The organism is Paraburkholderia sp. BR10923, assembly GCF_040948765.1.
GTDB classification, from domain to species: domain Bacteria; phylum Pseudomonadota; class Gammaproteobacteria; order Burkholderiales; family Burkholderiaceae; genus Paraburkholderia; species Paraburkholderia youngii.
Window position 1 is genome coordinate 284,162 of record NZ_JBFPKO010000006.1, and the last position, 112,258, is coordinate 396,419.

Consider the following 112,258-nt stretch of genomic DNA (forward strand, 5'->3'; position numbering starts at 1 on the left):
TCGACCGCTGTTATCGCTTTTGCCACGCGCTCGCGAGTCCATTCGTCGCGGGAATGCCGGCTGTCGAGCAATTCCAGATTGCCGCGCAAGATTTGCAGCACATTGTTGAAATCGTGCGCAACGCCGCCCGTCAGTTTGCCGACCGCCTCCATCTTTTGCGACTGGAACAGCGCCTTGCGCGTGTCCTCCAGCATCCGGCTGGCTTCCATACGCTCGGTGATGTCGCGCGTGATTTTCGCAAAGCCGACCAGCGCCCCATCTTCGTCACGGATTGCATCGATCACCACGTGCGCCCAGAAGCGCCGGCCGTCCTTTCGCACCCTCCACCCTTCGGCTTCGAACCGTCCCTCACTGGCTGCGATCGACAGTCCCCGTTGCGGCAGGTCGGCCGCGGCATCCTCGGGTGTGTAGAAGCGCGACATGTGCGAGCCGATGATTTCCTCGGCGCTATACCCGTTGATCCGGCGAGCGCCGGCGTTCCAGTTCGTGACGATCCCGGCGGGAGAAAGCATGAAAATCGCGTAGTCCGTCACTCCGTTCACGAGCATGCGAAAGCGCCGTTCGCTCTCGACGACGGCATCGTGCGCGGTCTTCTTGTCCGTCATGTCGCGCACGATCTTGCCGAAGCCGAGCACACGCCCTGTGTCGTCGGTCAGAGCGGTGATCACGACATTGGCCCAGAACCGTGATCCGTCCTTGCGGATGCGCCAGCCTTCGGACTCGGAGCGGCCGGTGCTGCGGGCGATATCGAGCAACGCAGCGGCGCTGCCTTTGTCGCGATCGTCCTGCGTGTGGAAAATGTCGAAGCGCTGCCCGATGACTTCGTCAGCCAGAAAGCCATGAATTTTCTCGCCGCCGACGTTCCAGGTACGGATGATGCCTTCCGGCGAAAGTCCGATGACCGCATAGTCGATGACGGAGTCGATCCATCGCTGGGCCCAGTCGTCAGGCATGGATGGACCGGCTTGCGCGCCGTCTGGTGCTCGGTAGTCGTCGGGTTTCGAATGATTCATGCGATTCGATCCTGAAGAATATGATCTGGCAGCACGTGTTATGCCACACCTGGACAGGGTCGGGAAATCGGTTCGGGACCCGAGCCGGCCGCGTGACGCCGACCGGCTCGATCAGTTCGACGGCACCGGGTTATCAAGGCCCGGGAAGGAACTGGACATCCCCGTACCAGGCGCGTGTCGTGGTAGCGGTATTGTCGGTATCGGTGAGCAGCCCATAGCCTGTGATTCGTCCTGGCGGTTCGTGAAAGACCCGCTCGTAGTCTTGCACGATATTTCGGCGCAGACTTTGCCAGCGACCCGCATCGCCGGGCTGACCGGAGACCACGATCATCTGCACGCGGTTCGTGCGGGGGTTGGCAATGACGGTGCCCGGCGCGGCGTTGGTCGACCAGACGTACATCAACGTCGCATAGGGCAGGTCTTCGCCGCTCAGTTGTTTGGCCAGCCCCATCTTCGCCCGGTCGAACATCGACAGCTTGCTCTTGTCGCCGTCGAACATGAACATCAGCCGCGCTGGCGCGTCTTCCTTCGACGCGACGCGGTTATCGGCGCCCGCGATCGGCCCATCCGCTTTCCAGCGCCATGCCACGACGGGTGTGCGCGCGAGATCGATATTCCCTTCGTGCATCAACGCAGAAGCGGAGCGGTTCGCGTCCGCCTGCAGCACCGTGGTGTGGTCATCCTGAACCAGCGTGTATTGCGTGATGGGCTTGCCGCGCACCACCGGCAGGTTCTTCCAGCCAGCGGGCAGCGATGTGCCGGGCTCGCTCGTGGAAAAGGCGATACCGGGGTTTTCGTCCTGGGCAGGAAGGGGGAGCGGCAACAACAGGAGCGCGACACATGCGGCGATCCAGGCTGGCTGTGCGGTTCGTTTTTGCGCTCGGCGGCTCGAAGGAAGGTGCATGGCGGTCGCATTCGTCTCCAGGATAGCAACCATTGTAATGGGCAGCGCAGGTGACATTTCAGCGGCCGCTTACTTCCGCGCGTGTCGGGGGGATTCAGGATTTCCTGACGCCCGGATCAGGCTTTGCCGTAGTCATTTGCAGCCGCCGACGACTGTACGCTGGCGCCCGTTCATCCATCATCGGTGATGCTTGCGAAGATCGAAAGGCGATGTGCAAAATGATTGCGGACTTTCTGGACCGACGCAGGCGCTTGCAAGAGATCGACAGAATTTGCCAGCGCCTGTTCGAAACCTGGTGCGAGGCGCGCAGCCTGACACCGCTGACATACCTGCTGTTTTGCTGGCCGTTGCGCGACACCCGTCCTGTCGCGATACGACGTTTGCAGCAGACGTTGAAGGAATTGCGCCGCGATCATGCGGAAGGTTTCGATGCCGGCACGTTCGTGGCGCTCGATCAACTCGTCGACCGGCTCGACGAACTGGTCGATCGGGCAGAAACCCCGGTGACGTTTTCGCTGGTCACCTAGCCGGGCGCAACTTGCCGGCCGCGAGTCCTGCGAATGCGAGATGATCGGGCCAAGGCTTCACCAATCGGGCGCCTCACGCACGAGTTCGGATTCGGGACATGATCAAGATCCTCATCGCCGACGATCACGCGATCGTGCGCGGCGGCCTCAAGCAGATCATCGCAACTACCGCGGACATGATCGTGGTGGAGGAGGCTGGCCACGGCTCCGAGGTGATCGACAAACTTCGCAACTGTGACATCGACCTGCTGTTGCTCGACATGACGATGCCCGGCATCAGCGGCGTCGATCTGATCCGACGCGTGCGCTCGGACCGACCGGGGTTGCCGCTGCTCGTGCTCAGCATTCACAACGAGGCGCAGGTGGCGTCGCGCGCACTGAGGGCAGGCGCGACCGGTTACGTGACCAAGGACAGCGATCCGGACGTATTGCTGGCGGCAATCCGTAAGCTCGCCGACGGCGGACGCTTCATCGACCCGAAACTGGTCGACGCGATGGTCTTTGAAAAGCATGCGGGAGACGTGCCGCCGCACGAAGTCCTGACGGATCGGGAGTTTCAGGTGCTACAGCTGATCGCGAGCGGCCGGAGCATCAATGACATCGCGGAAGCGTGTTCGCTCAGCGCCAAGACGATCAGCACCCACAAGATGCGGCTAATGCAAAAGCTGGGTCTTTCGAATAACGCGGAGGTGATCCGTTATGCGATCAGGCACGGCTTGATAAGCGAGTAGTCGATGAAGCTGGACCAATGCTTTCGAACGAACCCGTCGCGCGGGTACACCTGGTGTGGGAGAACATCGCATGGAAGTGCTATCGGCGAGTGAAATCGAATTGCGGGCGTGGATAAGCCGATGGTATGACCATGCCGTCGCAGCGGGCCTCGTACGGCCGCCTTTTCTGCTCGACGATGCAAAGGCCATGCGCCTCGAATCCTACTTCACCGCGGGGTTGACGCCGGAGGAGGGTGCGCAACTGTTCTTTGGAACCGTGCATTAAGCCGCGCCGCTCCTTGCGGTTCATCGACCGCAAACTCGCTCTCGAACCTCGATGCCAGGCGCAAGTATCTGGCACTCGCTTCGTCGCCCGTCGCTCGCAATTCCGGTTGACTCCGTCGCGTCTCGCCCGCTCATCATAGGCGCGCATTTCCCACATATCGGGGAAACTCCCTGGCTCTCGAAATTTGGAATCCGACTTAACAAAGTTAGAATGACTGCTCTAAGACGGCTTCAGACCGTCTGCCCGACCGACGGCCCGGCGTGGGAACGACCTTCACGAATCGCAGTGGCAGCGATCACCGTGTCCGCGAGAACCTGAGAGATATCCCGTGAGCAGCCCAAAACAGATGCCATTTGCCCTATCCGTTCCGACCGACGTGTCGCAACTGCCGAACCAGCTCGTCGCCGGCTTTTGGGCGCTGATGAGACTGAACGTCGACACGTGCAGGTCCGCGGTCACAGGTGCCGCGCTGCACTGGGAAAGCGTATGGCGCGCCCAGACACCTGAACAGTTGATCAGACGCCAGGCCGATGTGATGCCTTGGCTCGTCCTGCAGTTCGCCGATTACACGCGCGGCTGGATGGATATCGCGTCGGAAACCATCACGCCGTGCCGTGCCGTTAGCAATCACGACGACGCGCATGAGCTCCAGGAGGGCACCATGTCCGCTGAGCAGCCGGCCTGCGCAACGGGTGTCGACCCGACGCTGAGCGAGGACATCGCGTCGCCGCAGGAGCAGCGGGCCGGCGAATCCGTCGCCGAAGCAGACGTAGAGGAAATGGTCCGCGCCATTCTCGAACGCGTTGCAAAGGCGACCCCTGACACGCCGGAACGCCGAAGTCCGCCTCGCGCACGCCGCTCGTCGACCCGATAGGCGACAAGCTTTCACACATCCTGCCGGGTCCGGTTCTCGCGTGCTGCGGATGCAGCCGTGGCCGGATCTGGTCACCCGTCGTTCCTTCCCGCCGCGAGGTAAGCGATATGTTGAGCCCGCACGAAGTGGCCACGCTGCTGCTGTTGAAGGATGCGCCTGAACGAATCGATCTGGATCGGGCAGAGCTTGGCGCGCTGCGCGAACTGCAGTTGATCACGAATGAGCCAGCTGGCTCGGGCTTCCGGCTTCCTCACGTGACGCCGCGTGGCGACGCTGTGCTGCGTGCGTTCGCAAGGGTCCGTTGACTGGTGCCAGACAGCAACTAACACAGCATTCTCCCGGCGCGGGGAACGAATTATGCGGCAGCTCGAACCGAGGCTCGCGGTTCGATACCTGAAAACATCCGACAGGACGCTGCCACCAGCTTATGAAATATCTCGCCCGGGTTGCCGCACTTGCCGGCCTGGCGATCGCGGTCTGGCTCGTCTGGCACGTCGACGCGCAAAAGGTGCTCGGTTTGATGCGCGCAGCCGGCGCCGGGCTCGCGCTTGCAGGGATGGTCCATGTTCTGCCGATGCTCGCCAACGCGAGGAATTGGCAGATGCTGATGCGCGGCCTGCTACGCCCGAATCTGTTCGCCGTACTGCGCCTCGTCTGGATTCGGGAGTCCGTGAACGGCATGTTGCCCGTCGCACGAGTGGGCGGCGAAGTCGTGACCTTTCGCATGATGCGCAAATGGGGCATGGAGCCGGCCCCCGCCATGGCGAGCCTCGTCGTCGATCTCCAGCTGACGCTGATCAGCGAAATGCTGTTCGCCATTGCGGCCATCGGCTATCTGATCGCCCATGCCGGCGCCACGGCGTTGCACCTCGCAGCCAGGCTCGGAGGCGGCATCGCCATTCTGGCGGTTCTGCTTCTGGCGTTTTCGTTCGTGCAGCGAGCGAGTCCGTTCGCCCGTCTGACGAAGCTGTTCAATCGCATCACCAGCGGCAAATTCCGCTCGCTCGTCGGCGAGTCGGTGCGCATCGATCAGTCGATTAGCGACCTCTGGCATCAGCCCGGTGTGATCATCCGTTACCTGCTCGTCTGGCAATCACTCCAATGCATCGCGACCGCGCTCGAGCTGTGGCTCGCGCTCTATTTTCTGTCGGCCAAAGCAAGTTTCCTTCAGGCACTCGTGCTGGAGTCGCTGATCCAGGCGCTCAGCAGCGTCGCGTTCTTTGTGCCTGGCGCGCTCGGCGTTCAGGAAGGTGGATTTCCGCTGATCGGTACGGTGCTTGGTTTTCCTCCGCAGCTTTGCCTCGCGCTCGCGGGTGCGCGCCGTTTTCGTGACATCATCGTTTTTCTGCCTGGGCTGATTGCCTGGCAGGTGGAGGAATGGCGCGACAAGCGGCGGGCTCCGGCCAATGCGACGGCAGGTGGCGCCGCAGCGGAACCCGGTGAACACCGTAGCCGCCCTTCGCAGAGGGTCGGTCGCAAATCATGATGCGAGACACTGGAAAACATGATGCGGTAGTGCTGTTCGGCGCCTTCGATCGCCACAACCTGGGTGACCTGCTGTTCCCTCATGTCGTCGCAAAACTGCTTGCGTGCGAGCGCGTGATCTTCGCCGGGCTCGCGCAGCGCGACCTGCGCGTCTACGGTGGCCACACTGTACAGGCGCTCGCGCAATTGGCCGCCGAACGCGGCAAGGATCGCGTGCATATCGTGCACGCAGGCGGCGAGATCCTGACTTGCGGCGACTGGGAGGCGGCGGTGATGCTGCTGCCGCGGGACGAGGCACAGAAGATCATCGCGCGACTAGATACACATCACGATGAGCGACGCTCGTGGGCACGTGCGCTGACGGGTCTCGATGCGCTTGCCCCCTACATGGCGTCTCGTGAGATGTTTCCCTTTGCGTCGAGCGTCATTTATCAAGCGGTTGGTGGCGTCGATGTCGAGCGGCTGGACTCCTGCATGCGAGCAGAAGTCCTGTCGAAACTCACGCAAGCCGACGACGTCAGCGTGCGCGACGTCAACACGCAGAATGGGCTCGCCGCGGCTGGCATTCCCGCGCGGCTCGTGCCGGACCCGGCGGTGATGGTGGCCGAGTTGTTCGGCGCGACCATTCGCGCGCACACGGAGCCGAGCGGCGTGGCGAACTTGCAGCGGACGTTTCCCGATGGATTTGTCGCCGTGCAGTTCAGTGCGGACTTCGGCGACGATAGAACGCTCGGTGTGCTGGCGCGCGAGCTCGATCGTGTGTCGAACGAGAGCGGGCTTGGTATTGTGTTTTTTCGAGCGGGTGCCGCGCCTTGGCATGACGATATGGCGTGCTACGAACGGATTGCGGCGCGGATGAAGGTCTCACGTACGCAACTCTTCCGATCGCTGGAGATATGGGACATCTGCGCACTGATCGCGGATGCCACGGCCCATGCGGGAAGCAGCCTGCATGGACGGATCGTCGCGATGGCGTTCGGTGTGCCGCGGGTGAATTTCGTTCATCCGGCGCGCGCGCATGACACGACGAAACAGTCCGCGTTTGCCGCGACGTGGGAGCCAGCGGCCGTGCCGGGCAGCGTCGGGATCGAGGCGCTTTCGGAAGCAATGCTCGATGCCCTGGCGATCGACCGGGTGTTGCTGAGGCGGACGGCCGCATACCTCGCCGCTCGCTATCGGGAGGGGTTCGCACAGATGCGAGCTGCGATGTGTTGCGCGTGAAATGCGGGGCCTTGCGCGACGAGCGCAAGACCCTGTCAGACAAACGCTGCAAGCAATGTCGTCAGATTTTCAGTCGAGAAACCTTGGTGCCGGCCAGCGACACGTCAGCCATCAGACCTGCATTCGTCAGCACGATCGCCTGGACGGGTTCGGTGGCTGTTGTCGTATCGATCGTGCCGTTCGCTCCGACCTTCACGAGCGCGACCGAACCTTCGCCACCGACCGACCATCCGTTGGATTTGCGAAAGCTGTCGAGCGCCTCTTGCGTCATGAACAGAAAGATCATGGCCTTCGACTGCGCACCCGCCTGCAAGCCGAACGACCCGGATATCGTCTTGAAGTAGCCGACCGATTTCCCGTGCACCCGCAAAGCGCCTTCACCGTATTGGCCACCCGCGATGAAGCCGACCTTGAGCACGGACGGGAACACGAGTACGCCGTTCGCCTTGTCGACGAGTTCTCTCGAACCTTTGACCGTCTCGAACAGCCGCGACAGGGTCTCGTTGACCTTGGCATCGATGACCTGCCGCTTCGACGCGTTGGATTCGGCGGCAACGGCGTCACTCATCGTGACCGCGGACCCGCTCAGCGCCACACCCGCGACTGCCAGAACCGCGGCACCTGTTTGTAAGAAGCTTCTTCTGCGCATGGCTGCCTCCATCGTGGTTCACGGTTTAAACCGTGATGCTGCAATGGTTGAAGGAATATATTCCACCGACACTTGCCAATTGCGTTGACTGCTGCGGGACCGACTGCCTGTTGCGTTGAAAAAATAAGCCGTGCATTCAGTCACCACTGATCGTAGAAGATGACCTCGCAATTGTATGTAAGGGGCAGCACGGGTATTGCGTTGACATGCGTCGATACGCGCAATTTGCGAATCGGCACAGAAGGCGGGCTCATTGTCGACGAGTGCAGAAAGCCCACGGAAATGGCCGGACGGCAGAAAGACTGAATTCCGTTTCGTTTCTCCTTTGCTTAGCCCGCGTGTGCGAGCGCGCGTGTCGTGCGAACCGTGGACGGGCGGTCGCGCAGCAGTAGTGGCATCAAACGCCGATTGGCTGTCCGCGCCGCCCACTCGCAATACGCGGCGCTGCCGAGCACCCAGCCGTTGAGCGTCGACTGCATCAGGTTCTCGACCTCGCATTCGTCAAGCGGCCGTGCGCCCAGATCGCGGTAAGCCTGTTGGCGCTCCAACGGCGTATTGCCGAGCGCCCGGTATAGCGCGTGATCCTTGATGAAGCTATCCACACGCTGCCCGATGTGATGCGCGCAGCTCGACCACTGGTAGTTTGCCGGGTCGGCAACAAGGCGGTTGCGCACCGGCGCCTGATCGATGACCTGGCTCGTGAGCAGGAAATACCGTTCGGGCTCGATCACCGTCGCCCGGTACCCGCCACGCCACACCGCACCGCGGCGTCCATGGCGGCGGTTGAAGGTCTCGACATAGCGACGGCACACTGCCTGCATCGCCATGGCCACGCTCGATTCGTATGAAGGCGTGACGAGGAACTGGACCGCGTCAGGCATGAGCACCCACGCGTGGACTGCCAGATCGGCGACGCGCGCGGCGTCTGCCAGACAGGCGAGGAAGTACAGGTAGTCTCCTTCGTCCAGAAATGCAGGGCCCGCGATTCCCTGCAAGATTACGTGTTGCGGTTGTTCGGGGACGTAGTGCCGTGCGAGCCGTGTCATGCTGAATCAACTGGAAATCCGCTGTGGGAACGCGATCCCACAGATATCGGACGCGTCATGGTGCGTAACGCGCTATAGAAAATTCTATCGATCATCTGCGCGGATTTGCATCGCGAAAAGGCCATTTTTCTGGCCTCTTTTCGCTGATTTGCCGCTCGCAGCCAGCGTTTTTTATGCCACCGCTGAATTGCGGCGCCGCTTCGCATCCCAGCTCTATCCGAAGAGCAGGGGATCCGCATCCGGGCGGTTCTCGCCACGATGCCTTGAGCGAGCGCGGATGCGATCACTCCAGGAAACATCGGATTGCCGCGTTGAACGCGTGCATGCGACGTGTGACGCGCGCGGTGAGGACCGGATGGTTTTCGTGGCGCCGCGTTTGCCTCGCGGCCGCGGCGGCGATTGGTGCTTCATCATTCCAGTCCCTCGTGCTTCATCGCAAGCTGGACGGCCGGACGCGCACGCATCCGTTCGGCAAAGGTTCGCAATTTCTCAGGCACTTCGATACCCACCTTTTGAGCCCAGAGCAGCATGGTGAACAAATAGGCGTCCGCCACACTCGCTTCGCTGCCGAACAGGTAATCGCCCTTGAACATGGTGGCGATCAACTGAAAGCGTTGACCCAGCTTCTCACGCGCTGCCGTTGCTTCAGCATCCGAAGTGGGCTTGAAAACACGGCCGAACTGCTTGTGGATTTCTGTCGAAATGAACGCGAGCATCTCGAGCAGGCGCAGGTTGCCGGGTTCGCTATTGGGCGCAAGGGCAGGCTTGCGCTGTGCGACCCACGAAAGAATCGCGATATTCTCCGTAAGCCGCTGACCGTCATCCATCTCGAGGGTTGGGACGTAGCTCTTTGGATTGATCTGATTGAACTGCTCCCCCGTTTCGGTCTCCTTCGACTTCAAATCGACGCGAACGCTGTCGAAAGTGAGGTCGGCCTCATGCATTGCGATATGGTCGGCGAGGCTGCAGGCACCTGGCGAATAGTAGAGCTTCATGGTAGGGGTCCCCTTTTCGTGAAATGAACTGAACCGTTTCATTGCAGCAAAGGGTATGCCGCCGTCATAGCCACGGTCCCGCAGACTCGATAGCAGGTAGAAAGTAGGGTCACTAGTATTCTGATTGTGGCTCCTACAATAATTCAAGCTGTCTGACCCGGCCCATCCGAACCAGCATCACAACCGCAGCAGGGCATCGGCGACGGTTAGCACAGGAGGGACTATGCGGTCGGAAGTGAAGTCCGGCGTGCGTCTGAGACGTTATGCAATCACGGTGGCGGCCGTCGTCGTTGCCCTGATCGTCGTCGGACGCATCACCGGCGTCCTCGTCGACTGGCTGTGGTTCTCTTCGGTCGGCTATGGTGGCGTTTTCTGGACCATCCTTTCCGCGCGGGTGCTGCTGTTTGCGACGGTGTTCGCAATCTCGGCGTGCGCGATCTGGCTGTCGGGGATGTTGGCGCATCGTTACGCGAGGCGTGTCGATGTCTTGCGAGCGCAAGCAGGCGATCCGTCGCATGCGAGCGAGGTTGCCGTCGAACTGTCCGAACTGATCGCGCCGCACGTTCCCTGGCGCGCCAGTATTGCCTGCGCCGCGGTCGTCCTGGGGCTGGTTGTCGCCGCTAGCGAAGTTTCGAGCTGGGACATCGCGCTTCGCTTCATTTATCAGGTGCCTGTTGGCGAGCGCGATCCGATTTTCGACAGGGATATCGGCTTTTATCTTTTCTCGCTCCCCGCGTATGTCGCTCTGAAGAACTGGCTGCTGCAGCTAGTGTTCTGGAGCGCGGTCGTGGCAGGTGCTGTGTACGCGTTGCGCGGTGACATTGCGCTGGAGAGGCCACCACGCACGCTGTCGGCCGCCGCCATCACTCATGGCTCAGCACTGCTCGGTTTGTTCTTTGCGGTGAAGGCATGGTCGTGGTGGCTCGACCGCTTCCTGCTGCTCTATGGCGACAACGGCGTCGTGGTCGGCGCGAGCTATACCGATGTCCACGTCGAGTTGCCGGTCCTGTGGATGCTTGTCGGCCTTGGAGCCGCCTCGTCGGTTGCTCTTTGGATCAACATGCGCCAGCGCAGCCATCTGCAGCCCGTCGCTCTCGCACTTCTCGTATTCGGCAGTTCGATTGTGTTCGCCGAGATCTATCCTTCGCTGTTTCAGCGCTTCTATGTCAAGCCGAGCGAGCTGAAACTGGAAACACCCTATATTGAGCATACGATCGCGCTAACGCGCCAGGCGTACGGCCTTGCAAAGATCGAGGTCAAACCGTTCGAGGCCGAGCAGGGGTTGACGCTCGACTCGCTGCAGGCCAATCGGGCGACCATCGACAACATCCGGCTTTGGGATGTGCCACCGCTGATGGATACCTACGCACAGTTGCAGGAGATCAGGACTTACTACAAATTTCTTTCGGTGGACATCGACCGCTATCAGCTCGATAGCGGATACAGGCAGGTGGTGCTGTCGGCGCGAGAACTGGAACCGGCGATGCTGCCGTCCAACGCCCAAACGTGGGTGAACCTGCACCTTATCTTTACTCACGGCATTGGCGTCGTGATGTCGCCAGTCACCGAGAAATCCACTGAAGGCTTACCGTCTTTCTATCTGCACGATATTCCGCCCGTCTCCAGCGGCGGGCCGGCGATTCGCGAACCACGTCTCTATTTCAGTGAAGGCCGGCAGGACTATGTGATCGTGAACGGCAATGTAGCTGAGTTCGACTATCCCCGCAGGCCGACCAATGCGTACACGAGGTATAGCGGGCGCGACGGCGTCACGCTCGGCGGTGTGGGACGCCGCAGTCTCTTTGCCTGGCAGCTCGACGATCCGAACATTTTGCTGAGCGGCTATATCACGGATCAGAGCCGGATACTGCTTCACCGCAACATTCAGGACCGCGTGCGTACGATCGCGCCGTTCCTGACTCTCGACCATGACCCCTACGTCGTCGCAAGCGATGGGCGGCTGTTCTGGATACAGGACGCCTACACCGTCAGCCAGTGGTTTCCTTACTCCCGGCCCGGTTTCGGCGACAACGCCAATTACATTCGAAACGCGGTCAAGGTCGTGGTCGACGCGTATAACGGCACGGTCGATTTCTACGTCAGCGATCCCGCCGATCCGCTCCTGCGCACCTACGAGCGCATCTTCCCCGGTATGTTCAAGCCTTTGGACGCGATGCCAGCGGGGCAACGGCAGCATATCCGCTACCCCGAGGATCTGTTCCTGATCCAGGCGCAGGTCTACCGCGCGTATCACATGGATGCGCCGGAAGTGTTCTACAACCGCGAGGATCTGTGGCAGTTTCCTCAGGAGCTGGTCGGCATGGACGGCGGAAGTTCCGCCAGCACGATGCCGCCGTATTACACGATCATGCGACTCCCCGGCGACCCGCGCGCCGAATTCATCCTGATGCTGCCGATGGTGCCGAGCCAGCGGGAGAACATGATTGCGTGGCTCGCGGCGCGCTGCGATCAGCCCGGGTACGGCAAGCTCATCGTGTATACCTTTCCGAAGGACAAGCTGATCTACGGGCCGTTTCAGATCGAAGCGCGCATTCAGCAGAATACCGAGATCTCGCAGCAGATTTCGCTGTGGAACCAGATGGGCTCACGCGTCATTCGCGGTCATCTTGTAGTCGTGCCGATCGAGAACTCGATCCTCTACGTTTCTCCGCTCTATTTGCGCGCAGCCTCCGGTCAGTTGCCGGAGATGAAGAGAGTAATTGCCGCCTATGGCGACCGTGTGGTGATGGAGGACTCGCTGGATCAAGCGCTGGCGGCGCTTTTCCAGGAGACCGCGCGAGCGGCATCGCCATCCCGGGGCACAGTGGATGCTCGCGCGCGAGAGGCACTTGCTCACTATGACCGCGCGATCGAGCGACTGAAGGCGGAAGACTGGAGCGGCTTCGGTGCGGAACTGAATGCGCTGCGGCCGTTGCTCGAGGCCCTCGGTGCTGGCCGTTCCGATGATCACAAATGACCAGCGGAACAAGGAACGGGTCGTTGAAAGCCTGCGCGTCGATCAATGCGGTTCGCCGAGGCAAGCGTCGGCAACATCGACGATCGGCTCGCTGTCGGCGTGAGCTTCAGGAAACCGATCAACACACCTGATCTGAACGTAGGTCCACCAGGTTCCCGGTGGATCGTGACCCAGCCACATCACCGTGGCTGCGACCTTGGTTCGCAGCCCCCATTGCCGCCAGTCGGCGCCGGTTGGCGAAAAGTTTCCGTGAATGTCCTTATAAAGGTTGCGGTCCAGGCCGTACCGCTTCAGATAGGGCGGGTTGATGCGTTCCTCGGCTGTAGCCGGCTCGCCACGTCCGATGCCCACCTGCGCTATATCCGTGTCCCGGCGGAAATCGCTGACCGCACGGCCGACCACCAACAGCTCGAACAGCAATACCCCGCCAACGGCGATGCAAGTCGCAATAATGCAAAGCGAGAGCGCCCAAAGCACCCGCCTTGTGGTCGTCGGTGTCTTCATCCCTGCCGACCTCCCGACCGGCATTGGGATTCGCTGCCAGCAAGAGCCAAGCCGGTCCGCAGTCCGGTACGGGTACTTCAGGCCCTTTGTAGAAGGTCAATCGCCTTTTCGGCGTCGTCCAGCGAGTCGAGCGCTAGATAAGCGATGAATTGCGTGCCAAGCACAGCGGCCGAGACGCCGCGCAGATTGATCCCGCCATCCGCCAGCATCTGGCTCAATTGCGCGATGATGCCCAACTGGTCCAGACCCATTACACGGATGGAGTGAAGGCTCGGGGTAACGCTGAACCCCGCCTGGGTGGCGGCGCGGGTCGCACTGTCTCCCTGTAGCGGAGCGACGAACACGACTCCTTTACCCGATGCCTCTGGCGTGCGACGCGCCACGATGAACTGCAAGTCGGCACCAGCATCCCGCAAGACGCTTAAGACTTTCGCAAGACCTCCCGGTTTGTCGTCGATGGTAGCTGCCCAAACCTCGACACGTTCCACACTCAGTTCCATGGCCGTCCCTCCCGGCTCGAACCTCATTAGAAAAATCTACTTCACGAACGGCATGCGGGCAAGGCCCGTTGGACTGCGCACCGGTCGGCGATCCGCGTCCAACTTGCTGCTGCCCGGCATCTGTATCAAGATCAAGTCGCCTCTTCACAAACAGGCGACCCTGATGACAGACGATCCCGATGACGATCCCGACGCGCTGAAAGGCCCAGGCGGCATGAGCTTGAGGCAGATCCACGAACAGGTGCAGAAGTCCGTCCAGCGCGACCGCGAAGCGCAGACTGCGCGCCACGCGCCCGCTCCACCGCAAAGCCGCTGGCAGCGATGGGTGCGCTATGTATGGGGCCGTAGCGGGCGGCGTTAGCCGCAGGTTGAACAGGGCCCGCACTGCATCTACCCGGCTACCCATTTGGGTGGTGTGCGCCCCCTGTGGTTCTGTCATTGTGAATCCGTCGTCATAACGCAATGGGCAGGGGGCTTGAAATGGAAACCACATCCTCGAGCAGCAATCCTTTGATGGATCTCTCGGACAATCTGGCAGACATCGTCGCGCGAGTGGGGCGGAGTGTCGTGGCGGTACACGGCCGGCATCGCATGCCGTCGAGCGGCGTAATCTGGCGCCGTGGCGTCGTCGTGACCGCCGCACACACGCTCAGGCGCGAGGAAGGGATCGAAGTCACGTTGACCGACGGCCGTACGGTCGCCGCGGTCCTCGCGGGTCTGGACCCGGGCTCCGACGTCGGCGTGCTGAAACTGGACGGCGTCGATCTCGACCCGATCGATTCCGGCGACGCCCACTCACTGAAGCCGGGTCATCTTGCGCTCGCCGTCGCCCGTGCGGATGATTCCGGCGTTAGCGCTGATTTTGGCGTGATCGGCGGCGTGGGGGGGGCCTGGCGCACGTGGAGAGGCGGACAACTCGATGCGTTCGTGCGACTGGACGGCGGTCTGCGCCCGGGTTTTTCCGGGGCGGCCCTCGCGGATATGCGCGGGCAGGTCGTCGGCATCTGCACGTCGGCACTGATGCGCGGCGCCGGCATCGTGATTCCCGGGACGACCGTGGAGCGCGTCACCGATGAACTATTGGCGAAAGGGCGCGTGTCGCGGGGCTACCTTGGTGTCGGCACGCAGCGGGTCGGCCTGCCGGACGCCTGGGTCAAGGAAATGAACCTGTCGTTCGGCAGTGGCTTGTTGATCAACTCGCTTGCGCCGGGCGGCCCTGCGGAGCAGGCGGGCGTGCTGATAGGCGATGTACTGATCGAACTGGACGGCAAGCCTTGCCGCGACATGGGCGACGTAAGTGCCGCGCTGGGCTCCGCAAGCGTTGGGCAGCAGTTGCAGATTGCCTTGATCCGAGGTGGCGAACGCCATGCGTGTTCGGTAACAGTGGGCGAACGACCCCAACGGAATTCGTGCAGATGAGGTCCGGGAAGGGACGAAATGTCGGATGGACGGACGAGACAGACGGCGCCTTTGCGGGTCGCAGTGATTGCGGCATCGTGGCAAGAGCGCGCAAGCCTGCAAGCGCTTGTCGAGGCGAACCCGGCACTCGAGTTCCTGGGTAGCGCAGCCGATGCCGAAAAGCTCGTCGATTGCCTCGCCGGATCGGTGCCGGATGTGATCGTCACCGACACCGCGCCGGAGGCAAGCGACGCGTCCAAGACTCTACTCGAACTCTCGCACGCTACGCCGTCGCTCGTGCTGTTGAGCGACGACCCGGACAGCGACTGGATGCTCGATGGGTTGCCCACCGACGCAGTAGCCATCCTGCCGCGCAACGCGATGCCAGCCGAAATCGTCGTCTCCATCGAAGCCGTGGCCGCGGGCCTTTGCGTGCTGACGCCCGACATCCTCGCAAGGCTGCTCGCGGAAACGAGACCGTCGCGCCAGAAGGCACCCGGCGAAACGTTCGAAGCGTTGACGTTTCGAGAGATCGAGGTGCTGGCGATGCTCGCCGACGGACTCGGCAACAAGGAGATCGCGCGGCAACTCGACATCTCCGACAACACGGTGAAATTCCACCTGTCGTCCATCTTCGGCAAACTCGGTGCGACCAACCGCACCGAGGCGGTGATGCTCGGCATGCGGCACGGATTCATCATGGTGTAGAAAAGCTCGTGTTTCTCCACCCACGACGCTGGACGATGTCATGTTCGTGCGTTTTCCACTAGCGCGGCAATCCGCACGAACTCGGCGTCGGGGCGTACACCGTAAAGACCGGTTACTCGCTCGCGGAGCGCATCGGTGAAGAACGCTTTGGCTGCGTCCTCCGATTCCCAAACGTAGAAGTTCGTGGCTTCACGCTTTGCGGAATTGAGCGTGAAAGCCTTTGAACGTAGCCCGGGCATTCCCTCGAACCTTGCACGTGCGGTCTCGGCAATCGTCCGCACGGCTCGGCTTCACGCACCTCAACGAAGAATCATCGGTGCGATCTCCGCAATCAGTGCATCGATCGCGCAACGAGTCTTCGATGGAAGATATCGCGTGTTCGGCCACACCGCGTGGATGTCCTGTGGTCGCACGCCGCAACGCTCCCTCACCGCGACGAGTTCGCCCGTCATCACATATCGTGTCAGCAACCAGCATGGCAACTGCACGAGCCCCAGACCGGCGACACCGGCTCCGGCAATCGCCTGGATATCGTCGAGGCTCAGTTGCGGCTTGATCAGCAATTCCCGTTCAACCCCGTCCGTGTCGAGTACGCGCCATGGCGACACCACGCCGGCGCGCGAGTAAGCGATGCCCGCATGCTTCGCGAAATCGTCGATATCGACGGGCGTCCCATGCCGCGCAAGATACGCCGGGGCCGCTCCGATGCTGGTTTCCTGAACGCCGAGATGCCGTGCGGCGAGACTCGTGCTGTCGCGCAAAGCGCCGATGCGCACCGCAAGATCGATGTTTTCTTCAACGAGATCGACTGCCCGGTCTGTAAACGAGATGTCGATCTGTAGTTTGGGGTGCTTGCGTGCCAGTCCGAACAACACCGGAGCGACGCAATGGTGGCCGAATGCGAGCGGCGCGCTGACCCGCAGGCGACCGCGTGGCTCGCTGTATCCGGTCTCCAGTTCGGCTTCGGCGGCGTCCAGCTCGGCAAGCGCGCGGACGCATCGATCGTAGTAGCTGCGCCCAGCCTCCGTCAGTGTCTGGCTACGCGTCGTGCGCTGGAGCAGGCGTACGCCGAGGCGCGCCTCGAGCTTCGCAATCACTTTGCCGATGGCCGACCGCGTGAGGTGCATGCGTTCGGCCGCAACCGTAAAGCTACCGGCTTCGATCACCTTGACAAAGACCGCTACGCCATCGAGTTGATCCATCGAATTGGGTCCGCGGGGGAATAAGTCGTGGGAAAAAACCGCCTCAATAGGGACACTGGTTCCCGTTATAGTACATCGGACGTGATGCTGCTGGTCGATCAGCTCCCTCCGTGCACGCCGACGTGTACTCGCAAACGCACCTTTTCCCTGCGATATCTCATGACACTCGCCACCCCTTCCAAAAATGCCGTGGCGCTCGCCGCGGTATGCCTGACCTCGCTGATGTTCGGCCTCGAAATTTCCAGTGTGCCGACGGTGCTCTCCACCCTTGAAGGCGTGCTGCACGCCGATTTCAAGGAGATTCAATGGATCATGAACGCCTACACGCTCGCGTGCACCACCGTGCTGATGGGCACCGGCGCGCTGGCAGACCGTTTCGGACGCAAACGCATCTACGTGGCCAGCATCGTGATGTTCGGGATCACCTCGCTCATCTGCGGCCTCGCACAGAGTGCGCCGGTCCTGATCGTCAGCCGTTTTTTTCAAGGGATGGGCGGCGGAGCGATGCTGATCTGCCAGGTGGCGGTGCTGTCGCATCAGTTTCAGGAAGGGCGCGACCGCAGCAAAGCGTTTGGCGCTTGGGGAATCATCTTTGGCATCGGCCTTGGGTTTGGTCCGATCATCGGCGGCATGATCGTCGCAGTCGCCAACTGGCAGTGGGTGTTCCTCGTCCACGCGTTGATCTCGATCGTGGCACTAGGTCTCGTCTTCGCGGGTGTGCAGGAGTCCCGCGACCCGCACGCGCAACACCTGGACGTTGCTGGCATGCTCACGCTTTCCGCGTCGTGTTTCGGTCTCGTCTATTTGATTACGCAAGGTCCGGATCTCGGCTTGGAGAGCCCCGCCGCGCTCGGCATCGTCGCGGCGACGGCGTCGAGTTTTATCGCGTTCATCCTCGTCGAGAAGCGTAGTCGTCGGCCGATGTTCGACTTTTCCATGTTCCGGACCCGCCGGTTTTCAGGTGCGATATGCGGATCGATGGGCATGAACTTCAGCTACTGGCCGTTCATGATCTATCTGCCGATCTATTTTCAGGGCGCGCTCGGCTACACGGATGTGAAGTCCGGACTGTCGCTGCTCGCCTATACGCTACCCACGCTCATCGTGCCGCCATTTGCCGAGCGGCTTGCGCTGCGCTTCGATGCGCGCAGGGTCATTCCGCTCGGACTGTTCATTATCGGTCTCGGCTTCATCCTGATGAGGTGCGGAGCTGGCGTGGAGCAGGCCAGTTGGCTCACGATGCTGCCGGGGTGCCTGTTGAGCGGAATCGGGCTGGGGATGACCAACACGCCGGTCACCAATACTGCGACCGGCTCGGTCTCGTCGAACCGCGCGGGCATGGCCTCGGGTATCGATATGAGCGCGAGGCTGATCAGCCTGGCCATCAATATCGCGCTGATGGGTTACATACTCTTCGAGGGTGTGCTTTCTTATCTATCTCGCGCGCTTCCCGGCCCTTCCGAAACCTCGTCGCTGCGTTTTCTCGCGCAAAAGGTGGCAGCAGGCAATATCGCGCATCTGACGCGGGACAGCGCGAAACTCGCAACCGCCGATCCGCATGGCGTGATCGCTCATGCGGCGCTCGTGCACGGCTTGGGTCTCGTGATGCTGTACGCCGTGATCTGTGTATGGGCTTTGGCGCTGCTCAGCGTCGTCGCGTTCGGACTGGGCACGTACGCGCATCGTCCGAACTCTGCGCTGGATGAGTGTGCCCGTCGCCCGAGCATGTAAGCCTGCTGAATCACGCGTCCCATTGGGGAGCGAAGGGGGGAACGACATAACGCTGATCCTTGCGAAGCGCTGCGATTGCTTTGCGGTCATCGTCGTCGAGTCGAACAGCCAGTGCATTCAGATTTGCTTGCTGGCTTTCGCGCCGCTGCGCCTTGGGGATCGCAATAACGTCGTTCTGATCGAGCAGCCAGGCAATTGCAATCTGTGCGGCAGTCGCACCGTGCTTGCTGCCGATCCGCGCCAATGTCGCATCGCTTGCCGCGCGTCCCTGTGCGAGCGGCGCATACGCGACCAACGGGATGTTTTTCGAGCGCAGATAGGCGAGCATCGCGGACTGATCCAGGAACGGGTGATATTCAAGTTGATGACAGGCGATCGGTGCGCCTATGTCCTCAACGGCCGCCTCGATCAACGGCATATTGAAATTGCAGACGCCGATGCCGCGGGTAAGCCCCGCCTCCTTGATCTGCATGAGCGTCTCCAAAGCAGCCGCAAGATTCATGTCGCGGGACGGCCAATGGATCATGTAGAGGTCGACGAAATCAAGTCGCAGCTTCTCGAGGCTCCTGGCAAATGCGCGGCGCAGGGCATCGGGTTCGAGGTTCTCGTGCCATACCTTGGTCGTCACGAATAACTCGTCCCGCGCGATGCCCGAGCCGGCGATGGCGGCCCCCACCGATTCTTCGTTCTGGTACATCTCGGCGGTATCGATATGCCGATAGCCGACTTCCAGCGCGCTTTCTACGACCGGCTGACAGTCGTTGCCGGGCATGCGGAACGTACCGAAGCCCAGGCGCGGTATGGCGAGTTCTCCTCGTTTGATCGTTTCCATGCTGTTCCTCCGTGTTGGTGAGGCGTCTAATGTCTCACGCGCCCATTGATGAATAAAGTATGGTTCAATCAAATCTGAAATGATTAAAATCACGAATCCATCAGTATTCGAGGCGCATCATGACCTTCGACGGTCGATTGTTCGCGGGGATAACGGTGCTTGCCGCTGTCGCCGAAAGCGGAAGTTTCGTTCGTGCCGCGGAGGCGCTCGGCGTGTCTCCGTCCGGCGTAAGCAGAGCGATAAGCCGGCTGGAAAAGCAGATCGGCGTCCGCTTGCTCGACCGTACGACCCGATCGCAAACCTTGACCGACGAAGGAAGGCGTCTCTACCAGACTGTCAGCCCACATCTGGTCGGCATCGAGTGCGCGGCAAGTACAGCATCGGGTTCTGCCGGCGTGGTCCAAGGCAAGTTGCGCGTCAACGTGGACCCGTTCTTTTCTCGGACCGTCCTCGCGTCGAAGCTGCCCGGATTTCTGCGGCAGTTTCCAGAGCTTTCGGTGGAATTGATCATGCGCGATGACGTGGGCGATCTCGTTGCGGATGGCTTCGACCTTGCGATACGCTTCGGGCCGCCACCGGTTGGTACTCTGGTTGCTCGCAAGCTGCTGGAAGCGCGGATCATCACGGTTGCGTCTCCGGCTTACCTTGAAAGCAACGGCCGCCCCAACTGTCCTGATGACGTCGTCGATCACGAACGCATACTTTTCTACAATCCCTTATCGGGACGCCCCTTTGAATGGGAGTTCCAGCGGGGCAAGGAAGTCATCAGCATCCCGGTCTCCGGGCGGCTGCTGGTCTCCGATGTCGGCACGATGCTGAACGCTTGCGTAGCGGGCGCAGGAATCGCCCAGGTCATGTCGATCGGCACGGAAACACTGATCGCACAGCACGAGCTCGTCGATCTGTTTCCGGACTGGCCGGATGAACGTTTCCCTCTATATGCGCTCTATCCGTCGCGGCGGCACCTGGCCGCAAAGGTGCAGGCGTTCATCGCGTTCTGCGTTGATGCCCAGATCACGCCAAATGAGTCCGCGACCTCGGGGCAAGCAAAGCGGAGCCGATCTCCATCGAGGCGTTCGCGTTCCCGCTCGCGCTGATATGTGCGGAGAAGGCGAGGAGCGGGGATTTCGAATATTTAACGAACACTGACCGGCGAGGCGGCACAGGACTGCAAGGAGGCTATGCGATGCTCGCACTCTTTACCGATTTCGGGGCCGACGACATCTATGTCGGGCAGGTAAGGGTCGCTTTGCTGCGACACGCGGCAGCCGGCACCCCCATTATCGATGTGCTGCATACTGCCCCGAACTACGACCCGCGGGCAGGCGCGCATCTACTCGCGGCGATAGCACGGTGGTATCCGCCGGATTGTGTGTTCCTTGCCGTGGTCGATCCCGGCGTCGGTAGCGAGCGGGATGCCGTCGTGCTGCAAGCCGACGGGCAGCGGTTCGTCGGGCCGGACAACGGGCTGCTCTCGGTCGTGGCGGCGCGCGCGGCGCATACCCGGACCTGGCGGATTACATGGCGTCCCGCCGCGCTTTCCGCCTCATTTCACGGTCGCGATCTGTTCGCCCCGATGGCGGCATGGGTGAGCCGCGGCGAGTTGCCTTCCGACAAGCTCGTTGAGAGGACAGGCTTGAGCGTGCAACTGGATGCGGGCGATTGCGCCGAGGTCATTTACGTCGATCACTACGGCAATGCGCTGACGGGGCTGCGGGCCGGAACCGTGCCGAGGTCTGCACGGCTTGGCATCGGAGATGCCGATGTCGAATATGCGCGGGTCTTTTCCGATGTAACGGCCGGTCGAGCTTTCTGGTACGAGAACTCGATCGGGCTCGTCGAGATCGCCGTGAATCGCGGCAGCGCCGCGACACAGCTTGGCGTACGTGTCGGAGATGCGGTCCAGGTGAAGGAGGGCGGCGAATCGGTGTAGCGCGCGCTATCAGAGTTGGAGCGTCGCGGATGGGCGGCGACCTTCTCCGTCGCCGCCCATTTGCGCTCACGGCAAGGTGATCTTGCGGGTGAATTCGTCCGTCACGTTGGGCCCCGTGGCTACGCCGAATACCGGGTAGACAGTTTTCGAACCACTAGCAGCCAGCCCCATGTAGTCGCCGAGGAAATGGCCGCCCGCCACGGGAGCGTTAAGGATGTTGAACGAGGTGTCGGTCAGCTTGAGTTCAGTACTCCAATTCGCGCGATCGGTACACGCAGTCGCAGGCGAGCAGAACACTGCGAAATAGTCGGTTCCCTCGAAGCCGGCGGGTGTGTTCGTGTCGTTACGAAAGTCGTAGTAGGTCACCACGATCGTATTGCCGTCGCCCGACGACACGACCGCCGGAATGAAGGCCTGCTGACGGCAGGGGTGGGCTTCGTTTGTCGGCGTCTGGTTGATCATCACTGGCGTTGACCAGGTAGCACCGCCATCTGTCGATTCGCTGAAGGCGATCGCGTCGACCGGAATCGATCCAGTGGGCGTGGTGCAGGTCGCGGACGAAAAGCGATCGTCCTGCCAGGTGAGATAGATCGCCCCCGAGACCGGGTTCACGGCGACACTGTAAAGAATGGAGGCATCGCGTATCGACTGGCCGCTGTCAGGTGAGACCACTCCGGCCACCTGAATGTCGTTGGTGAATGTCGGCGCCGACCAGCTTCCGCCTTTATCCGCAGACTTGATGTAGCCGATGCTCAGGCCCGACGGCGTGGCATTGATCGCCGTGAAGAAATCAAGCAGGGTTCCATCAGGCAACACGCGCACCATGTTGTCGATTGTCTGTGCGTTCGTCCCCGGCTGGTAAATCGGGGCGGCGGTGCTCCATGTCACGCCTTTGTCAGTGGATCGCGAGAAGAAGCTCGGGCCGGTGGAATTGAACTTGAATACGGGGGCGCCGCCCGCCGCGGATGCTGCACCGTTACGCAATTGCCGCGCGATCAGAACGCCATCGTTTTCCGCGAGCAACTGGGCGCCTTCCTTCGTTGGCGGGAACACGCTCAACTGGTCCCAAACCGCATAGACGTAGTTGGTCGCCGTCGGGTCCGCAGTGAGCGAGTTCTTGTCATTGAGCACGTGCGGCGAGCTGCTGCGGATCAGCGTAACGGGAGTCTGCCAGGTTGCACCGTGGTCGCTGGAGCGGCTGACCAGCATTCCGCTATTGCGCGCGCCAAACGGCGTGGTCGGTTTCGCGGGGTCCAGCACCAGAGAGAAGAAGAAGGCCGTTCCGTCTTGCGCAAAGTCCACCCAGGGATCGGAAGCACGGCGGAATTTGCCGCCAGTGCAGTCAGTCACGCCGGACGGAATCGAGTTGGACCAGGTGCTGCCCGCATCGTTGGAGACGACGCCGACGAGGCCGCGTGAGCCGCCGTCGCTCCAGCGATCCTGCTGGTGGCCGACGAGCAGGCGAGCCGGGTCCGTCGGGTCCACCGCAACCCAGGGCTCGATCGAGGTGGCGGGAAACAGGACGCTGCCGAATGCCGACTCCTGCGCGTTCAGCTGGTCGGCAGTGCAACCGCTAAATGGGTCGCCCGCGGCTACCTGGACGAGCGATCCCAGCGTTTGCGCGTGCGCGCCTGGGGCGATCGAGCATGCGAGCGCGACGACTCCAGCACCTGCAATGCCCTGCAAAACAGACCGGGATAGGCAACTGAAATTCATTTTCATTCTGGGCCTCGCGAAAAAGGGGAAAACGCCTGTGAATTGCCGGCTTTCCATTGCCGGTGCCATCACTTCCGACCTTCCGATACATATGAAAACGTCTTTTCCCAGCGCAGAACGATGCATGCTGCCGTCCGCCGAAGACATGCAGCAATGCATGTATCTACCGAAACACACTAGGTCGCGGTGACAGAACTTGTGTGAATAAATCTTTGCGTATGCCATTTCGTTACTGACATCCCCGGCATTGCTGGCATGGCATGATGATTGCGGCGATTCCACGATGACGGTCGAAGAATGTATCCGCTGCAGAAACGTGGCGTTTGAGATCGACGAACCAAAAAAACCCGCTCTGAAAAGAGAGCGGGCGTGGATTAAAAGAAGCCACCTAGGGCGTTACAGACCCAGGGGATGCCCTGAGTTACGTCAATGACTCGTTCCCAGATAAGCGGCCTTCACTGACGGATCGTTGCGCAATTGCAGCGCCGGCCCATGCGCGGCGATCCGGCCGTTCTCCAGAACGTAACCGTAATCGGCCACGTTGAGCGCCGCCGCGGCGAACTGCTCGACGAGCAGCATCGTCACGCCCTGGCCCTTCAGATTCTCGATGATGCGAAAGACCTCTTCGACGAGTATCGGTGCGAGCCCCATCGAAGGTTCGTCGAGCAGCACGAGTTCCGGGTTCAGCATGATCGCGCGCGCCATCGCGAGCATCTGCTGCTCGCCCCCGGAGAGGGTGCCGGCCAGTTGATGGCGCCGCTCTTTCAGACGCGGAAAGAGTTCGATCGCGCGTTCCAGATCGGCGTTCACGTCGCCGCGCGGACGCGCCCACGTGAGGCGTGGAAAGGCGCCGAGGATCAGGTTGTCGTGCACGCTCATCGTCGCGAACACGCGCCGTCCTTCCGGCGAATGCGCGAGCCCGAGACGCGCGATGCGATGCGAGTCGAGTGCGTCGATCCGTTTTGCGCTCGCGCCCACGCCCATCGTGATTTCGCCGTCGCTCGCGCGGATCATGCCGGAGATCGCGCGCATCGTGGTGGTTTTGCCCGCGCCGTTCGAGCCGATCAGCGTGACGACCGAGCCCTTGGGCACGTCGATCGAAATGCCGTGCAGCACTTTCACCTTGCCGTATCCTGCATGCAGATTCTTGACCGATAGCATGTGTGTTCCTGAGTGTTCCTGTGTATCTCGTGGGTCGAGGAAGGGGGGGCGGCTCAGGCCGCTTGCCCCGCCGCCTCGCCGCCGAGATACGCCTCAATGACTTTTTCGTTCGACTGGATGTCGGCCGGCTTGCCTTCCGCGATCTTCTGCCCGAAGTCGAGCACCGACACGCGATCGCAGACGCTCATCACGACGTCCATGTGATGTTCGATCAGCACGACGGTAATGCCGTGATCGCGCACCTTGCGGATGATTGCGACCAGCTCCTTGATGTCGGGCGCGGTCAGGCCGGCCGCCGGTTCGTCGAGCAGCAGCACTTGCGGATCGAGCGCGAGCGCCCGCGCGATTTCCAGCAGCCGTTGCTTGCCGTAGGGCAGGTTGCGCGCTTCTTCGCCGGCCGCATGTTCTAGCCCGACAAAACGCAGCATGCCCAACGCGCGCTCACGGGCGGCGCACTCCTCGCGCCGGTACCGCGGGGACATCAGTCCGACGTCCGCGATATGTGCGCGAAACGTGTGATGCAAGCCGACCAGCACGTTTTCGAGCGCGCTCATCTCGCCGAACAGCTGCACGTTCTGGAAGGTGCGTGCGATGCCCGCCAACGCGATCTGCGACGAAGTCTTGCCCGCGAGCGACATGCCGCGATACTCGATCGAGCCCGCGGTCGGCACATAGATGCCGGTCAACACGTTCATCATCGTGCTCTTGCCGGAGCCATTAGGGCCGATCAGTCCGTGAACCGTGCCACGCCGCACGCTCAGGTCGACCTGGTTGAGCGCCTTGAGCCCGCTGAACTGCATCAGGATGCCGCGTAGTTGCAGGATTTCTTCCGTGTCGCCCGCGTGCACGGCGGCGACCGCGTCTGCGCCGATGGTCGCGGGTTGATCGGCGTCGACGGTGCTCGCGCGCACCACGCCGCCCATCATGCTCTTGCGCACGAATCCGATCACGCCGTCCTGCAGGTAGTACACGACGAGCAGGATCATCAGGCCAAAGATGCTCAGCCGCCAGTCGGCGAGCGTGTCGATGCAGTACGAAAACGCGGCGAGCCCCACCGTACCGAATACCGGAATCCCCACCTTGCGTGGCGTCGACACCTTGCGCGCGAGCGCTATGCCTGCGCCGATCACTACCGCTGCTGCCAGCACCGATGCGACGATGCGGAACATATCGATGTCATCGAGCAGCTTGGGCAGGAGCACGATGATCGCCGAGCCGAGCACCGCGCCGGTGCGCGTCTTGCGCCCGCCCATGATGATCGCGAGCAGGAACAGGATGGTCAGCTCGAAGTTGTAGGTATTCGGTGAGATGTACTGCTCCGAATACGAGTAGAGGCAGCCGGCCAGACCGGCGAAGCCCGCGCTTATCACGAACGCGTAGACCTTGTAGCGGTACACCGATACGCCCATACAGTCCGACGCGATCGGACTGTCTCGCAGGGCTTCGAAGGCCCGGCCAAGATGCGACTTGAGCACCCGGTGCACGACGATCAGCGAGGCCACCAGCAGAGCCGCGACGAGCCAGTAGTACTCGACTTCGTTCATCGGCCGCGCACCGAGCGACGGCTTCGGAATCTTGACGCCCATCGGCCCGTTGGTCAGAAAATCCATCTCGTTGATGAGAATCTGAAGGATCGTGCCGAACGCGAGCGTCACCATCGCGAGGTAGGGGCCGGACACGCGCAGTGCGGGCAGCGCGAGGATCGCGCCGAAGCCGGCCGTGACGAGAATCGCGAGCGGCGCGGTCACGAAAATCGGCAAGCCGAGCTTCATGAACAGCACGCCCGCCGTGTAGGCGCCAACCCCGAACAGCCCCGCATGCCCGAGCGAAACCTGGCCGGTGTAGCCGACCACGATGTCGAGACCGAACAGCAGGATCGCGTAGATCATGATGGTCTCGACCAGATGGATGTAGTACGGATTGCCCGATAGCACCGGGAACACCGCAAGCGCGATCAGCACGAGTGCCGTCGCAACGAGTTTCTTCAGATTCACGGCGGCCCTCACACTTTCTTGATTGAAGTCTTGCCGAACAGCCCGGCGGGTTTCATCGCGAGCACGATGAGCAGCAGGACCAGCCCCGGCACATCCTTATAGCCGGTGGAGAGATAGAAGCCGGTAGTGGTCTCGGCGATGCCGAGAATCACGCCGCCGACAAGAATGCCCAAACCGCTGGTGAGACCGCCGATGATCGCCACTGCGAACGCCTTGAGGCCGAGCACCGCGCCCATCGTCGCGCCGGTCAGCGTGAGCGGAGCGATCAGCACGCCGGCGAACGCGGCGGTCAGCGACGAGAGGGCATACGAAAACGTGATCACGAGGCCGGTGTTGATGCCCATCAGCGCGGCGGCGTCGCGGTCGTTCGCCGTGGCCACGACGGCCTTGCCGAAGATCGTCCTGCGGTTGAAGAACTCGACGGCCAGCATCATCGCGAGCGCGCCGCCGACCACCAGAAGTTCCATCGGCAGAACGTTGGCGCCGAACACCTTGAGCGGCGCTTCCGGCAGCGGCGACGGGAAGCGCAGATCGTCGCGCCCCCAGACGTTTTCCGCGACGTTCTTGAAGATGATGCCTAGCGCAATCGTCGACATGATCCAGCCGAATTCGGATTTGATCCTGATCGCGGGCCGCACCCCGATCCGTTCGACGAACGCGCCCTGCAACAGACCGAACGCGCAGACGAGCGGGATCATCAGCCAATAGTTGACGCCGAGCGAAACCAGCGTGAGGCCGACCAGCGCGCCGAGCATCAGCGCGTCGCCCTGGCCGAAGTTCAGCGTGCCGGAAGTCGCGAATGTGAGTTGGTAGCCGAATGCGATCACGGCGTAGATCATGCCGAGTGCGATCCCGCTATAGATGAGCTGTAAAAGAATGGTCATCGTCGAGCGCCTTAGAGTTCACCATCTATAAAACAAAGCCGCCCCCGCTGGCGAGCGGGTGCGGCTTTGGAGCATGCTGCCGCGCTGGATTTGGGCTTTTATCCGCGCTTAGTTCGTCGACGCCTGCTTGCTGCGCAACTGGCTGCCGTCCTTGCGATCAGCGTCATACGCATAGATCACGCGGCCGCCCTTGACCTCGCCAACCACCGGCACGTTCGGGCTGATCGCCTCGTGGTCGTCGTGAGTGAACGGCTTGTCGTACACCATCACGACGCCTTCCACCTTGCTGTTGAGGTTTTCGAGCGCGGCGCGCACCTTCGAACCATCGGTCGAACCTGCCTGGGTCATCGCCGCGGCCAGCAAATAGACCGAGTCGTACCCTTGGGCGGCGGACACCGCCGATTCGATGCGGTTGTTCTTCGGCTTGAACTCCTTGAGGTACGCGTCGATGAACGCCTTGCGCTTGGGCGTGTTCGCTTCCTGAATGAACGTCTGCGGCATCCGGGCGCCTTCGCCGTTGGTGCTCGCGTTGTCGATGTAGTTCGCCATCGACAGGGTCCAGCTGCCGACCAGCGGCACTTTCCAGCCGAGCTTGGCCATGCCGTTGGCGATCTGCGCGAGTTCCGGCCCAATGCCGTAGGTCAATACCGCTTCAGCGCCGGCCTCCTTGGCCTTGAGCAGCTGCGCGGTCATGTCGACGTCCTTGATATTGAATTTTTCTACGGCAACTGGCTTCACGCCTTTAGTGGCCAGCGCCTTTTCGAGGTCTTCGCGGCCGAGCTGACCGTAATTGGTCGAGTCCGCGAGAATCGCGACCTTCTTGAAGCCGCGTTTGGTGATCGCTTCTTCAACGATCATCGGCGCCTGAATGCGGTCGGCAGCGGCGTTGCGGAACACGTAGTTATCCGGTTGATCGGTGAACTGCTTCGTCAGGACACTGCCAGTCGCGACGTTGTTGAACACCGGGATCTTCGCTTCCTGGAAGAAGCGTTGAGACGCGAGTGCCACGCCGGTATTGATGTAGCCCACCACCGCAGCCACTTTTTCCTTGTTGATCAGCTCTTGCGCGATCTGTACGCCGCGTTCATTTTTCGCTTCGTCGTCGCGCTCGACCAGCACGATCTGACGGCCAAGCACGCCACCGGCTTTATTGATTTCCGCGGTGGCGAGCCGCACGCCGTCGCGCATGCTCACGCCCATCGAAGATGAACCGCCGGTGAAAGGTCCGTCGACACCGATCTTGATCGGCTCGGCGGCGTAACTGACGTCAATGAGGGCACACAACGCGAGCGCGCTCACGACGCTCCTCAAGCGAATTCCCATACTGTCTCCGTAGCATGTCTTTTTTTGCACAGAGCCTGGAAGCGACTTCCATGCACGCCGACTGGACGTTCTCAGGGAGCCTGAGCGCCCGTCGTGACGGAGTATGGAATTGTTAATGTATGTGTAATATTCGGGCTTACCCGCGTGGTGCAATAGCGCGGTTATTGGCAGCGCCAATCCGGTCCCGTCGCCAAGCCTGGCAAACCATCACCTCGCCCGCGCCGCAAGGCGCGCAATGATCCGCTCAGCCATTGCGCGATCGATGACTTCGAATGAGCACCGCTGTGGCGAACGATGCGATCAGGTACGCCTCGCTTGCGGTCAAGGCACGGCGCAACTGACTGTCACCCATCCAGCCCAGGGTCCTATCGCGCCATCGTGGGCAGTGCGTCTTCGTCAACTGGCGCGCCTGCTGCCCGCACATCTTCGGCAGCGCCAGCGGCAGCGGTATCGGACGCCACATGGGCCAGCTTCATCAGACGCGGCTGCAGCAGCAGCGCGACGAGACCGCTCCAGCCCGTCTGATGCGAAGCGCCGACGCCACGCCCGCTGTCGCCGTGAAAGTACTCGTGGAAAAGCACGAGATCGGACGAACGCGGGTCGGCCTGCAACTGCGGATAAGCCGCCATCACCGGTCGCATGCCGTGCTCGTCCTTCAGAAAGAGGGTGGTGACACGCCGTGCGAGACCGTCGGCGATCTCGCTGAGCGAGCACCGGTTGCCTGACCCCGTCGGATACTCGATGCGGAACTCGTCGCCGTAGTAGCGATGGAATTCATACAGCGATTCGATCAGCAGATAGTTGACGGGCATCCACACGGGTCCACGCCAGTTCGAATTGCCGCCGAATACGCGCGAATCCGATTCGGCCGGCTGATACTCGATGCAGACATGCGCGCCGCCATGATCGAACTCGTACGGTGTATCGCGATGCACGCGTGACAGCGCACGCACGCCGTGATCGGACAGAAATTCTTCTTCGTCGAGCGCACGGCGCAACAGTGCCGTCATGCGGTATCCGCGCAGCAGCGACAGCAGCGTGGTATTGCCCTTGCCGGGTTCGGTCCAGCGCGACACGAGCTTGGCCAGGTTCGGCCGGTGATCGAGAAACCACGCGAGCCGTTCTCGCAGGCCAGGCAGGTGGCCGTATATCCGTTCTTCGAGCACATGCACGGCGAACAGCGGGATCAGGCCGACGATCGAGCGAACGCGCATCGGCACACGCGTTCCATCCGGAAGATGCAGTACGTCATAGAAGAATTCGTCGCGGCCGTCCCACAGCCCTGTTCTGCAGCCCTCGCTGCAACCGACGGCTTCCGCGATATACAGGAAGTGCTCGAAAAACTTCACCGCGATTTCGACGTACGCGTTGTTCGTCATCGCGAGCTCGAGTCCGATCTGCATCAGGTCGAGCGCATACGAGGCCATCCACGCGGTGCCGTCGGCCTGGTCGATGCGGCCGCCGGTCGGCAGCGGCGAAGAGCGGTCGAAGATCCCGACGTTGTCGAGCCCGAGAAAGCCACCCTGGAAGATGTTGCGATCCTCCGCATCCTTGCGGTTGACCCACCACGAAAAGTTCAGCAGCAGCTTGTGGAACATCACTTCGAGAAACTGGTGGTCGCCGACGCCCGTGACTTCACGGTCGAGTTCGTACACGCGCCATGTCGCCCATGCGTGAACCGGCGGGTTCGCGTCGCCGAACGCCCATTCGTACGCGGGCAATTGTCCGTTCGGATGCATGTACCGTTCTTTCACGAGCAGCAGCAACTGTTTCTTCGCGAAGTCGGGATCGATCATCGCGAACGCTGCGGCATGAAACGCGAGGTCCCACGACGCGTACCATGGGTATTCCCACTTGTCCGGCATCGAGACGACGTCGCCGTTGCACATATGCCGCCAGTCGGCGTTGCGGCCGTGCCGACGTCCTTTCGGCGGTTTCGGCTGACCGGGGTCGCCGTCGTGCCAGCGCGTCACGTCGAACTGGTAGTACTGCTTCGTCCATAGCATGCCGGCGAGCGCCTGGCGTTGCACGAGCCGCGCATCGGTGTCGGCGATGTCGTGCTGGAGCGCCGCGTAGAACTCGTCGGCCTCCGCGATCCGGCTCGCGAACAGCGCTTCGAAGTCGAGCGGCGCGTCGTCGCGCGTAATGCCCGCTAGTGCCGCCGGACGCCAGCGCAGATACAGCACCGCGCGCTCGTGCGGCGCGAGCGACAGCGCCACGTGCGCGGCGGCGCGGGTGCCCGCGTCGCGGCGTATCGCCTGCTCGTCGCCATCGACGAGGTAATCGTTGAAGCCATCCTTGAACGGGCCCGCGCCGGCGATGCCGAAAATGCGGCGCACATTGGTTTCGTTTTCGCAGAACAGCCATTCGATCGGCCGCGGCGCCGAGGCCGTGACGATCATCGTGCCCAGCGCGGGATTGTGCGCGATCACGCGCGCGCCTTCGGCGGACTCCGTCTCGAGCGTCAGCGAGGGCCTGCCGGGCTTGCCAGACCAGGCCCAGCGGTTGCGCGCCCAGAACAGCGGCAGCACATGGAGTGGCGCGTGCTGATCCGCGCGATTTTCGACGCTGATGCGCATCACGATGTCGTCGGGTGTGTGCTTCGCGTATTCGACCCAGACGTCGAAATAGCGATCGTTGTCGAACACGCCGGTATCGAGAATTTCGTATTCGGGCTGATCGGCGCCGCGCCGGCCGTTTTCGCCGATCAGGTCCTGATACGGATACGCATCGTGCGGGTACTTGTAGAGCATCTTCATGTACGAGTGCGTCGGCGTGCCATCGACATAAAAGTAAAGCTCCTTCACGTCTTCGCCGTGATTGCCCTGCGCATTGGTCAAGCCAAACAGCCGCTCCTTCAGGATGGGGTCGCGCCCGTTCCAGAGCGCGAGCGACACGCACCAGTCGAGTGGATCGTTGCCGAATCCGGCAATGCCGTCCTCGCCCCAGCGGTACATGCGGCTGCGCGCCTGATCGTGGGGGAAATACTCCCAGGCGGTTCCGTAGTCGCTGTAGTCCTCGCGAACCGTGCCCCACTGCCGGTCGCTCAGATAAGGCCCCCAGCGGCGCCAGCAGTCCAGGTCCGGGCCATGCAGACGGATTCCTTCCTTCGAACGGAGCAGATCGTTGGCGCGTAGCGATGACATGAGACCTCCCAAGCTGGGATCGACTGCCGAACACTTTCAGTGCGTGAGTCCCCGCCGGTCCTGTGGCGCATGCGCTGCCGGGCGGTATCTGGATGATAGGCGCCGTTTAGCCTTATTGAGTTCGGCTCCGAACCGGGGTGCTGCGGGTTACTACCGTCATCCGGCATCCATCACGATGCACGTTTTGTCCTGGCAAACGTCGTCTCTGTCCATTGAGGGGAACGCGGCTCAGGCTCTAAATTGGCGCCATTAAGCCCACCTGGCGCTTGCGGGAGAAACAAGATTACCTCGCGCGCCACCCGCCCGAACACAGCGCCAGCGAAGCGGACTGTTCGGGCGGCTCTGGAGGAGACACCGGCATGGCCCACCAGATAACCCTCCGTTTCGAGGAAGGAGTGACCCGTTTCATCGACTGCGAGGAGGGCGAGCCCTATGCGCAGCGCCTGCCGAACTTCACCTATGCATGCACCGTCTCCAACCCCGACAGTGCCTATCCCAACAAGGGCTATGTGATCCACCACATCAGCGCCTCCCGGGCAACGGCGTGCACAAATGCCTCGGTGCGCCGCTCGCCAAGCTGGAGACGCTGATCGCGACGAAGGCTCTGGCCCGCAAGATCGGCGAGATCGCGCTCGATCCGGCCAGGCCGATTCAGTATGTGCGGGGCAGCAATCTGACCAACTCCGGGCCAGAGCATCTGTTCGTGAAGCCGGGTGCGTTGTCGTCCTGACGCGGCTCAGGGGGGCGAGAGCGAGTCAGTCCGCCCTCGCCTTTTCAGGTGGCAAGGAACGATCGTGGGCCGCGGAGCGGTATTCGGTTGGCCGCAGTCCCGTCTGCTTGCGGAAGAAGCGTCCGAAATACGCCTCGTCCTGAAAGCCCAGTTCGCTCGCAATCTGCTTCACGCTGAGCGTCGAATAGCCGAGCAGCCGCTTGGCCTCATGGATCGAGCGTGCATCGATCGCCTCGATGGCCGAGACCCCGAACGTAGCGCGGCAGATGCGGGAGAGCTGGCCGGTGGTCACGCCCATCTCGCCGGCATAGCTGGCGACCGGGCGCCGCTCACGGCAATGGCGGTCGAGCAGGGCGCGGAACCGTTCGATTCGCGCGGCCGTCGTGCGCTGCTCGGAACTGGCCGAAAGCCGGGCGCTCTCGCTGAGACGCCCGATCTTGACGAACAGCGTGATGGTGAGTGCGGCGCCCGCGGTGAACTGCCAGCGCTCATGGCTCTCCGCCTCGTGCCCGATCGACTGAAATAGCGTGTCCAGAGATGTGCCGCGCTCCACGTCGGGATCGATCGACAACACCGTCGGTGTGCGGATGAATTCCAGCAGCTCGGGCGCGGCCGTCATCGCCAGCGATTCCAGCGCGGACTGCGCGGCGGTGATCACGTGACCGTCGATGTCGCTGCGGAAGTGAAAGCCGTGGACCGAGCGCGCCGGCACGACGACGAGGCATGGCGCCTGGACGGCCCAGGTCTTGCCGTCGATGAAAGTCTCGCCGCCGCCGGCGGTGACGTACAGCACCTGGATCAGCGCATCGTGGACGTGCGGTTCGATGTCGAAGTCGAAACGCCCGGCACGCAGCGGAATGCGCTCGTAATGGACCATGTCAACCCAAGGCTGGTCGGCTTCCGCGCCATAGAGCGCGAAATGCAGCACGGTCCGGCGGCGCGGCTGGTCAGAGGCCATGATGCACGTTATGTCCTGCTCTATGTCGACTCTGTCCATTGTTCCACAGGCGCTCGAGGCGTTCAATGGCGATACGGATATCAGGAAGCGTAATCGCATACATATTTCAGGAAGGTAATTACATGAGACAGGAACTTGAAAATCGCGCAGCGGCCTCGACCCCGTACGCGCTGAACTTGCACGGAAAGGTCTGCGTGGTCACGGGTGCGGGCAGTGGCATTGGTGCCGGCATCGCGCGCGCCTTCGCCGCTGTCGGCGCACACGTGGCGCTCGTGGATCGGAATCTTGCCGGTGCTGAAGCTGTCGCCGCCGAGCTTCGGAAGGCCGGTGCGGTGGCGCAGGCGATCGGCTGCGACGTGTCGGACGAAGCTTCGGTTGCGGCAGCTGCTGACAAGGTTCGCGCGGAGCTCGGGCCGGTCAGCGCGCTCGTCAACAATGCAGGGCTGCTGCGCGCCGGAGCTCTCGAGACGGTCTCGATCGAAGACTGGAACCAGGCCATCGCCGTCCCGTTGCGTCGATTGCGTCGCGCAATCCGCAGACCAATAGCGGTTCTTATAGCCCGAGCAAAGCGGGCGTGCTGCTGCTGTCGCGGCAGTTGGCGGCGGAATGGGGCCCGCGCGGCGTGCGCAGCAACTGCGTGCTGCCCGGCATGATCCGCACCGCGCTGTCCGCGAAGTTCTACGAGGAGCCCGGCTTCGAGGCACGCCGCGCCGCCGCCACCGCGAGCCGCCGCATCGGCGAGCCGGAAGACCTGGCCGGCCCGGCGCTGTTCCTCGCCTCCGATATGGCTGCCTACGTCAATGGCGCGGAGGTGATCGTCGACGGCGGGCTCGACTGCATGCTGATGGACATGGTTCCGCGCCCCGGCTTCAACGCTACCGCGGCCGCGTGAGCGCCATCACACCACAACGACAAGGAGATTGGATATGACTAAGGAGATCACCTGCGATCTGGTCGTGGTCGGATCGGGTGCCGCGGGCCTCGCCACTGCGATCACTGCACGCAAGCGCGGCCTCGATGTCATCGTGCTCGAGAAGGAGCCCGTGTTCGGTGGTACGACCGCGCTGTCGGGCGGGGTCTTATGGATTCCGCTCAGCAAATACGGCCGGCAGCAGAACCCGACCGGCACCGTCGAGCGCGTGCGCGAATACATGATGAGCGAGACGGGCAATAACTACGATGCCGCCGCGGTCGAGTGCTTTGTCGAGAACGGGCCGAAAATGGTCGAGTTCTTCGAGCGCGAGACCGAGATGAAGTTCGTGCCCACGCTCTATCCGGACTATCACCCGGATGCGCCCGGCGGCGTCGACATCGGCCGCTCGATTCTCGCCGCGCCCTACGACATTCGCGGGCTGGGCAAGGACATGCGCCGCCTCAAGCAGCCGCTCGAGACGATCACGTTCATGGGGATGATGTTCAATTCCTCGAACGCGGACCTCAAGCACTTCTTCCGCGCGACCAAGTCGATCGTCTCGTTCCTCTATGTGGCCCGCCGTCTGGCTACGCACATCAAGGAGCTGGCGCTCTACCGGCGGGGGATCAACGTCACGAGCGGCAACGCGCTCGCCGCGAGGCTCGCGAAGTCGGCGCTGGCGATCGACATCCCGATCCTCACTTCGACGCCCGTGAAGGAACTGCTGAGCAAGAGCGGCAAGGTGACCGGTGTGCGCGCGAGCGCCGCGGACGGTGAGCTTCGAATCACCGCCCGGCACGGCGTCGTGCTGGCTTGTGGCGGCTTCCCGCACGATCTGAAGCGCATCGCGCACGTCTATCCGCATGTGAAGCGTGGCGGTGAGCATCTGTCGCCCACGCCCGTCGGCAATACCGGCGACGGGCTGACCCTGGCGGAGAAGGTGGGTGGTGCCGTGAAGCTCGGCTTTGCCGATGCGGCGGCCTGGATGCCTGTCTCGAAGGTGCCCTTCGGCAAGGGCCGCACTGGCGTGTTTCCGCATCTGCTCGACCGGTATAAGCCCGGCGTGATCGGCGTGCTGCGCAGCGGTCAGCGCTTCACCAATGAATCGAACTCCTACCACGACGTTGGCGCCGCTTTGATGCGCGCCTGCGAGGGTGAACGGGAGACGGCGATGTGGCTGATCTGCGACAAGGTGGCGCTGGGCAAGTATGGACTGGGCTATGCCAAGCCCGCACCGATGCCGGTGGGGCCTCTGCTGCGCAAAGGCTACCTGATCAAGGGCGACACGATCGGCGAGCTGGCGCGCAATTGCGGCATCGCTCCCGATGCGCTCGAAATGACGGTCCATGCCTACAATCGCGATGCCGAGCGCGGAGAAGACCCGGCGTTCCATCGCGGTCGCACCTCGTTCAACCGTTATCTCGCCGATCCGGACCACAAGCCCAATCCTTGCGTTGCGCCTATCGCGACCGGCCCCTTCTATGCGGTGAAGGTGGTGATGGGCGATCTGGGCACCTTCGACGGCCTCGAGACGAGCGTCACTGGCGAAGTGCTGCGGGCCGACGGCAGCGAGATCGAGGGCCTTTACGCGGTCGGCAATGACCGGCGCAGCGTGATGGGCGGCAACTATCCGGGCGCCGGTATCACGCACGGGCCGAATATGACGTTCGGCTTCGTCACCGGTAACGCGATCGCCACCAAAGCCATGACTTCCAAAGAGGAGGTGTGCGCATGAATACACGCTCCATGTATCTGGCAAAGCCCCTGTTGGATTTCCGGGTCTACACGATCGCGCTACGCAAGATGCCCGAGTTTCTCGACGTGTTCGACAGGCTCGCGATGCCAATCCTGCTCGAGACGCTTGGACATCCGCTCGGCTTTTGGACGAGCATGGTCGGGCCGCAGAACCAGTTCACCCACCTGTGGGGGTATGACGATCTGGCCGACTACGAACGACGGTGCCTGGCACGCGATACGCACCCGGACTTCCCCGCCTATCTGAAGGCATCGGGCCATCTGATCACGGCCCAGGAGACACGGCTCATTCGCGCCACCGCGCTGGATAGCGTCGCAAAGTAAGCCGAAGCTGTCCGCAGAAGCGGGCTCCATCGCGGAGCCCGCGTGCTTCTCTCACAGAAGGCGGCTCAGGTCTGGTTGCCCCACAGATCGTCGATCGCGCGGATCGCCAGCAAGTATCCGTTCGCACCAGCCCCGCAAATTACCGCGGTAGCCGCCACCGAAATCGTCGAGTGACGATATTCCTCCGAGCGTCGGTGGATGTTGGTGATGTGCAATTCCACGACCGGCCGGCGGATCAGCTTGACCGCGTCGAGCACCGGAATCCGACCGAATGAAAAGCCGGCCGGATTGATGATCAGCGCGGCGTCCTGCAGGAACGCTTCCTGGATCCAGTCGATCAACTCGCTTTCGCTGTTGGTTTGACGAAATGCGCAGTCGAACTTCAGGGTGTCGGCCAGTGCGAGGCAGTTCCGTTCGATGTCCTTTAGTGTCGTGCTGCCATAAAGATGCGGCTCTCTCATGCCCAGCATGTTCAGGTTGGAGCCATTGAGGATGTAGAGTTTGCGAGTCATGGTGTCAATGTGTAGAAGAGCGTTCGAGAGCCGTGTCTTTGGTTTCGCGGGATATGGCGATCATCAGAAAGGAGATCAGGTTCAGCGAGCCGCAAACGGCTACGATGGCCCACGGTGAACCGTTGAAGGCATTGAGCAGCGCAACGGCGACGATGGGCATCGGACCGCCGGTGAGCAGGTTGGCTCCCGAGTACGACAGTGCGGACCCCGTGTAGCGCGCCTCGGTGGGAAATGACTCGGCGAACCACACCGGCTGGATGCCGCTCTGGAATTGGGTGAAGCCGAGGAAGGCGCCCATCACGGCCATCGTCATCGCGATCGAGTTCTGATTGAGAATCGGAAAGTAGATCAGGCAGCAGATTAGCGTGCAGAACGAGCCGATCATCAGCGCACGTTTGCGTCCGATCCGATCGCTCAGATAACCGCCGACCAGCGCGCCCGCGATGGCGCAGACATTCGCAACCATCAACAGCATGAAACCGGTCTGCTTGGGTACGCCGAGGTGTTTGGTCAGATAGCTGAGCGAGAACACCACGATCAGATAAAACAGCGCCGCCGGGCCACAGAAGAACAGCGTCAGGCGAAGCGCGGTGCGCCAGTGATATTTGAAGACGGTGCCTAGCGGATTGGCGGCGCGTGTGCGAGCGCCAGTCTTCTTGAGCGCCTCGAACGCGGGTGTCTCGCTCACCTTCCGGCGGATGTAGATGCCCAGCAGCACCAGCACGAAGCTTGCGAGGAACGGGACTCGCCATCCCCAGGCATCGAAGTCGTCCGAGGAAAGCAGCGCGGCCAGCGTAAAGAGCGAGAAGTTGGCGAGAATCTGGCTGAGTGGCGAGCAGATGCCAAGCAGGCCCGAATACAAACCACGTCGGTTCGCAGATGCATGCTCGACCGCCATCAGTTGCGCGCCTGTCGACTCGCCGCCGAGCGCGAAACCCTGGATGATGCGCAGTGTCACCAGCAACGTCGGCGCGAAGATGCCAACCTGATGGTAAGTGGGCAGCAGTCCCATCAGGAACGATGAAACTCCCATTACCGACACGGTGATGAGCATCAGTTTGCGGCGTCCCCAACGGTCCCCGAGCATCCCGCAGATCACCGCGCCTAGCGGGCGGGCGGCGAGCCCTGCCCAGAAACTGGCCAGCGACGCGAGCAGTGAGGCGGTCGGGTCCAGCGACGGGAAAAACAGCTTTGGAAAGATCGTGGCCGCGACCACGCCATACAGCGCGAAGTCGAACCATTCGAGCGCCGTTCCGACGGTCGCGCCTGCCACCGCCCGGCGCGCCATCGAGTGAGCCTGCGCGGAGTGTTCCTCCGCGGCAAGGTCTGAATCAGCAAGAAATGACATGTCGTCTCCTGAATGCCTGATTTGTTGAACCGTTCGTTTCTGCGACGAACAAGTGCTATTGTTTGCGCTCTGAAAGCGGGACGTTCCGGACCGGAACTGCATTGCACATAATGGAAATCGCGCGAAAATGTCGCTCAAAAACGGCCTGAGAGTTCTTGATTTCCTGGCGTCGCAACCCGAAGGCGCGGGCCTTCTGGCCATTGCCGACGCTTTGTCGCTGCCACGCAGCAGCTGCCACCGGCTGCTCGCCGAGCTCATCGAAGGCGGCTATGTCAGGCAACTGGTCGATCACAGCCGCTACATTCTGACCATGCGCATGACGTCGAACGGGCTGGAATTTTTGAGCCTGACGGGCATCGCGGATATCGCCCAGCCAATCATCGAACGCGTCGCTGCGCAGACAGGTGAGCTGGCGCGGCTGTCGCTGGTGGACGGCGAAGCAATCATCTGGGTGGGGAAGGCGGACGGACAGCGCATCGGCTTTCGCTACGATCCTGACATGGGCCAGGCAGCACGACTTTCATGCACGTCGACCGGACACGCATGGCTGATGACAATGACCGATGAGCAGGCGGCCGCGCTGGTATTGAAGCAGGGTTTCGGACAGCCGAACGAGTTTGGACCCAATGCGCCGACGACGCTCAAAGCGCTGCTGGGCTTCCTGCACGCTGCGCGCGTGCGTGGCTATGCGATGATCGACGAGGTGTTTGCCCCGCGTATGTCTGCGGTGGCGGTGCCCGTGGTGAGCGGCTCGCGCTGCGTCGGCGTCATCAGTTTGGCCGGTCCGCGGGTGCGGCTGACGACCGGGAAGATTCACGAGTACTCGATTCTGCTGCACGACGCAACGAATGAACTGGCTCAGCTGAGCAATATGGCGGGATTTCCGAGTCGGCCGCCGCTCGGCAAGGGATGAAGAATTTGCGGGCACATCCCTCCGCGCATGCTTCTCCACCTGCATTGACGCGTACTACGCAGCAGAAAATTTCGCACCTTATCCCCGCTTTCCCTGTCAAACGATAAGCCGCCCGAACCGCCGTTCAGGGCGCCGGCACTTCCGCGCCTACAGGCACGGGTTGTGCACGTGATCTCCTGCACGCGTTCGGCATCGGAAGAATAGGGAGGGCGGTCATGACCACGACTGCCAGTTTTCACATCGGGTATACGCGATATCTCGGGCCCGAAAGCGAGCCCGTGCAGCCATTGCCGGCCTTTGCGCGGGAACCCGAGGCGCTGATTTCCCTCTATCGCGCGATGGTGCTGACCCGCGCATTCGATACCAAAGCGGTCGCGCTGCAGCGCACTGGCAAGCTCGGCACGTTTGCATCGTCGGTGGGGCAGGAGGCGATCGGGGTGGGCGTCGCGAGCGCGATGCAGGCCGATGACGTGCTGTTCCCTTCATATCGCGATCATGCGGCGCAATTGCTGCGCGGCGTCACGATGACGGAAAGTCTCTTGTATTGGGGCGGTGACGAACGCGGCAGCGACTTCAGCGTGCCGCGGCTCGACTTTCCAAATTGCGTTCCTATCGGCACCCAGGTGTGTCATGCCGCCGGCGCGGCCTACGCGTTCAAGCTGCGCGGCGAGCCGCGCGTCGCCGTGACGATCTGCGGCGATGGCAGCACATCGAAGGGCGACTTCTACGAAGCGATGAACATGGCGGGCGTCTGGCAGGCCCCGCTCGTGCTCGTCATCAACAACAACCAGTGGGCGATCTCGGTGCCGCGCAGCACGCAGAGCGCGGCGCAGACGCTCGCGCAGAAGGCAATCGCGGCGGGCATCGACGGCTTGCAGGTCGACGGCAACGACGTGATCGCCGTGCATCACGTGATGCATGCGGCACTCGCGAAAGCGCGCCGAGGCGACGGCCCGACGCTGATCGAAGCGCTCACCTATCGACTCGGCGATCACACGACGGCCGACGATGCAACGCGCTATCGCGACTCGGATGAGATTCAGAAGCAATGGGAACAAGAGCCGCTGCTGCGTTTGCGCAAGTATCTGATGCGGATGAACTTCTGGGACAAAGCGCAGGACGAGCAACTCGGCCGGGCGTGTCACGCGCAGGTCGAGGCAGCCGTCGAGGCGTATCTGGCTGTGCCGCCCCCCGATACTTCCGCGATGTTCGATCACCTGTACGAGACGCTGCCGCATGCCATGCGTGAGCAACTGGAAAGCGCGCAGCGATTCGCGCCGATCGCGGGCAATGGTCGGCATGGTCAGAACGGAGGCACCGGCCATGGCTGATCTGAACATGATCGATGCGCTCAATCTGGCGCTCGCGTACGAACTCGAGCACGATCCCGCCGTCGTGCTGCTCGGCGAGGACATCGGCGTGAACGGCGGCGTGTTTCGGGCGACGGTCGGCCTGCAGGCACGCTTCGGCACGCAACGCGTGCTCGACACGCCGCTCGCCGAGGCAGCGATCGCGGGCACCGCGATCGGCATGGCGGCGATGGGACTGAAGCCCGTTGCCGAGATCCAGTTCAGCGGGTTTCTGTATCCGGCGATCGATCACGTGCTCAATCATGCGTCGCGTCTGCGGCATCGGACCCGCGGACGCCTCACCTGTCCGCTCGTGATCCGCACGCCGTGCGGCGCAGGCATCCATGCGCCCGAGCATCACTCCGAAAACCCCGAAGCGCTGTTCGCGCACATTCCCGGCTTGCGCGTTGTCACGCCTTCGTCGCCGGCGCGCGCGTACGGGCTGTTGCTGGCCGCGATTCGCGATCCCGACCCGGTGATCTTCTTCGAGCCGACGCGCCTCTATCGGCTGTACCGGCAGACAGTGGAAGACAACGGCGAAGGGCTGCCGCTCGACACCTGCTTTACGCTGCGCGACGGCTCGGATGTGACGCTGGTGTGCTGGGGCGGTGCCGTGCAGGACGCACTGGGCGCCGCCGATCTGCTCGCGCAGGAAGGCGTGATGGCCGAAGTGATCGACGTCGCGACGCTCAAGCCGATCGACATGAACACGATCCTGGCCTCGGTCGCGAAGACGGGTCGCTGCGTGATCGTGCACGAGGGTTCGCGCACGGGCGGCATCGGCGCGGAGATCGCCGCCAATATCGCCGAGCGCGGACTTTATTCGCTGCTCGCGCCTGTGCAGCGCGTGACCGGCTACGACGTCGTGGTGCCGCTGTACCGGCTCGAGAATCAATACATGCCTGGTGCCTCGCGCATCGTCGCCGCGGTGCGGCAAGCTATGGAGGCGTCATAAAGCCATGAAAATCTTCAAACTGCCGGACCTCGGCGAAGGCTTGCAGGAAGCGGAAATCGTCGAATGGCATGTGAGCGACGGCGATGAAGTGCGGGCGGATCAACCGTTGCTGTCGGTCGAAACGGCGAAGGCGATCGTCGAGATTCCGTCGCCGCAATCCGGCCGCATCACGAAGCTGTTCGGACGGACGGGCGATATCGTGCATCTGGGCGCGCCGCTCGTCGCGTTCGAGGGCGAGGCCGATGATGCAGACGCGGGCACTGTCGTCGGCCATATGGAAGTTGGCCAGCATGTCGTGCAGGACGCGCCTGCGTCGCCTGGCACGGGCGGTGGCGTCAGCGCGGGCGGCGGTGTGATCAAGGCGATTCCGGCGGCGCGCGCGCTGGCTCGCAAGCTGGATGTCGATCTTTCGATGGTGACGCCGTCCGGCCCGGAAGGCGTCATCACGGCGGCCGACGTACAGCGCGTCGCGAAGATACTTGGCGAAGTCGGTCCGGCCGAAGTGCTGCGCGGCGTGCGGCGTGCGATGGCGCACAACATGGCGCGAGCGCAAAGCGAAGTGGCCGCCGCGACCGTGATCGACGATGCCGATATTCACGCGTGGCCGCCGCACACCGATGTGACGATCCGCCTGATCCGCGCGCTGGTCGCGGGCTGCCGCGCCGAGCCGGCACTGAACGCATGGTTCGACGGACATACGGGGCGACGCCACGTCCTTGAGAAGATCGATCTCGGCATTGCCGTCGATCTGCCCGATGGGCTTTTCGTGCCGGTGCTGCGCGACGTCGCGCATCGCGATGCGGCGGATCTGCGCGGCGGTCTCGACCGGATGCGCGCGGATATCCGCGCGCGCAAGATTCCGCCGGAAGAAATGCGCGGCAACACGATCACGCTGTCGAACTTCGGGATGATTTCGGGGAAGTACGCGGCGCCCATCGTCGTGCCGCCCACCGTCGCGATCCTCGGCGCGGGGCGCATCCACGAACAGGTCGTCGCGGCAGACGGCGCGCCTGCCGTGCACCGGATCTTGCCGCTCAGCCTGACGTTCGATCATCGCGTCGTAACAGGCGGCGAGGCGGCGCGCTTCCTGGCGGCGACGATCGCGGATCTGCAGAACGCGGGGTAGCGGTTAGCGTGTGCTAGGCGTGATTCGCCAGCATCGCATCGATAAGAGCGCGGGCCTCGCGGTCGATGTTCGTGAGGGCAACGCTCTCCGACTCGTATGTAACGGGATCGGCGAAGTCACCGGTGACGTGTTGTTTTCGTGTCCTTCTGCGTAACGACCACGTGACGCGATAGGTCAGCGCGATTCCATCGGACAAACGGGCCGTGCGTGGCTCCATGTGCGCTTCGATAACGAATCCGCGATAGCGCCCGACGATGTGACGTTTCATCGATTGATGAACGATCAGGCAGCCAGGCGGCCTATCCCCATTTCCGGACGGCGCAGGCCCGGCGGGAACACGTGCCATGTGCCGTCGGCATGGCGAAAGAAGAAGAGTGAAAACGTTCCGGACGGCCGATCGATCTGGATGCACACGCGGCATGTGCCGCCCGAGCGGCAGCGGTCGAGCAGACGCACGCACGCTCCGCGGCCTCGCGTCGGGCCAACGAGTTTTTCGACCTCGGAACGCAGTGACCTGTTGCCCGCCATGATTTTCCCTTCGATATCCGATGAGTCGATGCTATGGAGATCGGCGCGTGCGTCCAATCGGCGCGGGCGGAATGTCGTCTCAGGAAGCGCTGATTTCGGCCGTCAGGATTTCCTGAATCAGGGCCAGCACGCGGAACGGGCAATATTCAAAGATCCAGAACCAGCTCCGCGGATTTCGCTCGCGACACGCATACCATGATCTGCGTATCTTTCTCGTCGTCGCGCAGCACCATGTCCCGATGATCCGCCTCTCCTGAGCACAACGCTGTCTTGCACGAGCCGCAGGTGCCGCTTTCGCACGAACTCGGCACGCGCACGTTGGCGTCGCGCAGCACCTCGAGGATCGAGCGATCGGCCGGAATGTCGAACGAAGTGCCGCTGCGCGATAGCCGCACGGTGAACGGCGCGCTTTCGCGCGCATTCGCATTGCTTGCGCCGAAGCTCTCGAAGTGCACCGTGCCCGACGGCCAGTGGCCGGTCATGTCCCGCACGGTGTCCATCAGCGCCTGCGGGCCGCAGCAGTACACGTGTTGTGCCGACTTCGACCGCTCGAATACGGGCCAGAAGTCGAATGCTTTCGACGGGTCTCCGTAATCGTGATGAATCTTCACGTCAGAACGCCATTCGTCGCTGGTCAGTTCATCGAAGAACGCCGTGCCTTCCGGATCGCGGGCGAGGTAGTACAGCTTGAACGAGCGCAGGCCTTCCGCCCGCAACTGCCGCGCCATCGACAACATAGGCGTGATACCGATGCCGCCCGCGACGAGAACGAATGACTTGGCGCGCTCATCGAGGGGAAACTCGTTGCGGGGCAAGGAGACGTCCACGGCGTCGCCCTCGGCCGTATCGTCGATGAAGCTCATCGAACCGCCGCGTCCGTTGCTGTCGCTCTTGACCGCGATGACGTAGCGATGACGCTCCTGCGAGTCATTGCACAGCGAATAACTGCGTCGCGAACCGTTGGGCACCACGACGGTCAAGTTCGCGCCCGCCTCGAACGCCGGCAGCGGCGCGCCTTGCGGGTCGGTCAGTTCAAAGCGCCAGATGTCACGGGCGATCTTCTCCTTGCCGGCAATCTTCAGTCGAAGAAAACCGTCTTCGAGTGGGGGCGTCATGTCTGTCTCCTTCTGACCAGTCCAGTCTTGCGTTGCATCAACATGGACGCATCTTATTGCTAGATCTCTAATGATGCAAGTCAAGGAGTACGATTTTTAGCGGTGTTGCTCTCGGTATAAACCCGTGCTTGTCAGGGACATAAAGCCGCCGTAACCTGAATATTAGAGCTCTAATCAAACTATCCAGAAAGAAATTCGGAGAGATTCAGTCATGGCACATTCAACGTTGCACTCAGGGGACCTATCCCTGTCTGCCATAGCCGATTCGGCGGCGGAGGAGGCGACATACCGCAAGATCACGCTGCGGCTCATGAGCTTTCTTTTCCTGTGCTGGGTCCTCAACTATCTCGATCGCGTCAACGTCAGCTTCGCGCAGCTACAACTGAAGCACGATCTCGGTTTGAGCGACGCGGCGTACGGGCTCGGCGTGAGTCTGTTCTTTATCGGCTACATCCTGCTCGAAGTGCCGAGCACGCTGCTGCTGCGGCGCATTGGCGCCCGCAAGACCGTCACCCGGATCATGCTGCTGTGGGGCGGCATCTCCACTGCCATGGCTTTCATGACCGCTCCGTGGCAGTTCTATCTCGCGCGCACGCTCCTCGGCGCGGCCGAAGCGGGCTTTTGGCCCGGCATCATCCTTTATCTGTCGTACTGGTATCCGGCGAAGCGCCGCGCTCGTATCACATCGCGGTTCCTGCTGGCGATCGCGGTTGCGGGGATTATCGGCGGCCCGCTTTCTGGGTTCATCCTGCAAAACTTCATGGACGTCTGGGGTTTTCGCAACTGGCAGTGGCTGTTCTTCCTTGAAGGCTTGCCGGCCGTGATTGCCGGTGTCGTTGCCTACTTCTACCTGATCGACCGACCGCAGGATGCGAGGTGGCTGACCGAGGATCAAAAACGAATCGTCATCGGCGCGCTCGACGAGGAAGGTCGCAGCAAGCCGCATAACTCGCCGAGCACGCTCCTCGCGGCGCTGCGCGACCCGCGCGTGTACGTGATTGCTGCGGGCTGGGCCACGGTACCCATCTGCGGAACCATCCTCAACTACTGGACGCCCACGATCATCAAGCAGTCAGGCGTTTCGAACCTGCTGCACATCGGCTTCCTGTCGGCGCTGCCTTATATCGTCGGCGCGGTCGCCATGCTGCTGATCGCACGCAGCTCCGACCTGCGGCTCGAGCGTCGCTGGCACTTCGTGCTGTCGACGACGGCGGGCGCCACGGGCGCGGTGCTCCTGACGGTTCTGACGAACAATTCGGTTGCCGCCATCGCGTGCCTGAGCCTCGTTTCGGTGAGCTATTTCGCGGCCGCAGCCATTATCTGGACCATTCCGCCGAACTACCTGAAGGGCGCGGCGGCCGCCGGCGGTATCGGCGTGATCAGCAGTCTCGGTCAGGTGGGCGCTTTCTTCGCACCAATAGTCCTCGGCTGGGTGAAGAGCGCGACCGGCAGCTTCTCGGCCGGCATCCTGCTGGTCGCGGCGCTCGTTTTCATCGGCGGCATCGCCGTCTTCTTCGGCGTGCCGCGCGAGCGGCAGGCACAGCAATCCGGCGCGTGACGATGCACGCGACGACCAGCATTTTGACAGTCAGACAGGAGCAGGAATGAGCAAGCTTCAACTTTCCATCGCGGTGGGCAACTATGACCGGATGCGACCGCTGATCGACGGCGACGTGCAGATCGACGGTGTCGACCCCGTGTTCATGCTGCAGGACCCGGAGGAAATCTTCTTTCGTGCGTTCCGGCACGCGGATTACGACATTTGTGAGCTGTCGCTCAGCAGCTATTCGGTGAAGACGGCCGCGGGCACGTCGCCCTACATCGCGGTGCCGGTTTTTCCGTCGCGCGCATTCCGCCACAGCTCGATCTACGTGCGTTCAGACCGTGGGATCAACCGGCCCGAAGACCTGAAGGGCAAACGCATCGGCGTGCCGGAATATCAGCTGACCGCCAACGTATGGGTGCGGCTCTTTCTCGAAGAAGAATACGGCGTGAAAGCATCGGATATCCGCTGGGTGCGGGGCGGCTACGAGGATCCGACGCGCGTTGAGAAGATTGCGCTGAAGCTTCCCGAAGGCGTCGTGCTGGAAAACGCGCCAGAAGGACAAACGATCTCGAATCTGCTGGCCAATGGCGAGATTGACGGCGTGATCGGACCGCGCGCGCCGTCGTGCTTCGACCGTGGGCATCCGAGGGTCAAGTACCTTTTCGATGATCCGCAAGAGAGCGCCGCCCAATGGTACGAGCGCAGGAAGCTTTTCCCGATCATGCACACCCTGGGCATTCGCAAGACGCTCGCGGATCAGCACCCGTGGCTGCCCGGTGCGATCGCGAAGGCGTTCGAGCAATCGAAGGAAGTCGCGCTGTCCCGTTTGAGCGACACCTCGGCGACCAAGGTGACGCTGCCGTTCATCGAGGACCAGTTGCGCAATGCGCGGCGTCTGATGGGGCACGACTTCTGGTCGTATGGATTCGCCAACAATGAACACGTGATCGACCGCTTTCTCTCGCAGCACCACGCCGAGGGATTGTCGAGCCGACGCCTCGAGCCTGCCGAACTGTTCCACCCGGCCAGCCTGGAGCGATTCAAGATCTGATCCCTCGCGGCGGTTGTTCGCGCCGTCGCGCATCCGGCAGGTGCTGGGTGCGCGATGGATGCGCGGAAGGCAACAACGCATCCAGAATAATCAGTCGTCCAGAATAGAGATGAAAATGAAGAGACACACATTCCCGCTCGCCTGCGGCGGGTTGCTGACGCTCGCCTGCACGGCGGCCCATGCGCAGAGTTCGGTTACGCTGTACGGCATCGTCGATGCGGGCGTCGAGTACGTCAACCGGGTGACCCAAGGCAAACAGACAGGCTCGGTGATCCGCGAGCAGTCGGGCAATCTCGCCGGATCGCGCTGGGGGCTCAAGGGCTCGGAGGATCTCGGCGGCGGCTACAAGGCCCTGTTTACGCTGGAGGGCGGCTTCAACGTAAACACCGGCGCGCTGGGTCAGAGCGGACGGCTGTTCGGCCGCAAGGCATTCGTTGGCGTCTCGACGCCGTACGGCACGCTCACGCTCGGACGTCACCAGAACCTGCTTTACGAGTTGATGTACAAGTACGACGCGCTGACGTTCAACCCCAGCTACTCCGCGCAAAGCATGGACAGCCAGTTCGTGAACCGCGCGGACAACTCGGTGCGCTATGGCGTGCATCTCGGCGGCGTTACATTCGCGGCACTGTATAGCACTGGGTTCGACGCGACGATTCCGAACGGTGGGAATGTGCCCGGCGCAACGAAAGTGGGCCGCGAAATGAGCGCGGCGGTGCTGTATGACCGCGGGCCGTTCAGCATCGGCCTGACGTACGACCAGTTGCAGGGCACCTCGATCGCGACCCAGAGCAACGCGCAGCAGCGCGCGCTGCTCGGCCTCTCGTACGACTTCGGGCCGGTTACGACGCTGGCTGGCCTGCGCTGGCTGAACACGCGCAATACGGATGCGCCGCCGAGTTCGCTGCTCTACTGGGGCGGCGTGACCTGGAGGGTGAATGCACCGCTTTCCATTTCCGCCAGCGTCTATCACACGCAGTTTCGCAATCCGCACGGCGGCCCGACGATGGGGGCATTGCTCGTCGACTACTCGCTGTCCAAGCGCACCGACGTGTATGCGGAAGGGGCGTATGTCTCCAATCGTTCGTTTTCCAATGTCGGTATTCGCGGCACGGGCGTGGACATTGCGCCAGGCATGGACCAGGCGGGCGTGACCGTGGGCATTCGCCACACCTTCTGAGCGGTCCGGGCGCTGCGCTCCAGTGCCTCTCGCGCGGGCTAAAGCGCTATGATTATCAGCGGTGTGATCACAATAACAGCGAGGAAGGCATGGCAGCGGCACGTACTTCGGGCAAAGGCAAGGGCAAGGGCGGGGTCGCGAGCGAGGACCCCATTCTGCGGCACTGGCGTGAGGCGGTACCGGACGATCGTCTCGCTCACCTGGTGAAGGATGCGGGCCGCGCGATGATTCGCGGTCTGCAAATGCGCCTGGCGCAGCATGAAGTCTCGTTCGGCCACTGGGCGTATCTGCGCGTGCTATGGGTCACCGACGGGCTGACGCAGAAGGAGCTCAGCGACGAGACCGGCACCACCACCCCCACCACGTTCAGTGCGGTGTCCGCAATGGAAAAGCTCGGCTATGTCGAGCGCCGCTACGAGCCCGGCAATCGCAAGAACACGCACGTCTATCTGACGCCGCGCGGACGGAGCCTGAAACACAAACTCGTCCCGCTCGCGGAAGAAGTCAACGAAATTAGCGTCCGGGGCCTGAAAGCCACCGAGATCAACGTCGCCCGCAAGGTTCTGCTGACGATCATCGAGAACATGGCACGCGACGAATCGGAGTCGGACGACCCGGCGCTGCGTATTCCGTCGACTCGGGAAGTGGGGAATCTGATCGCGGCGCGCGGGGAAGAAGTCGATCAGGATTGACACGCGGCTCGGCGTTTCGGGTCATTCCCGAGTGGCAAATTCATTATAGATCTAATAATATTGGCGGGCGTGCCAAGTCCACGACAGGCACGACGGCAGGCCACGGCATGCTGCTGCTCCCTCGCTCAATACATACGGATCTGGAATGGATGGAATGACCCGCGCGGCGATGACGCGCAACGTCCGCGATGCGCTCACGGAAGATGTCGGCGAGGCCGACTGGACGTCGCTACTGATCGACCCCGACGCTTCAGCCGAAGGGGTCTTGACGGTGCGTGAACCTGCGCTGTTGTGCGGCAGACCGTGGTTCGATGAAACACTGCAGCAGGTCGACCCGCGCATCACGATTGAATGGTTGGTCGGCGAGGGCGAACGGATGCACGAAGGGCAGACCGTCTGCCGGATCGCTGGTCCGGCGCGCGGCATGCTCACCGCCGAGCGCACCGCGCTCAACTTCATTCAGTTGCTTTCTGGCGTGGCCACCGAGACGAGCGTGATGACGCGAATCGTCGAAGGCACCTCTGCGCGGATTCTCGACACGCGAAAAACGCTTCCAGGATTGCGCCTCGCGCAAAAATACGCAGTTCGGGTTGGCGGCGGCGAAAACCATCGTCGGGGGCTGTACGACGGAATCCTGATCAAGGAAAACCACATCGCGGCGGGTGGCGGCATTGCGTCGACCCTTCGCGCTACCGAAGCATTGGGTGCAGGTGTGCCCGTGCAGGTCGAGGTCGAGACGCTCGATGAATTAACGGAAGCGTTGGCTGGTGGTGCCGCGGCGATTCTGCTCGACAATTTCTCGATCGAATCGATGCGCGAGGCTGTGCGTGTCACCGCGGGGCGCGCCGAGCTGGAAGTCTCTGGCGGTGTGACCGAGCGGACGCTGCGAACGATTGCCGAAACCGGCGTGGACCGTATTTCGTTGGGCAAGCTGACGAAGAACATCAGGGCGATCGATTTTTCACTGCGCTTCGCGGCGTTCGCCGGATAAGCGGAGGTCGGGGCGCATGTGTGCGCTCCGTAGAAGGAAGCGCCGATAAAAAAATCCCTCGTTTGAACTGTGCATGGCGCAGTTCAAAACGAGGGTTTTTGCGCTTACCTCGAACTATCCAAGCGTCACATCTGCGCCCGTTTCGCTCGACTTCAGAATCGCGATACAGATTTCCAGCGTGCCCTTCGCCCATTCGCCATCGTGAAGGGGCGAGCGTGCGTCCACGACCGCGCCATACAACTCGTCGATGACTTCGGCGCGCGGCACGGCGGGCGCAGACAGCGGCAGCGTATGGCGCTTCTCGTCGCCGTAGACGACGATCGAATCGGGCAGCGGGCGCAGGTCGGCGCGTTCGCACGAGACGATGATCGGGCCGAAATGCTGATGAAAACGCGGCGGCTCGTGCGCGTCGGCCGTTGGCGGCTTGTATGCGGAACCGCCGTAGGTGCCGGCCGCTTTGAGCCTGGCCTCGTCGCCCGAGGACGCGAGCGTCTCCAGACGGCGGCGGGCGCTGCCGTACGTGTCGGGGCTCGTACGATCGCCCATTTCGCCGATCCAGCCGCTCCACTCTTCGGTGTTGAAGTGGCCATAGCCGTTGTACGAGAGCGAGGCATAAGCACCGTTCTCGAACCAGATCAGCGCCGAATAGGCGCCTTCGGTCGGGCGGGACGGATCCCACCGTCCCACGCTCGCGCGCAGCCGCGTCGCGCGCGAGCCGGCGAGCATTCGCACGATATCCACCTGATGAGCCGCCTGGCTGAAGACGGCGCCGCCACCTTCAGCCGTGGCCAGCTCCTCGGGCCGGCGCGGGCGATACAGATAGTCGGTGTAGTTGACGGCCTGGATCATTTTCACCGCGCCGAAATCGCCACGTCCGATCAATTCGCGCGTACGCAGGTACGGCGTGTCGAAACTATGGCAATGGCCGACGATCAGATGCACGTTCGCTGCGCGGCATGCGGCGATCATGCGATCGCAGTCCGCAGCGGCGAGCGCCATCGGCTTTTCGACCAGCACGTGCTTGCCTTTTGCCGCGGCAATTTCAGTGTGCTGCGCGTGGAACTGGTGCGGACTCGCAACGTAGATGATCTCGACGTTGGGGTCAGCCGCCAACTCCGCCACGTCCGCATAGGTGGGCGCCGCGAAGTCGGCGGCGAACTGCCGCCGCGCTTCGTCACGCGGATCGCACGCAGCGACGAGCTGGACTCTGGGGTCGCGCAGGAAGGTCGGCAGCATCAGCGAGAATGCCCGTCCCAGTCCTGCGACCCCGATGCGCAAACGGCGCTGCTCCATGGCCGTGTGCCTCCCGTTATTGCTTGACCTGATAGTCCGTTGCGAGCGCGGACGGCTGGTCGGCCGGTTCCGGATTCTTCTTGCTGACGTAACGCGCGGCATACGTGCGCCAGTCGATTTCCTTCGGCACGACTGCCTGGTACGAACACACTTCGCGGGGAATCGCTTTTGCACCGGTGCCGATTGCGTCGCCATCTTTCTCGAATTCGGCGAGCGCATCGATCATGCGGCGACGGAATTCGACGATGGCGAGATCGCTCGCGCCGAGGCGCTCGTCCGAGCGGTTCGCAATCGGGCCCATCGTGACCCACATCGCAATGTCCTGGTTCGGGAAGCCCGAAATGCCGGTGAAATTGCCAGCCTTCATCGCCTGGCGGTCTTGCCAGAAGCGGTTGTCGTGATTGCGCAGCGGGCGATAGTACTGGTCGAGGTCAACGCCGACCTGCTGACGCAGGAACTTGCGCCAAGTTTCGGTTTCCGGCGTCGTCTCCGGATCGCCCCAGGCGATGAAGTAGAACGCCGTGTTCGTGTCGTCCATCGGCACGTTGATGTTCGCAACGTTGTACAGGTTGTTCGGCGGAATCAGCACCGTTCCCGGCGCCACGAACACCGTGGAGCGCACGTAGTCGTGCGTGTTGGCGTTGAAGATCGGGCGGCGCAGCGCGGCGTAACGGAAGCCGTAGTCGGTGCGCTCGACCTGCAGGCGCGGGGCCTTGTCGGTGGACGGGCGCAACCAGTTCTTCGCGGTCGCTTCGGCGCCGCCCACGCGCGCCGGCACGAAGTCCGACGAATGCAGGCTGGAGCTGTGCGCGGAGTCGATCGCGCCTTCGAGGATTTGCGCCCAATTGCACGGCAGCAGCGCCTTGGCGATGCTAACGCGGGTGTCGGAAGTCGGCGCCCAGGCCGGCGGCACGAATTCGGGGATCGCGTCTTGCGGGCCCATATATGCCCATACCATGCCTCCCCATTCCTGCACCGGGTAGGCCTTGTGCTTGACCTTGTCGGTCATGCAGCTCGCTGCCGGCTCGGACACCATTTCAAGCACGTTGCCCGAGACGTCGAACTTCCAGCCGTGATACAGGCAGCGCAGGCCGGAGTCTTCATTGCGGCCGTAGACGAGCGATGCGCGACGGTGCGGGCAGTACTCGTCCAGCACGCCAACGCTGCCTTCCGAGTCCCGGAATACAACGAGGTCCTCGCCAAATACGCGCGCTTTGACCGGCGCGCCATCCGGCTCGCTGACTTCTTCGATGAGGCAAACCGGCGTCCAGTGCCGGCGCATCAGTTGGCCCATCGGGGCATCGCCTTCGACGCGGCACAGCAATTCATTTTCTTGGTGGGTCAGCATGTAATGTCTCCCGGCGAAAGCTCGCCTTCATCAACAGGGGTTGCTCAACTATATTAGATATCTAGTGAAAATGGCAAGAGCCTTTCGAGACATCCGGGAAAGTACGTATGGTCGAAAGCGACCCTGGCTCAGGAATATTCGATCTCTAATATGAAGTGGCGGGATTCATCGCCGATGGATCGGATTTGCGAGGCGCTGGTGTTCCACCCGGCTAGTCTCGAAAGACGAAAGGATTCAAGCCACGCTGATGTTGGAACGCTGGCAAATTCGCGGCGTTCTATGTTGGACGGCTATGATAGAGCCCTTGATAAAGCCGGATTGAACGGACATGACAGACTCTGAATTGAAAGATGTCGAAGCCCCTGTGCGGGAAAGTGACAACAGTCTTGTGTGGTCAGACGCACGGCTACTCGGCTTCACGCCGATGGATGACGTGCATAAGGAATTCTACGAAGTCGCGCTACGGCTCGTGACCTGCACCGATGCGAGCGCCCTTGCCGCGATCGAGGAATTCGAAAAACACGCCGTCAGCCATTTCGAGCAGGAAGACGAATGGATGCGCACGACCAACTTTCCCCCGCGCGATTGCCACATCGAAGAACACGAAGCCGTGCTGAAGTCAGTGCGGGACGTTAAAGCAGCGGTCGAAGCAGGGCAGGCTGGTTGCGCGCTGGTGCATGACATCGGCATGCATCTGTACAACTGGTTTCCCGGACACGCCGACTACCTGGATTCGGCGCTTGCCGCATGGATGACCAAACAGACGATGGGTGGAAAGCCTGTTGTGTTAAGACGGACGATTTGAAGTTTGCCGTTTCGACCGTCGAAATACACTGGGCGCCATAAGTTGTAGCCGGCAGACTGCTGGCTCAACCCATGTCGCGTAGTTCCCGCCGCAAAATCTCGCGAGCGGTTGATTTCCGTAGCGTCCTTTGCGCGCTCAGAGTTTTACTGCACTGCGGCTCCCGTCAACGCATCGTCGCTTGCGGGCGTCGTTGCTGGAATCTCCGCGGACGATATCAGCCCCGTTCAACTACCCGACTCGCGCAGCACGACATCGCCCAATTCGGCGAGGCGGGGGGCATCGACGCGCACGCTCGGGCAGGAGATGCCCATGGCGGCGATCATCTCATCGTGCGCGTCGTAGATGGGGCGAGCCACGCAGCGGATGCCATCGGTGAATTCCTCGTCATCGATGGCATAGCCGCGCTGACGTGTCAGTTCCAACTCTTGCGCGAGAGCCGGCTCCGAGGTCAGGGTGCGCAACGTGTAGGGGACCAATTCCGCCGGCGCTTCGGCATGGCCGAAGGCCAGGAACGCTTTGCCGAGCGCCGTGCAGTGCAGCGGCGACAGGGCGCCGATCGGATGATCGACCTTGAGCGGCAAGGTCGAGTCGACCTTGTCGATATACCAGACGCGCGAGCCGACCAGCACCGCCAGATGCGTGCACTCCCCGGTGGACGCAGCGAGCCTTTCCAGCGCCGGGCGCCATGCTTCCTTGATCGCCACGACTTCCTCGAGCGTGCGTTGTACCGGCTTGCCCGGCTGACTGCCGTTCGAGGCCAGATAGCGCCGGTTGGAATCCTGCGCCGCATAGCCGGCGGCAACCAGCGTCTTCAGAAGATGGGCGGCCATGGATTTGTCCATTTCGAGTTCGCTCGCGAGTTCCGTTAGCCGGACGGGGCCGCGATGAGTCCGCAGATACGTCAGTGCTTCGAGGCCACGAGTCAGGGACTGGAGCAGCCGCATGAATATCCCTCCACGCCAATAAAAGTTTTTCTATGTAAAACACCAGAAGTTTTACATAGGAAAACTGTAGCCGAAAAATCACCCAATGTAGGGAATTACACGGATTTTTTTACGCTAGATGTGAAGTACTGTTGTGCGTATGCAAATTTAGCGCTGGTGAATCAGGTCGGTCTGAGGGGCGAGTTAAGTTTTTTAATCCAAGTTGTTTTGCATGCGTCAACTTTACGGAGGCAGGCATGTTGGGGAGACACGGAGTAAAGCGTCGCGCGCTTGTGCTGGCTGCACTACTGGCTTCAGCCGCGGGATTCACGACCCCGGCCTTCGCGGATTCGGGCGAAGTGTCGATCAGCGACTATTTCACGGGCGACATGGGAGAGAAGGCGTTCAACGAACAGCTCGCCAAATTCACCACGGCGACCGGGATCGCAATCAAGCAAAGCCCGGTGGGACACGAAGATTTCAAGTCGGTGATACTGGTGCGCGCGGCCGGACATAGTCTGCCCGACGTATTCAGTTTCTGGGCGGGCGCCAAGACGCAATTCATCGCCGATTCGAAGAGCCTTCATCCGATCGACGGCATGTGGAAGTCCGCGGGGCTGGATTCCGTGATCTCCAGGCCGATTGCGGCGGCGGCGACGAGCTACAGCGGGCATCGCTATCTGGTGCCGGTCGACTATCACTTCGTCGGCGTTTTCTATAACCCGAAGGTGATGGCCAAGGCGGGCATCACGACGATGCCGACGACGTGGGACGGCTTCCTCGCCATGTGCAAGCAACTCAAGTCGCAAGGGATCACGCCGATTGCGATGGGTTCGAAGAATCGTTGGCCCGCGCAGTTCTGGTTCGATTACATGCTGTTGCGTACCGCGGGGCCGGACTATCGGGCGAAGCTGATGACGGGGCATGCCCGCTACGACGATCCGCAGGTGAGCTCGGTGATGGACCAATGGAAATCCATGTTCGATGCAGGCTATTTCAACAACAACGCCAACGCGATCGACTGGACCGACGCCGCCGACAAGGTCGCGAAGGGCGACGCCGCGATGACGCTGATGGGCACGTGGATCACGGGCTACTGGAACAACAACCATCTGGTGGCTGGCAAGGACTACGACGTTGCGGTATTCCCGCAGATGCAGGCGGGCGTGCCGAACGTCGCGCTTGGTCCGGTGGACGGCCTCGTGATCTCCGCCAACGCGAAGAACGTGGCGGGTAGCGAAAAACTGCTCGACTACATGGTCAGCAACACCGACGTGCAGTCGGCATGGACGTCGTCCCAAGGCGCGCTGTCGGCCAACGTGAAGGTCGACCAGTCCCACTACAGCCCGGTGATGCAAAAGGCCGCCGCGGCGGTCGAGAAGTCCAACGGCTTCGCCTTCAACTATGACCTCGCCACGCCCCCGCCGGTGTCCGAAGTCGGTCTGTCGATGTTTGCGAAGTTCATCGACCAGCCTGGCGATATCAAGAGCCTGCTGACTCAGACCCAGACGGATGCGCAGGCCGCGTTCAAGAAGCAGTAACACCTCCACGAAGGCGGGTCGCCGTGCGGCGGCCCGCCTTGTTTTCCGGTAGAGACGCGAGATGAGGAAACACGATCGGCTATGGCGCGTGGTATTTCTGGCGCTGCCCCTGGGCGTTTTCGGAATCCTGGTGGTGGGACCCCTGCTGTCGTCGTTCTATTACAGCTTTACCGACTGGAATGGCTTTTCGTCCGACTATGATTTTGTCGGACTCTCTAATTTCACGAGGATTCTCAACGACCATCTGTTTTCGCATGCCGCGCTCAATACCGCGCTCTGGATCGTTGCCGCTATCGCGTTGCCGACGCTGCTGGGGTTGGGTCTCGCGCTGCTGCTCGATTCGAAGGTGCCCGGTTCCCGCGTGTTCAAGAGCATCTTCTATCTGCCGATCTGCCTGTCGGCCGTGATCGTCGGCCAGATCTGGATCTGGATCTATCAGCCCGACTGGGGGCTGCTCAACCTGTTTCTGTCGCACGCGGCGGGAACCCCTCACGACTTTGCGTGGCTCGCTAAACCCAATACGGCGCTGTGGTCCGTGATCGTGGCGTGGTCGTGGCAACAGACCGGGCTGTCGATGGTGATTTATCTCGCCGGGCTCACCGCGATTCCCGAAGACCTGCAGGAGGTCTGCCATATCGAAGGCGCGAGCCGCTGGCAGCGCATCCGCCTCGTGATCCTGCCGTTGCTGACGCCCTCCACCGTGGTCGCGGTGGCGCTGTCGGTGATCAACTCACTGAAGGGTTTCGACATTCTCTACATCATGACCGGCGGTGGACCGTTCAACAGTTCCGATACGCTGGCCATGCACATGTACAACGAGAGCTTCAAGAAATACCACATGGGCTATGGCAGTGCGATTTCCGTGGTGCTGTTCCTGATCGCCGTCTCCGTGATCGGCCTGTATTTCCGTCAGTTGCGCAAGGTGGACCGCATCTATGGATGAGCGTCTGTACGCCCGCTTCAATCCGGCGAGAGCGGCCACTTTCACGATTCTCGTGGTGCTGGCGGTGCTGTTCCTGTTGCCCACTGTCGGCGTGTTGCTGTCGTCGGTGAAGGAGCAGCGCGACATTGCGCTGGGCGATCTCTGGAGCTTGCCGGTCAGGCTGTATCTCGGCAATTTCATCGAAGTGCTGTCGAAGCCCTCCGTACACCAGTATTTCGTGAACACGCTGATCGTCACCGTGCCCGCCACGATCGTGTCGACCGCGCTCGGCGTGCTCGCCGGCTACGTATTCGCCAAGCTGCCTTTTCGCGGCTCGAATGGCCTGTTCCTGGTGCTGGTGTCCGGCATGTTCTTTCCGCCGCAGGTGATTCTGATTCCGCTGTTCCGGCTTTTCAATTTTCTCGGCCTGATCGACACGCTGTGGCCGGTGTTCCTCGTGCATACGGCGCTGGGCATTCCGATCTGCTCGCTGCTGATGCGCAACTTCTTCGCGACCGTGCCGAGCACGCTGCGTGAAGCCGCGATCATGGAAGGCGCATCCGAGCCGCGGGTGCTGCTGTCGGTGGTGTTGCCGCTCAGTTTGCCGGCGCTCGCGGTGCTGGCGACGCTGCAGTTCACGTGGATCTGGAATGACTTTCTGTGGCCGCTGGTGTTCACGCAATCCGACGAGAAACGCACCATCATGCTCGGCATCGTGAACCTGAATGGCCAGTATTCCGTCGCCTGGGGCGTGCAGGGCGCGTTGTCGATTCTGGCGAGCTTGCCGACGCTGCTGGTGTTTCTGTTCTTCCAGCGCTACTTCATCAAGGGCATGACCATGGGCGCGGTAAAAGGGTGATCGAATGGCGCAATTGAGTCTGCAAGGCATACGCAAATCGTTCGCTGGCCATGAGGTGATCCATGGCGTCGAGCTGGACATCGCCGACGGCGAGTTCGTGGTGTTCGTCGGCCCGTCCGGCTGCGGCAAATCGACGATGCTGAGAATGATCGCCGGCCTCGAAGATGTGTCGGGCGGGACGATCCATATCGATGGGCGGGATGTGACGCAGGTGCATCCGTCGAAGCGCGAAATAGCGATGGTGTTCCAGTCCTACGCGTTGTTTCCGCACATGACGGTGGCTGAAAACATCGGCTTCGGACTGCGGCTCGCGGGTGTCGACAAGCGCGAGATCAGGCGGCAGGTGGGGGAGGTCGGCAAGACGCTCCAGCTCGACCGTCTGCTGGAACGCACGCCGAGAGAATTGTCGGGCGGGCAGCGGCAGCGTGTAGCGATCGGGCGCGCCATCATTCGTCATCCGAAGATCTTTCTGTTCGACGAACCGCTTTCGAATCTCGATGCCGCGTTGCGCGTGCAGTTGCGCCTCGAGATCGCGCGACTGCATGCGGAGTTGCGCGCCACGATGGTGTACGTCACGCACGACCAGGTCGAGGCGATGACGCTGGCGGACCGGATCGTCGTGTTCAACGGCGGCAAGATCGAGCAGGTCGGCACGCCGATGGAGCTGTATGAACGGCCCGCGAATCTGTTCGTCGCGCGCTTTATCGGCGCGCCTGCGATGAACGTGCTGCCGGCGTCGGCGTGGCCGCATCTGACGAGTCCGGATCATGCCGGAGCTCGCAGCGCGCCGGACGGTGTGGACTGTATCGGTATCCGGCCCGAGCACGTCACGCTTTGCGCGCGCGGACAGGCGAGTGTTGGCGGGCGCATCGAACTCGTCGAGCAGCTTGGCGCGGAGACACTGTATTACCTCGGCATCGGCAATGGCCTGCCCACGCTCACGGTACGCTCGCCGCTCGCGCACGCGGTGCGCCGCGGAGACGAAGTCGGACTAAAAGTGGACAGCTCGAAGCTGCATCGCTTCGGCCCGGACGGGATCGCGATCGGGAATCACGCCGCTCGAAGCGATGAACGCACACCATCGCCAACAGAGACTTTTCAAATAGAGGAAGAAAAATGACGGGATCTCGTTTTCGCGTGGGGATCATCGGTGCGGGTCGCATCTCCGATCTGCACGCCATCGAATACCTGCAAAATCCGTTGGCACGCATCGTCGGCGTCTGCGACCGGGATGTGGCGCAGGCGCGTAGCAAGCTCGCGGCCTGGGGCATTCCCGACGTCACGGTCGAGGAGGACGTGGATCGTTTCCTCGCGCGTGAGGACATCGATCTGGTCGAAATCCTGTTGCCGCATCATCTGCACCTGCCGGTGGCGCTTAAGGCGATGGCTGCAGGCAAGATCGTGTCGCTGCAAAAACCGATGTGCGTCGATCTCGCCGAGGCGGACCAACTCGTGGCGGCCGCCGAGGCCTATGACCGGCCTTTCAAGGTCTTCGAGAACTTCATCTTCTATCCGCCGGTGCTGAAGGCGCGCGAACTGATCGATCAGGGCGCGATCGGCACGCCGCTGTCGATCCGCATCAAGTCGAACCCGGCGCGCAGCGCGACGGCGTGGGAAGTGCCGCCGTCCGCATCGGCATGGCGCAGCGAAAAGTCTCACGCGGGCGGCGGGCCGCTCGTATTCGACGACGGGCATCACAAGTTCGCGCTCGCCTGGCATTTCATGGGAGATCCGGAAGAGGTGCATGCGTTTATCGGCGATACCGAAGGTCCGGGCGGTATGCGTTTCGATGCACAGTCGATCATCTCATTCCGGTTTCCCGGCAATCGTATCGGCAATCTGGAGATCGTCTATTCGCCGGACATGGAGCTCATCACGCGACACTATGCGCAGGACGATCGCGTCGAGATCACCGGCACGTCGGGTGTGCTCTTCATCAACGGCGGCCATGGACGGCTCGGGGCGACACCGCCCGTGACCCTGTACCGGGACGGCCAGATCACGACCTACGACGTGCCGAGCGGATGGGAGCAGAGCTTCGTGCTGTCGACCCGGCATTTTCTGAATGCGCTGCGCACGGGCGGGGCGCCGGTGCTGACGGCGAGGGAGGCCCGCCAGGTGCTGCGTTTCGCGTCGGCGGCCGAGCAGTCGGCTCGTGAAGGCAAGGCGATTCGCCTGGCATTTTGATCCCGCGAGGGCACAACCATGTCTGATCTCGTTACTTCGTCGAAGCAGCTTCCGGTCACGACAGAAAGCCGCGCCGCCTGGTTGCGCGAGGCGGGCGGGCTGAGCGCGGCGTTCGCGGACGGCCTGCTGTCCGATGTCGTCGAACTGCCTTTGGCCGAAGCGCTCGTGCTGGGATTGATGAAGCAGGGCGTGATCAAGTACCTGGCGATCTTCGGACACGGCAATACCGCGATCGCCGAGATTCTGCGTATCTACGAGGCGCACGGTCTGGTGAAATGCTGGCAGTTCCGCAACGAAGTGGAAATGGCGCACGCGGCCACCGCGCTTTCGTGGGTTTACGGCGAAGTTCCCGCGGTGCTCACGTCGATCGGGCCCGGCGCGTTGCAGGCGCTCGCCGGCTCGCTGGCCGCGGCGTCGAACGGGGTCGGTGTCTACCATCTGTATGGCGATGAGACGACACACGGCGAGGGCTACAACATGCAGCAGATTCCGCGGCCGGGGCAGGGACTGTTTGGCTCCCTGACAGAACGGATGGGGGCGTCCTATACGCTGCATACGCCCGCCGCGTTGCGCGATGCGTTGCGCAACGGCAGTGCGGCCGTGTTTCATCCGTGGCGGCCGGCGCCGTTCTATCTGAATCTGCCGCTGAACACGCAACTGGCGCGGGTATCGCTGAGACTCGATGCGCTTGCGGCCCGACCCGTGTGGCCGCGTTTGCCGATACCGGACGAGGCGTCCCTGGCCGTGGCTGCGAAGCTGATCGCGGGCGCGGACAGGGTGGCCATCAAGGTCGGTGCCGGCGCGCGTCATGCGGCGGTGGCGGTACGGCGGCTGGCGGAAGCCAGCGGTGCGGTCGCGGTGCTGAGCCCCGGAACGGTTGGTGTGCTGCCCGACGCGCATCCGCATAACCTGCACGTGGCGGGCTCGAAAGGTTCGATCAGCGGCAACTGGGCCATGCAGGAGGCCGAGCTGCTGATCGTGATCGGCAGCCGCGCGGTTTGCCAGTCGGACTGCTCGGGCATCGGCTGGCCCAAGGTTCGTCATGTGGTCAATATCAACGCCGATCCGACCGACGTCCAGCACTACAACGAAAGCACCGCGTTGCTGGGAGATGCTGCGGCCATTTGCGAGCGGCTGGCGCTGGCGCTGGCCGGTCCGTTGACCCCGGCGAAATCGGCATGGCTCGACGAGGCCGCGCGCAAGAAAGCCGAGTGGCTGGGCTTGCGCGACGCACGCGCCGGCGGCCCGCGGTGTTTCGATGCGGTCTGGCGGCGCGAGGTGCTGACGCAACCGCAGGCCATCGCCATCGCCGAGCGTTTTTGCCGCGAGATCGGTGCGCTGAAGTTTTTCGATGCCGGCGACGTTCAGGCTAACGGCTTCCAGGTGATCCGCGACGACTTGCCCGGCGAAACGTATACCGAGTCCGGCGCGTCGTATATGGGTTTCGCCGTTTCCGCGCTGCTGTCTCAGGCGATCGCGCGGCAAGGATGCTATGGCGTCGCGTTCACCGGCGACGGCTCATTCATGATGAATCCGCAGATCCTGATCGACGGTATCGAGCATGGTGTTCACGGCACCATCCTGCTGCTCGACAACCGCCGCATGGCGGCGATCAGCAGCTTGCAGGAAGCGCAGTTCGATACCGATTACCGCACCAACGATTCGGTCGCCGTCGATTATGTGGCGATGGCGGGAGCGGTGGCGGGCGTAATGGCGTTGTCGGCGGGCGATACGGAGCGAGGTCTGCGCGATGCGCTCGCGAAGGCGCACGCTCACCCTGGCCTGAGTCTGATTCACGTGCCGGTCTATTACGGTGCGGACCCCGCAGGCGGGATGGGTGCGTATGGCCAGTGGAACGTCGGCCCGTGGTCCGACGGCGTGCAGGACGCTTATACGAAGACGCGAATCTGAAGGGGCGAGCATGTACGAATCTTGTGGCCTGCTGATCGATGGCGCGTGGCGCTGTGCGTCCGACGGTGAATCCATCGTGGTCAGAAGTCCGGCGACCGGCGAGCCGGTTGGCAGCGTGCCCGCCGCGACCGAAGCGGACGAAGCCGCTGCGCTCATGTGAAGAAGGTTACGATGGAGCTGGGCGGCTCGCAACGACCAGGTTCCGCAATTGTGGTCAGGTCTGCATCTCGCCGTCGCGGTTCTATGTGCACCGGTCGATCCTGATGCCGTTTGCGTGGAGAGCGCACTGTCGCTGATCGAGGATGCCCGCGCCCGTGGTGCGCGAGTATTGGCTGGCGGCCGACGGCCGTCCCATCTCGAACGTGTACCCGTTGCGGTAGCCTCGGATACTCGATTACCTGACGCCCAAATACATTCGTCATCGCCTGATCGTAAGGAATGGGACATGAATCAAAAACCGCGTGGCCTGGACAATGGCCTGACGAACTACGGTGATCACGACTTCGCGCGCTATCTGCGCCGGTCGTTTGCCAAATCGATGGGCTACACCGGCGAATCGCTCGACAAGCCGATCGTCGGGATCTGCACCTCGGAGAGTGGTTTCAACAACTGCCATCGTCACTTCCCCGAAATGGTCAAGGCGGTCGAGCGCGGTGTGCTCGCGGCGGGCGCGTTGCCGGTGGTATTTCCGGTGATTTCGCTTGGCGAGGTATTCCTTTCGCCGACTTCGCTGGTCTATCGCAACCTGATGGCGATGGCCGTCGAGGAAATGATCCGCGCCCAGCCGATGGATGCGGTGGTGATGCTCGGCGGATGCGACAAGACCGTGCCGGCGATGTTGATGGGCGGGATCTCCGCAGGGCGGCCCGCCGCCATGGTGGTGGCCGGTCCGATGATGACCGGTCGACATCGCGGCGAGCGGCTTGGCGCTTGCACGGACTGCCGCCGCTTCTGGGCGAATTTCCGCGCGGGGAAAGTCCCGGAGCAGGAGATCAGGCAGGTGGAGGGGCGTCTGGCCGTCACCGCGGGAACGTGTGCGGTCATGGGTACGGCGTCGACGATGGCGCTGATCGCGGAAACGCTGGGCATGATGCTGCCCGGGTCGGCGGCGATCCCGGCCGTGCACGCGGATCGGCTGCGCAATTGCGAGGAAACCGGAGCGCTGGTTGCGCGCATGGCCCTCGATGGCGGACCGAAACCGGCCGAGATCGTGACGCCCGCATCGGTGCGCAACGCGTTGCGCGTATTGTTGGCGGTCTCCGGTTCGACCAATGCCGTGATTCATCTGGCGGCGATCGCCGGTCGTATCGGACTGAAAATCGATTACGACGAGTTCAACCGGCTGTCAGATGAAACGCCGGTACTCGTGGATCTCAAGCCGGTAGGCAACGGCTACATGGAGGATTTCCATGCGGCCGGCGGGCTGGAGGGCGTTCTGCGCGGACTGATGCCCCAACTCGATCTGACTTGTCGCGACATCGCCGGGCAGAGCCTCGATGAGCGGTTGAACAAGCCGCTTGCCGATCCGATCGATACGACAGTGATCCGCTCGACGGAGAAACCGGTCAGTGCCGAGGGCGGGCTGATCGTTCTGAACGGCAGCCTGGCGCCTGACGGTGCTGTTCTGAAGCGCGCCGCCGCTACCCCCGAACTGCTCGAACACGAAGCGCGCGCGGTGGTATTTACTTCGCTCGAAGATCTGGCCGCGCGCATCGACGACCCCGATCTGGACGTTCGCGCGGACGACATTCTCGTGTTGCAGAACGCGGGGCCGCGCAGTGCTTCAGGCATGCCCGAAGCCGGCTATCTGCCGATTCCGCAGAAACTTGCGCGGGCGGGGGTGAAGGACATGGTGCGCATTTCCGATGCGCGCATGTCGGGCACTGCATACGGGACCATCGTGCTTCACGTGACGCCGGAGGCGGCGCTCGGCGGCCCGCTGGCGCTGGTGCGCAACGGCGACCGGATCCGGCTGTCGGCGCGGGACAAGCGGATCGATCTGCTGGTTGACGAGGCCGAACTGGCGCGTCGTGCCACTGAGCTCAGTCCGGCGGAAGGGATGTATGCGCGCGGTTACCAGCGGCTTTATCACGATCACGTGCTATCCGCCGCGGCAGGGTGCGATTTTGATTTCCTCACCGCCTTTCCTTCCGACGAGCTCAAGTAAGCTCATCCGTCCCAGCGGTGTCGTCGAAAATGCGCTCGTCGAATTCGATCGGGAAGGGGGCGTTCCGGCTCAGCGTTCCGGCGTCGGATGCGTTCCGGTACTCGGCAAGACGGGCCGAAACGATGTTTCGAATGTGATTCCCGACTATCGCGGTTTGCTTGGGCCCCAGTGTTTCGAGGCGACCCAGCAGGTCGCCGGGGAAGCGAAGCGAAATGTAGGGAGTATCGGGCCCGGCTGGGTTGCGCACTAGCAGCACGTTCAACCGACCGTCCGCCGCAGCCTCTTCGCTGTAGATAGCGTCATCGTGGAAGGAGCGCGATACCGCCTGGGCGACGCGCTCCAGAACACTGCGAGTGATCTGATAGATGGGCATATTCGTCTCCTGATCGGACGCCCGACAATCGTATCACTTTCCCTTTTTCGCGCCCGCACGTAGCGCGTCACCCTGGTACGCGTCGCCGGCCTCAGGCAAATTTGTTTGAGGCTGCGTTATACTCAATTCCATGGATACGAAACTGACCTCGCTGAAACTGCACCGTTGGTGGCACGCCTGAATCCGGCGGCCCGTTTCCACACACATACGCATATTCGCAAACGTGATGCCGCCAGTCCTGGCGGCATTTTCGTTTCAGCACGCTCGTGGCTGGTGGCATCGAAATCAGGAACCTGCTGTCCATGACACACACCAACCGCCCCACGATCTTGACCGGTGACCGCACCACCGGCCCGCTTCACCTCGGCCACTATATCGGCTCGCTGCGTGCGCGCGTCCAACTTCAGCATGAGGCACAGCAGTTCCTGCTTCTCGCTGACACGCAGGCGTTAACCGACAACGTCGGCCGGCATCAGAAAGTTACCCGGAACGTCATCGAAGTAGCGCTCGACTATCTTGCGGTGGGCATCGACCCAGCAAAGTCGACCATCTTCATCCAGTCCCAGGTGCCAGAACTGGCCGAGCTGTTTCAGTATCTGCTGAACGTCGTGACGGTCGCGCGCCTCGAGCGAAACCCGACCATCAAGGAGGAGATTCGCCTGCGCGGTTTCGAACGCGACATCCCGGCGGGCTTCCTGACGTATCCGATCAGTCAGGCGGCTGATATCACCGCGTTCAAGGCAACCCACGTACCCGTGGGCGATGACCAGCTACCGATGATCGAGCAGACCAACGAATTGGTGCGGCGCTTTAACAACACCGTCGACCGACCTGTGCTGATCGAATGCGATGCGGTGCTGTCACAGGTCACGCGATTACCCGGCATCGATGGCAAAGCGAAGATGAGCAAGTCCCTCGGGAACGCCATCGCACTAGGCGCCACGCCGGACGAAATCACCAGGGCAGTCAACAACATGTACACCGACCAGAACCACTTGCGAGTCAGCGATCCTGGTCAGGTGGAAGGCAATGTCGTGTTCGCGTTTCTCGATGCGTTCGAACCGGACGTGCAGAAGGTCGACCAACTGAAATCCCACTATCGGCGGGGTGGACTCGGCGATAGCGTGATCAAGCGCGTGCTGAACGAGCGGCTCCAGTCGCTCATTGAACCGATTCGCACACGACGTCGCGAGCTGGAGCAAGACCCGGCCGAGGTGCTTGCGATCCTGCGTCGCGGTACGATGCGCGCACGGGAGGTGGCTGGAGAAACTTTGTCGGAGGTCAAAAGCGCGCTGGGCTTGACCTACTTTCAGAGCTGAACAGAGGAGATCGGCTGTGTCGCGCCCGTCCGCTATTCCCCACGTTCCATCACGTCAGTGAGGTAGGCGACGTCGTCAGTCTCCGACAGCGGCGTTGCCAGATGCTCACCAAAAAGCTCCAGTGCCTCTTTCGTATAGGGCTGTTGCCAGTGCCATTCCAACGCAGCCTGATCTTTCCAGCGCTCGAACACCACGATCCGTCTGACGAAGGCGAGAACGATGTCGTCCTCCGCTCGCTTCGGTGAGCATCAGGTAGGCGTCGTCGTGCGTCACGTGCCTGTTTATTTTCGACGGCGGCAAGAATCAGCAATCGCGGTGGCGGATTTCGCAATTGCCGCGTCGAGGCACAACCGGCAGCATGGAGTCACATCATGCATCGCTCTCCCTTGCCGGGGTCGCTTCAATGCTGCATCGCGACAACGGTTCGCCATTTTTATTTGCGGTTTTTGGCCCTGGGTCGATTCAAATCCTCGAAGAATCGGTTGTTGCCGCAGAAGGCGATGATGAACCGCATGATCTGGCCAGGTATTCGCGACGAAATCGAAATCTCGAAGCTGGACTGTGCGGTCGTCTTATCCGACGACACATCGAGGGCGCAACAAATCACGGAATTGTCGCGCCGCAGGAGCCTTAAGAGCAGTTTCCGACCTCTGGAGATCGTGATGCAAACGCTGTCACACTGGATCGTTGTTCTTACCAATGCGTACATGGAATACACGACGTGCAATTGGAATGCCACGCACGTCTACCGGCGCACGGTTGGATACGACCAGGTGATATGGTGCTGAACGGGAGGCGGCTTGTTGTTCCTTGCGGTGCGTGACGGTTCTCGTTCAACACTCGCAGCTTGTAAATTACGTCTTTTTCACGTAGGCGTTACACCATCCTTTTGCTTCGACCAGCTTGCCCCCATAGGTCGGGCACGGCCCATTCGTGGAACCGGGTTTGCCCTGATACAGTTGGCAATTGGCGCAAGTCTGCCCCGTCTGGTACCGAGGGAATTTCGCCTTGTCGACCTTCGACGCGTCCATCTTGTATCCGAGCGCCTGTGCGGTCGGATCGTTTTCGGCGAGCACGGGCGCGTCCGCGTTTGACTTCGTCGAGACAACGGTCGTCGAGGCAACGGATGCGGCAAGTATCATGAAATGACGGCGAGAGAGCGACACGATCGAAACTCCTTTCGAGGCACAATCAGACGGCCGCAAAGTGGCGGTGAACCGGTCAATCGCGAACCGCCTCGTCATAACACATGAGCAATCGGCATACCTTTCGACCGTCGAACACCGGTTTCGCAGCCCGCTTGCTGCTCGACCTATCACATTACGACATATTGAAAGCGAGGACGTGCGCAGTCCCGCGTGACTCTCGTGTCATCCGTCTACCGGCGAACGCATGTCATTGCTGCTTGAGGTGCAGATCGTTGTTCACGGATTGCACCCCCGGTACGCTGTGGGTCACCGCGAGTGCTTCCAGAATCTGAGCCTCTGAATCCACGTATCCCGACAACTGCACGACGCCTCGATACGTTGCCACGCTGAGCGGTAACGATCGTAGCGTGGGGTCCGCGGCAAGCGCCTGCTTCACCCGGCCGGCGAGCGTGGCGTCGTCCGTGGCGACTGCCGTCGGCGCGGTCGCGGACGGTCTCGCTGTGGTCGTCGACTTGCAGCCGTTGGTGAACATGAACGCGAGCAACGCGAACATAGCGACGATCAGTAACCGGCCTTTGATGTAGGGCGCCTTTCGCATTGAAGTCGATTTCCTGAAGAAGCTCTGAATGAAACATTCGTACATTCACTTCATCTAAACGAAGCGGTCCGGCTCTCTCGAGTATACGGCGTCGGGCGGGGCTTGGACGATTCGACCACGCATCCTCAAAGGTGGCGGTTATTCGACGTCGAGGAGCGGTAAATGCCGGCGTTGAAACCGCGCCAGTCCTGGCTACAGGCTTTCCCGCCCACCGCCTTCGCGATCGTCATGGCGACAGGCATCGTCTCCATCGCTGCGCATCTGCTTGACTACGACATCGTTGGCTGGCTCCTTCTCGGCATCAATGCGGTGACGTGGCCTGTCTTGCTCGCCATCACGTTATGCCGTCTGTTGCGCTATCCGCGCGCGGTGCATGCCGATATTGTCGATCACAGCCGCGGGCCGGGCTTTCTGACACTGGTCGCGGCGACGGCTGTGCTCGGCAGCCAACTATCGGTGTAGCACGTCCTGCCGCGCGTCGTGCCATGGTTCCTCGGTCTCGCGGCCGCGATGTGGCTCGTCATCACCTATACGTTTGTCGATGCCGTTACTCGTTTCGATAGCGATCGTCGTCATGGGTCTCAAGCTGGCGGTGAGCGAGGCTCCGCCTTGGCCGAGACGATGCGGCATGCGGCGCGCCGCGCGGCGTTGAATAACGGTCATTGCGCAACTCAACCGAAAGCGCGGAATCGCCTAGACTACAGAACCTACGGACGCTGTCGTCCCCGCGACTCTACCCGGCCATGGCGCATATCTTTTTCGCAGCTTCGATTCAGCGACATATCGCAACGCCCGAGCGCGAGATCGACGCGCGCACACTCGGCGAAGCGCTCGAAGCCGTGTTCGTCGCGCAACCTCGACTGCGCGGCTACATTCTTGACGATCAGGGCTCGCTGCGGCCGCATCTCGCGGTGTTCGTCGACGGCCGGCGGGTCCACGACCGGGAACATCTGTCCGACGCGCTCGGCGAGCAAAGCCGGGTTTACGTGGTTCAGGCGCTGTCGGGCGGGTGAGAGGCCTATCAGTACTCGAGGAGTCACTCGATATGAGCGATCGATTGCTTGTCGCGACCCGCAAGGGCCTGTTCGATGTCAGAGCCGATGGTGAGGGCGGCTGGCACTTCGGCGATCTGCATTTCGCCGGCGAGCCAGTGAGTATGGTGCTGCGCGATCCGCGCGACAGCTCGCTGTATGCGGCGCTCAATCTCGGCCACTTCGGCGTGAAGCTGCATCGCCGGCGCGCGGGCATCGCGGATTGGGAGGAGTGCGCGGTTCCGGTCTACCCGCCGCAGCCTGCCGACGAGACGCCTGCCGGAAACGGCGCGCACGCGAGCGCAGGCGCCGACAGCGATGACGAAGCCCCGCCCAGCCGGCCAGCCACTCCCTGGACGCTTCAGCAGATATGGTCGCTCGAAACAGGCGGCCCCGACGAGCCGGGCGTCTTGTGGGCCGGCACGATTCCAGGCGGGCTTTTCCGATCCGGCGATGGCGGCGACACGTGGGTGCTCAACCGCGCGCTGTGGGATCGCCCGGAGCGCCGTGAATGGTTCGGAGGCGGCTACGACGCGGCGGGAATCCATTCCGTGATGGTCGATCCGCGCGACAGCCGGCACGTGACGATCGGTGTATCGTGCGGCGGCGTCTGGCAAACCGACGACGGCGGTGCGAGCTGGCGCGTGAGTGCCGAGGGCATGGAAGCCGACTACATGCCGCCGGAGCGGCGCGGCGACGCCAACGTGCAAGACCCGCACCGCGTCGTGCAATGCCCGGCAAACCCGGATGCGCTGTGGACTCAGCATCACTGCGCCATCTTCCGCTCGCTCGACGGTGCGGCTCACTGGCAGCGGATCGAAGCGCAGCCATCGAGCTTCGGCTTCGCGGTTGCCGTCCATCCGCGCGACCCGGACACCGCGTGGTTCGTGCCTGCCGTGAAAGACCAGTGCCGCATTCCGGTGGACGGCCAATTCGTCGTCACTCGCACACGCGACGGCGGCCGCACGTTCGAACGTTTCTCGAACGGGTTGCCGCGAAAACCGGCGTATGACCTTGTGTATCGGCACGGGCTCGCGGTGGATGACTCTGGCATGCGCCTCGCGATGGGGTCGACCACCGGCTCGCTCTGGACGTCCGACGACGGCGGTGAAAACTGGCAATTGATTTCAGCGCATTTGCCGCCTGTTTATTGTGTTCGGTTTGGATGAGGGTTCTGCGTCAGAAGACTTTCGAGGCGGCGGCGCGCGCGCCATGCCCACATTGGTCAGCGTGCCGCCACGCGTATCAACCTTGCCGCCGGACCCGGCTCCCGCGGCGCATCTGCCTGGTCAACGGCGACGCGCCACTTCGGAAACGTGCCGGAGCCGTCGACTGTCCACGACTCGCCCATTTCGTCGACATACATCGCGTTCGCGCTTCGCCTGGCCGCCAACGCGCGCCGCAGCGCGCCCGGCGCAGCGCGTTCGAACGACCGGCTGCCCAGTTCGTTGAACACTGTCGCAAGCGGCCGCCGCGCTTGCCCAGACCGGCTGAGCGGTGTGGCAAGCGGTCCGGCGGGCGCGCGCAGCACCGCGTCGGCGGGCTCGCGGCCGGCGAGGATTGCGCCGAGCAGCGCGGACGGACCGCTCGAAGCCGATGTCTCGCTGGACACATCGGCGGCGCGCTTCGCGTTCGGTGAATCGAGTGCGAGCGGTTCGCTCGCGCCATCGATCTGCACGACGAGGATCACGTGCCAGTCGTCCGGCGTGTTGTTGTAGCGCGGCGCGAGCGATACGAGACGCAACCGCTCGATGTCGAAACCCGCGTCGCGCAGCAGCAGGTATTTGGCGACGGCGAAGTCCTTGCACACGCCGCTTTCGGCAAAGAACCGTGCCGGCGCGTAGTAGCTGCCGTCGGTTCCGTCGCGGTAGCGGACCTCGTTGACGAGAGCGTCAGCGAGCAGCACGGCTGACGCATCGCCGGCCTTCGCGCGCTCTGCCCGCACCTGCGCAACGAGACGGGTCCAGCCGGCGGGTTCGCGCATCAGGTGGCCGCGCAGCGCCTCGCGCAGGCGCTGCACGCGGCCGATAGCATCCGACGATGGTTCGAGCTGCCTGTCGGCAAGCGGCAGCAGGAACATCAGGTCGCCGACTTGCGCGAGTTCCGGGCGGATCTTGCGGTTGGCTTCCCACCACGTCCCGGTGCGCAGGCGCTCGATGCCAGCTTTCAGCTCGCGAGGCGTCGTCGAATCGCTGGGACCCGCATCGAGCGTGCCGGATGCATAGCGTTGCGATGCGTCCGGCAGGTTCGCGGCGCCGGCGACGATGGGCAACAGCGCCGCGGCTGCGAGCGAGCACTGGAGAAAGCAGAGGAGCAGTCGAGCGAGCGGCATAGGTAGACTCCAGGAAGCCACACCGGACGCCGATGCGCGACAGTGTTTCGAAGTCCCTCCGATGGCGTCTTACGCCATTCAGCGCAGGGCAACGCGGGCTGAACCCAACACTGCACGCGACGTGCCAATTCGTCATATTTCTCTACTTCGTTGATTTGCAAAGAGATTGGCTTTGTGGTTCGGGTGCCGCGAACGCTCCGTGGCGCCCATCGCCCAACAGACACGCGATACCTGTTCGCGCTACCCGCACACTTCGAGTGGATGGAAGCCGGAGGCCGTGTCTCCGTTACCATCGCTGTTGGGGATCCTCGACGAAACAGGCGACCACGCGGAACTATCCGAAGGCATTGGGAGGCTTGAATGGCTGCTGACCACGACACGCTGCATCCACTCCGCCCGCTCCTGAAGAACTGGATTTGGGAGCATGGACGAATCGGAACTCGCTATCTCGACTGTAGCGATGGCCAAATCAAGTTTGATGAAGGCAAGAAATCGCGCTTTGCGGCCGAAAAATACGTCTACGTGCCGCTCGATAAGGACGCTGACGGCGACACATCCGCGGATGGCCCTCCGATCCAGGAAGCGGGACTTGCCCGGTTCTTGCGGGCAGCGCAATTGGGCAAGCCAGATGAGGCCGGCTCGGTAGCGGAGATCCACCGCGCGGTTCAGGACTGCGTGGAACTCGGGATGTTCAGCGCATATCAGTCGGACGCCCGGGAGGCATTCGCGCGCTATGCGAACGAGCCGATGTTCGAGGATGAAATCCGCGCGGCAGTCGTTGCTGATATCCGGCGCGGTTACGCGGGTCTGCGCAAGCAACTGGCGCTGTACGATTTCAGCGTGCTTTACGGCTTGGCCACGCCGCTGCTTATTAGCGAGACGCCCTTCATCGACTGGCGCGTGCGAGGGAGTCCAGCGGTACCGTTCGTATCGCTTCCTCTTGGACCTTATTGCCTGCTGGTAGGCGCCCCGTCCGGCAGGAGCAGCCGAGTGGGCCCGGTGGTCTGGAAGGCTGCGACCTCGATGGGGCCGCTGAAGGACCACAACCGGAAAATCGAGGAGCACGCACGCTTGTGGCTGGTCGCGACCACAGACGACCAACTCGTCGCGATACAACACCGCTTCGCTGCGGTTAGAGGCCCCAGAGGCTCATTGCTCCGATGAAACGAGACGATGTCCATCATGGACTCACCAAGGTGCTGTTCAAACGTACAGTAGCGCGCACTTCACGTATCGGCCTAGACTTAACATATGGATATGGACAAGAACGCGGAGCGAGTTATGGTCACCAGGACTGTCCGACGGACACTTTCCACTCTGACTTCGGCGATTACCCATGCGCCCACTAGCAAGCGTCGGATCGAACATACCGTGAAATCGGCTCAACAAAGAGCGGACGAGGCCTGGAGGCGCACGACTCACGGACCGCAAAACTCCCTGGTACGTAAAGATCCGAAAGGGTGATTTTCGCAAGGCAGACGCAAGGCCGAGCCCGTCGGATTGGACGCATATGCTGCTTCTCCCAGAACCGGATGCGGAGGCACCACTATGTCGAGCAAAAGCGATAGGGACGTTAGATCCGCCCAATTGAATCCCGGCAATCCAGCCTCCGCGAGTTCTCGAGCGGGCAACTTCCGCGATGATGATGACGATGGGGAACCCGTCTCTTACGTCGATCGATATTTTTATACTCCGCCTCGCGCTACCCCGTTTCAGGTGATAGGGCAGTACGGAGTTGGGGTGGTTTCACAGGAAGGCGAAGCAAGGTTTGTCACCTTTCGTCTGGAAGCCACCGCGAGCGCGACACTTCTTTATTCCCACTCAAGCCTGCAGTCCCGCATGGAGGACTATTTCGAGCGTTTCGCGATCCATGTGCATGGGTTGTTCCACATGCACTTCAAGGCTCCGCCGGTGTTGTATGTGCAGTTTGACGGAACATCCGGCCGGCTGCCGTGGCACGTTCCGCTCAATCTGGAACGACCAGAGACAATGCGGACGTTTCTGATGTCGCACAAGCCATTCATGAACTGCGCACCCGCTCCGGATGCAGTGATCGAACTGTTATGTGACCGCCTCAGCGAACCAGGCGAGGATTGGGGTACTTTTCAAGTGCCGCATCGAGACGCTTCAGATCTGACATTCATCTACGCGACGCGCTGCAACGCTGAGATTCAGAAATATTCGCGCCCGGGCGCGACAGCGATCGAGGCGACAAGAACGAGAACGATTATTTGAATTGACGCGTCGATCATTGCGTTTCCTGGGAAAAGCCAAACCCGGTCAGAACCCGGACGCAAGCTGGTCCGAGTCGCGACTTTTGACCTGGCAGCCGCAGTACACTGGATTTGCGGCGTCGTTACCGCACAAGGAGATCGAGATGAAATTCGCCGAAATGTTCAGGTTCGCAAGGCGCGGCGCCAAGGCCGGTCAAGCAGCCGACGGAGAACATCAGCATGATCACGGCAAGTCGGCGCAAAAGGAAGCGAGAAAGCAGTGGGATGTAGTCGGTCGCAATCGTCATAAGCACGCGAAGTGGCAATAGGACACGACGACTGCGTCAGGGAGCCAAAGAACAAGGGGTGGTAGTCGTACCTCGGTTCGCATCGTTTCGTCGCTCGATCTGCCCGCTGTCACGCGCACACGGACAGCGGTTGCCCGCGCCCATGTGCGCCGGCATCAGGTTGCCGGTGCGGTCAGCGACGTGTTGTACGTGGTGCCCGCGATCACCGCCTTGTTCAGCGTAATGCCGCTCACATTGCTCACGAACACCGGACCCGGCGATCAGCGACGGGCTCCAGCGTACCGCATCGCCGGACGGGCTGTAATCGCAGTCGAATGTGATCAATCCGCCCTGGCCGGCCGAAGGATTCGGTGCAAGGCCGGTCGTGCCCGACCCGGTAATCTTGTACTGCGGGCCTGCCCTGCGAACTCAGCGAGCCGCCGCCGTACCTCCCAGCCAGATTCACGCCGTTGGCCAGCGTCACGCCGTTGATCCACACGTGCCGACAGTGTCGGGACATTCGTGGATCTATGGATCCAGTACATACGTGCTGGACCCCAGCGATCCTTTCACGAATGGTTTTCCTGCCGGTGATATCTGGTGATGAATCCTGTCGCAAAGCAAAAGTAGCCGCGTTCCGGCCTCGAGACGACGGTGAAGGGTTTTGGCGCGGCTGCACCCGCTCGAAGCTGGAGTTCGCACGTCCAGGAGAGACAGATGCTCGACACCTCCAAAAAATGCTTTGCGGCTGGACTGGCTGCCGTCGCCTTATTGCTCGCAAGCAGTCAGGCGTTCGCACAGGAGGTCGTGAAGATCGGCGTATCGGCCCCGCTGACCGGCGCCGGAGCCGCCAACGGTAAGGACATCGAGAATGGTGTTCGGCTCGCCGTCGAAGAAGCCAACGCCCAGCACACGAAGTTGGGCGGGCAGGAGGTGCGCTTCGAGCTGGACTCCGTCGATGATCAGGGCGACCCACGTGTTGGCGTGCAAGTCGCTCAGAAGCTCGTCGATGATGGCGTGGTCGCCGTGGTGGGCTACTACAACTCCGGAGTAGCGTTGCCCTCGTCGCCGATATTCGCCAAGGCCGGCATTCCGCTGATAGACCCCGCCGCCACGAACCCGGCCATAACCCGACAAGGGCTGAAGAACGTCTTCCGTATTATCGCCACCGACGCGCAGAACTCGGGCAATGCAGGGGAGTACGCGGTAGCGGTCACCAAGGCGCAGCGCATTGCAGTGATGGACGATCGCACGGCATTTGGCCAGGGTGCCGCGGAAGAATTCAAGAAGGCCGTCATCGCGGCCGGCGGCCATATCGTCGCGTCGGAATACACCAACGACAAGGCCGTCGAATTCAACGCACAGCTCACGAATATCAAGGCGGCGAACGCGGACCTGCTGTACTTTGCCGGCCTCGATAACCAGGCGGCCCTTCTTACCAGGCGGATGAAACAACTTGGTATGCGGACGCAGTTCGTAGGGAGCGGTGGCATCGCCGACAGCATCTTCATCGGCGTTGCCGGCAGTGCTGCCGAAGGCGCAATGGCCTGGGAGTACGGACGGCCAGTCGAGTCGCTTCCTCAAGGCAAAGCGTTCGCGGATAAATTCAAAAAACGATTCGGCGCGGATACGTTGACTTACGCGCCATTCGCCTACGACTGCGCGTGGGTCGCTATCACCGCCATGAAACAGGCGAATTCCTCAAAACCCGAGGTATTTATGCCTGCGTTGCGAACTATTCAGTACAACGGCATCACGGGAAAGATCGAATTCGATTCGTACGGAGATCTGAAACACCCGACGTCGACGCTCTATCAGGTGAAAGGCGGCAAGTGGGTGCCCGTGACAACCATCGGTGCGAAGTGAGTTGCCGGGCGACGGTTAGCACGCAACGGACTCTTTCTGAAGATATCGAAGCTTCGACCGAACATCTTTCCAGTCCTCGGCGTCGGGAAGCGGCGCCTGTCGGGCGGCGATCGTCGGCCACTGTTTGGCAAGCTCGGCGTTCAGTTCAACGAACCCGAGTTGGTCTTCGGCAATGTCCTCGGACGGCACAATCGCGTCGACGGGGCACTCTGGCGCGCAAACTCCGCAGTCGATGCATTCATCCGGATCGATCACGAGAAAGTTGGGACCTTGGCGGAAGCAGTCGGTGGGGCAGACCTCTACGCAGTCGGTATAGCGACACCGGATGCAGCTTTCGGTTACCACGTAAGTCATTTCGAATCCCTATTAATATGAGTCGATAAGACGCCGGTCCGCCGGGAGCGGACCGGTTGTTGGCAATGGATTACGCTTCGGCCGTTACCGCGGGTATCTCGACTGTCGACTCAGAAACATGCCGGCCAGCGTGCCGCGACATGATATGTACGGTTTTATGCCGCGTGTCTTCATCGGTTTCGAAGAAGAATTTCTTTTCACCGAAAGCCGGAACGAGATCGTGGAGCCACGTCGCGGTGGGATCGAACCTGGCATAGAAGGGGCGACGCACCCAGTCCGGGTTGCGTGCCTGGAGAAACTGCAGGGCAAACACCTTTTCTCCGGCAATCGTGACGATGCCGTCGATGACCACCTTGCCGGGAAACGCGCTCATCGACGGGCCGCGAACCGTACGCGCAAGTCCCGACACCTGCTGATAAGCAGACTGGAATATCTCGTATGCTTTTGCGAGCGGCAGTTCGAAGTAATGACTGGGCCCGGTATCGCGTTCGACGAACATGTAGTACGGAATGGCGCCCAGACGCACACCCGTCGTCCATAGTTCCACCCACCCGTTGGGGTCCTCGTTGATGTGCCGGATCAGCGGCGCCTGCATGCGCAGGGTCGCGCCTGTCGAGACGATCCGTTTGACAGCGCGCTGTGCGATCTCGGTTCGCAGCTCGGCCGGATGATTGTAGTGGCCCATGATCGCGAGATTTTTGCCGGACGCCACGACCTTTTCGAATAGACGCAGCAAGTCGTCGGAGTCTTTGTCGCTCACATAGCGTTGTGGCCAGTAAGCGACCGATTTGGTGCCGATGCGGATATTCTGGATATGCGAAAGCTCGGGTGCCAGCAGAGGTTCGATATACCCGGCAAGCGAACGCGTGTTCATGATGAGCGGGTCGCCACCGGTGATCAGCACGTCGGTCACCTCGGTGTGGAGCTTGAGGTACGCAACGAGCTCGCTCGATTCGCGAGCGTCGAACTTGAGGTCGTCCATGCCCACGAACTGCGGCCAGCGGAAACAGAATGTGCAGTACGCGTGGCATGTCTGCCCGGCGCTCGGGAAGAACAGTACCGTCTCCTTGTACTTGTGCTGAAGTCCGCTCACGGGCTGCCCGTTCATGAACGGCACGTTGTGTGTCATCTGCCCGGCCGGGTGCGGATTCATCGCCAGCCGGATACCGCGAACTGTTTCCTCGATGGCGGCCTCGTCCTTTTTCACGAGCACCAGGTCTCGCAGCTTCGAATAGTCGGCGGGCGAGAGCATGTCCTGATGCGGGAACGTGAGGCGATAGATGGGATCGTCGGGCACCTTGCCCCAGTCGATCAGTTCGTCCATCACATACTGGTTGGTACGAAACGGCATGACACGCGATACGACCTGCACGGCCTCCCGCAGCGATTCAGGAAGGTGTTGCCACTGTGGCGCCTGGCTGATCGTCTGCCGGGTATATGGTTTGAACTTTACAGGTGGCGAGTCGAAAGTCATGGCCTGATCCTTCGTGAGGTTTGGAAAGATGCTGACGAACACCGCCACTGTTGCCAGGCGATGATGAATCGAAGCGAAAGGAATTTTTGCAACGTGAAGCCAACCGAACGGACGGGTGCGTTTGTCCGTCGCTCGGCAAGTTGGAATTAATTGTGGCGTCGTCGGCCACCGGCCCGCAAACGATATAAACTCGCAACGTTGTGCGTTTGAGGAAGGAACGTGAGGCGAAGAATTCCCAGTATCGAAGCATTGATTGCGTTTGAGGCCGCGGCACGGCATCTGAGCTTTACGCGCAGCGCCGACGAACTGGCCCTGACGCAAAGCGCGGTCGGCAGGCAGGTCGGGAGTCTGGAGGAGTATCTGGGCGTACCGCTTTTCAATCGCGTCAAGAAGCGACTCAGCCTGACAGAGATTGGCCAGATCTATGCAAGGCAGGTTCGCGAGAACCTTGGAAGGCTGGAGCGGGACACGCTGGCCGCAATGGCGCATCGCGACGCGGGCGGCGTTCTCGAAATCGCTGTCATACCGACATTCGCTACGCGCTGGCTGATACCGCGTCTTCCCCGGTTCTATGCGGAACACGAGCGGGTGACGGTCAACCTGACGACACGTGCGGAGCCCTTCTTATTTACCGACACGCCGTTCGATGCAGCGATCCATTTCGGCGATCCTGTCTGGCCGGGCTCTTGCGCAAAGTACCTTTTCGGCGAAGAGATGACGCCCGTTTGCAGCCCGCAGTTGCTAAAAGGGCGGACCGATCTGCAGCCGCCTGAAGTCGCGAATTACACGTTGCTGCATCAGTCCGCGCGGCCGGACGCGTGGAGGAACTGGCTCGCGCAGGCGGGCATTCACGACGCCGACTGCATGCGTGGGCAGCGCTACGAGCTGTTTTCAATGCTCGTGGAAGCCGCGCGCGCGGGCCTTGGTATCGCGCTCGTACCTCGATTCTTCGTGTCGCATGAATTGGAACTGGGTGAATTGATCGTGCCGAGCAATTTGTCCTTGCGCAGCGACAAGGGCTATTACCTCGTATATCCGGAGTGCAAACAGATGCCGCTGGTGCAAGCGTTCGAGCGATGGATGCTCTCAGAAGCAGGCCGATACGTCGAACTCGGCGGATGCCGCTAACCGTCGCCGAGGCGCCTTTACACCAGCAAACACCACAGCGCTCTTCCGGTGGTGGTGATCGGGGTGATATCTGGGCCTGAGCGACAACCGACGATGCCCTGCGCGAGAAGTCAGTGGGGCGCCGGATCTCCCCGCAGCCATTCGATTAGCTGCGTAATGACTGGTGTGATGGTCCGACCATGCGGAACCACGACGAAATAGGCGTCGCTCGGCCGGAACGTCGCCACGTCCATCCGGACCAGTTCTCCTGAGAGCAACAGGTCATCGACCAGGCGGCTCCACCCCAACGCAATTCCCTGTCCATATCTCACGGCTTGAATCGCATCGGTGTAGAGACTGCACCGCAGCACCTTGTTGAGTCGCCCAGGCCGGTACCCGACCGCGCGAAACCATTCGTTCCAGCCCATCCAACCTTCAGTCGTAGCGTCGGACTCGACGAGCGGCAGCTTCGCCAGGTCATCGAGTGAGCGTGGCGTGCCGTATTCCCGAAGGAACTCCGGGGAACATACGGGGAAGACTTCCACGTCGAACAGCAACGTCGAGGTTCCGTCTGGCCAGTTGCCGTCCCCGTAGCGCACAGCGACATCGACTTCGACATGGCGCAGGTCCGCTTTGAACATGTCGGTCGACAGCCGCAGTTGCAAAGGGGGGACGAGCTTCTTTAGCTTCGCGAGCCGCGGCAAGAGCCGGAATTGCGAAAAGGCGGCCGTCGACACCAGCACCAGTTCCCGCAATTCGGTTCCCGTCACCAGCCGATCGAACACGCCGGCGATTTTCTGCATCGACTCGGCGACGACCATGTACAACGCTTCGCCCTCACTCGTCAGATCAATCGAACGGTGCAGGCGGTGAAAGAGTTGAACGCCGAGCGTCTCTTCGAGGAATCTAACCTGTCGACTCACCGCGGACTGCGTGACGCCCAATTCACTCGCGGCATAGGTGAAACTCCCAAGCCGAGCCACGGCTTCGAATTCGACAAGGGCGGTCAGCGAGGGAACGATCCGACGATAGCCTTTGGTTGCTTTGGTGGTTTTCATCTTGCTCAGGCGGAACCCTGGTTTGAGAGCAGATCCATGATGCCCGGTTCAGGAGTCCGGTCCCCCGTGCATTCTCGCATGATTTAAAGGAATGTGAACCGGCTTATAAAGGACGTTGACGGTGCGTTTCGACGATCCAATACTCAACGCCATATCAGTGCCGCGAGCGCTGCGAAACGTTCTCACCACGAGGTCCACCATGTCTGAAGTTCAGCTTCAAACGCATCGCGAACTGATCGAAAGCCGCAAGAAGGGACACGGCATGCCCGGCGCGTTGTTCGGGCGTCATGACGTCTTCGAGACGGACGTCGAGGTGTTCTTTCACAAGCTCTGGATTCTAGTTGGCGTCACAGCCGATGTACCGGAACCGGGCGATGTCCACACGGTCGACATCGGCCGGGCATCGATCGTCATCGTGCGGGACGACGACGAGAACGTGCGCGCCTATCACAACGTTTGCCGCCATCGCGGCTCGCGGATCATGAAGAAGGCCGGCAAGGCCAGCGTGGGGATGCTCGTGTGCCCATACCATCAGTGGACCTATGATCTCGACGGCAGCCTCAAGCATTCGACGCATATGGGCAACGACTTCGACGCAAGCTGCCACAGCCTGATTCCCGTCCATGTGAAGACGGTGGGCGCGCATATCTTCGTTTGTCTCGCCGACGATCCGCCCGCTGATTTCGAGAAGCTCGAGACCGTGATGGCCCCGCGCTTCGCGCCGTACGATCTGACGCGAACGAAGATCGCCCATGAGATGGAGATCGTCGAAAACGGCAACTGGAAGCTCGTGATGGAAAACAACCGCGAGTGCTACCACTGCGCCGGCACCCATCCCGAACTGACAAACTCGTTCCTGGCGGAGGACTTCGGTTTTTGTCCGGACGGCCAGAGCGAAGAATCGCTGCGAAGCTACGAGGACTACCTGAAACGCAACGCGGCTTGCCGGGAGAACTGGGAAAAGGACGGCTATGCCTGCGCCACGTTCGCATCGCTCGACGAGAGTGTGGAGACCAACTTCCGGACCCAGCGCCTCGTCATCTCGGGGGCCAACGAATCGCAGACACTGGACACGAAAGTCGCATGCACGAAACTGCTCGGCGGAGTCAGCCGGCGCGACCTTGGTGACGTCCACATGTGGGGCCATCATTCGTGGACTCACGTGATGAGCGACCATGCGGTGATCGCCTATCTTTTGCCGCTCGCGCCGGACAAGACGCTCGTGCGCACGGTCTGGCTCGTCCACGCAGACGCGGTTGAAGGTGTGGACTATGACCTGAAGCGGCTAACCGAGGTCTGGATCGCGACGACGAACCAGGACGCGGAACTCGTCGCGAACACGCACGCAGGCACGCAGGATCCGGCTTATATCCCGGGGCCTTTTTCGAGCTATACAGAGGCAGCGCTGGATCAGTTTTCGCGGTGGTACGACGCGAAGCTGAGAGCGTACGGAGTTTGAGGTCGCCATGAACGTTGCCGTGGATTCATGTTTCATCGAGCCGGGTCGGGAAATGCCTGATCGCTTTTGCAGTGCGAGCACGTGGGAACTCGCGGACACGCAGTGGCCGAGTCACGAGCAGCGCACGCTCACGTGCACGCGGGTGTCCGCTGAAACGCACGATGTCCGGACATTCGTGTTTAGCGCCCGCGACGGCCGGCTCTTCAGCTTTGAGCCGGGGCAGTTCATCACGGTATCAGCCGAGATCGCCGGCAAGGAGGTCAGCCGTTGCTACACGATCTCTTCGCCGCCGACACGCCCCCATACGCTTTCCATTACGGTCAAACGCACGCCGGGCGGCGTCATGTCGAACTGGCTGCACGAGAACATGAGGGAGGGTGGCGAGCTGAAAGCCTTCGGGCCCTCGGGCGTATTCACACCTTCTTCGGGCCCCGCTGCAAAGCTTCTGTATCTTTCGGCGGGATCGGGCGTGACACCACTGATGTCAATGACGCGGGCGGCACTCGACCTCGGCCTGAATCGCGACATCGTGTTTATTCATAGCGCCCGGACGCCGGAAGACATCATCTTTCGCAACGAGCTTGCGTGCTTGTGCGCGCTCTCGGACAAGCTCCGGGTCGTGCACGTATGCGAGGCGCCCGGGAATGAGCCTGATTGGTCGGGTCCCGTGGGGCGTCTTGGTCTTGAACTGTTGAGCCAGCATGTGCCGGACTACCGCGATCGTGAAGTGTTCATCTGTGGCCCGGGCGGCTATATGGACGCTTGCAGACAGATGCTCGAGGAAGGTGGGCACGATCCTTCCCGATATCATCAGGAAAGCTTCAACTTCGCGGAGACTGTGGAGTGCGCTGAAGGGCCGGGCGCGGAGCCCAGCGCAGAAGCGAGCGGGCAGATAGGCTATACGGTGCAGCTGGCGCGCTCGGGTCGCACGTTCACGATGGACGGATCGCAGACGGTGCTCGTCGCCGCGCGCAAGGCCGGTGTGCCCTTGCCATCGTCATGCAGCCAGGGCATATGCGGGACCTGCAAGACGAAAGTACTCGATGGCTCGGTGGACATGAAGCACAACGGAGGCATCCGCCCGCGTGAAATCGACAAGGGCATGCGCTTGATGTGCTGCAGCCGACCGACTTCGGATCTGATTCTCGATCTGTAGCTTTTACCATTCCGGAGGGGCTCAGGGCGCGGATAGCGCGGCCAGCCGCCGCTAAGAGCGGCGGCGCCCGCGAAGTTCGCGCGCCTTCCCGATGCCCCGGTTAGCCTGCCGAGACCAGGGCCTCTCTCCGTCCTTCGGTGTCAGTAATGAACCACGGTCCGGATCGATTTGCCCTCGTGCATCAAATCGAAAGCTTCATTGATGCCAGACAGCGGCCTCGTGTGGGTAACGAACGGCGCGAGTTGGATCTTGCCCTGCATCGCGTCTTCCACCATGCCGGGCAGTTCCGAGCGGCCCTTCACGCCGCCAAAGGCGGTGCCGAGCCAGCGGCGGCCGGTCACGAGCTGGAACGGACGGGTGGAGATTTCCTGACCCGCACCGGCCACGCCAATGACGACCGACTGGCCCCAGCCACGGTGCGCGCATTCCAGCGCCGCACGCATCACGTTGACGTTGCCGATGCATTCGAAGCTGTGGTCCACGCCCCAGCCCGTCATTTCGACGATGACTTGCTGGATCGGCTTTTCGTAATCCTTGGGGTTGATGCAGTCGGTCGCCCCGAAGGCGCGCGCCAGGTCGAACTTGCCCGGGTTGGTGTCAATGGCGATGATGCGGCCAGCCTTGGCGAGCTTGGCGCCCTGGATCACGGCAAGGCCAATGCCGCCCAGCCCGAATACGGCGACGGTATCGCCTTCCTGCACCTTCGCGGTGTTCTTTACCGCGCCCAGGCCCGTGGTCACGCCGCAGCCGAGTAGGCACACCTGCTCGGGATTGGCCTGCGGGTTGATTCTGGCGAGCGACACCTCGGCCACCACGGTGTACTCGCTGAACGTGGAGCAGCCCATGTAGTGATAGAGGGGCTGGCCGTTGTAACTGAAGCGGGTCGTGCCGTCGGGCATCACGCCCTTGCCCTGCGTGGCGCGCACGGACACGCACAGATTGGTCTTGCCGCTCTTGCAGAACAGACACTCGCCACATTCCGCGGTGTAGAGCGGGATAACGTGATCGCCGGGTTTGACGCTCGTCACGCCTTCACCCACTTCCACGACGATGCCGGCGCCCTCGTGACCGAGCACGACTGGGAAAAGGCCTTCGGGATCGTCCCCCGAGAGGGTGAATGCGTCGGTGTGGCACACACCAGTATGCGTAATCTTGATCAGCACCTCGCCCTTGCGAGGCGGTTCGACGTCGATCTCGACGATCTCGAGGGGCTTACCTGGCGCAAACGCAACTGCAGCACGCGATTTCATAGTGGTCCTGTTAAGAAAGGGGCGCCAATTGCGGGGTGGAATTCCCGCATTGAACTAGCGTAGATAGGTTCGAACGAGGGTCACGACATCGTCGATCGACCCCGATGAGGCATCCGCGGATCCCGCAAGGTGCGAGAACTCCTCGCGCAGATGGCTTTCGAGCACACCGGCCATCACACCGTTGATCGCCCCGCGGATGGCCGCCAGTTGCTGGAGCACCGGAGCGCAATCGGCGCCGTCCTCCAGCGCGCGCTCGAGCGCGTCCAGCTGGCCGCGAACCCTGCGCACGCGTGTCAGCACACGTTTCTTTTCTTCGGCGGAATGAGGCATGACAGCAGCGATGTGTTGATACTAGGGGGCAGTATAGGACAATACTTAGGGGGAGTATACGTGTCCCGGGGATTCGGCGGCCGAAACACCAGGTGAATAGCCGGACTGCTCCCATGGTGCATCCGGCGCATAATGAATTCCTATTGGTCGTGCCGCGACGAGGTTGTATGCGCTGCACAAACTGCGGATTCGATAGTCTCAGCAGGGCCAGGTTCTGCGAAGCCTGCGGGACCATGCTGACGTGCGTGTGTCCCCGTTGCGGGCGTGAGTCCGCCGCAACCGCCCGATTCTGTAGCGAGTGCGGGGCGCCGCTCAGCGAAGCGCCGGAGCAGGCGAGGTCCGTCCAGCAACCACCACCCGCACCGGTCAACTACACGCCCCATCATCTTGCCGAGCGTATCCGTGCCGAGCACGTCGCGATGGAAGCAAGAGGCGAAACTGCTGGCGAACGCAAAACCGTCACGGCGCTATTCGCCGACATGGCGGGTTCCACGGCTCTGATCCATGATCTCGACCCGGAAGAAGCCCACCACCTGATCGAGCCCGTCGTCGCGCTGATGATGGAAGCCGTCCACTACTACGAGGGCTACGTCGCCAAATCGCTGGGCGACGGCATCCTCGCGCTGTTCGGCGCGCCAATCGCCCACGAAGACCATCCGCAACGGGCGCTTTTCGCGGCGTTGCGGATGCAGCAGGCGATGCGCCGGCATGGCGACCGGATTCGCCTGGAAAAAGGCATTCCTCTGCAGGTGCGCGTGGGTGTTCACACCGGCGAGGTCGTCGTGCGCTCGATCCGCACCGATGATCTGCACACCGATTACGACCCGGTCGGCCACACGATCCACATTGCATCGCGCATGGAAGAGATCGCCACGCCTACGTCCATTCTCGTCAGCGAGTCGACTCACAGGCTCGCCGAGGGCTATTTCGAGTTCAAGGCGTTGGGGGCCGCCCAGGTCAAAGGCATCCCCGAGCCGCTGCCGGTCTACGAGGTGCTGGGCCCGGGCGCACTGCGCACGCGACTGCAACTGGCGGCGCATCGGGGCCTCGCGCGGTTCGTCGGGCGCGAGACCGAAATGGCGCACCTGAACCAGACGCTCGAAGCGACGCGGGCGGGTCGCGGGCAGGTCGTCAGCGTGGTCGGCGAAGCGGGCGTCGGCAAGTCGCGGCTCTTTCACGAATTCAAGGAGCGTTCGCGGCGAGGGTGTCTGGTGCTGGAAACGTTTTCTGTGTCGCACGGCAAGGCGTTTGCGAATTTGCCGCTGATCGAACTGATGAAGAGCTATTTTCAGATCACCGCCCGCGACGACGAACGACGCTGCCGCGAAAAAGTCATCGGCAAGGTATTGACGCTCGAGCGCAGTTTCGAGGATCTCGTGCCCTACCTGCTGTATCTGCTCGGCACCGGCGAGTCCGCTTCCGCGCTGGCGGACATGGATCCGAAGATTCGGCGGGACCGGACCTTCGACGCGATCACGCAGCTGTTGACGCGCGAGAGCCAAAGCCAGCCGATCGAGCTGCTGTTCGAAGATTTGCAATGGCTGGACCGGGAGACCGAGGCTTTCCTGGTCTATCTTGTCGAGCGCGTGCCGGCCAGCCGAATCCTGCTGCTCGTGAATTATCGGCCGGAATATCAACCAGCCTGGAATTGCAGCCAGCTTCGGCTCGAATCACTCGGTCCGAGAGAGGCCCATGGACTCCTTACGGCCCTGCTCGGCGACGATGCTTCGCTGCTGCCCCTCAAGCAGCGCATCCTCGACAAGACGGAGGGCAACCCGTTCTTCATGGAGGAAGTGGTGCAGACGCTCGCCGAGGAGCGGTCCCTGCTCGGCGAGCCGGGACACTACCGGATCGAACGAACGCCGACGGCGCTGCACATTCCGACGACGGTGCAAGGGGTGCTCGCCGCGCGTGTCGACCGGCTCCCGCTTGCGGAGAAGGACCTGCTGCAGACGCTCGCGGTGATCGGCAAGGAGTTTCCGTTCAGTCTGATCCAGCGCATTTGCGATGGCCAGCTCGCACGCACGGACGATGATCTGCGCGAACTGCTCGCCCACCTGGAAGCCGCGGAGTTCATTTATGAGCGGCCCGCATACCCGGAGGTCGAGTATTCGTTCAAACACGCGCTGACGCAGGAAGTGGCGGGGCACTCGCTGCTCACGGAGCGGCGCAGCGCGTTGCACGAGCGCACCGCGAAAGCCATCGAGGCGCTGTTCCCCACTCGTATCGCGGACTACTGCAGCGAACTCGCACATCACTACAGTCTGAGCGGCAATATTCCGAAGGCTGTTGAATACCTGCACAGTGCCGCGCAGCAGGCGCTCAGGCACGGCGCCCATCTGGACGCGATGCATCACCTCGGTGCCGCATTGGGTCTGCTCGATCGATTGCCCGATACGCCCGCACGCGCATCTCGTGAGCTGCTGCTGCTGCTATCGCTGGGCCCTGCCTTGATGGACGTGCGCGGCTATGGGGCGCCGGAGGTGGGCGCGACCTATATGCGCGCACGGCAGTTGTGCGAACAGTTGGGTGAGACGTCGCAACTTTTCGCGGCGCTGCTTGGCTTGAGAATCCACAACGTTTCGCGCGCGCAGTACGCCGTCGGTCGCGAACTTGGAGAGCGGATGCTTCACATGGCGCAGCAAGCGCAAGATGCGGACTGGCTGCTGGAGGCGCACGGCGCACTCGGCGCCTGTATGTTCCCCCAGGGCGAATTGGGCGCCGCCGCCGCGCACCTGAAACAGGCGCTCGCACTTTATGATCCTGAGCGGCATCAGGCCCACGTTTTTGCTCACGGCGTGGACCCGGGCATCCGCGCGTTGAACTTTCTGGCCTTGATCCTGTGGCTCCAGGGATATCCCGATCAGGCGCGCGAGCGCAGCATGGATGCGCTCGCGCTTGCGCAGAAGCTCGCCTACGGGCCGACGCTGGCGTTCACGCTGGCTTACGCGGCCGAGTTGCATCAGCTGCGGCGCGAGGCCCCTCTGGTTCGCGAGCGAGCCGAAGCGGCCATTGCTGTGTCGATCGAACATGGCTTGCCGTACTGGCTCGCCTGGGGAACCATCTTTTCGGGCTGGGCGCGAGTCCAACCGGGAAATCTGCAGGATGGCATCGCCCAGTTGCGCGAAGGGCTGAGGGCCGAACAATCCGCCGGCGGCGCGGAACAGCGCTCATACTTTCTGGCCACTCTTGCCGACTGTCTGTGGCGGGCCGGCGATGTGGAGGGTGGATTGCGCACGCTGGAGGAGGCCACGTCGATCGTGAACAAAACCGGCGAGCATTTCTTCGATGCCGAATTGCATCGGCTCAAGGGAGTGATGCTGCTAGCTTCGGTTAGCGAAGCTGAGCGTGTGATCGCGTCGAGCGATGAGGCGCAAGCCTGCTTTCTCAGAGCAATTGCGGTGGCTCGCGCGCAGGGCGCCAGAGCGCTGCAACTGCGCGCGGCAACGAATCTGGCTCGCCTGTGGCAGCGTGCGGGCAGACTGGGCGACGCGAGGCAGGTGCTGTCCGAAGTATTCGACACTTTCACGGAGGGTTTGGACACCGGCGACTTGCGAGACGCCAGGGCGCTGCTCGATGCGCTCCCATCGAGCAGCGCGCGAACGATCGATGACGTGCGCGGATAACGGTACTGGCCGTGGAGGTGGCCTATGGCGGTGAATCGTACAAGACGCCACGACGCGTCGGCGCCCAGGTCGATTGCGCTGGCTCTGCAGGGCGGCGGGATGCACGGCGCATTCACGTGGGGCGTTCTCGACCGGCTACTCGAAGACGACCGACTCGAGATCGAAGGGGTAAGCGCGACCAGCGCCGGCGCAATGAACGGTGCAGTGCTCGCATACGGGCTGTTGAACGGGGGCGAGGACGGCGCGCGTCAGGCGCTGCACGACTTCTGGCATGGGGTCGCGGAGTCGGCCGAGCGCTATAGCCCGCTGCGCTGGATGCCGTGGCTCAAGGGCTCGCACAGTTTCGGTCTCGATCATTCACCGCTTTATGCGTTCGCGGACATGATGCTGCGCGTGTTTTCCCCCTATCAGTTCAATCCGCACAATCTGAATCCGTTGCGCGAAGTGCTCGAACGCCAGGTCGACTTTGCGGCACTGCGCCAACGGTGTCCGATACTGCTATATCTGTGCGCGACCAACGTGGAGACGGGCAAGATACGCATCTTCACGGGTGAGGACATCTGCGCGGACGCGGTGCTCGCCTCCGCCTGCGTGCCGACGCTGTTCCATGCGGTGACGATCGCAGGCCAGCACTACTGGGATGGCGGCTATATGGGCAACCCCGCCATTTATCCGCTGATCTATCACTGCAAGACGCGCGACGTGGTGATCGTCCACATCAATCCGCTCGTACGCGCCGGCGTGCCAGTCACGGCCGCCGGAATTCTGAATCGGATCAGCGAAATCAGCTTCAATTCATCGCTGATGCGCGAGATGCGTGCAATTGCATTTGTCACCGATCTGATCCAGCAAGGTAAACTCGATCGGGACGAGATGAAGGAAATGCTGATTCATTCGATCCGCTCCGACGCCGCGATGTGCGCGCTCAGCCTGTCCAGCAAGTACAACGCGGATTGGAGCTTTCTCTGCGAACTGCGCGACAACGGCCGGAACGAGGCCGATGCTTGGCTCGCGCGGCACTACGCGGATATCGGTCGACGCTCCAGCATCGACATTCGCGCGGAGTTTCTCTGAGCAGCCTGCTGAAGAAAGCGGCGGACAGTCGCAGTGAGCCGACGTGCGCAAAGGAGCAGAGATGAGCCACTTGCAGGAACGCTTCGTCGAGTTATGGACGCGCTGCGGCGGCGCACGCGCCGAGGCTGTCTATGCCGATCTCGCGCAACGTTACAGCGAACCCATTCGTCACTATCACACGCTGCGTCACGTTCGCCGCTGTCTGCGCTATTTCGATGCGGCACGCAGCGCGATCCCGCATCCCGATCTCGTGGAACTTGCGCTGTGGTGCCACGACATCATCTATGTTCCAGGCGCAAGCGACAACGAGCGGCGCAGCGCGGACTGGCTTCGACGCTCGGCCGGCGATCGCATCGCGATGTGTGAGCGAATCTGCGCAATGATCCTCGCCACCCGACATACCGGCGCGCCGGAAGAGCTCGATGAGCGCTTTACATGCGACATCGACCTCGCTGTCCTGGGCGCCGCGAGATCCCGGTTTCTCGCGGAAGGAGTGCGCGTGCGCAGAGAGCGCTCGGACCTCGACGACCTCGCATATGACTTGCAGGAGCGAAAGTTCCTGGGCAGCCTGCTTGCACGACCTCGCATCTATTTCACGGACTATTTCCACGCGAGATGCGAGATGCGTGCTCGCGGGAATCTCACGTGGCGGCTCGCGTCGGAGACGCCGGGATCGCGGTAGACCCAGGCGGCCATTGCGACTCCAAGACGCGCACGTTTCATATGCATTTCCTACGCGTAGTAATTTGCTCAAAGTAACGCACATTTCCGAGACGCTCAACGTTTGCTCGGCTACGGGTGTTGCTCATCCAGGAGTTTTTATCACCGCGCTGTGAGAAAAAATCGCGTCGACCGGGTGTTTACGCCAATGTCATCGCGCTCGCCGGCGATGGTCTACTCATCACACCAGTTTTGACCATCCATCCAGCACAGCGGGAGGACGCGTGAACGTTGCAGATCCGGCGGCCGTCGAACGGTCGGCCATTCGAAAGGTGTCGTGGCGACTCGTACCGTTCGTCGCTCTGATGTTCTTCATCAACTTTCTCGACCGGACCGCGATCTCGTTCGCCGGACCCAACGGGATGACCAGGGATCTCGGTCTCAGCGCCGCCCAGTTCGGCCTCGCGGCGGGGGTGTTCTTCAGCGGCTATATCGTGCTGGAGATTCCCAGCAATCTCGCTCTGCACAAATTCGGCGCCCGGCGTTGGCTCGCCCGCATCATGGTGACCTGGGGCATCGTTGCGTTGCTGTTCACCTGGGTCAGCAGCGTGAGCGGTCTGTATGCGCTGCGCTTTCTGCTCGGCGTGACGGAGGCGGGCTTCTTCCCTGGCGCGATTCTGTTCCTGAGCATGTGGGTGCCGGCGAGGCACCGCAGTCATATCCTCGCGCTGTTCTATCTCGCGCAGCCGCTGACGATCGTGATCGGCGCGCCAGTCGCCGCGTTGCTGATCGATGCACACGGTCTGTTCGGGCTGGCCGGCTGGCGCATCATGTTCTTCGGCGTCGCGATCCCCGCGATCCTGGTCGGCGTGCTCGCGTGGTTCTATCTGACCGACAAGCCATCGCAGGCTAGCTGGCTGAGTGTCGCCGAGCGCGACTGGCTCAGCACGGAACTCGCAACCGAGGAACGGCAGAAGGGCGCAAGCGCCGCGCTCGCGCAACATGGCAATCCGCTCGCCGCGTTGACCAACGGCCGGGTGTGGATGTTCTCGCTGATGTACTTCGGCCTGATCTACGGCCTGTATGCGCTCGCGTTCTTCCTGCCGACGATCATCGGCGGCTTCGAGACGCGCTTCGGCACCCACTTCAACGTGTTCCAGAAAGGCTTGATCACCGCGATTCCGTATCTGCCCGCGGCGCTCGTGCTGTTCCTGTGGAGTCGCGACGCGACCCGGCGCGGCGTGCGCTCGTGGCATATCGCGGTGCCGTCGCTGATCGGCGCTCTGAGTGTGCCGCTCGCGCTGCAAATGGGCTCGCCCGCCGCGAGCATCGCCGTCATCACCGTCACGGCCTGCGCGATTTTCGCCGCGTTGCCGAATTTCTGGGCGCTGCCCGCGCGCTTCCTGTCGGGCGCGGCGGCCGCGGCGGGCATCGCCCTGATCAACACGGTCGGCAATATCGCGGGCTTCGTCGCGCCGTACATCACGGGCGTCGCGAAGGACATGAGCGGCTCGTATCAACTGCCGATGCTGATCGTCGGCGCGATGATGCTGATGTCCGCCGTGCTCGCGCTGGCGATCGGCCGCACGAGTACCCGCGCGTCGCTCGAGCCGGCACAGGCACATTGAGATCGACCGATTCACGTTCCCGGGACCACGCGTTCCGGCGCATATCGACTGCTGAAGGAGAGTTGCAATGAAGGAGAAAATCGCATTGTTTGGCGCGGGCGGGAAGATGGGCGTGCGCCTGTCGAATAACCTGCTGAAGTCGGACTACCGTGTCGCGCACGTCGAGCCGGGCGCGGCGGGACAAAAGCGCCTGAAGGACGAACTCGGCATCGACGCGGTCGCGGCGGATGCCGCGCTCGACGGCGCCGATGTCGTGATTCTCGCGGTGCCCGATACGCTGATCGGCAAGCTGAGCCATGAAATCGCACCGAAGCTGCGGCCCGGCACGATGGTGATGACGCTCGACGCGGCCGCGCCGTTCGCCGGCCATCTGCCCGATCGCAAAGATCTGACGTACTTCGTTACGCATCCGTGCCATCCACTCATCTTCAACTACGACACCGACGAGAAATCGCTGCACGATCACTTCGGTGGCGCGCACGCGAAGCAGTCGGTCGTCAGCGCGCTGATGCAAGGTCCGGACGAGGCGTTCGATCTCGGCGAAGCGATCGCGAAGGTGATCTACGCGCCGATTCTGCGTTCGTATCGGTTGAGCGTCGATCAGATGGCGATTCTCGAACCCGGTCTGTCGGAAACGGTGTGCGCGACGCTGCTACACGTGATGCGCGAGGCGATGGATGAAACCGTGAAACGCGGCGTGCCGGAGCAAGCCGCGCGCGACTTCCTGCTCGGCCATATGAACATCCTCGCGGCGGTGATCTTCAACGAGATTCCGGGCGCGTTCTCCGATGCATGCAATAAGGCGATCGAGTTCGGCAAACCGCGTCTGATGCGCGATGACTGGAAGAACGTGTTCGACCGCGCGGAGATTGCCGAGAGCATTCGCCGCATTACGTAATCGCGCTGGAGTGCCAAAAGATATGAGCGAAGCCCCCCACGCTCGCTGGCCGGACGGCCTGCTGCTCGCCTACTATGGCGACGACTTCACAGGCTCGACCGACGCGATGGAAGCGATGAGCGCCGCCGGCGTGTCCACGCTGCTGTGTCTCGACGCGCCAACGCCCGAACTGCTCGCGCGCTTTCCGGGCCTGCGTTGCGTGGGTCTCGCGGGGTCGTCGCGGGGGCGCAGTCTGCAATGGATGGAAGACGAGTTGCCGCGCGCGTTTGCGAGCCTCGCCGCGCTGGGTGCGCCGATCCTCCAATACAAGGTCTGCTCGACGTTCGATTCGTCGCCGGAGACCGGTTCGATTGGCCGCGCAATCGATATCGGCGTGCGGCACATGCCGGGCAGATGGTCGCCGATGGTGGTCGGCGCACCGCGTCTGAAGCGTTATCAGGCGTTCGGCAACCTGTTCGCCGCGGTCGATGACATCGGCTATCGGCTCGATCGTCATCCGACGATGTCGCGCCATCCTGTCACCCCGATGAACGAAGCCGACCTGCGCATGCATCTGGCGCGGCAAACGCAACGCGATGTCGCGCTGATCGACTTCGTGCAACTCGCCGCGCCCGATGTCGCCGCGAAGTTGCACACGCTGATGCGGGACGACCCCGCCGTCGTGTTGATCGACGTGCTCGACGAGGCGTCGCTTGCCGCAGCCGGGCGACTCGTGTGGGAGCAGCGCGGCGCGGGCGTCTTCACCGCGTCATCGTCGGGCTTGCAGTACGCGCTCGCCGCGCACTGGCGCGCGAACGGGCTCGTGCCGGCAACGCCGTCTCTGCCCGTTGCCGGTCCCGTCGACGCGATCGCCGCTGTCAGCGGCAGCTGCTCGCCGGTCACGGCCGGGCAGATCCGCTGGGCGCGCGAGCACGGCTTTCGCGTTGAGCGGCTCGATCTGCGGCGCGCGCTGGATGCCCACACGCGCGAGGCGGAAGTGGAGCGCGGGGTGCACGTAGCCGTCGATGCGCTGTCGCACGGCCAAAGTTCGCTCGTGTTCAGCGCCGAGGGTCCGGATGACCCCGACGTGCTCGGCTTCGATGAGCTCGCCGCACGCGCATCGCTCACGCGCGCGCAGGCGGCGCGTCGCGTCGGAGAGGCGCTCGCCGACGTGATGCTGCGCACGCTCGAACGCACGCGAGTGTCGCGCGTGGTGGTGGCGGGCGGTGACAGCTCGGGCGAAGTGGCGAGCCGGCTCGGCATCTCGGCGTTGAGCGTCGCCGCGGGCATGGCGCCCGGCTCGCCGCTGTGCCGCGCATGGTCGAACGATCCGGCGCGCGACGGTCTGCAAATCGCGCTGAAGGGCGGCCAGGTCGGCGCGGCGTCGTTCTTCGGCTCGGTGCGCGCGGGACGGCTTCTGGAATAATGTTGGTTTCTTCGACGCGAGTCATCGACGCGAGCAACCGTAATGGCCGAAACGATTCAGCGGCGCAAGCTATATCAGGAAGTGCTGGACCGGCTGATGGAGCGCATCCAGTCGGGCCAGGTCGCGCCCGGCGAGCAATTGCCGTCGGAGCGCGAGCTGATGGAAACCTATGGCGTGGGCAGGCCGGCTATCCGCGAGGCGCTGCAAACGCTCGAACGCGCGGGCATCGTCGAAATCGCGCACGGCGAGCGCGCGCGGGTCGTCGTGCCCACCGCGCAAAGCCTGATCGCGCAGATCGCGGTCGGCACGATGCATCTGCTGCGCACGCAGCCGGACATGCTCGATCACTTGAAGTCAGCGCGGCTCTTTCTCGAAACCGGCACCGCCAGGATGGCCGCCGAGCGCGCAAGCGACGCCGATATCGAACGCCTGCGCGCGAAGGTGCGGGAACAACGCGCGGCGCTCGCGGACCGCGATGCGTTTGTCGAGCGCGATATGGCGTTTCATCGAGAGATCGCGGCGATTACCGGCAATCCGATCTATCCGTCCATCGTCGAATCGATCTTCAGTTGGGCCGCCGAATACTATCGGCCGATGGTGCGCGCGCCCGGCGCCGAGCAACTGACGCTCGCCGAGCACGAACGGATCGTCGAGGCCATCGCACGCCATGACGGCGAGGCCGCCGCACAGGCGATGCACGCCCATCTGAGCCGTGCGAACGCGTTGTACGGCAAGCTGATCCTGTCCTGACGCGGCGGCGCGCTAGCCGGACCCTTCAACCTGGCGCGTGCAAGTGCGCGGCGCCGCGCGCGTCAGCGTGCTCCGTCGTCGCCAGAAACGCGGTCATCTCTTTCAGACTTTCGTTCATCTCCGCGGTCAGCCATTGCTCCAGCTGCTTGACCTCCGCATGCGCGCGCAGATGCGGCGCGACCCATAGCACCAGCTGACGCGGCCCGCGCGCGAAGCCGAACGGCGCGCACAACTTGCCGGATATCAGGTCGTTCATCACCAGCATCTGCGGCACGAGCGCGACGCCCAGGCCGCACACGGCAGCCTGAATCAGCAGATAAAAGTGATCGTAAGCGCCGGCCGCGTCCTCAGGCAGCGCATCGACTCCGGTCGCGCTGAACCAGTCGGACCACGCTTCCGGGCGCGTTCTGGTCGACAGCAGCGCCGCGCGTGCGAGGTCGCGCGGCGTCGCGAGGCCGTGCTCCTGCGCATACGCGGGCGAGCAGACCGGGCCGATCCATTCGTCCATCAGCTGGCGCGTGAGCGCGTCTTTCGGCGGTTCGATCGTGTTCGCGCGGATCGCCACGCTGATCTTGTCACGCACGAAATCGATCTGGTCGTAGTTCATGTTGAACTGCAATTCCGTCTGCGGATAGCGCTGATGAAAGCCCGCAATGCGCGGAATCAGCCAGTACATCATCACCGACGCCGAGCACGACAGCGTCAGCGGTTCGGGCTTCAGCTGCTCGATGCTCGCATCGATCAGATTGAACGCGGCGCTGAGTCCCTCGGCGAGGCGCGCGCCCTCGGGCGTCGGATCGGATGACTGCGCCGAGCGCACGATCAGCGTGAGGCCGAGCGTTTCTTCCAGCGTTTTGATCTGCCGGCTGATCGCGCCATGCGTCACGCACAACTCATGCGCGGCGAGCGTCATGCTGCGCAACCGCGCAACGGCTTCGAACGCGCGCAATGCGTTCAGGGAGGGGCGGGGGGTGTGCATGAATGTCTCCTTGTCCGTCGAGGGGAGCCCTGTCGGCGCGGAATCCTTGTACGTGATTTCTCTGGATCGTATGAGATTTTCTCACAGCTTGCTGAGAACAAATCGATTGTTCGGCCGTTCCCGCGTGACTAAAGTGCATTCACAAACAAGGCGAATGCACAGATTCGAACCGTCCGCGCCGGGCCTCGGCGACAGGTCGAAAATCAGGAGACAGACATGCAACTCAGAACCCTCGCCGCCTCGCTCGGCGCACTCGCGCTCGTGTCGACGCTCGCGCCGAACGCCGTCGCGTCACCGGACAAACCGGTGATCGCACTGGCCAATGCGTACTACGGCAACACCTGGCGGCATCAAATGGTCGACTCGTTCGACGCGGCCGCGAAGCAGGCGAAACAGGAAGGCAAGATCGCCGACTACATCGTCGTCAACGGCGACGGCTCGGTCGCGCAGCAGAACAGCCAGATCGCCGAACTGATTCTCAAGAAAGTCGATGCGATCGCCGTAGACGCGGCCTCCGAGACCGCGGTCAACGGGATGATCCAGAAGGCCTGTCAGGCCGGCATCAAGGTCGTGTCGTTCGACTCGGTCGCGAGCGCGCCGTGCAACTACCAACTGAATTTCGACTTCACCGGCTACAAGAAGCAGGAAGCCGAGTGGGTGATGAAGAAGATCGGCGGCAAGGGCAACGTGATCCAGGTGCGCGGCGTGAAGGGCTCGGCGCCGGACAACGATATGTACAACGCGCAGGTCGAGGTGCTGAAGCACTATCCGGACGTCAAGGTCGTCGCGACCGTGTACGGGCAGGCGACCGCGTCGGTCGCGCAGTCGGCGATCGCCAACGTGCTGCCGAGTCTGCCGCATGTCGACGCGGTGCTCGGCCAGGGCGGCAGCGACGACTTCGGCATCGCCCAGGCGTTCGAGCAGTACGGCGGCCAGTACAAGGACAAGATGCCGGTGATCGAAGGCGGCGGCAGCACCGACTTCATTAAATGGTGGGACGCGCAGAACAAAAAGAACGGCTATACGACGATTTCGATGAACACGACGCCCGGCATCGGCGCGGCGGCGTTCTATCTGAGCCTGTCGCTCGTGAAGGGCGCGCAGCCGCCGAAGAAGATGATCATGCCGGTGGCCACCGTCACCCAGGACAACCTGAAGGACTTCGTGAACAGCCCGTCCGGGATGATCATCAGCCCCACCTACACGCAGGTCTGGGTCGACAAGAATCTGCTGGCCAGCAAATAAAGCGGAGCAAGCGTGATGAACCGCGAGGACATGGTGCAGTTGCACAACCGCGCGCGGCTGGTGGTCCGCGCCAGCAATCTGACCAAGGTATACGGCCCGACGCGCGCCAACGACGACATTTCGCTCGCGGTGACCTGCGGCGACGTGATCGGTCTGGTCGGTGGCAACGGCGCCGGCAAGAGCACGCTGATGCGCATGCTGTGCGGCACCACGCCGCCCGACTCGGGCACGATCGACTTCGGCGACGAAGCGCCCGCCGGCAGCGCCTACGATGCGGGCATCGCGCAGCAACGCGGGATTCGCATCGTGCATCAGGAGCTGTCGCTGTGCTCGAACCTGTCGGTCGCCGAGAACTTCTATCTGGAAGCGCCGGAAGCTGCGCGCTCGCGGCCCGGCTGGCGCCGCGTTTACCGTGAGCGCGCGCGTGCAGCGCTAGACGCGGTGTTCCCCGGTCACGGCATCGACGTGGACGCGGAAGCGGGGCAATTGCCGATCGGCGAGCGGCAGATGGTCGAGATCGCCCGCACGGTCGCCGCGCCGCGCGTGAAGCTCGTGATCCTCGACGAGCCGACCTCTTCGCTCGGCCTCGCGCGCAGCCGGCAACTGCGTGCCTACATTCATGCGAAGGCGCTCGAAGGGCTCGCGTTCATCTTCATCAGCCACAAGCTGCACGAAATCGTCGACGTGGCGACGCGCGTGGTGCTGTTGCGCAATGGCCGGCTCGAATGGCAAGGCCCGGTCGCCGATGCCTCGGTGCCGGTGCTGGTGCGCCTGATGGGCGGCGAAGCCGCCGCCGCGCTGCGCGAGGCGGGCGATGCGCAGCCTGCCGAGGGCACCACGGGTCGCACCGCCGAGGTCTGCCTGCGACTCGCTGGCGGCGCGGCCGGCAGCAACACGTTCGAGCTGCGGCGCGGCGAGATCGTCGGGCTCGCAGGTCTCGAAGGCAGCGGCCAGAAAGAGGTGCTGCACCAGATTTTCGCGGCCGCGCGACGCGATGCGCTGAAGGTCGAGCGCATCGGCGCGGTCAGCTTCGTGTCGGGCGACCGTCAGCGCGAGGGCGTGTTTCCGCTGTGGACGGTGCTCTCCAACATTTCGATCGGCAGTCTGGCGGCGGGCTCGCCGTTTCGCCTCGTCACGCCGGCGGGCGAGCGCGGCATCGCAGCTGACGCTGCAGCGCAATTGCGGCTGGACGCGAGCCGCCTCGCGTCGGGCATCCTCGATCTGAGCGGCGGCAATCAGCAGAAGGCGCTGATGGCCCGCGCGCTGGTTTCCGACGCCCCGATCGTGCTGCTCGACGATCCGACACGCGGCGTCGACATCGCGGCCAAGCGCGACTTTTACCGGCTCGTCGCCGAGGTCGCGCGCTCGGGCCGGCTGGTGCTGTGGCACTCGACCGAAGACACCGAATTTCTCGAATGCGACCGGGTGCTGGTGTTCGCCGGCGGCCGCGTGGTGCGCGAGCTGGACGGCACGAGCATCAGCGAGCAGGCCATCGTCGATGCGTCGTTCGTGCAGCCGTCCGGCACGGCCGCCGCGTCTGCCGCCTCGCGCGTGGGCACCGGCGTGCTCGCCCGCCGCGTCGTGCGGATGGCGCCGTTCATCAGTCTCGCGCTCGTATTCGCCGCGATGATGCTCGCGAACCCGGCCACCGGCGGTGTGTTCGGCCTCGATCTGCTGCTCGGCCCGGCTTTGCCGCTGGTGCTGGTCGCGCTCGGGCAGATGTTCGTGGTCGGCGGCAGTGAAATCGACCTCGGCGCAGGCGCGTTCGCGGGGCTCGTGAATGTCTTGAGCGCGACGCTTCTGTTCGACCAGCCGACGCTCGGCGTGGTCAGCCTCGTCGCCGCGATGGCGACTTACAGCGCGCTCGGCTGGCTGATCCAGGCGCGGCGCATTCCCGCGATCGTTATCACGCTCGGTGCGTCGTTCATCTGGATGGGCATCGGCCATACGCTGCAACCGACGCCGGGCGGCGCGAGCCCCGCATGGCTGTCGGCGCTGTTCACGTGGCAGATACCGGGCGTGCCGACTTCGCTGGTGCTGATCGTCGTCGCCGGTCTCGCCGCCTGGATGCTCGACCGCTCGCCACTCGGCGTCACGCTGCGCGCGTTCGGCAACAATCCGGTCGCGATGGCGCGCGCCGGCTGGTCGGCGCCGCGCTATGCAGCGGTGCGTTACGTGCTCGCCGCCGCATTCATCGTCACCGCGGGCCTCGCGCTCACCGCGATCAACACCGCGAGTGACGTCAATGCAGGGTCGAGCTATACGCTGCTCGGCGTCGCGGGTGTCGTGATCGGTGGCTGCAGTCTGATGGGCGGGCGCATCTCGCCGGCCGGCGTGGTGGCCGGCTCGGTCGCGCTCGCGCTGATCGGCGCGCTGCTCGGCACGCTGAACGTCAGCTCCGATTTCAACGCGGCCGTGCAAGGTGCGCTGCTGGTCGTGATCCTTGCGCTGCGTGCGCTGGTCAGCCGGAACGGGAGTGAAGAATGAAACGCTCGACTTCGAGACACCTGGCGGACTGGACCGCGCGCAACCGCTGGGCGTGGGCCGCGCTTGCCGTCGTGCTGCTGTGGCTGACGCTGTCGGTCGTGACCAGAAATTTCAGCGTCAGCTCGCTGTCGGGCGTCGCGGTGTCGAGTTCCTTTCTCGCGCTGTGCGCGCTCGGCCAGATGGCGGTGGTGACCACGGGGCGCGGCAACATCGATCTGTCGATCGCGAGCGTGATGACGCTGTCCGCGTATCTCGCGCTGATCGTGATGGGCGGCAGCGACGCGCGGCTCGTGACCGGGGTTGCGGCGACGCTCGGACTCGGTCTCGCGGTCGGCGCGGTGAACGGTGCGCTGGTCGTGCTCTGCCGGATTCCGGCGATCATCGCGACGCTGGCCACCGGCTATATCCTCGCGACCGCGACGCTGCTCGCCAATCGCGCGATTCCCGGCTTCAAGGTCGCGCCTGCGATTCACTTCATCGCGACCGGCCGCATCGGTGCGATGCCGGTGATCGTGCTGGTCGCGATCGGCGTGACCGCGCTGTTCTGCGTGACGCTTCGATACACCGCGTACGGCCGCATGTTGTCGGCGGTCGGACAGAACCTGCGCGCGGCGCGGCTCGCCGGCGTACCCACGGCGCGCGTGACCGCGAGCGCGTTTTTTACCAGCTCGGTGCTGGCCGCGGTCGCGGGTCTGCTGCTGGGCGGCTATGTGGGCGGCGCGTTCCTCGAAATGGGCCAGCCGTACCTGTTGCAATCGCTCGGCGCGGTGGTGCTCGGCGGCACGCTGATCTTCGGCGGCTCGGCGACGCCGCTCGGCACGTTGATCGGCAGCATGTTGCTCGTGCTGGTCGTCACGACGATGCAGATCGCGGGCCTGCAGCCGGGCATCCAGGACGTGGTGCAAGGCGTCGTGATCATCACCGTGCTCGCGCTGGCGGGTGGCGGCGCGCTGCGCCGTTCGATCCGCAAAGCCCGCTCGGCCACGCCGCCGGCGAGTGGCGGCATCACGCGTCCGGCGGCTTGAGCGGCACGAAGGAGCGACAGGCCATGTCAGAGCGTGACTTTCTCGAACTCGACGAACGCTTCAGCCGCTGCGTGCGGCGCAGCGAGAACGTGCACCGGCTGTACACCGGATGCCGTTGGGCCGAAGGACCGGTGTACGTGCCGGCGGGCCGCTATCTGCTGTGGAGCGATATCCCGAACGATCGCGTGCTGCGCTGGGACGAAACCGACGGCCGCGTCAGCGTATTCCTCACGCCAGCGTGCTATGCGAACGGCCACACGCTCGATCGCGAAGGACGTGTGCTGCGCTGCGAACATGGCTCGCGTTCGCTTACGCGCATCGAGCACGACGGCAGCGTGACGACGCTCGCCTCTCACCATCAGGGCAAGCGCCTGAACAGCCCGAACGACGTGGTCGTGAAGTCGGACGGATCGATCTGGTTCTCCGATCCGGCCTACGGTATCGACGATGACTTCGAGGGCCATGCGGCGCGCTCGGAGATCGGCGCGTGCCACGTGTACCGCATCGATGCGGAGAGCGGCGAATGCGCGATCGTCGCCGATGACTTCATCCGCCCCAACGGTCTCGCCTTTAGCCCGGACGAGCAGCGGCTCTATATCGTCGACAGCGGCGTCACCCATGTGAAGAACGGCCCGCGTCATATCCGCGTTTTCGAGGTCAGCGGGCACGAACTGCGCGGCGGCGAGCTGTTCGCGAGTTGCACGAACGGCATGTTCGACGGCCTGCGTGTCGATAGCGCGGGGCGGCTGTGGGCAGGCGCGGCGGACGGCGTGCATTGCTATCACCCGGACGGCACCCTGCTCGGCAAGATTCTCACACCCGAACCGGTCGCCAACGTCGCGTTCGGCGGCCCGCAACACAACCAGCTTTTCATTTGCGCGACCACGTCGCTCTATGCGGTCAGGCTGCCTGTCACCGGCGCACGCAGACCGGCCGCTCCATCCGAACACGAATCGTCAAGGAGCCCATCGTGACCGAACGCATCCACGCGACCTACTGGCTGGAAACCGGCGTCGACCCGCAAGAGGCCGCCGACGTGATTGCCGGCGAGCAGTCGAGCGGCACCTTCATCGCGCTGCCCAACGAGACGCCGGAACTGAAAGCGCGCGCGGGCGCCCGGGTCGAGCGTCTGGAGCGGCTCGGTCACAGCGACACGCCCAGTCTGAGCGGCGGCGTGCGGTCGAGACGCTATACGCAGTGCCTGCTCGAGTTGTCGTGGCCGATCGAAAACTTCGGCGCGTCGCTGCCGAACCTGATGTCGACGGTCGCGGGCAATCTGTTCGAGTTGCGCCAGGTGTCGGGCTTGCGGCTCAAGGATCTGCAACTGCCGGCGTCGTTCGCGGCCGCCTATCCGGGGCCCGCGTTCGGCATCGACGGTACGCGCCGGCTGTCGGGGGTCACGCGCGGCCCGCTGATCGGCACGATCATCAAGCCGAGCGTCGGCCTGTCTCCACAAGAAACAGCCGAGCAGGTGAAGGAGCTGGTCGCGGGCGGCATCGATTTCATCAAGGACGACGAACTGCAGGGCGATGGTCCGCATTGTCCGTTCGACCAGCGCGTGCGCGCCGTGATGCGGGTCGTCAACGAGCACGCGGAGCGCACCGGCAAGAAGGTGATGGTCGCGTTCAATCTGACCGGCGATCTCGACCAGATGAAGCGTCGTCACGATCTGGTGCTGGCCGAAGGCGGCACCTGCGTGATGGCGGTGCTCAATTCGGTCGGTCTCGTCGGGCTGCACGAATTGCGACGCCATAGCCAGTTGCCGATTCACGCGCATCGCGCGGGCTGGGGTTACCTGACCCGCTGCGAAGCGTTGGGGTGGGACTACGCGCCGTGGCAAAAGCTATGGCGTCTCGCGGGCGCGGACCATCTGCACGTGAATGGCCTGCGCAACAAGTTCAGCGAATCGGACGACAGCGTGATCACCGCCGCGCGCGCGGTGCTCGCGCCGGCGCTCGACGCAGCGCCGATGCCCGCGATGCCCGTGTTCAGTTCGGGCCAGACGGGATTGCAAGCGGCTGACACGTATGCGGCAATCGGCTGCGCGGATCTGATCCATACGGCGGGTGGCGGCATCTTCGGCCATCCGCAGGGCGTGGCCGCGGGCGTCGAGGCATTGCGCGAAGCGTGGATCGCGGCGATGGAAGGCGTGCCGCTAGCGGGTCATGCCGAGCGCAGCCACGCGCTGGCGGGTGCGCTGGAATTCTGGAAGTGAGCAGATGAGCAGGATGCAGTGCTTGAGGTAGCTGTACCCGATAACGAAGTACACAGGAGACAGACCATGAAAGCATCGAAGCAGTTGTTCGCGTTCGCGTTGGCCGCTCTCGCGCTCGTCGGTACGACGAGCGCGCAGGCCGCCGACCTGATCGCCATCATCACCCCGTCGCACGACAATCCGTTCTTCAAAGCCGAAGCCGATACCGCGGATGCTCGCGCGAAAGCGCTCGGCTACAACACCATCGTGCTGGTCCACGACGACGACGCGAACAAGCAGTCGCAACTGGTCGACACCGCGATTGCGCGCGGCGCGAAGGCGATCGTGCTGGATAACGCCGGTTCGGAAGCGTCGATCTCGGCGGTCAAGAAAGCGAAGGACGCGGGCATTCCATCGTTCCTGATCGACCGCGAAATCAACGCGACCGGCATTGCGGTCGTGCAGATCGTGTCGAACAACTATCAGGGCGCGCAACTGGGCGGCCGGGCGTTCGTCAAGGCGCTGGGCGAGAAGGGCAACTACGTCGAGCTGGTCGGGCGCGAGTCCGATATCAACGCGGGCATCCGCTCGAAGGGCTATCACGACGTGATCGATCAGTTCCCGAACATGAAGATGGTCGAGCGGCAATCGGCGAACTGGAGTCAGACCGAAGCGTATCGGGTGATGGAAACGATTCTGCAGAGCCATCCCGACATCAAAGGCGTGATCGCCGGCAACGACACGATGGCGATGGGCGCGTCGGCCGCGCTGAAAGCGGCAAAGCGGCCGGACGTGATCGTGGTCGGCTTCGACGGCAGCAACGACGTGCGCGATGCGATCAAGCGCGACGAAATCCGCGCGACCGTGCTGCAACCGGCCGCGCTGGCCGCCAACGAAGCGGTCGAACAGGCCGACAAGTATCTGAAGACTGGCTCGACCGGCAAGCCCGAAAAACAGCTGATCAACTGCACGCTGATCACCAAGGCGAACGCCGGCAAACTCGACCTGTTCGCGCTGCGCTGAGTGCAGAGCGCCGCCAGGATGCCGGGGTGTATCCTCGCGGCGCGACATGCTGTTCCATCGGTGTGGCATGAGGTGAACCATGAGAGGTTGCATCTGCGGCACGCTCATCGTCATCGCAATGAGCGGTGCGCTGACCGGCTGCAAGCTGGTCAAGCATGACGCGCAGGCGTCGAAACATTCGCGCGATGCGTACTCATCCGCGGGCTACGATCCGAACGCGATGGTCGCATCGATGTGGGCCACGAAGATCTTGCCCGACGTGGAGAAACGCGCGACCGACTACCCGGCGTTGCGCGACGCGATCAAGGCGGACCCGGACGCAGCGGGCCGCAAGTATGGCTATCGCGGCAAGGACGACAGCGCGCCGTGGAATTTCCCGACCAGGCTGCACGGCAAGATCGTCGAAGTGGACACGCAGTCGAGCCAGGGCACGGTCGGCGTCGATGTCGACGGCGACGGCAAGGTCGATGTGATCGTCGATGTCGGCCCCACGGTGCTCGGCACCACGTTGCGCGACACGCTCGATTTCATTTCATTCGAGAGCTTTCGCAATCAGATCGAATATGCGCAGTTCGGCACCGCGCTCAACAGCTATGCGGCGACGCACGTGATGAAGCCGCTGCCGCGCGACGGTCTGAAAGGCAAGGAAATTACCGTGACGGGCGCGTTCTCCTACGACTCGTCGGCGGAACAGCCCGAAGTGGTGCCGCTCGCGATCGCGGTGGGAGACAAGCGATGAGTGCGACACCTGCGCAGGACGAGGTGATTCTGCAGGTCGAGGCGGTGACCAAGGTCTATCCGGGCACGATCGCGCTGAAAGAAGTGAACTTCGCCGTGCGGCGCGCGGCCGTCAACGTGCTGGTCGGCGAAAACGGCGCGGGCAAGTCCACGCTGATGAAGATCATCGCGGGCGCCGAGAAGCCCACCTCGGGACGGCTGATGCTCGACGGCGCGCCGATCGAACTGGAGAGCAGCGCGCAAGCGCTGCAGCGCGGCATCGGCATCGTCTATCAGGAACTGAATCTGTTTCCGAACCTGTCGATTGCCGAGAACGTCTTCATCGCGCACGAAATCACCCGAGCCGGCGTGCACATCGACATCGACGCGCAACGGCGGCGCGTGCGTGAGTTGCTCGCGCGTCTCGAACTCGATCTGAGTCCGGACACGCTGGTCGAGGACCTGCGCATCGGCCAGCAGCAACTCGTCGAAATCGCCAAGGCGCTCGCGCACGATGCGCGCGTGCTGATTCTCGACGAACCGACTTCGGCGCTGAGCGCGGCCGAGGTCGAGGTGCTGTTCCGGGTGATCGCCGAGCTGAAAGCGCAGGGCGTCGCGATCGTCTATATCTCGCACCGGCTGGAGGAGCTGATCCGCATCGGCGACTACATCACGGTGCTGCGCGATGGCCGTATCACCGGCCATCAGCCGATGGCGCAGGTGGACGTGCCGTGGATCGTGCGTCAGATGGTGGGCCGCGACACCAAGGATTTCTCGCGGCCGATCGGCCATGCGCGCGGCGAGGCGGTGTTATGCGTGCACGACGTGTCGCTGCCGGGCAAGACCCACGGCTTCACGGTCGATCATGTGTCGCTGACGCTGCATGCCGGGGAAATCGTCGGCATTTACGGACTTATGGGCGCGGGCCGCTCGGAGCTGTTCGAATGCATCCTCGGCTGTCACGGCGAGGCGACTGGCGAGGTCGTGCTCAACGGCAAGCCGCTGCAGGGCAAGCCGGTGGCGGCGCGGGTCGCGGCGGGCATCGCGCTGATTCCAGAAGATCGCAAGACCGATGCGCTGCTGCCGGTGCTGTCGATCGGCGAGAACATGACGATCGCGAGCCTCTCCGAATTCGCGCGCGGCTTTCACCTCGATTCCGCGCGTGAGCAGCGCACGATCGGCCAGTACATCCGCGAACTCGCGATCAAGGTCGCCGACTGGCGGTTGCCGGTCAGCTCGCTGTCGGGCGGCAACCAGCAGAAGGTGGTGATCGCGCGGGCGCTGATGACCACGCCGACCGTGCTGCTGATGGACGAGCCGAGCCGCGGCATCGACGTCGGCGCGAAGGCGGACATTTTCAAGGTGATGCGTGATCTGGCCGTGAAAGGGCTCGGCATTCTATTCGTCACGTCGGATCTCGAAGAGGTGATGGCGCTGTCCGATCGCATTCTGGTGATGTCGAACGGGCGCCTGACCGCCGAGTTCGACGCGGCCGAGGCGACCCAGCACGCGCTCGTCGCTGCCTCGGCGATCGGGCATCGCACGGCTCACGCGAGCACATCCACCGACACAATCACTGTATGAGGGAGAACCGGATGGCGATCATCTTGAAGGGTGAGGCACCGGGCGCGAGCCTGAGCGAGGCGCCGCTTCTGTTGCTGCTCAAGCTGCGCACGTTCATCGCGTTGTTCGCGGTGGTGATTTTCTTCTCGTTCGCGGCGCACAACTTCCTGAGTTGGGAAAATCTGCTGATCATGTCGCGCCACGTCGCGCTCAATGCCTTTCTCGCGATCGGTATGACCTTCGTGATCGTGGCGGGCGGCATCGATCTGTCGGTCGGGTCGATCGTCGGCCTGTCCGGCATGGTGGCGGGCGGACTGATCCTGCACGGCATTCCGCTCGGCGACGAGTACACGCTGTACCTGAGCGTGCCGGAAGTGATCATCGTCGCGCTGCTGAGCGGCGTCGCGGTCGGCGCGATCAACGGGTTGCTGATCACGCGGCTGAACGTCGCGCCATTCATCGCGACGCTCGGCACCTTGTATATCGCGCGCGGCGCCGCGCTGTTGTCGTCGAATGGCGAGACGTTTCCGAATCTGACCGGCAATCCGGACTATCGCACCACCGGTTTTCCGATCATCGGCTCGGCGACCATCCTGGGGATTCCGTTGACCATCTGGCTGCTGGTCGCGGTCGGCTCGCTCGCCGCGTACATCGCCGGGCGCACGCCGCTCGGCCGTCAGATCTATGCGGTCGGCAGCAACGAGCGCGCGGCGCAATTGTCCGGCGTACGGGTCAATCGCGTGAAGATGTTCGTCTATATGTTCTCGGGGCTGTGCGCGGCGATCGTCGGCCTGATCATCGCGTCGGAACTGGTCGCCTCGCATCCGATGAGCGGCGAGACCTTCGAGCTCAACGCGATCGCGGCGGCCGTGCTCGGCGGCACCTCGATGTCGGGCGGGCGCGGCAAGATCGGCGGCACGATCATCGGTGCATTCGTGATCGGGATTCTGTCGGACGGGCTCGTGATGATGGGCGTGAGCGCGTTCTGGCAGACCGTGATCAAGGGTGTGGTGATCGTCGCGGCAGTCGTCGTCGACCAGCTCCAGCGGCGCGTGCAGCAGCGCTTCGCATTGCAGAAGCAAGCGACGACGGGGGCTTGAGCGATGAGTGCGGCGAGCATGCAAACCATGTCTAGCGGAGAGCAGAACGTGTTCAAAGGCGCGCTGATCGGCTGCGGGTTTTTCTCGCGTAACCATTTGCATGCGTGGCGCGATATCGAGGACGCGCGCATCGTCGCGCTGTGCGATGCCGACGAATCGCGGCTACATGCGGCCGGGCGTGAGTTCGGTATCGAGCGTCTTTATACGGATGCCGCCGCGCTGCTGGAAAGCGAGCAGCTCGATTTCGTCGATATCGCCACTACGGTGGCGAGCCATAAGGCGCTTGTCGAACTTGCCGCACGGGCCAATGTCGCGGTTATCTGTCAGAAGCCATTCGCGCGCTCGCTCGAAGATGCCCGCGCGATGGTCGACGCATGCAACGACGCGGGTGTGCCGCTGATGGTTCACGAGAACTTCCGCTGGCAAAGCGCGATCCAGGCGGTCGGCGCGGCCTTGCATCGCGGCGAGATCGGCCGGCCGTTCTGGGGGCGGGTGTCGTTCCGCTCCGGGTTCGACGTGTTCAGCGGTCAACCTTATCTGGCCGAAGGCGAGCGTTTCATCGTCGAGGATCTCGGCATTCATGTACTCGATATCGCGCGGTTTCTGTTCGGCGAAGTGAAGCGGCTGTATGCGAGCACATCGCGCGTGAATCCGGCGATCAACGGCGAGGACGTCGCGACGATCATGCTGAGTCATGAGCAGGGCGTGAACAGTATCGTCGACTGCAGTTACGCGACGCGGCTGCCCCGCGAGCTGTTTCCGCAAACGCTGATCGAAGTGGATGGCTCGGCCGGCACGCTGCGCCTGTTCGCGGACTACCGGTTGCAGATTCACAACGCCGCGGGAACCGAACTGCGAGATGTGACACCGCCTGCGCTGTCATGGGCGAGCGCGCCTTGGGAAGCGATTCAGGGCAGCGTGGCCAGCATTCAGTCACACTGGATCGACTGCCTGCGGCGCGGCGTCGAGCCGGCCACCAGCGGGCGCGACAACCTGGCGACGCTCGCGCTCGTCGACGCGACCTACCGGTCGGCGCGGCAAGGACGCAGCATCGAGATGTCGGAGATGTTCGGCGCCGACACGAAGGGGACGCGATGAGCGTGGACCTCGCGATGGCCCGATACGGCACCACGCAGGCCAGGGAGCAGGAGCGCAGCGTGCTTGCCGGTCCTTGGTCGGCGCTGCTGGTCGACGGCGCGTTGCGCGAGATTCGCTATCGCGGCGTCGAAGTGATCCGCTCGGTTGCGTTCCTCGTTCGTGACAAGGACTGGGGCACCTGTCGTCCGCTGCTGGCGGCCGTCGGAATCGACGAGGACGAGTACGGCTTCCGGCTCGTCTATCGGGCCCAGTGTGCGAATCCTGATGGACAGGTGCTGAACTACGATTTGGGCATCGTTTGTTCGGCTGATGGCGTGCTGCGATTCGACGCATCCGTCACCGCGCACGATGCTTTTCTGACGGCCCGCTGTGGATTCTGCGTGCTGCATCCTATCGACGGCGTGGCGGGCGCGCCGGCGCGTGTCGAGCATGGCGACGGAACACGTGAGGAATCCGCGTTTCCCGAACTGATCGATCCGTGGCAGCCGTTCAAGGACATCCTCGCGATCGAACACGATCTCGCCTGCGGGCTCACGGTGCGCTGCGCATTCACCGGCGACGTGTTCGAGATGGAAGACCAGCGTAACTGGTCTGACGCATCGTTCAAAACCTACTCGCGGCCGCTTGCGTTGCCTTGGCCTTATACGCTGGAAGCGGGTTCCACGCAGCGCCAGAGCGTGACGCTGAGCGTCTCGGAGAGGAGCGGGGTCTGGCCGGGCAGCGCACGCGCGCCGTCGATCCCGGCGCAGGACGACCTCACGACGATCACGCTCGACCTCGCGCTGGCAGGGGGCGAGACGATGCCGGCACTCGGCATCGCAATCGCCGCAAGCGAGATCGATGCTGCGCTCGCGCATCCTGAGCTGCTGGCCGAGTTGGCCCCGCAACGAATCATGTTGAGCTTCGATCCGGTAGCTGGCCACGGGCTGGCTGAACTCGAGCGGTTCGCGGCCTTGCGGCGGCGCGCGAATCTGCCGGCCGTGCTCGAATACGCGCTGCCGGGCGCCGATGATCCGCGGCGCGAACTGAATGCGCTGGCCGCGCTGATCGAGGCCGCGGGGTTGCAGATCGTCGGTATCGTCGTCAGCCCGTCCGTGCATCGGCAGTCGAATCCGCCGGGCAGCATCAGCCCGCCGTGTCCCGCCCTCGACGACGTCTATCTCGCCGCGCGCGCGGCCTTGCCGGGACTCCGGATCGGCGGCGGGATGTTGAGCTATTTCACTGAACTCAATCGCAAGCGTCCGCCGCTTGAACTCGTGGACTGGGTGACTCACGCGACCTGTCCGATCGTCCACGCGGCCGACGATCGTAGCGTGATGCAAACGCTCGAAGCCATTCCACATATCACCCGTTCATGCCGCTCGCTGATCGGCGCACAGCCTTACTCGATCGGACCAGTGTCGATCGGCATGCGCCAGAATCCGTACGGCTCGCGCGTGATGCCCAATCCGCACCGCGAACGCATTGCGATGGCCGGCTTCGATCCGCGCCAGACCTCGCTGTTCGGGGGCGCGTGGCTCGCCGGCTATGCGGCGGCGCTGGAAGGGGCGCGGATCGACACATTGACGCTGGGTGCGTTGACGGGAGAGCGGGGTCTCGCAGACGTCAGCGATGGGGTGACGCGGTATCCGATGTATGGAGTTGCCCGCGCGCTCGCCGCTATGTCGGGATCACACAGGCTACCTGTTGCCGTCAGGGCGGCGGAGCCGTCCGCGGTCGCATGTATCGCCGCGCGTGACGCGCAAGGGCGCATTCGCATTGTGGTGGCCAATCTGACTGACCGTGCGCGTACAGTCCGACTGACGTTTCGTGGGCGGGATGTGCCTCTCGATGCGTTCATCAGCGACGAGGAGACGGTGCGAGCGGCGGGCGACATGCGGGGGAGCGCGTCGGTAGAGCTTGCTCGCCCGGTGGTGCTGCGCCCGTATGCGTTCGTTATCGGGGTGTCTTTGTGAAACGTGAGACAGGACAACCTGCTTGAAAAGGAGACCCCGGCAGTCAACCGCCGGGCTCGTACTTGCCGCGCGCTGCGAGGTCGCCGCTAGTTCTGCACTTCGGCGTGCTTAATCCCGGGCGCAATGCTTAGAGCCGGGCGCCGCCGGTCGCGTCGATCACCTGTCCCGTAGTCCAGCGTGCGTCATTCGAGGCCAGGAAGGTGATCACGTCAGCCACGTCGTCAGGTCGACCCACTCGCGAGAATACCGACATGGCCTCCGCGCCGGCGCGCGCCTCCGGTACGGTAAGCCACTCCGCATTCATGTCGGTGTCCGTCACACCCGGCATGACCGTATTGACCGTGATGCCGCGACGCCCGAACTCAGGAGCAAGCGCCAGCGTCAGGGTCTCAACGGCACCCTTCGATGCGGCGTACGCGGGATGCGTTGGCGCGGCCACACGCGTAAAGCCGGTCGAAACGTTGATAATTCGGCCATTGTCGCGGAGATGATCGGCAACGGCCTGGATCAGAAAGAACGGTGCCTTGAAGTTGACCGTCAGGACCTCGTCGAAGGTCGCCTCACTGGTCTCGGACAAGGGAATCCCGGGTGCAATGCCGGCGTTGTTGACTAGAATGTCAAGCCGAGGTTCGCCCGTGGCGGCAATCGCAGCTGCCTTGAACTGCTCCCAGATACTGTCCGTTGCTTCCTTCCCGCGGTTCAAGTCCGCTTTGATGGCGACGGCTTTTGCTCCGAGGGCCTCGATCTCGCGAACGGTGGCGTGAGCGGCATCCGCGTTGCTGCCGTAATGCACGCCGATGAGCGCGGCTCCTTCTCGCGCGAAGGCCAGTGCCACAGCACGGCCGATACCACGCGAGCTTCCCGTTATGATGGCCGTTTTGCTTGAAAGTTTTCCAGACATCATTCACTCCTTTCCGAATTGAATAGTGATCGTTATATTAATGACGCTGGAAACACGCTGTCAATGTTTTTTATAGGAATCGCTACAAAATGAGTCACCCCGCCCGAAAACGTGGCAGACCGAGGTTGCTGGAGCGCGACGTGGGGCTTGATATCGCCGCGCGGCTGTTCTGGGAGCATGGATACGAGGGCACCTCGATAGCCGACCTGACCGAGGCCATGGGTATTCCGCCGCCGTCCCTCTACGCAACGTTTGGCTCGAAGGAGGAGCTTTACAGACAGGCGGTCGACCATATCAGCAAGCGTGAGAACGGGCAGTGGCTGGAAGCGCTGCAAGGAGACATGCCGGCCTACGACGCGATAGCGTTCTACCTGCACGACGCCGCGGCACGCTTTACCGACCCCGGAAGGCCGCGCGGCTGCATGATTTCCACGGCTGTTCTTCAATATGCCGAAAAGAGCGAGTCCGTCGCACGGACGGTCGCCGAGCGGCGGGAGTCCTGGTTCCAGGCCGTCAAGGCACGCTTCGACCGTGCCGTCGCCGAGGGTGAGCTTGCCGCTGAGACCGACACCGAAGCTCTCGCCCGCTTTTACGAGGCGGTTGTGCAAGGCATGTCGGCGCAAGCCTGTGACGGGGCATGCAGGGCAATATTGAAGCGGCTGGCTGATATTGCGCTGTCGGCATGGCCTCGGCCTCAACCTCGTCGCAAGAAACCGGTTGCGTGAGTGCATTGGTCCGGAATTGTGTAAAGGCAATCTGAACCGCGAACCTCAATGCGTCGCTTCTGCCAGCAGTTGCGCAGCCAGGTCTGCCGGACGATCCAGCATGATGGAGTGACCACACGGAATATCGTGGACCTCCCATCGGGGGGGGCGTCCTTCAATCGGGCATACGTCTCGACAAACCAATCGCCTCCGTTATCGCTCGCGCGTCCAAAGCTGATTGGCAATCCCGGCAATTCCAGCCGGCGATTGCGTCAATCCTATGAATGAACACGCGAAATTTCTCCCCCCACGAAACAGCAAATAAGGAGGATCGGCCAAATCTCGGGGCCGCGGATTCGTGCCACGAAGGGAATGAGAATCGCGGCAATCACGGCAAATCGCAGCCCAGCGAAGAATAGCGGTGGCAGCACCGTGAACCCCGCTTTTACGACGACAAACTGAAATCCCCACAGCAAAGGAACAAGCTGGGCCGCTGCTATATGAATAGCGTCCATTGATAACTGAACCAATCAGTCCACAAATAGACGCGGGAAATGCGTCGCGCCCCATCGTCAGCAGTTAAGCAGCCAGGCTGCTGATCAGTGTCTGCACGGCATCACGGCATACCTGCTTGCGCGGCGCGAATCATTGCCTGAAGGCTCGTCTGCACATCCGTGTCAGTGGTGGCCCAACTGGAGACGCTGATTCGCATGGCGACGCGGCCCTGCCATACTGTGCCGCCACAGCAGCAAATCCCCTCGGCCTGAAGACGGTTAATCACGGCGCGCGTCATCTCCGGGGTACCAAATGAGACGAGCACCTGATTGAGTACGACACGATTCAGGATTTCAAAGCCACTGGCCTCGAGACCTTGGGCAAACATTCGGGCATAGCGGCAGGTACGTTCGACTAGCCCCGCAACGCCATCTCTGCCCAGGTTAAGAAGCGCGGCCCAGATATCCACGCCACGCGCTCGTCTCGAGGATTCCGGCGTGTAGTGCGACGGTTCCCGGTCAGTCGCATCGCCCTCTGCCAGGTACGCGGCATTCAACGACATTGCCGCACGCAGAGTGGCAGCTCTGCGCACTAGAACGATGCCATTGTCATACGGTACGTTGAGCCATTTATGCCCATCTGTCGCCCAGGAGTCGGCTTCGGCGACGCCATCCGTTAGAGTGTCGAACTGACGGTTTGCAAGCGCCCATAGACCGAATGCACCATCAACGTGGACCCAAGCACCGGCTTTCCTCGCGAGGCGGCATATCTCGCGCGCCGGATCGAAATTGCCGGTATTCACGTTGCCAGCCTGGATGCACACGATCGTTTGCTCATCCAGTTCCGGAAGCTCGCTGAGTCGCATCCGGCCCTGGCGATCTGTTGGCACTACGATGACCCGCTCGCGTCCGAGTCCTAACATCGACAACGCCTTGGAGACGGTCACGTGAGTCTCTTTACTGACGACTACACGGAGTTCCGGAGCGCCGTAGAGTCCCTTCGCCTCCACGTCCCAGCCCAGGCGGGATAGCAGGGCGTGGCGTGCTGCTGCCAGCGCCGCAAAGTTCGCCATCGAGGCACCCGTAACGAAGGCTCCTCCAATGTCGTCCGGCAAGCCGAATAGGTCGCCGATCCAGCGTAGCGCGACGTCTTCGAGCGTTGCCGCGATCGGCGAGGTCCATCGAAAACACGCGTTTTGATCCCAGGCAGTGGCGAGCCAGTTCGACGCGATGGTTGCGGGCAGCGCCCCGCCGATCACCAAACCGAAGTACCGTCCGCCCGTTGTCGCGACGGTAGCGGGTGACCCAGCCTCGTCGAGACGGCGCAAGACTTCACGTGCATCCAGCCCGGCGTCTGGCAGTGAGTGCCGGAATTCGTTCATGCCTCGCAATGCGTGGGTAGAAACGTTGACCGGCCTGTCATGCACAGACTGAACATAAGCGAGCGCACGTTGCGCGGCGTCCTGCAGCAGTTCGGCGGTCGGGAGCAGTCCGGCTGCTTTTGCACTTTCGTCGAGTGTCATATGGTTCGTCCCGGAGGTTTAGGCATACGATCATGCGGGAGCAATAGAAACCGGTCACGTTTCTCAAGCAGCGCCTTGCGACCAACGCTACCCGAGCGACGCTGGATCGCTCACTACCTTGGTCTGGTATTGCGCACGCAATGATGCGGCGAAAATCGTATCTATCTCGCGCGAAATACCCGGGCGGGTGAAC

At 62.7% G+C, this 112,258-nt stretch carries 107 protein-coding genes and 2 pseudogenes (2 of these 109 cut by a window edge); 69 read left to right on the forward strand and 40 right to left on the reverse strand.

The genetic code is table 11. The annotated features are described in order from the left end of the window. Positions 1–953, reverse strand: partial view of a PAS domain S-box protein gene (locus AB3X94_RS14050; RefSeq protein WP_368611909.1) — the beginning only. It extends 1,372 nt beyond the left edge of the window; only the first 953 of its 2,325 coding nucleotides appear in the window; its start codon is at positions 951–953; its stop codon lies off the left edge, out of view. A 193-nt stretch (positions 954–1,146) separates the two neighbouring features. After that, a complete protein-coding gene (locus tag AB3X94_RS14055) occupies positions 1,147–1,917 on the reverse strand; it encodes a DUF3047 domain-containing protein (protein WP_368611910.1) in 771 nt (256 codons plus the stop codon). 50 nt (positions 1,918–1,967) lie between these two features. Here AB3X94_RS14055 and AB3X94_RS14060 point away from each other — a divergent pair, with 50 nt between their 5' ends. The 7 genes from AB3X94_RS14060 to AB3X94_RS14090 all read left to right on the forward strand — a co-directional run bounded on the left by AB3X94_RS14060 (position 1,968) and on the right by AB3X94_RS14090 (position 7,020). Continuing rightward, the gene (locus tag AB3X94_RS14060; RefSeq protein ID WP_246392273.1) at positions 1,968–2,444 is read left to right on the forward strand and encodes a hypothetical protein; all 477 of its coding nucleotides are present in this window, start codon (positions 1,968–1,970) and stop codon (positions 2,442–2,444) included. A 98-nt stretch (positions 2,445–2,542) separates the two neighbouring features. Continuing rightward, on the forward strand, positions 2,543–3,175 hold the full coding sequence (locus AB3X94_RS14065) for a response regulator transcription factor (RefSeq protein ID WP_176111192.1): 633 nt from the start codon (positions 2,543–2,545) through the stop codon (positions 3,173–3,175). Positions 3,176–3,245: 70 nt separating this feature from the next. Continuing rightward, a complete protein-coding gene (locus AB3X94_RS14070; RefSeq protein ID WP_176111191.1) occupies positions 3,246–3,440 on the forward strand; it encodes a hypothetical protein in 195 nt (64 codons plus the stop codon). Positions 3,441–3,768: 328 nt separating this feature from the next. Then, positions 3,769–4,314, forward strand: a complete 546-nt coding sequence (locus AB3X94_RS14075; RefSeq protein WP_368611849.1) for a phasin family protein — start codon at positions 3,769–3,771, stop codon at positions 4,312–4,314. Positions 4,315–4,421: 107 nt separating this feature from the next. Next, the gene (locus AB3X94_RS14080; protein WP_176111190.1) at positions 4,422–4,619 is read left to right on the forward strand and encodes a hypothetical protein; all 198 of its coding nucleotides are present in this window, start codon (positions 4,422–4,424) and stop codon (positions 4,617–4,619) included. Between the two features lie 122 nt (positions 4,620–4,741). Further along, positions 4,742–5,800 carry a lysylphosphatidylglycerol synthase domain-containing protein gene (locus AB3X94_RS14085; RefSeq protein WP_368611850.1) on the forward strand — a complete coding sequence of 353 codons (1,059 nt, stop codon included), beginning with the start codon at positions 4,742–4,744 and terminating at the stop codon, positions 5,798–5,800. Then, the gene (locus AB3X94_RS14090; RefSeq protein WP_368611851.1) at positions 5,797–7,020 is read left to right on the forward strand and encodes a polysaccharide pyruvyl transferase family protein; all 1,224 of its coding nucleotides are present in this window, start codon (positions 5,797–5,799) and stop codon (positions 7,018–7,020) included. Before AB3X94_RS14085 ends, AB3X94_RS14090 begins: the two co-directional genes overlap by 4 nt. Before the next feature lie 61 nt (positions 7,021–7,081). Here AB3X94_RS14090 and AB3X94_RS14095 read toward each other — a convergent pair whose 3' ends face one another. From AB3X94_RS14095 to AB3X94_RS14105, 3 genes are all read right to left on the reverse strand, one after another. Next, positions 7,082–7,669, reverse strand: a complete 588-nt coding sequence (locus AB3X94_RS14095; protein WP_176111187.1) for a YSC84-related protein — start codon at positions 7,667–7,669, stop codon at positions 7,082–7,084. 329 nt (positions 7,670–7,998) lie between these two features. Beyond that, positions 7,999–8,715, reverse strand: coding sequence for a transposase (locus AB3X94_RS14100; protein ID WP_368611852.1), 717 nt, complete (start codon positions 8,713–8,715; stop codon positions 7,999–8,001). A gap of 410 nt (positions 8,716–9,125) precedes the next feature. Next, positions 9,126–9,710 (reverse strand): glutathione binding-like protein, encoded by a 585-nt coding sequence (locus tag AB3X94_RS14105; RefSeq protein ID WP_368611853.1) that lies wholly within the window; start codon positions 9,708–9,710, stop codon positions 9,126–9,128. Between the two features lie 223 nt (positions 9,711–9,933). Here AB3X94_RS14105 and AB3X94_RS14110 point away from each other — a divergent pair, with 223 nt between their 5' ends. Continuing rightward, a complete protein-coding gene (locus AB3X94_RS14110) occupies positions 9,934–12,687 on the forward strand; it encodes a UPF0182 family protein (RefSeq protein ID WP_368611854.1) in 2,754 nt (917 codons plus the stop codon). A 42-nt stretch (positions 12,688–12,729) separates the two neighbouring features. Here AB3X94_RS14110 and AB3X94_RS14115 read toward each other — a convergent pair whose 3' ends face one another. Together AB3X94_RS14115 and AB3X94_RS14120 are read right to left on the reverse strand one after the other, a co-directional pair. Then, positions 12,730–13,191 carry a hypothetical protein gene (locus AB3X94_RS14115; protein WP_368611855.1) on the reverse strand — a complete coding sequence of 154 codons (462 nt, stop codon included), beginning with the start codon at positions 13,189–13,191 and terminating at the stop codon, positions 12,730–12,732. A gap of 77 nt (positions 13,192–13,268) precedes the next feature. After that, positions 13,269–13,691: an ACT domain-containing protein gene (locus tag AB3X94_RS14120; protein ID WP_176111182.1), complete on the reverse strand. Its 423-nt coding sequence runs from the start codon at positions 13,689–13,691 to the stop codon at positions 13,269–13,271. Between the two features lie 163 nt (positions 13,692–13,854). Between AB3X94_RS14120 and AB3X94_RS14125 the strand changes: the two genes are divergently transcribed. The 3 genes from AB3X94_RS14125 (at position 13,855) to AB3X94_RS14135 (ending at position 15,797) form a co-directional block, all read left to right on the forward strand. Then, a complete protein-coding gene (locus AB3X94_RS14125) occupies positions 13,855–14,052 on the forward strand; it encodes a hypothetical protein (RefSeq protein ID WP_176111181.1) in 198 nt (65 codons plus the stop codon). Positions 14,053–14,204: 152 nt separating this feature from the next. Continuing rightward, the gene (locus AB3X94_RS14130; RefSeq protein WP_368611911.1) at positions 14,205–15,110 is read left to right on the forward strand and encodes a S1C family serine protease; all 906 of its coding nucleotides are present in this window, start codon (positions 14,205–14,207) and stop codon (positions 15,108–15,110) included. Between the two features lie 18 nt (positions 15,111–15,128). Then, positions 15,129–15,797 carry a response regulator transcription factor gene (locus AB3X94_RS14135; RefSeq protein WP_176111180.1) on the forward strand — a complete coding sequence of 223 codons (669 nt, stop codon included), beginning with the start codon at positions 15,129–15,131 and terminating at the stop codon, positions 15,795–15,797. 38 nt (positions 15,798–15,835) lie between these two features. On the opposite strand, the gene AB3X94_RS14140 is transcribed toward AB3X94_RS14135, so the two are convergent. Together AB3X94_RS14140 and AB3X94_RS14145 are read right to left on the reverse strand one after the other, a co-directional pair. Then, positions 15,836–16,078 (reverse strand): hypothetical protein, encoded by a 243-nt coding sequence (locus AB3X94_RS14140; RefSeq protein ID WP_368611856.1) that lies wholly within the window; start codon positions 16,076–16,078, stop codon positions 15,836–15,838. An 18-nt stretch (positions 16,079–16,096) separates the two neighbouring features. Beyond that, positions 16,097–16,999 (reverse strand): LysR family transcriptional regulator, encoded by a 903-nt coding sequence (locus AB3X94_RS14145; protein ID WP_368611857.1) that lies wholly within the window; start codon positions 16,997–16,999, stop codon positions 16,097–16,099. A gap of 159 nt (positions 17,000–17,158) precedes the next feature. Between AB3X94_RS14145 and AB3X94_RS14150 the strand changes: the two genes are divergently transcribed. Further along, entirely contained in the window at positions 17,159–18,730 is a 1,572-nt protein-coding gene (locus tag AB3X94_RS14150) for an MFS transporter (RefSeq protein WP_368611858.1), read from the forward strand. 10 nt (positions 18,731–18,740) lie between these two features. On the opposite strand, the gene AB3X94_RS14155 is transcribed toward AB3X94_RS14150, so the two are convergent. After that, positions 18,741–19,562 (reverse strand): aldo/keto reductase, encoded by an 822-nt coding sequence (locus tag AB3X94_RS14155; RefSeq protein ID WP_368611859.1) that lies wholly within the window; start codon positions 19,560–19,562, stop codon positions 18,741–18,743. A gap of 119 nt (positions 19,563–19,681) precedes the next feature. Here AB3X94_RS14155 and AB3X94_RS14160 point away from each other — a divergent pair, with 119 nt between their 5' ends. Both AB3X94_RS14160 and AB3X94_RS14165 read left to right on the forward strand, forming a co-directional pair. Continuing rightward, positions 19,682–20,659 carry a LysR family transcriptional regulator gene (locus AB3X94_RS14160; RefSeq protein ID WP_368611860.1) on the forward strand — a complete coding sequence of 326 codons (978 nt, stop codon included), beginning with the start codon at positions 19,682–19,684 and terminating at the stop codon, positions 20,657–20,659. Positions 20,660–20,748: 89 nt separating this feature from the next. Further along, positions 20,749–21,495 (forward strand): S-adenosyl-l-methionine hydroxide adenosyltransferase family protein, encoded by a 747-nt coding sequence (locus AB3X94_RS14165; RefSeq protein ID WP_176111176.1) that lies wholly within the window; start codon positions 20,749–20,751, stop codon positions 21,493–21,495. Positions 21,496–21,561: 66 nt separating this feature from the next. On the opposite strand, the gene AB3X94_RS14170 is transcribed toward AB3X94_RS14165, so the two are convergent. The 6 genes from AB3X94_RS14170 to AB3X94_RS14195 form a co-directional block, all read right to left on the reverse strand. Continuing rightward, complete coding sequence (locus AB3X94_RS14170; protein ID WP_368611861.1) at positions 21,562–23,217, reverse strand: sialidase family protein; 1,656 nt, start codon at positions 23,215–23,217, stop codon at positions 21,562–21,564. Positions 23,218–23,637: 420 nt separating this feature from the next. Continuing rightward, entirely contained in the window at positions 23,638–24,372 is a 735-nt protein-coding gene (locus AB3X94_RS14175) for an ABC transporter ATP-binding protein (RefSeq protein ID WP_176111174.1), read from the reverse strand. Between the two features lie 53 nt (positions 24,373–24,425). After that, on the reverse strand, positions 24,426–26,366 hold the full coding sequence (locus AB3X94_RS14180; protein ID WP_368611862.1) for an ATP-binding cassette domain-containing protein: 1,941 nt from the start codon (positions 26,364–26,366) through the stop codon (positions 24,426–24,428). Positions 26,367–26,374: 8 nt separating this feature from the next. Beyond that, the gene (locus AB3X94_RS14185; RefSeq protein ID WP_176111172.1) at positions 26,375–27,250 is read right to left on the reverse strand and encodes a branched-chain amino acid ABC transporter permease; all 876 of its coding nucleotides are present in this window, start codon (positions 27,248–27,250) and stop codon (positions 26,375–26,377) included. A gap of 108 nt (positions 27,251–27,358) precedes the next feature. Next, complete coding sequence (locus tag AB3X94_RS14190; protein ID WP_368611863.1) at positions 27,359–28,573, reverse strand: ABC transporter substrate-binding protein; 1,215 nt, start codon at positions 28,571–28,573, stop codon at positions 27,359–27,361. Positions 28,574–28,938: 365 nt separating this feature from the next. After that, positions 28,939–31,719, reverse strand: a complete 2,781-nt coding sequence (locus AB3X94_RS14195) for a glucosidase (protein ID WP_176111170.1) — start codon at positions 31,717–31,719, stop codon at positions 28,939–28,941. Between the two features lie 359 nt (positions 31,720–32,078). On the opposite strand from AB3X94_RS14195, the gene AB3X94_RS14200 reads away from it, so the two are divergent. Together AB3X94_RS14200 and AB3X94_RS14205 are read left to right on the forward strand one after the other, a co-directional pair. Further along, positions 32,079–32,309, forward strand: coding sequence for a hypothetical protein (locus tag AB3X94_RS14200; protein WP_368611915.1), 231 nt, complete (start codon positions 32,079–32,081; stop codon positions 32,307–32,309). Next, a pseudogene (locus AB3X94_RS14205) lies at positions 32,255–32,449 on the forward strand (hypothetical protein); the annotation flags it as partial. The gene AB3X94_RS14200 and the pseudogene AB3X94_RS14205, both read left to right, overlap by 55 nt. A gap of 25 nt (positions 32,450–32,474) precedes the next feature. Here AB3X94_RS14205 and AB3X94_RS14210 read toward each other — a convergent pair. After that, complete coding sequence (locus AB3X94_RS14210) at positions 32,475–33,407, reverse strand: helix-turn-helix domain-containing protein (protein WP_176111169.1); 933 nt, start codon at positions 33,405–33,407, stop codon at positions 32,475–32,477. 122 nt (positions 33,408–33,529) lie between these two features. On the opposite strand from AB3X94_RS14210, the pseudogene AB3X94_RS14215 reads away from it, so the two are divergent. From AB3X94_RS14215 to AB3X94_RS14225, 3 genes and pseudogenes are all read left to right on the forward strand, one after another. Continuing rightward, positions 33,530–34,299: pseudogene (locus AB3X94_RS14215) on the forward strand (SDR family NAD(P)-dependent oxidoreductase). Between the two features lie 34 nt (positions 34,300–34,333). Further along, entirely contained in the window at positions 34,334–36,055 is a 1,722-nt protein-coding gene (locus AB3X94_RS14220) for an FAD-dependent oxidoreductase (RefSeq protein ID WP_368611864.1), read from the forward strand. Next, positions 36,052–36,399 (forward strand): NIPSNAP family protein, encoded by a 348-nt coding sequence (locus AB3X94_RS14225; protein ID WP_018436310.1) that lies wholly within the window; start codon positions 36,052–36,054, stop codon positions 36,397–36,399. The genes AB3X94_RS14220 and AB3X94_RS14225 overlap by 4 nt, the downstream gene beginning before the upstream one ends. 65 nt (positions 36,400–36,464) lie before the next feature. Here the strand turns inward: AB3X94_RS14225 and AB3X94_RS14230 are convergent, their stop codons facing one another. Both AB3X94_RS14230 and AB3X94_RS14235 read right to left on the reverse strand, forming a co-directional pair. Further along, the gene (locus tag AB3X94_RS14230) at positions 36,465–36,911 is read right to left on the reverse strand and encodes a type II 3-dehydroquinate dehydratase (RefSeq protein WP_368611865.1); all 447 of its coding nucleotides are present in this window, start codon (positions 36,909–36,911) and stop codon (positions 36,465–36,467) included. Positions 36,912–36,915: 4 nt separating this feature from the next. Next, the gene (locus AB3X94_RS14235; protein ID WP_368611912.1) at positions 36,916–38,199 is read right to left on the reverse strand and encodes an MFS transporter; all 1,284 of its coding nucleotides are present in this window, start codon (positions 38,197–38,199) and stop codon (positions 36,916–36,918) included. Between the two features lie 187 nt (positions 38,200–38,386). On the opposite strand from AB3X94_RS14235, the gene AB3X94_RS14240 reads away from it, so the two are divergent. The 4 genes from AB3X94_RS14240 to AB3X94_RS14255 all read left to right on the forward strand — a co-directional run bounded on the left by AB3X94_RS14240 (position 38,387) and on the right by AB3X94_RS14255 (position 42,602). Beyond that, positions 38,387–39,172: an IclR family transcriptional regulator gene (locus AB3X94_RS14240; protein WP_368611866.1), complete on the forward strand. Its 786-nt coding sequence runs from the start codon at positions 38,387–38,389 to the stop codon at positions 39,170–39,172. A 215-nt stretch (positions 39,173–39,387) separates the two neighbouring features. Further along, complete coding sequence (pdhA, locus tag AB3X94_RS14245; RefSeq protein ID WP_368611867.1) at positions 39,388–40,503, forward strand: pyruvate dehydrogenase (acetyl-transferring) E1 component subunit alpha; 1,116 nt, start codon at positions 39,388–39,390, stop codon at positions 40,501–40,503. Further along, a complete protein-coding gene (locus AB3X94_RS14250; RefSeq protein WP_368611868.1) occupies positions 40,496–41,476 on the forward strand; it encodes an alpha-ketoacid dehydrogenase subunit beta in 981 nt (326 codons plus the stop codon). The genes pdhA and AB3X94_RS14250 overlap by 8 nt, the downstream gene beginning before the upstream one ends. A gap of 4 nt (positions 41,477–41,480) precedes the next feature. Then, on the forward strand, positions 41,481–42,602 hold the full coding sequence (locus AB3X94_RS14255; RefSeq protein WP_176111164.1) for a dihydrolipoamide acetyltransferase family protein: 1,122 nt from the start codon (positions 41,481–41,483) through the stop codon (positions 42,600–42,602). Between the two features lie 13 nt (positions 42,603–42,615). Here the strand turns inward: AB3X94_RS14255 and AB3X94_RS14260 are convergent, their stop codons facing one another. The 3 genes from AB3X94_RS14260 to AB3X94_RS14270 all read right to left on the reverse strand — a co-directional run bounded on the left by AB3X94_RS14260 (position 42,616) and on the right by AB3X94_RS14270 (position 44,245). Next, on the reverse strand, positions 42,616–42,870 hold the full coding sequence (locus tag AB3X94_RS14260) for a hypothetical protein (protein ID WP_368611869.1): 255 nt from the start codon (positions 42,868–42,870) through the stop codon (positions 42,616–42,618). Positions 42,871–42,884: 14 nt separating this feature from the next. Next, positions 42,885–43,130 (reverse strand): hypothetical protein, encoded by a 246-nt coding sequence (locus AB3X94_RS14265; RefSeq protein WP_176111163.1) that lies wholly within the window; start codon positions 43,128–43,130, stop codon positions 42,885–42,887. A 146-nt stretch (positions 43,131–43,276) separates the two neighbouring features. Then, positions 43,277–44,245, reverse strand: a complete 969-nt coding sequence (locus tag AB3X94_RS14270) for a 2Fe-2S iron-sulfur cluster-binding protein (RefSeq protein WP_368611870.1) — start codon at positions 44,243–44,245, stop codon at positions 43,277–43,279. A 211-nt stretch (positions 44,246–44,456) separates the two neighbouring features. Here AB3X94_RS14270 and AB3X94_RS14275 point away from each other — a divergent pair, with 211 nt between their 5' ends. The 5 genes from AB3X94_RS14275 to nadC all read left to right on the forward strand — a co-directional run bounded on the left by AB3X94_RS14275 (position 44,457) and on the right by nadC (position 49,705). Next, the gene (locus AB3X94_RS14275) at positions 44,457–45,803 is read left to right on the forward strand and encodes an MFS transporter (protein WP_368591978.1); all 1,347 of its coding nucleotides are present in this window, start codon (positions 44,457–44,459) and stop codon (positions 45,801–45,803) included. A gap of 46 nt (positions 45,804–45,849) precedes the next feature. Next, positions 45,850–46,842 (forward strand): ABC transporter substrate-binding protein, encoded by a 993-nt coding sequence (locus AB3X94_RS14280; protein ID WP_368611871.1) that lies wholly within the window; start codon positions 45,850–45,852, stop codon positions 46,840–46,842. Positions 46,843–46,951: 109 nt separating this feature from the next. Further along, positions 46,952–48,022 (forward strand): porin, encoded by a 1,071-nt coding sequence (locus tag AB3X94_RS14285; protein ID WP_176111159.1) that lies wholly within the window; start codon positions 46,952–46,954, stop codon positions 48,020–48,022. Between the two features lie 89 nt (positions 48,023–48,111). Then, complete coding sequence (locus AB3X94_RS14290) at positions 48,112–48,714, forward strand: MarR family winged helix-turn-helix transcriptional regulator (protein ID WP_176111158.1); 603 nt, start codon at positions 48,112–48,114, stop codon at positions 48,712–48,714. Between the two features lie 145 nt (positions 48,715–48,859). Continuing rightward, positions 48,860–49,705 carry a carboxylating nicotinate-nucleotide diphosphorylase gene (gene nadC / locus AB3X94_RS14295; RefSeq protein WP_368611872.1) on the forward strand — a complete coding sequence of 282 codons (846 nt, stop codon included), beginning with the start codon at positions 48,860–48,862 and terminating at the stop codon, positions 49,703–49,705. A 114-nt stretch (positions 49,706–49,819) separates the two neighbouring features. On the opposite strand, the gene AB3X94_RS14300 is transcribed toward nadC, so the two are convergent. Beyond that, entirely contained in the window at positions 49,820–50,998 is a 1,179-nt protein-coding gene (locus AB3X94_RS14300) for a Gfo/Idh/MocA family protein (RefSeq protein WP_368611873.1), read from the reverse strand. A gap of 16 nt (positions 50,999–51,014) precedes the next feature. Further along, positions 51,015–52,346, reverse strand: a complete 1,332-nt coding sequence (locus AB3X94_RS14305; protein ID WP_176111155.1) for a Rieske 2Fe-2S domain-containing protein — start codon at positions 52,344–52,346, stop codon at positions 51,015–51,017. Positions 52,347–52,674: 328 nt separating this feature from the next. On the opposite strand from AB3X94_RS14305, the gene AB3X94_RS14310 reads away from it, so the two are divergent. Continuing rightward, the gene (locus AB3X94_RS14310) at positions 52,675–53,151 is read left to right on the forward strand and encodes a bacteriohemerythrin (RefSeq protein WP_176111154.1); all 477 of its coding nucleotides are present in this window, start codon (positions 52,675–52,677) and stop codon (positions 53,149–53,151) included. A gap of 224 nt (positions 53,152–53,375) precedes the next feature. Here AB3X94_RS14310 and AB3X94_RS14315 read toward each other — a convergent pair whose 3' ends face one another. After that, positions 53,376–54,095, reverse strand: coding sequence for an IclR family transcriptional regulator (locus AB3X94_RS14315; RefSeq protein WP_176111153.1), 720 nt, complete (start codon positions 54,093–54,095; stop codon positions 53,376–53,378). Positions 54,096–54,331: 236 nt separating this feature from the next. Between AB3X94_RS14315 and AB3X94_RS14320 the strand changes: the two genes are divergently transcribed. The 8 genes from AB3X94_RS14320 (at position 54,332) to AB3X94_RS14355 (ending at position 63,661) form a co-directional block, all read left to right on the forward strand. Continuing rightward, positions 54,332–55,615, forward strand: a complete 1,284-nt coding sequence (locus AB3X94_RS14320; RefSeq protein ID WP_217710241.1) for an ABC transporter substrate-binding protein — start codon at positions 54,332–54,334, stop codon at positions 55,613–55,615. 61 nt (positions 55,616–55,676) lie between these two features. After that, the gene (locus tag AB3X94_RS14325) at positions 55,677–56,558 is read left to right on the forward strand and encodes a carbohydrate ABC transporter permease (RefSeq protein ID WP_176111152.1); all 882 of its coding nucleotides are present in this window, start codon (positions 55,677–55,679) and stop codon (positions 56,556–56,558) included. Continuing rightward, positions 56,551–57,396 carry a carbohydrate ABC transporter permease gene (locus AB3X94_RS14330; RefSeq protein ID WP_176111151.1) on the forward strand — a complete coding sequence of 282 codons (846 nt, stop codon included), beginning with the start codon at positions 56,551–56,553 and terminating at the stop codon, positions 57,394–57,396. Before AB3X94_RS14325 ends, AB3X94_RS14330 begins: the two co-directional genes overlap by 8 nt. Positions 57,397–57,400: 4 nt before the next feature. Then, entirely contained in the window at positions 57,401–58,516 is a 1,116-nt protein-coding gene (locus AB3X94_RS14335; RefSeq protein WP_176111150.1) for an ABC transporter ATP-binding protein, read from the forward strand. Continuing rightward, positions 58,513–59,583, forward strand: a complete 1,071-nt coding sequence (locus tag AB3X94_RS14340; RefSeq protein ID WP_176111149.1) for a Gfo/Idh/MocA family protein — start codon at positions 58,513–58,515, stop codon at positions 59,581–59,583. Before AB3X94_RS14335 ends, AB3X94_RS14340 begins: the two co-directional genes overlap by 4 nt. A gap of 18 nt (positions 59,584–59,601) precedes the next feature. Further along, the gene (locus AB3X94_RS14345) at positions 59,602–61,494 is read left to right on the forward strand and encodes a thiamine pyrophosphate-dependent enzyme (RefSeq protein ID WP_368611874.1); all 1,893 of its coding nucleotides are present in this window, start codon (positions 59,602–59,604) and stop codon (positions 61,492–61,494) included. A 10-nt stretch (positions 61,495–61,504) separates the two neighbouring features. Further along, entirely contained in the window at positions 61,505–61,654 is a 150-nt protein-coding gene (locus tag AB3X94_RS14350) for a hypothetical protein (RefSeq protein ID WP_368611875.1), read from the forward strand. Between the two features lie 285 nt (positions 61,655–61,939). Then, positions 61,940–63,661 (forward strand): IlvD/Edd family dehydratase, encoded by a 1,722-nt coding sequence (locus AB3X94_RS14355; RefSeq protein WP_176111957.1) that lies wholly within the window; start codon positions 61,940–61,942, stop codon positions 63,659–63,661. Here AB3X94_RS14355 and AB3X94_RS14360 read toward each other — a convergent pair. Next, positions 63,654–64,034 carry a hypothetical protein gene (locus AB3X94_RS14360; RefSeq protein WP_176111147.1) on the reverse strand — a complete coding sequence of 127 codons (381 nt, stop codon included), beginning with the start codon at positions 64,032–64,034 and terminating at the stop codon, positions 63,654–63,656. The two genes, AB3X94_RS14355 and AB3X94_RS14360, sit on opposite strands and share 8 nt — an antisense overlap. 302 nt (positions 64,035–64,336) lie before the next feature. Here AB3X94_RS14360 and trpS point away from each other — a divergent pair, with 302 nt between their 5' ends. Then, the gene (gene trpS, locus AB3X94_RS14365; protein ID WP_368611876.1) at positions 64,337–65,353 is read left to right on the forward strand and encodes a tryptophan--tRNA ligase; all 1,017 of its coding nucleotides are present in this window, start codon (positions 64,337–64,339) and stop codon (positions 65,351–65,353) included. A 32-nt stretch (positions 65,354–65,385) separates the two neighbouring features. Here trpS and AB3X94_RS14370 read toward each other — a convergent pair whose 3' ends face one another. Next, a complete protein-coding gene (locus AB3X94_RS14370; RefSeq protein ID WP_368611877.1) occupies positions 65,386–65,547 on the reverse strand; it encodes a hypothetical protein in 162 nt (53 codons plus the stop codon). Between the two features lie 177 nt (positions 65,548–65,724). Between AB3X94_RS14370 and AB3X94_RS14375 the strand changes: the two genes are divergently transcribed. After that, positions 65,725–66,141 (forward strand): hypothetical protein, encoded by a 417-nt coding sequence (locus AB3X94_RS14375; RefSeq protein ID WP_368611916.1) that lies wholly within the window; start codon positions 65,725–65,727, stop codon positions 66,139–66,141. A 66-nt stretch (positions 66,142–66,207) separates the two neighbouring features. On the opposite strand, the gene AB3X94_RS14380 is transcribed toward AB3X94_RS14375, so the two are convergent. After that, on the reverse strand, positions 66,208–66,519 hold the full coding sequence (locus AB3X94_RS14380; protein ID WP_176111144.1) for a high-potential iron-sulfur protein: 312 nt from the start codon (positions 66,517–66,519) through the stop codon (positions 66,208–66,210). Between the two features lie 229 nt (positions 66,520–66,748). Next, positions 66,749–67,099, reverse strand: a complete 351-nt coding sequence (locus AB3X94_RS14385) for a BON domain-containing protein (protein WP_176111143.1) — start codon at positions 67,097–67,099, stop codon at positions 66,749–66,751. Between the two features lie 162 nt (positions 67,100–67,261). Between AB3X94_RS14385 and AB3X94_RS14390 the strand changes: the two genes are divergently transcribed. The 3 genes from AB3X94_RS14390 (at position 67,262) to AB3X94_RS14400 (ending at position 69,299) form a co-directional block, all read left to right on the forward strand. Then, positions 67,262–67,561 carry a hypothetical protein gene (locus AB3X94_RS14390; protein ID WP_368611878.1) on the forward strand — a complete coding sequence of 100 codons (300 nt, stop codon included), beginning with the start codon at positions 67,262–67,264 and terminating at the stop codon, positions 67,559–67,561. A 281-nt stretch (positions 67,562–67,842) separates the two neighbouring features. Further along, positions 67,843–68,112 carry a MoaD/ThiS family protein gene (locus AB3X94_RS14395; RefSeq protein ID WP_013093592.1) on the forward strand — a complete coding sequence of 90 codons (270 nt, stop codon included), beginning with the start codon at positions 67,843–67,845 and terminating at the stop codon, positions 68,110–68,112. Between the two features lie 32 nt (positions 68,113–68,144). Continuing rightward, positions 68,145–69,299, forward strand: a complete 1,155-nt coding sequence (locus tag AB3X94_RS14400) for an exo-alpha-sialidase (RefSeq protein WP_176111141.1) — start codon at positions 68,145–68,147, stop codon at positions 69,297–69,299. Positions 69,300–69,355: 56 nt separating this feature from the next. Here AB3X94_RS14400 and AB3X94_RS14405 read toward each other — a convergent pair whose 3' ends face one another. After that, positions 69,356–70,462 (reverse strand): transglutaminase domain-containing protein, encoded by a 1,107-nt coding sequence (locus tag AB3X94_RS14405; RefSeq protein WP_368611879.1) that lies wholly within the window; start codon positions 70,460–70,462, stop codon positions 69,356–69,358. 360 nt (positions 70,463–70,822) lie between these two features. On the opposite strand from AB3X94_RS14405, the gene AB3X94_RS14410 reads away from it, so the two are divergent. From AB3X94_RS14410 to AB3X94_RS14430, 5 genes are all read left to right on the forward strand, one after another. Beyond that, positions 70,823–71,626 (forward strand): hypothetical protein, encoded by an 804-nt coding sequence (locus tag AB3X94_RS14410; protein ID WP_176111139.1) that lies wholly within the window; start codon positions 70,823–70,825, stop codon positions 71,624–71,626. A 576-nt stretch (positions 71,627–72,202) separates the two neighbouring features. Further along, a complete protein-coding gene (locus AB3X94_RS14415) occupies positions 72,203–72,697 on the forward strand; it encodes a hypothetical protein (RefSeq protein WP_246392265.1) in 495 nt (164 codons plus the stop codon). A 142-nt stretch (positions 72,698–72,839) separates the two neighbouring features. Then, on the forward strand, positions 72,840–73,004 hold the full coding sequence (locus tag AB3X94_RS14420; RefSeq protein ID WP_176111137.1) for a hypothetical protein: 165 nt from the start codon (positions 72,840–72,842) through the stop codon (positions 73,002–73,004). A gap of 343 nt (positions 73,005–73,347) precedes the next feature. Continuing rightward, positions 73,348–73,566, forward strand: a complete 219-nt coding sequence (locus AB3X94_RS14425; RefSeq protein ID WP_368611913.1) for a proline racemase family protein — start codon at positions 73,348–73,350, stop codon at positions 73,564–73,566. Positions 73,567–73,679: 113 nt separating this feature from the next. After that, positions 73,680–74,828, forward strand: coding sequence for a branched-chain amino acid ABC transporter substrate-binding protein (locus AB3X94_RS14430; protein ID WP_368611880.1), 1,149 nt, complete (start codon positions 73,680–73,682; stop codon positions 74,826–74,828). Between the two features lie 15 nt (positions 74,829–74,843). Here AB3X94_RS14430 and fdxA read toward each other — a convergent pair whose 3' ends face one another. Both fdxA and AB3X94_RS14440 read right to left on the reverse strand, forming a co-directional pair. Continuing rightward, entirely contained in the window at positions 74,844–75,182 is a 339-nt protein-coding gene (fdxA, locus tag AB3X94_RS14435) for a ferredoxin FdxA (protein ID WP_368611881.1), read from the reverse strand. 70 nt (positions 75,183–75,252) lie between these two features. Further along, positions 75,253–76,656, reverse strand: a complete 1,404-nt coding sequence (locus tag AB3X94_RS14440; RefSeq protein WP_368611914.1) for a KamA family radical SAM protein — start codon at positions 76,654–76,656, stop codon at positions 75,253–75,255. 219 nt (positions 76,657–76,875) lie between these two features. Here AB3X94_RS14440 and AB3X94_RS14445 point away from each other — a divergent pair, with 219 nt between their 5' ends. Continuing rightward, positions 76,876–77,784, forward strand: coding sequence for a LysR substrate-binding domain-containing protein (locus AB3X94_RS14445; protein ID WP_368611882.1), 909 nt, complete (start codon positions 76,876–76,878; stop codon positions 77,782–77,784). A gap of 110 nt (positions 77,785–77,894) precedes the next feature. Here AB3X94_RS14445 and AB3X94_RS14450 read toward each other — a convergent pair whose 3' ends face one another. Further along, on the reverse strand, positions 77,895–78,821 hold the full coding sequence (locus AB3X94_RS14450; RefSeq protein ID WP_176111132.1) for a LysR substrate-binding domain-containing protein: 927 nt from the start codon (positions 78,819–78,821) through the stop codon (positions 77,895–77,897). A gap of 199 nt (positions 78,822–79,020) precedes the next feature. Here AB3X94_RS14450 and AB3X94_RS14455 point away from each other — a divergent pair, with 199 nt between their 5' ends. Further along, positions 79,021–80,280 (forward strand): SRPBCC family protein, encoded by a 1,260-nt coding sequence (locus tag AB3X94_RS14455; RefSeq protein WP_368611883.1) that lies wholly within the window; start codon positions 79,021–79,023, stop codon positions 80,278–80,280. A 7-nt stretch (positions 80,281–80,287) separates the two neighbouring features. After that, positions 80,288–81,436 carry a 2Fe-2S iron-sulfur cluster-binding protein gene (locus tag AB3X94_RS14460; protein ID WP_368611884.1) on the forward strand — a complete coding sequence of 383 codons (1,149 nt, stop codon included), beginning with the start codon at positions 80,288–80,290 and terminating at the stop codon, positions 81,434–81,436. Between the two features lie 140 nt (positions 81,437–81,576). Here AB3X94_RS14460 and AB3X94_RS14465 read toward each other — a convergent pair whose 3' ends face one another. Beyond that, positions 81,577–82,686 carry an S-(hydroxymethyl)glutathione dehydrogenase/class III alcohol dehydrogenase gene (locus AB3X94_RS14465; protein ID WP_176111129.1) on the reverse strand — a complete coding sequence of 370 codons (1,110 nt, stop codon included), beginning with the start codon at positions 82,684–82,686 and terminating at the stop codon, positions 81,577–81,579. Between the two features lie 54 nt (positions 82,687–82,740). Further along, entirely contained in the window at positions 82,741–83,016 is a 276-nt protein-coding gene (gene frmR / locus AB3X94_RS14470) for a formaldehyde-responsive transcriptional repressor FrmR (protein WP_368591950.1), read from the reverse strand. A 167-nt stretch (positions 83,017–83,183) separates the two neighbouring features. Between frmR and AB3X94_RS14475 the strand changes: the two genes are divergently transcribed. The 7 genes from AB3X94_RS14475 to AB3X94_RS14505 all read left to right on the forward strand — a co-directional run bounded on the left by AB3X94_RS14475 (position 83,184) and on the right by AB3X94_RS14505 (position 93,057). After that, positions 83,184–86,642 carry an adenylate/guanylate cyclase domain-containing protein gene (locus AB3X94_RS14475; protein WP_368611885.1) on the forward strand — a complete coding sequence of 1,153 codons (3,459 nt, stop codon included), beginning with the start codon at positions 83,184–83,186 and terminating at the stop codon, positions 86,640–86,642. Between the two features lie 24 nt (positions 86,643–86,666). Next, the gene (locus tag AB3X94_RS14480; RefSeq protein ID WP_176111126.1) at positions 86,667–87,716 is read left to right on the forward strand and encodes a patatin-like phospholipase family protein; all 1,050 of its coding nucleotides are present in this window, start codon (positions 86,667–86,669) and stop codon (positions 87,714–87,716) included. Between the two features lie 61 nt (positions 87,717–87,777). Beyond that, positions 87,778–88,398, forward strand: a complete 621-nt coding sequence (locus tag AB3X94_RS14485; RefSeq protein WP_176111125.1) for a hypothetical protein — start codon at positions 87,778–87,780, stop codon at positions 88,396–88,398. A 262-nt stretch (positions 88,399–88,660) separates the two neighbouring features. Beyond that, positions 88,661–90,004 (forward strand): MFS transporter, encoded by a 1,344-nt coding sequence (locus AB3X94_RS14490; RefSeq protein WP_368611886.1) that lies wholly within the window; start codon positions 88,661–88,663, stop codon positions 90,002–90,004. Between the two features lie 67 nt (positions 90,005–90,071). Continuing rightward, complete coding sequence (locus tag AB3X94_RS14495) at positions 90,072–90,902, forward strand: phosphogluconate dehydrogenase C-terminal domain-containing protein (RefSeq protein WP_176111123.1); 831 nt, start codon at positions 90,072–90,074, stop codon at positions 90,900–90,902. A 22-nt stretch (positions 90,903–90,924) separates the two neighbouring features. Beyond that, positions 90,925–92,307, forward strand: coding sequence for a 3-oxo-isoapionate kinase OiaK (gene oiaK, locus AB3X94_RS14500; protein WP_368611887.1), 1,383 nt, complete (start codon positions 90,925–90,927; stop codon positions 92,305–92,307). 42 nt (positions 92,308–92,349) lie between these two features. Continuing rightward, complete coding sequence (locus AB3X94_RS14505; RefSeq protein ID WP_368611888.1) at positions 92,350–93,057, forward strand: transcriptional regulator NanR; 708 nt, start codon at positions 92,350–92,352, stop codon at positions 93,055–93,057. 25 nt (positions 93,058–93,082) lie between these two features. Here the strand turns inward: AB3X94_RS14505 and AB3X94_RS14510 are convergent, their stop codons facing one another. Further along, positions 93,083–94,036: a LysR substrate-binding domain-containing protein gene (locus tag AB3X94_RS14510; protein ID WP_176111120.1), complete on the reverse strand. Its 954-nt coding sequence runs from the start codon at positions 94,034–94,036 to the stop codon at positions 93,083–93,085. Between the two features lie 216 nt (positions 94,037–94,252). Between AB3X94_RS14510 and AB3X94_RS14515 the strand changes: the two genes are divergently transcribed. The 11 genes from AB3X94_RS14515 (at position 94,253) to AB3X94_RS14565 (ending at position 108,443) form a co-directional block, all read left to right on the forward strand. Continuing rightward, a complete protein-coding gene (locus AB3X94_RS14515) occupies positions 94,253–95,281 on the forward strand; it encodes an ABC transporter substrate-binding protein (RefSeq protein WP_176111119.1) in 1,029 nt (342 codons plus the stop codon). A 15-nt stretch (positions 95,282–95,296) separates the two neighbouring features. Continuing rightward, positions 95,297–97,768 carry an ATP-binding cassette domain-containing protein gene (locus AB3X94_RS14520; RefSeq protein ID WP_368611889.1) on the forward strand — a complete coding sequence of 824 codons (2,472 nt, stop codon included), beginning with the start codon at positions 95,297–95,299 and terminating at the stop codon, positions 97,766–97,768. Further along, complete coding sequence (locus AB3X94_RS14525) at positions 97,765–98,793, forward strand: ABC transporter permease (RefSeq protein WP_368611890.1); 1,029 nt, start codon at positions 97,765–97,767, stop codon at positions 98,791–98,793. Before AB3X94_RS14520 ends, AB3X94_RS14525 begins: the two co-directional genes overlap by 4 nt. Before the next feature lie 23 nt (positions 98,794–98,816). Continuing rightward, positions 98,817–99,767: an SMP-30/gluconolactonase/LRE family protein gene (locus AB3X94_RS14530; RefSeq protein ID WP_176111116.1), complete on the forward strand. Its 951-nt coding sequence runs from the start codon at positions 98,817–98,819 to the stop codon at positions 99,765–99,767. After that, the gene (locus AB3X94_RS14535) at positions 99,764–101,008 is read left to right on the forward strand and encodes a ribulose-bisphosphate carboxylase large subunit family protein (RefSeq protein ID WP_368611891.1); all 1,245 of its coding nucleotides are present in this window, start codon (positions 99,764–99,766) and stop codon (positions 101,006–101,008) included. The genes AB3X94_RS14530 and AB3X94_RS14535 overlap by 4 nt, the downstream gene beginning before the upstream one ends. A gap of 66 nt (positions 101,009–101,074) precedes the next feature. Beyond that, positions 101,075–102,010 carry a D-ribose ABC transporter substrate-binding protein gene (locus AB3X94_RS14540; protein WP_176111114.1) on the forward strand — a complete coding sequence of 312 codons (936 nt, stop codon included), beginning with the start codon at positions 101,075–101,077 and terminating at the stop codon, positions 102,008–102,010. A 79-nt stretch (positions 102,011–102,089) separates the two neighbouring features. Next, a complete protein-coding gene (locus AB3X94_RS14545; RefSeq protein ID WP_176111113.1) occupies positions 102,090–102,749 on the forward strand; it encodes a DUF2291 family protein in 660 nt (219 codons plus the stop codon). Further along, complete coding sequence (locus tag AB3X94_RS14550) at positions 102,746–104,311, forward strand: sugar ABC transporter ATP-binding protein (RefSeq protein ID WP_368611892.1); 1,566 nt, start codon at positions 102,746–102,748, stop codon at positions 104,309–104,311. The genes AB3X94_RS14545 and AB3X94_RS14550 overlap by 4 nt, the downstream gene beginning before the upstream one ends. Before the next feature lie 11 nt (positions 104,312–104,322). Next, on the forward strand, positions 104,323–105,390 hold the full coding sequence (locus tag AB3X94_RS14555; RefSeq protein WP_176111111.1) for an ABC transporter permease: 1,068 nt from the start codon (positions 104,323–104,325) through the stop codon (positions 105,388–105,390). Between the two features lie 18 nt (positions 105,391–105,408). Next, entirely contained in the window at positions 105,409–106,488 is a 1,080-nt protein-coding gene (locus tag AB3X94_RS14560) for a Gfo/Idh/MocA family protein (protein WP_368611893.1), read from the forward strand. Then, positions 106,485–108,443: a hypothetical protein gene (locus tag AB3X94_RS14565; protein ID WP_368611894.1), complete on the forward strand. Its 1,959-nt coding sequence runs from the start codon at positions 106,485–106,487 to the stop codon at positions 108,441–108,443. Before AB3X94_RS14560 ends, AB3X94_RS14565 begins: the two co-directional genes overlap by 4 nt. Positions 108,444–108,570: 127 nt before the next feature. Here the strand turns inward: AB3X94_RS14565 and AB3X94_RS14570 are convergent, their stop codons facing one another. After that, positions 108,571–109,347: an SDR family oxidoreductase gene (locus AB3X94_RS14570; protein ID WP_368611895.1), complete on the reverse strand. Its 777-nt coding sequence runs from the start codon at positions 109,345–109,347 to the stop codon at positions 108,571–108,573. Positions 109,348–109,433: 86 nt separating this feature from the next. Here AB3X94_RS14570 and AB3X94_RS14575 point away from each other — a divergent pair, with 86 nt between their 5' ends. Next, on the forward strand, positions 109,434–110,069 hold the full coding sequence (locus AB3X94_RS14575; protein ID WP_176111107.1) for a TetR/AcrR family transcriptional regulator: 636 nt from the start codon (positions 109,434–109,436) through the stop codon (positions 110,067–110,069). 257 nt (positions 110,070–110,326) lie between these two features. Here AB3X94_RS14575 and AB3X94_RS14580 read toward each other — a convergent pair whose 3' ends face one another. The 3 genes from AB3X94_RS14580 to AB3X94_RS14590 form a co-directional block, all read right to left on the reverse strand. Continuing rightward, positions 110,327–110,563: an EamA family transporter gene (locus tag AB3X94_RS14580; RefSeq protein ID WP_368611896.1), complete on the reverse strand. Its 237-nt coding sequence runs from the start codon at positions 110,561–110,563 to the stop codon at positions 110,327–110,329. Between the two features lie 101 nt (positions 110,564–110,664). Then, positions 110,665–112,065: an aspartate aminotransferase family protein gene (locus AB3X94_RS14585; protein ID WP_368611897.1), complete on the reverse strand. Its 1,401-nt coding sequence runs from the start codon at positions 112,063–112,065 to the stop codon at positions 110,665–110,667. Between the two features lie 87 nt (positions 112,066–112,152). Further along, positions 112,153–112,258, reverse strand: partial view of a LysR family transcriptional regulator gene (locus tag AB3X94_RS14590; RefSeq protein WP_176111105.1) — the 3' end only. It continues 872 nt past the right edge of the window; 106 of the gene's 978 nt are visible here — the last part of the coding sequence; the start codon falls outside the window, past its right edge; it ends in the stop codon at positions 112,153–112,155.

What these genes read in the sequence shown, in the direction of transcription:
- AB3X94_RS14055 (WP_368611910.1), bottom strand. Translation starts at nt 1,917, where the DNA reads ATGCACCTTCCTTCGAGCCGCCGAGCGCAAAAACGAACCGCACAGCCA.
- AB3X94_RS14065 (WP_176111192.1), top strand. Translation starts at nt 2,543, where the DNA reads ATGATCAAGATCCTCATCGCCGACGATCACGCGATCGTGCGCGGCGGC.
- AB3X94_RS14070 (WP_176111191.1), top strand. Translation starts at nt 3,246, where the DNA reads ATGGAAGTGCTATCGGCGAGTGAAATCGAATTGCGGGCGTGGATAAGC.
- AB3X94_RS14080 (WP_176111190.1), top strand. Translation starts at nt 4,422, where the DNA reads ATGTTGAGCCCGCACGAAGTGGCCACGCTGCTGCTGTTGAAGGATGCG.
- AB3X94_RS14085 (WP_368611850.1), top strand. Translation starts at nt 4,742, where the DNA reads ATGAAATATCTCGCCCGGGTTGCCGCACTTGCCGGCCTGGCGATCGCG.
- AB3X94_RS14090 (WP_368611851.1), top strand. Translation starts at nt 5,797, where the DNA reads ATGATGCGAGACACTGGAAAACATGATGCGGTAGTGCTGTTCGGCGCC.
- AB3X94_RS14095 (WP_176111187.1), bottom strand. Translation starts at nt 7,669, where the DNA reads ATGCGCAGAAGAAGCTTCTTACAAACAGGTGCCGCGGTTCTGGCAGTC.
- AB3X94_RS14100 (WP_368611852.1), bottom strand. Translation starts at nt 8,715, where the DNA reads ATGACACGGCTCGCACGGCACTACGTCCCCGAACAACCGCAACACGTA.
- AB3X94_RS14105 (WP_368611853.1), bottom strand. Translation starts at nt 9,710, where the DNA reads ATGAAGCTCTACTATTCGCCAGGTGCCTGCAGCCTCGCCGACCATATC.
- AB3X94_RS14110 (WP_368611854.1), top strand. Translation starts at nt 9,934, where the DNA reads ATGCGGTCGGAAGTGAAGTCCGGCGTGCGTCTGAGACGTTATGCAATC.
- AB3X94_RS14115 (WP_368611855.1), bottom strand. Translation starts at nt 13,191, where the DNA reads ATGAAGACACCGACGACCACAAGGCGGGTGCTTTGGGCGCTCTCGCTT.
- AB3X94_RS14120 (WP_176111182.1), bottom strand. Translation starts at nt 13,691, where the DNA reads ATGGAACTGAGTGTGGAACGTGTCGAGGTTTGGGCAGCTACCATCGAC.
- AB3X94_RS14125 (WP_176111181.1), top strand. Translation starts at nt 13,855, where the DNA reads ATGACAGACGATCCCGATGACGATCCCGACGCGCTGAAAGGCCCAGGC.
- AB3X94_RS14130 (WP_368611911.1), top strand. Translation starts at nt 14,205, where the DNA reads ATGGATCTCTCGGACAATCTGGCAGACATCGTCGCGCGAGTGGGGCGG.
- AB3X94_RS14135 (WP_176111180.1), top strand. Translation starts at nt 15,129, where the DNA reads ATGTCGGATGGACGGACGAGACAGACGGCGCCTTTGCGGGTCGCAGTG.
- AB3X94_RS14145 (WP_368611857.1), bottom strand. Translation starts at nt 16,999, where the DNA reads ATGGATCAACTCGATGGCGTAGCGGTCTTTGTCAAGGTGATCGAAGCC.
- AB3X94_RS14150 (WP_368611858.1), top strand. Translation starts at nt 17,159, where the DNA reads ATGACACTCGCCACCCCTTCCAAAAATGCCGTGGCGCTCGCCGCGGTA.
- AB3X94_RS14155 (WP_368611859.1), bottom strand. Translation starts at nt 19,562, where the DNA reads ATGGAAACGATCAAACGAGGAGAACTCGCCATACCGCGCCTGGGCTTC.
- AB3X94_RS14160 (WP_368611860.1), top strand. Translation starts at nt 19,682, where the DNA reads ATGACCTTCGACGGTCGATTGTTCGCGGGGATAACGGTGCTTGCCGCT.
- AB3X94_RS14165 (WP_176111176.1), top strand. Translation starts at nt 20,749, where the DNA reads ATGCTCGCACTCTTTACCGATTTCGGGGCCGACGACATCTATGTCGGG.
- AB3X94_RS14170 (WP_368611861.1), bottom strand. Translation starts at nt 23,217, where the DNA reads ATGAAAATGAATTTCAGTTGCCTATCCCGGTCTGTTTTGCAGGGCATT.
- AB3X94_RS14175 (WP_176111174.1), bottom strand. Translation starts at nt 24,372, where the DNA reads ATGCTATCGGTCAAGAATCTGCATGCAGGATACGGCAAGGTGAAAGTG.
- AB3X94_RS14185 (WP_176111172.1), bottom strand. Translation starts at nt 27,250, where the DNA reads ATGACCATTCTTTTACAGCTCATCTATAGCGGGATCGCACTCGGCATG.
- AB3X94_RS14190 (WP_368611863.1), bottom strand. Translation starts at nt 28,573, where the DNA reads ATGGGAATTCGCTTGAGGAGCGTCGTGAGCGCGCTCGCGTTGTGTGCC.
- AB3X94_RS14195 (WP_176111170.1), bottom strand. Translation starts at nt 31,719, where the DNA reads ATGTCATCGCTACGCGCCAACGATCTGCTCCGTTCGAAGGAAGGAATC.
- AB3X94_RS14200 (WP_368611915.1), top strand. Translation starts at nt 32,079, where the DNA reads ATGGCCCACCAGATAACCCTCCGTTTCGAGGAAGGAGTGACCCGTTTC.
- AB3X94_RS14210 (WP_176111169.1), bottom strand. Translation starts at nt 33,407, where the DNA reads ATGGCCTCTGACCAGCCGCGCCGCCGGACCGTGCTGCATTTCGCGCTC.
- AB3X94_RS14220 (WP_368611864.1), top strand. Translation starts at nt 34,334, where the DNA reads ATGACTAAGGAGATCACCTGCGATCTGGTCGTGGTCGGATCGGGTGCC.
- AB3X94_RS14225 (WP_018436310.1), top strand. Translation starts at nt 36,052, where the DNA reads ATGAATACACGCTCCATGTATCTGGCAAAGCCCCTGTTGGATTTCCGG.
- AB3X94_RS14230 (WP_368611865.1), bottom strand. Translation starts at nt 36,911, where the DNA reads ATGACTCGCAAACTCTACATCCTCAATGGCTCCAACCTGAACATGCTG.
- AB3X94_RS14235 (WP_368611912.1), bottom strand. Translation starts at nt 38,199, where the DNA reads ATGGCGCGCCGGGCGGTGGCAGGCGCGACCGTCGGAACGGCGCTCGAA.
- AB3X94_RS14240 (WP_368611866.1), top strand. Translation starts at nt 38,387, where the DNA reads ATGTCGCTCAAAAACGGCCTGAGAGTTCTTGATTTCCTGGCGTCGCAA.
- pdhA (WP_368611867.1), top strand. Translation starts at nt 39,388, where the DNA reads ATGACCACGACTGCCAGTTTTCACATCGGGTATACGCGATATCTCGGG.
- AB3X94_RS14250 (WP_368611868.1), top strand. Translation starts at nt 40,496, where the DNA reads ATGGCTGATCTGAACATGATCGATGCGCTCAATCTGGCGCTCGCGTAC.
- AB3X94_RS14255 (WP_176111164.1), top strand. Translation starts at nt 41,481, where the DNA reads ATGAAAATCTTCAAACTGCCGGACCTCGGCGAAGGCTTGCAGGAAGCG.
- AB3X94_RS14260 (WP_368611869.1), bottom strand. Translation starts at nt 42,870, where the DNA reads ATGAAACGTCACATCGTCGGGCGCTATCGCGGATTCGTTATCGAAGCG.
- AB3X94_RS14265 (WP_176111163.1), bottom strand. Translation starts at nt 43,130, where the DNA reads ATGGCGGGCAACAGGTCACTGCGTTCCGAGGTCGAAAAACTCGTTGGC.
- AB3X94_RS14270 (WP_368611870.1), bottom strand. Translation starts at nt 44,245, where the DNA reads ATGACGCCCCCACTCGAAGACGGTTTTCTTCGACTGAAGATTGCCGGC.
- AB3X94_RS14275 (WP_368591978.1), top strand. Translation starts at nt 44,457, where the DNA reads ATGGCACATTCAACGTTGCACTCAGGGGACCTATCCCTGTCTGCCATA.
- AB3X94_RS14280 (WP_368611871.1), top strand. Translation starts at nt 45,850, where the DNA reads ATGAGCAAGCTTCAACTTTCCATCGCGGTGGGCAACTATGACCGGATG.
- AB3X94_RS14285 (WP_176111159.1), top strand. Translation starts at nt 46,952, where the DNA reads ATGAAAATGAAGAGACACACATTCCCGCTCGCCTGCGGCGGGTTGCTG.
- AB3X94_RS14290 (WP_176111158.1), top strand. Translation starts at nt 48,112, where the DNA reads ATGGCAGCGGCACGTACTTCGGGCAAAGGCAAGGGCAAGGGCGGGGTC.
- nadC (WP_368611872.1), top strand. Translation starts at nt 48,860, where the DNA reads ATGGATGGAATGACCCGCGCGGCGATGACGCGCAACGTCCGCGATGCG.
- AB3X94_RS14300 (WP_368611873.1), bottom strand. Translation starts at nt 50,998, where the DNA reads ATGGAGCAGCGCCGTTTGCGCATCGGGGTCGCAGGACTGGGACGGGCA.
- AB3X94_RS14305 (WP_176111155.1), bottom strand. Translation starts at nt 52,346, where the DNA reads ATGCTGACCCACCAAGAAAATGAATTGCTGTGCCGCGTCGAAGGCGAT.
- AB3X94_RS14310 (WP_176111154.1), top strand. Translation starts at nt 52,675, where the DNA reads ATGACAGACTCTGAATTGAAAGATGTCGAAGCCCCTGTGCGGGAAAGT.
- AB3X94_RS14315 (WP_176111153.1), bottom strand. Translation starts at nt 54,095, where the DNA reads ATGCGGCTGCTCCAGTCCCTGACTCGTGGCCTCGAAGCACTGACGTAT.
- AB3X94_RS14320 (WP_217710241.1), top strand. Translation starts at nt 54,332, where the DNA reads ATGTTGGGGAGACACGGAGTAAAGCGTCGCGCGCTTGTGCTGGCTGCA.
- AB3X94_RS14325 (WP_176111152.1), top strand. Translation starts at nt 55,677, where the DNA reads ATGAGGAAACACGATCGGCTATGGCGCGTGGTATTTCTGGCGCTGCCC.
- AB3X94_RS14330 (WP_176111151.1), top strand. Translation starts at nt 56,551, where the DNA reads ATGGATGAGCGTCTGTACGCCCGCTTCAATCCGGCGAGAGCGGCCACT.
- AB3X94_RS14335 (WP_176111150.1), top strand. Translation starts at nt 57,401, where the DNA reads ATGGCGCAATTGAGTCTGCAAGGCATACGCAAATCGTTCGCTGGCCAT.
- AB3X94_RS14340 (WP_176111149.1), top strand. Translation starts at nt 58,513, where the DNA reads ATGACGGGATCTCGTTTTCGCGTGGGGATCATCGGTGCGGGTCGCATC.
- AB3X94_RS14345 (WP_368611874.1), top strand. Translation starts at nt 59,602, where the DNA reads ATGTCTGATCTCGTTACTTCGTCGAAGCAGCTTCCGGTCACGACAGAA.
- AB3X94_RS14350 (WP_368611875.1), top strand. Translation starts at nt 61,505, where the DNA reads ATGTACGAATCTTGTGGCCTGCTGATCGATGGCGCGTGGCGCTGTGCG.
- AB3X94_RS14355 (WP_176111957.1), top strand. Translation starts at nt 61,940, where the DNA reads ATGAATCAAAAACCGCGTGGCCTGGACAATGGCCTGACGAACTACGGT.
- AB3X94_RS14360 (WP_176111147.1), bottom strand. Translation starts at nt 64,034, where the DNA reads ATGCCCATCTATCAGATCACTCGCAGTGTTCTGGAGCGCGTCGCCCAG.
- trpS (WP_368611876.1), top strand. Translation starts at nt 64,337, where the DNA reads ATGACACACACCAACCGCCCCACGATCTTGACCGGTGACCGCACCACC.
- AB3X94_RS14375 (WP_368611916.1), top strand. Translation starts at nt 65,725, where the DNA reads ATGCATCGCTCTCCCTTGCCGGGGTCGCTTCAATGCTGCATCGCGACA.
- AB3X94_RS14385 (WP_176111143.1), bottom strand. Translation starts at nt 67,099, where the DNA reads ATGCGAAAGGCGCCCTACATCAAAGGCCGGTTACTGATCGTCGCTATG.
- AB3X94_RS14390 (WP_368611878.1), top strand. Translation starts at nt 67,262, where the DNA reads ATGCCGGCGTTGAAACCGCGCCAGTCCTGGCTACAGGCTTTCCCGCCC.
- AB3X94_RS14395 (WP_013093592.1), top strand. Translation starts at nt 67,843, where the DNA reads ATGGCGCATATCTTTTTCGCAGCTTCGATTCAGCGACATATCGCAACG.
- AB3X94_RS14400 (WP_176111141.1), top strand. Translation starts at nt 68,145, where the DNA reads ATGAGCGATCGATTGCTTGTCGCGACCCGCAAGGGCCTGTTCGATGTC.
- AB3X94_RS14405 (WP_368611879.1), bottom strand. Translation starts at nt 70,462, where the DNA reads ATGCCGCTCGCTCGACTGCTCCTCTGCTTTCTCCAGTGCTCGCTCGCA.
- AB3X94_RS14410 (WP_176111139.1), top strand. Translation starts at nt 70,823, where the DNA reads ATGGCTGCTGACCACGACACGCTGCATCCACTCCGCCCGCTCCTGAAG.
- AB3X94_RS14420 (WP_176111137.1), top strand. Translation starts at nt 72,840, where the DNA reads ATGAAATTCGCCGAAATGTTCAGGTTCGCAAGGCGCGGCGCCAAGGCC.
- AB3X94_RS14430 (WP_368611880.1), top strand. Translation starts at nt 73,680, where the DNA reads ATGCTCGACACCTCCAAAAAATGCTTTGCGGCTGGACTGGCTGCCGTC.
- fdxA (WP_368611881.1), bottom strand. Translation starts at nt 75,182, where the DNA reads ATGACTTACGTGGTAACCGAAAGCTGCATCCGGTGTCGCTATACCGAC.
- AB3X94_RS14440 (WP_368611914.1), bottom strand. Translation starts at nt 76,656, where the DNA reads ATGACTTTCGACTCGCCACCTGTAAAGTTCAAACCATATACCCGGCAG.
- AB3X94_RS14450 (WP_176111132.1), bottom strand. Translation starts at nt 78,821, where the DNA reads ATGAAAACCACCAAAGCAACCAAAGGCTATCGTCGGATCGTTCCCTCG.
- AB3X94_RS14455 (WP_368611883.1), top strand. Translation starts at nt 79,021, where the DNA reads ATGTCTGAAGTTCAGCTTCAAACGCATCGCGAACTGATCGAAAGCCGC.
- AB3X94_RS14460 (WP_368611884.1), top strand. Translation starts at nt 80,288, where the DNA reads ATGAACGTTGCCGTGGATTCATGTTTCATCGAGCCGGGTCGGGAAATG.
- AB3X94_RS14465 (WP_176111129.1), bottom strand. Translation starts at nt 82,686, where the DNA reads ATGAAATCGCGTGCTGCAGTTGCGTTTGCGCCAGGTAAGCCCCTCGAG.
- frmR (WP_368591950.1), bottom strand. Translation starts at nt 83,016, where the DNA reads ATGCCTCATTCCGCCGAAGAAAAGAAACGTGTGCTGACACGCGTGCGC.
- AB3X94_RS14475 (WP_368611885.1), top strand. Translation starts at nt 83,184, where the DNA reads ATGCGCTGCACAAACTGCGGATTCGATAGTCTCAGCAGGGCCAGGTTC.
- AB3X94_RS14480 (WP_176111126.1), top strand. Translation starts at nt 86,667, where the DNA reads ATGGCGGTGAATCGTACAAGACGCCACGACGCGTCGGCGCCCAGGTCG.
- AB3X94_RS14485 (WP_176111125.1), top strand. Translation starts at nt 87,778, where the DNA reads ATGAGCCACTTGCAGGAACGCTTCGTCGAGTTATGGACGCGCTGCGGC.
- AB3X94_RS14495 (WP_176111123.1), top strand. Translation starts at nt 90,072, where the DNA reads ATGAAGGAGAAAATCGCATTGTTTGGCGCGGGCGGGAAGATGGGCGTG.
- oiaK (WP_368611887.1), top strand. Translation starts at nt 90,925, where the DNA reads ATGAGCGAAGCCCCCCACGCTCGCTGGCCGGACGGCCTGCTGCTCGCC.
- AB3X94_RS14505 (WP_368611888.1), top strand. Translation starts at nt 92,350, where the DNA reads ATGGCCGAAACGATTCAGCGGCGCAAGCTATATCAGGAAGTGCTGGAC.
- AB3X94_RS14510 (WP_176111120.1), bottom strand. Translation starts at nt 94,036, where the DNA reads ATGCACACCCCCCGCCCCTCCCTGAACGCATTGCGCGCGTTCGAAGCC.
- AB3X94_RS14515 (WP_176111119.1), top strand. Translation starts at nt 94,253, where the DNA reads ATGCAACTCAGAACCCTCGCCGCCTCGCTCGGCGCACTCGCGCTCGTG.
- AB3X94_RS14520 (WP_368611889.1), top strand. Translation starts at nt 95,297, where the DNA reads ATGAACCGCGAGGACATGGTGCAGTTGCACAACCGCGCGCGGCTGGTG.
- AB3X94_RS14525 (WP_368611890.1), top strand. Translation starts at nt 97,765, where the DNA reads ATGAAACGCTCGACTTCGAGACACCTGGCGGACTGGACCGCGCGCAAC.
- AB3X94_RS14530 (WP_176111116.1), top strand. Translation starts at nt 98,817, where the DNA reads ATGTCAGAGCGTGACTTTCTCGAACTCGACGAACGCTTCAGCCGCTGC.
- AB3X94_RS14540 (WP_176111114.1), top strand. Translation starts at nt 101,075, where the DNA reads ATGAAAGCATCGAAGCAGTTGTTCGCGTTCGCGTTGGCCGCTCTCGCG.
- AB3X94_RS14545 (WP_176111113.1), top strand. Translation starts at nt 102,090, where the DNA reads ATGAGAGGTTGCATCTGCGGCACGCTCATCGTCATCGCAATGAGCGGT.
- AB3X94_RS14550 (WP_368611892.1), top strand. Translation starts at nt 102,746, where the DNA reads ATGAGTGCGACACCTGCGCAGGACGAGGTGATTCTGCAGGTCGAGGCG.
- AB3X94_RS14555 (WP_176111111.1), top strand. Translation starts at nt 104,323, where the DNA reads ATGGCGATCATCTTGAAGGGTGAGGCACCGGGCGCGAGCCTGAGCGAG.
- AB3X94_RS14560 (WP_368611893.1), top strand. Translation starts at nt 105,409, where the DNA reads ATGCAAACCATGTCTAGCGGAGAGCAGAACGTGTTCAAAGGCGCGCTG.
- AB3X94_RS14565 (WP_368611894.1), top strand. Translation starts at nt 106,485, where the DNA reads ATGAGCGTGGACCTCGCGATGGCCCGATACGGCACCACGCAGGCCAGG.
- AB3X94_RS14570 (WP_368611895.1), bottom strand. Translation starts at nt 109,347, where the DNA reads ATGATGTCTGGAAAACTTTCAAGCAAAACGGCCATCATAACGGGAAGC.
- AB3X94_RS14575 (WP_176111107.1), top strand. Translation starts at nt 109,434, where the DNA reads ATGAGTCACCCCGCCCGAAAACGTGGCAGACCGAGGTTGCTGGAGCGC.
- AB3X94_RS14580 (WP_368611896.1), bottom strand. Translation starts at nt 110,563, where the DNA reads ATGGACGCTATTCATATAGCAGCGGCCCAGCTTGTTCCTTTGCTGTGG.
- AB3X94_RS14585 (WP_368611897.1), bottom strand. Translation starts at nt 112,065, where the DNA reads ATGACACTCGACGAAAGTGCAAAAGCAGCCGGACTGCTCCCGACCGCC.